Origin of the sequence: Aureimonas sp. SA4125 (assembly GCF_019973775.1) — a bacterium.
Taxonomy (GTDB): Bacteria; Pseudomonadota; Alphaproteobacteria; order Rhizobiales; family Rhizobiaceae; genus Plantimonas.
Window position 1 is genome coordinate 2,823,625 of record NZ_AP025032.1, and the last position, 112,978, is coordinate 2,936,602.

107 protein-coding genes, 1 tRNA gene and 1 pseudogene (2 of these 109 running past the window's edge) are annotated in these 112,978 nt (G+C 66.2%); 55 read left to right on the forward strand and 54 right to left on the reverse strand.

The annotated features are described in order from the left end of the window. The 5 genes from Sa4125_RS13295 to rpiA all read right to left on the reverse strand — a co-directional run. On the reverse strand, positions 1-1,005 hold the 5' portion of the coding sequence (locus Sa4125_RS13295) for a 3-deoxy-7-phosphoheptulonate synthase class II (protein ID WP_223998533.1). It extends 375 nt beyond the left edge of the window; only the first 1,005 of its 1,380 coding nucleotides appear in the window; its start codon is at positions 1,003-1,005; the stop codon falls past the left edge of the window. A 171-nt stretch (positions 1,006-1,176) separates the two neighbouring features. After that, positions 1,177-1,806 (reverse strand): gamma-glutamylcyclotransferase family protein, encoded by a 630-nt coding sequence (locus Sa4125_RS13300; RefSeq protein ID WP_223998534.1) that lies wholly within the window; start codon positions 1,804-1,806, stop codon positions 1,177-1,179. A 176-nt stretch (positions 1,807-1,982) separates the two neighbouring features. Then, positions 1,983-3,374, reverse strand: a complete 1,392-nt coding sequence (gene gor / locus Sa4125_RS13305; RefSeq protein ID WP_223998535.1) for a glutathione-disulfide reductase — start codon at positions 3,372-3,374, stop codon at positions 1,983-1,985. Positions 3,375-3,494: 120 nt separating this feature from the next. Then, the gene (locus tag Sa4125_RS13310) at positions 3,495-4,115 is read right to left on the reverse strand and encodes a DUF2059 domain-containing protein (RefSeq protein WP_223998536.1); all 621 of its coding nucleotides are present in this window, start codon (positions 4,113-4,115) and stop codon (positions 3,495-3,497) included. 145 nt (positions 4,116-4,260) lie between these two features. Further along, on the reverse strand, positions 4,261-4,959 hold the full coding sequence (rpiA, locus tag Sa4125_RS13315; RefSeq protein WP_223998537.1) for a ribose-5-phosphate isomerase RpiA: 699 nt from the start codon (positions 4,957-4,959) through the stop codon (positions 4,261-4,263). Positions 4,960-5,197: 238 nt separating this feature from the next. Here rpiA and Sa4125_RS13320 point away from each other — a divergent pair. Further along, a tRNA-Val gene (locus Sa4125_RS13320) sits at positions 5,198-5,272 on the forward strand. Here the strand turns inward: Sa4125_RS13320 and Sa4125_RS13325 are convergent. The 3 genes from Sa4125_RS13325 to Sa4125_RS13335 all read right to left on the reverse strand — a co-directional run bounded on the left by Sa4125_RS13325 (position 5,251) and on the right by Sa4125_RS13335 (position 10,335). Then, positions 5,251-5,538, reverse strand: coding sequence for a hypothetical protein (locus Sa4125_RS13325; RefSeq protein WP_223998538.1), 288 nt, complete (start codon positions 5,536-5,538; stop codon positions 5,251-5,253). The two genes, Sa4125_RS13320 and Sa4125_RS13325, sit on opposite strands and share 22 nt — an antisense overlap. 536 nt (positions 5,539-6,074) lie before the next feature. Then, positions 6,075-6,971 (reverse strand): response regulator transcription factor, encoded by an 897-nt coding sequence (locus Sa4125_RS13330; RefSeq protein ID WP_223998539.1) that lies wholly within the window; start codon positions 6,969-6,971, stop codon positions 6,075-6,077. Continuing rightward, positions 6,961-10,335 (reverse strand): ATP-binding protein, encoded by a 3,375-nt coding sequence (locus Sa4125_RS13335; protein WP_223998540.1) that lies wholly within the window; start codon positions 10,333-10,335, stop codon positions 6,961-6,963. Before Sa4125_RS13335 ends, Sa4125_RS13330 begins: the two co-directional genes overlap by 11 nt. A gap of 329 nt (positions 10,336-10,664) precedes the next feature. Here Sa4125_RS13335 and urtA point away from each other — a divergent pair, with 329 nt between their 5' ends. The 7 genes from urtA to Sa4125_RS13370 all read left to right on the forward strand — a co-directional run bounded on the left by urtA (position 10,665) and on the right by Sa4125_RS13370 (position 17,201). Beyond that, a complete protein-coding gene (gene urtA / locus Sa4125_RS13340; protein ID WP_223998541.1) occupies positions 10,665-11,936 on the forward strand; it encodes an urea ABC transporter substrate-binding protein in 1,272 nt (423 codons plus the stop codon). Positions 11,937-12,023: 87 nt separating this feature from the next. Beyond that, complete coding sequence (gene urtB / locus Sa4125_RS13345; protein WP_223998542.1) at positions 12,024-12,950, forward strand: urea ABC transporter permease subunit UrtB; 927 nt, start codon at positions 12,024-12,026, stop codon at positions 12,948-12,950. Between the two features lie 8 nt (positions 12,951-12,958). Next, on the forward strand, positions 12,959-14,101 hold the full coding sequence (gene urtC, locus Sa4125_RS13350) for an urea ABC transporter permease subunit UrtC (RefSeq protein ID WP_223998543.1): 1,143 nt from the start codon (positions 12,959-12,961) through the stop codon (positions 14,099-14,101). A gap of 11 nt (positions 14,102-14,112) precedes the next feature. After that, positions 14,113-14,859 (forward strand): urea ABC transporter ATP-binding protein UrtD, encoded by a 747-nt coding sequence (gene urtD / locus Sa4125_RS13355; RefSeq protein ID WP_223998544.1) that lies wholly within the window; start codon positions 14,113-14,115, stop codon positions 14,857-14,859. A gap of 10 nt (positions 14,860-14,869) precedes the next feature. Next, positions 14,870-15,559 (forward strand): urea ABC transporter ATP-binding subunit UrtE, encoded by a 690-nt coding sequence (gene urtE / locus Sa4125_RS13360; protein ID WP_223998545.1) that lies wholly within the window; start codon positions 14,870-14,872, stop codon positions 15,557-15,559. A 78-nt stretch (positions 15,560-15,637) separates the two neighbouring features. Then, positions 15,638-16,870: a formamidase gene (gene fmdA, locus Sa4125_RS13365; protein WP_223998546.1), complete on the forward strand. Its 1,233-nt coding sequence runs from the start codon at positions 15,638-15,640 to the stop codon at positions 16,868-16,870. A 1-nt stretch (position 16,871) separates the two neighbouring features. Next, positions 16,872-17,201, forward strand: coding sequence for a zinc ribbon domain-containing protein (locus Sa4125_RS13370; RefSeq protein ID WP_223998547.1), 330 nt, complete (start codon positions 16,872-16,874; stop codon positions 17,199-17,201). 57 nt (positions 17,202-17,258) lie between these two features. Here the strand turns inward: Sa4125_RS13370 and Sa4125_RS13375 are convergent, their stop codons facing one another. Genes Sa4125_RS13375 through Sa4125_RS13385 form a run of 3 tightly spaced genes read right to left on the reverse strand, consistent with a single transcriptional unit; the run spans position 17,259 to position 20,301 of the window. Beyond that, positions 17,259-18,719, reverse strand: coding sequence for an amidohydrolase family protein (locus Sa4125_RS13375; protein WP_223998548.1), 1,461 nt, complete (start codon positions 18,717-18,719; stop codon positions 17,259-17,261). Beyond that, entirely contained in the window at positions 18,716-19,348 is a 633-nt protein-coding gene (locus tag Sa4125_RS13380; RefSeq protein WP_267461329.1) for a GntR family transcriptional regulator, read from the reverse strand. The genes Sa4125_RS13375 and Sa4125_RS13380 overlap by 4 nt, the downstream gene beginning before the upstream one ends. 59 nt (positions 19,349-19,407) lie before the next feature. Next, positions 19,408-20,301, reverse strand: a complete 894-nt coding sequence (locus Sa4125_RS13385; protein WP_223998550.1) for an aspartate/glutamate racemase family protein — start codon at positions 20,299-20,301, stop codon at positions 19,408-19,410. A 197-nt stretch (positions 20,302-20,498) separates the two neighbouring features. Here Sa4125_RS13385 and Sa4125_RS13390 point away from each other — a divergent pair, with 197 nt between their 5' ends. The 6 genes from Sa4125_RS13390 (at position 20,499) to Sa4125_RS13410 (ending at position 25,177) form a co-directional block, all read left to right on the forward strand. Beyond that, the gene (locus tag Sa4125_RS13390; RefSeq protein WP_223998551.1) at positions 20,499-21,545 is read left to right on the forward strand and encodes a TRAP transporter substrate-binding protein; all 1,047 of its coding nucleotides are present in this window, start codon (positions 20,499-20,501) and stop codon (positions 21,543-21,545) included. Between the two features lie 134 nt (positions 21,546-21,679). Continuing rightward, complete coding sequence (locus tag Sa4125_RS13395; RefSeq protein ID WP_223998552.1) at positions 21,680-22,270, forward strand: TRAP transporter small permease; 591 nt, start codon at positions 21,680-21,682, stop codon at positions 22,268-22,270. Then, entirely contained in the window at positions 22,267-23,571 is a 1,305-nt protein-coding gene (locus Sa4125_RS13400; RefSeq protein WP_223998553.1) for a TRAP transporter large permease, read from the forward strand. The genes Sa4125_RS13395 and Sa4125_RS13400 overlap by 4 nt, the downstream gene beginning before the upstream one ends. A gap of 106 nt (positions 23,572-23,677) precedes the next feature. Next, positions 23,678-23,803: a hypothetical protein gene (locus Sa4125_RS24215; protein WP_267461330.1), complete on the forward strand. Its 126-nt coding sequence runs from the start codon at positions 23,678-23,680 to the stop codon at positions 23,801-23,803. Next, the gene (locus Sa4125_RS13405; protein WP_345944272.1) at positions 23,800-24,321 is read left to right on the forward strand and encodes an ATP-binding cassette domain-containing protein; all 522 of its coding nucleotides are present in this window, start codon (positions 23,800-23,802) and stop codon (positions 24,319-24,321) included. Before Sa4125_RS24215 ends, Sa4125_RS13405 begins: the two co-directional genes overlap by 4 nt. 79 nt (positions 24,322-24,400) lie before the next feature. Beyond that, complete coding sequence (locus Sa4125_RS13410) at positions 24,401-25,177, forward strand: SDR family oxidoreductase (protein ID WP_223998554.1); 777 nt, start codon at positions 24,401-24,403, stop codon at positions 25,175-25,177. A gap of 89 nt (positions 25,178-25,266) precedes the next feature. Here Sa4125_RS13410 and Sa4125_RS13415 read toward each other — a convergent pair whose 3' ends face one another. Beyond that, complete coding sequence (locus Sa4125_RS13415) at positions 25,267-26,232, reverse strand: GntR family transcriptional regulator (protein WP_345944273.1); 966 nt, start codon at positions 26,230-26,232, stop codon at positions 25,267-25,269. 238 nt (positions 26,233-26,470) lie between these two features. Here Sa4125_RS13415 and Sa4125_RS13420 point away from each other — a divergent pair, with 238 nt between their 5' ends. The 4 genes and pseudogenes from Sa4125_RS13420 to Sa4125_RS13435 all read left to right on the forward strand — a co-directional run bounded on the left by Sa4125_RS13420 (position 26,471) and on the right by Sa4125_RS13435 (position 30,760). After that, positions 26,471-27,778 (forward strand): IS701 family transposase, encoded by a 1,308-nt coding sequence (locus Sa4125_RS13420; protein ID WP_223998556.1) that lies wholly within the window; start codon positions 26,471-26,473, stop codon positions 27,776-27,778. Between the two features lie 347 nt (positions 27,779-28,125). Beyond that, complete coding sequence (locus tag Sa4125_RS13425) at positions 28,126-28,539, forward strand: ABC transporter ATP-binding protein (protein ID WP_223998557.1); 414 nt, start codon at positions 28,126-28,128, stop codon at positions 28,537-28,539. Then, entirely contained in the window at positions 28,536-29,513 is a 978-nt protein-coding gene (locus tag Sa4125_RS13430) for a GTP-binding protein (RefSeq protein WP_267461331.1), read from the forward strand. The genes Sa4125_RS13425 and Sa4125_RS13430 overlap by 4 nt, the downstream gene beginning before the upstream one ends. A 32-nt stretch (positions 29,514-29,545) precedes the next feature. Next, a pseudogene (locus Sa4125_RS13435) lies at positions 29,546-30,760 on the forward strand (extracellular solute-binding protein). 93 nt (positions 30,761-30,853) lie between these two features. Here Sa4125_RS13435 and Sa4125_RS13440 read toward each other — a convergent pair. The 3 genes from Sa4125_RS13440 to Sa4125_RS13450 all read right to left on the reverse strand — a co-directional run bounded on the left by Sa4125_RS13440 (position 30,854) and on the right by Sa4125_RS13450 (position 34,365). Further along, positions 30,854-31,834: an asparaginase gene (locus Sa4125_RS13440; RefSeq protein ID WP_223998558.1), complete on the reverse strand. Its 981-nt coding sequence runs from the start codon at positions 31,832-31,834 to the stop codon at positions 30,854-30,856. Between the two features lie 344 nt (positions 31,835-32,178). Next, the gene (locus tag Sa4125_RS13445) at positions 32,179-32,826 is read right to left on the reverse strand and encodes a response regulator transcription factor (protein ID WP_223998559.1); all 648 of its coding nucleotides are present in this window, start codon (positions 32,824-32,826) and stop codon (positions 32,179-32,181) included. Positions 32,827-32,901: 75 nt separating this feature from the next. Further along, the gene (locus tag Sa4125_RS13450) at positions 32,902-34,365 is read right to left on the reverse strand and encodes a histidine kinase (protein WP_223998560.1); all 1,464 of its coding nucleotides are present in this window, start codon (positions 34,363-34,365) and stop codon (positions 32,902-32,904) included. 157 nt (positions 34,366-34,522) lie between these two features. On the opposite strand from Sa4125_RS13450, the gene Sa4125_RS13455 reads away from it, so the two are divergent. The 12 genes from Sa4125_RS13455 (at position 34,523) to Sa4125_RS13510 (ending at position 45,919) form a co-directional block, all read left to right on the forward strand. Next, positions 34,523-35,221, forward strand: a complete 699-nt coding sequence (locus Sa4125_RS13455; protein ID WP_223998561.1) for a hypothetical protein — start codon at positions 34,523-34,525, stop codon at positions 35,219-35,221. A gap of 73 nt (positions 35,222-35,294) precedes the next feature. After that, complete coding sequence (locus tag Sa4125_RS13460; protein ID WP_223998562.1) at positions 35,295-37,235, forward strand: methanol/ethanol family PQQ-dependent dehydrogenase; 1,941 nt, start codon at positions 35,295-35,297, stop codon at positions 37,233-37,235. 127 nt (positions 37,236-37,362) lie between these two features. Further along, a complete protein-coding gene (gene moxJ / locus Sa4125_RS13465; protein ID WP_223998563.1) occupies positions 37,363-38,301 on the forward strand; it encodes a methanol oxidation system protein MoxJ in 939 nt (312 codons plus the stop codon). Between the two features lie 23 nt (positions 38,302-38,324). Beyond that, positions 38,325-38,858 (forward strand): cytochrome c(L), periplasmic, encoded by a 534-nt coding sequence (gene moxG, locus Sa4125_RS13470; RefSeq protein WP_223998564.1) that lies wholly within the window; start codon positions 38,325-38,327, stop codon positions 38,856-38,858. Between the two features lie 145 nt (positions 38,859-39,003). Next, positions 39,004-39,342, forward strand: a complete 339-nt coding sequence (locus tag Sa4125_RS13475) for a methanol dehydrogenase [cytochrome c] subunit (protein WP_223998565.1) — start codon at positions 39,004-39,006, stop codon at positions 39,340-39,342. Between the two features lie 282 nt (positions 39,343-39,624). After that, complete coding sequence (locus Sa4125_RS13480; protein WP_223998566.1) at positions 39,625-40,653, forward strand: MoxR family ATPase; 1,029 nt, start codon at positions 39,625-39,627, stop codon at positions 40,651-40,653. Further along, entirely contained in the window at positions 40,650-41,618 is a 969-nt protein-coding gene (locus tag Sa4125_RS13485; protein ID WP_223998567.1) for a DUF58 domain-containing protein, read from the forward strand. Before Sa4125_RS13480 ends, Sa4125_RS13485 begins: the two co-directional genes overlap by 4 nt. An 11-nt stretch (positions 41,619-41,629) precedes the next feature. Next, complete coding sequence (locus tag Sa4125_RS13490) at positions 41,630-42,538, forward strand: nonribosomal peptide synthetase MxaA (RefSeq protein WP_223998568.1); 909 nt, start codon at positions 41,630-41,632, stop codon at positions 42,536-42,538. After that, positions 42,535-43,620 (forward strand): vWA domain-containing protein, encoded by a 1,086-nt coding sequence (locus Sa4125_RS13495; protein ID WP_223998569.1) that lies wholly within the window; start codon positions 42,535-42,537, stop codon positions 43,618-43,620. The genes Sa4125_RS13490 and Sa4125_RS13495 overlap by 4 nt, the downstream gene beginning before the upstream one ends. Continuing rightward, on the forward strand, positions 43,617-44,249 hold the full coding sequence (locus tag Sa4125_RS13500; RefSeq protein ID WP_223998570.1) for a hypothetical protein: 633 nt from the start codon (positions 43,617-43,619) through the stop codon (positions 44,247-44,249). Before Sa4125_RS13495 ends, Sa4125_RS13500 begins: the two co-directional genes overlap by 4 nt. Next, the gene (locus tag Sa4125_RS13505; protein ID WP_223998571.1) at positions 44,246-45,364 is read left to right on the forward strand and encodes a vWA domain-containing protein; all 1,119 of its coding nucleotides are present in this window, start codon (positions 44,246-44,248) and stop codon (positions 45,362-45,364) included. Before Sa4125_RS13500 ends, Sa4125_RS13505 begins: the two co-directional genes overlap by 4 nt. Positions 45,365-45,367: 3 nt before the next feature. Further along, positions 45,368-45,919 carry an SRPBCC family protein gene (locus Sa4125_RS13510; protein ID WP_223998572.1) on the forward strand — a complete coding sequence of 184 codons (552 nt, stop codon included), beginning with the start codon at positions 45,368-45,370 and terminating at the stop codon, positions 45,917-45,919. Here the strand turns inward: Sa4125_RS13510 and Sa4125_RS13515 are convergent. Then, a complete protein-coding gene (locus Sa4125_RS13515; RefSeq protein WP_223998573.1) occupies positions 45,891-46,283 on the reverse strand; it encodes a MarR family winged helix-turn-helix transcriptional regulator in 393 nt (130 codons plus the stop codon). The two genes, Sa4125_RS13510 and Sa4125_RS13515, sit on opposite strands and share 29 nt — an antisense overlap. Positions 46,284-46,388: 105 nt before the next feature. Between Sa4125_RS13515 and Sa4125_RS13520 the strand changes: the two genes are divergently transcribed. After that, the gene (locus Sa4125_RS13520) at positions 46,389-47,507 is read left to right on the forward strand and encodes an HPP family protein (RefSeq protein WP_224007796.1); all 1,119 of its coding nucleotides are present in this window, start codon (positions 46,389-46,391) and stop codon (positions 47,505-47,507) included. A gap of 144 nt (positions 47,508-47,651) precedes the next feature. Here Sa4125_RS13520 and Sa4125_RS13525 read toward each other — a convergent pair whose 3' ends face one another. The 9 genes from Sa4125_RS13525 to Sa4125_RS13565 form a co-directional block, all read right to left on the reverse strand. Then, a complete protein-coding gene (locus Sa4125_RS13525) occupies positions 47,652-48,809 on the reverse strand; it encodes an alpha-hydroxy acid oxidase (protein ID WP_223998574.1) in 1,158 nt (385 codons plus the stop codon). Beyond that, positions 48,806-49,537 carry a histidine utilization repressor gene (hutC, locus tag Sa4125_RS13530; protein ID WP_223998575.1) on the reverse strand — a complete coding sequence of 244 codons (732 nt, stop codon included), beginning with the start codon at positions 49,535-49,537 and terminating at the stop codon, positions 48,806-48,808. The genes Sa4125_RS13525 and hutC overlap by 4 nt, the downstream gene beginning before the upstream one ends. Then, positions 49,534-50,550, reverse strand: a complete 1,017-nt coding sequence (locus tag Sa4125_RS13535; RefSeq protein ID WP_223998576.1) for an alcohol dehydrogenase catalytic domain-containing protein — start codon at positions 50,548-50,550, stop codon at positions 49,534-49,536. The genes hutC and Sa4125_RS13535 overlap by 4 nt, the downstream gene beginning before the upstream one ends. Next, entirely contained in the window at positions 50,550-51,878 is a 1,329-nt protein-coding gene (gene hisD / locus Sa4125_RS13540; RefSeq protein ID WP_223998577.1) for a histidinol dehydrogenase, read from the reverse strand. The genes Sa4125_RS13535 and hisD overlap by 1 nt, the downstream gene beginning before the upstream one ends. Positions 51,879-51,889: 11 nt before the next feature. Further along, positions 51,890-52,690, reverse strand: a complete 801-nt coding sequence (locus tag Sa4125_RS13545; protein WP_223998578.1) for an ABC transporter permease — start codon at positions 52,688-52,690, stop codon at positions 51,890-51,892. Continuing rightward, on the reverse strand, positions 52,687-53,634 hold the full coding sequence (locus Sa4125_RS13550) for an ABC transporter permease (protein ID WP_223998579.1): 948 nt from the start codon (positions 53,632-53,634) through the stop codon (positions 52,687-52,689). Before Sa4125_RS13550 ends, Sa4125_RS13545 begins: the two co-directional genes overlap by 4 nt. 62 nt (positions 53,635-53,696) lie before the next feature. Beyond that, on the reverse strand, positions 53,697-54,809 hold the full coding sequence (locus tag Sa4125_RS13555) for a PotD/PotF family extracellular solute-binding protein (protein ID WP_223998580.1): 1,113 nt from the start codon (positions 54,807-54,809) through the stop codon (positions 53,697-53,699). Positions 54,810-54,832: 23 nt separating this feature from the next. Continuing rightward, positions 54,833-55,951 carry an ABC transporter ATP-binding protein gene (locus tag Sa4125_RS13560; protein ID WP_223998581.1) on the reverse strand — a complete coding sequence of 373 codons (1,119 nt, stop codon included), beginning with the start codon at positions 55,949-55,951 and terminating at the stop codon, positions 54,833-54,835. Positions 55,952-56,110: 159 nt separating this feature from the next. Continuing rightward, entirely contained in the window at positions 56,111-56,887 is a 777-nt protein-coding gene (locus tag Sa4125_RS13565; RefSeq protein ID WP_223998582.1) for a glucose 1-dehydrogenase, read from the reverse strand. Between the two features lie 343 nt (positions 56,888-57,230). Here Sa4125_RS13565 and Sa4125_RS13570 point away from each other — a divergent pair, with 343 nt between their 5' ends. From Sa4125_RS13570 to Sa4125_RS13600, 7 genes are all read left to right on the forward strand, one after another. Next, positions 57,231-58,484, forward strand: coding sequence for an urea ABC transporter substrate-binding protein (locus tag Sa4125_RS13570; RefSeq protein ID WP_223998583.1), 1,254 nt, complete (start codon positions 57,231-57,233; stop codon positions 58,482-58,484). A 176-nt stretch (positions 58,485-58,660) separates the two neighbouring features. Continuing rightward, a complete protein-coding gene (urtB, locus tag Sa4125_RS13575) occupies positions 58,661-60,310 on the forward strand; it encodes an urea ABC transporter permease subunit UrtB (protein ID WP_223998584.1) in 1,650 nt (549 codons plus the stop codon). After that, on the forward strand, positions 60,307-61,488 hold the full coding sequence (gene urtC, locus Sa4125_RS13580) for an urea ABC transporter permease subunit UrtC (protein ID WP_345944274.1): 1,182 nt from the start codon (positions 60,307-60,309) through the stop codon (positions 61,486-61,488). Before urtB (Sa4125_RS13575) ends, urtC (Sa4125_RS13580) begins: the two co-directional genes overlap by 4 nt. Further along, positions 61,485-62,216 (forward strand): ATP-binding cassette domain-containing protein, encoded by a 732-nt coding sequence (locus Sa4125_RS13585; protein ID WP_223998585.1) that lies wholly within the window; start codon positions 61,485-61,487, stop codon positions 62,214-62,216. Before urtC (Sa4125_RS13580) ends, Sa4125_RS13585 begins: the two co-directional genes overlap by 4 nt. 2 nt (positions 62,217-62,218) lie before the next feature. Beyond that, a complete protein-coding gene (locus tag Sa4125_RS13590; protein ID WP_223998586.1) occupies positions 62,219-62,911 on the forward strand; it encodes an ATP-binding cassette domain-containing protein in 693 nt (230 codons plus the stop codon). A gap of 27 nt (positions 62,912-62,938) precedes the next feature. Next, a complete protein-coding gene (locus Sa4125_RS13595; RefSeq protein WP_223998587.1) occupies positions 62,939-63,877 on the forward strand; it encodes an acetamidase/formamidase family protein in 939 nt (312 codons plus the stop codon). 103 nt (positions 63,878-63,980) lie between these two features. Next, positions 63,981-64,376 (forward strand): transposase, encoded by a 396-nt coding sequence (locus tag Sa4125_RS13600; RefSeq protein ID WP_223998588.1) that lies wholly within the window; start codon positions 63,981-63,983, stop codon positions 64,374-64,376. A gap of 135 nt (positions 64,377-64,511) precedes the next feature. Here Sa4125_RS13600 and Sa4125_RS13605 read toward each other — a convergent pair whose 3' ends face one another. The 13 genes from Sa4125_RS13605 to Sa4125_RS13665 form a co-directional block, all read right to left on the reverse strand. Further along, a complete protein-coding gene (locus Sa4125_RS13605) occupies positions 64,512-65,429 on the reverse strand; it encodes an acetamidase/formamidase family protein (RefSeq protein WP_223998589.1) in 918 nt (305 codons plus the stop codon). 29 nt (positions 65,430-65,458) lie between these two features. Beyond that, on the reverse strand, positions 65,459-66,334 hold the full coding sequence (locus Sa4125_RS13610; protein WP_223998590.1) for an ABC transporter permease: 876 nt from the start codon (positions 66,332-66,334) through the stop codon (positions 65,459-65,461). Continuing rightward, positions 66,331-67,146, reverse strand: coding sequence for an ABC transporter ATP-binding protein (locus tag Sa4125_RS13615; RefSeq protein ID WP_223998591.1), 816 nt, complete (start codon positions 67,144-67,146; stop codon positions 66,331-66,333). The genes Sa4125_RS13610 and Sa4125_RS13615 overlap by 4 nt, the downstream gene beginning before the upstream one ends. Beyond that, complete coding sequence (locus Sa4125_RS13620) at positions 67,146-68,156, reverse strand: ABC transporter substrate-binding protein (protein WP_223998592.1); 1,011 nt, start codon at positions 68,154-68,156, stop codon at positions 67,146-67,148. The genes Sa4125_RS13615 and Sa4125_RS13620 overlap by 1 nt, the downstream gene beginning before the upstream one ends. Positions 68,157-68,646: 490 nt before the next feature. Continuing rightward, complete coding sequence (locus Sa4125_RS13625) at positions 68,647-68,946, reverse strand: antibiotic biosynthesis monooxygenase (RefSeq protein WP_223998593.1); 300 nt, start codon at positions 68,944-68,946, stop codon at positions 68,647-68,649. Beyond that, positions 68,946-70,460 (reverse strand): amidase, encoded by a 1,515-nt coding sequence (locus tag Sa4125_RS13630; RefSeq protein ID WP_223998594.1) that lies wholly within the window; start codon positions 70,458-70,460, stop codon positions 68,946-68,948. Before Sa4125_RS13630 ends, Sa4125_RS13625 begins: the two co-directional genes overlap by 1 nt. A gap of 79 nt (positions 70,461-70,539) precedes the next feature. Then, positions 70,540-71,919 carry an amidase gene (locus Sa4125_RS13635; RefSeq protein ID WP_223998595.1) on the reverse strand — a complete coding sequence of 460 codons (1,380 nt, stop codon included), beginning with the start codon at positions 71,917-71,919 and terminating at the stop codon, positions 70,540-70,542. A gap of 104 nt (positions 71,920-72,023) precedes the next feature. Beyond that, the gene (locus tag Sa4125_RS13640; RefSeq protein WP_223998596.1) at positions 72,024-72,731 is read right to left on the reverse strand and encodes an ATP-binding cassette domain-containing protein; all 708 of its coding nucleotides are present in this window, start codon (positions 72,729-72,731) and stop codon (positions 72,024-72,026) included. Next, positions 72,731-73,459, reverse strand: coding sequence for an ATP-binding cassette domain-containing protein (locus tag Sa4125_RS13645; RefSeq protein WP_223998597.1), 729 nt, complete (start codon positions 73,457-73,459; stop codon positions 72,731-72,733). Before Sa4125_RS13645 ends, Sa4125_RS13640 begins: the two co-directional genes overlap by 1 nt. Continuing rightward, the gene (locus tag Sa4125_RS13650; protein ID WP_223998598.1) at positions 73,459-74,517 is read right to left on the reverse strand and encodes a branched-chain amino acid ABC transporter permease; all 1,059 of its coding nucleotides are present in this window, start codon (positions 74,515-74,517) and stop codon (positions 73,459-73,461) included. The genes Sa4125_RS13645 and Sa4125_RS13650 overlap by 1 nt, the downstream gene beginning before the upstream one ends. Further along, on the reverse strand, positions 74,517-75,383 hold the full coding sequence (locus tag Sa4125_RS13655; RefSeq protein WP_223998599.1) for a branched-chain amino acid ABC transporter permease: 867 nt from the start codon (positions 75,381-75,383) through the stop codon (positions 74,517-74,519). The genes Sa4125_RS13650 and Sa4125_RS13655 overlap by 1 nt, the downstream gene beginning before the upstream one ends. Before the next feature lie 103 nt (positions 75,384-75,486). Next, positions 75,487-76,725, reverse strand: coding sequence for an ABC transporter substrate-binding protein (locus Sa4125_RS13660; protein ID WP_223998600.1), 1,239 nt, complete (start codon positions 76,723-76,725; stop codon positions 75,487-75,489). Between the two features lie 93 nt (positions 76,726-76,818). Then, on the reverse strand, positions 76,819-77,856 hold the full coding sequence (locus tag Sa4125_RS13665; RefSeq protein ID WP_223998601.1) for a substrate-binding domain-containing protein: 1,038 nt from the start codon (positions 77,854-77,856) through the stop codon (positions 76,819-76,821). 400 nt (positions 77,857-78,256) lie between these two features. On the opposite strand from Sa4125_RS13665, the gene Sa4125_RS13670 reads away from it, so the two are divergent. Beyond that, positions 78,257-78,685 (forward strand): MarR family transcriptional regulator, encoded by a 429-nt coding sequence (locus Sa4125_RS13670; RefSeq protein WP_223998602.1) that lies wholly within the window; start codon positions 78,257-78,259, stop codon positions 78,683-78,685. 107 nt (positions 78,686-78,792) lie between these two features. On the opposite strand, the gene Sa4125_RS13675 is transcribed toward Sa4125_RS13670, so the two are convergent. The 11 genes from Sa4125_RS13675 to Sa4125_RS13725 form a co-directional block, all read right to left on the reverse strand. After that, on the reverse strand, positions 78,793-79,905 hold the full coding sequence (locus Sa4125_RS13675) for an iron-containing alcohol dehydrogenase (RefSeq protein ID WP_223998603.1): 1,113 nt from the start codon (positions 79,903-79,905) through the stop codon (positions 78,793-78,795). A 109-nt stretch (positions 79,906-80,014) separates the two neighbouring features. Continuing rightward, a complete protein-coding gene (locus Sa4125_RS13680; RefSeq protein WP_223998604.1) occupies positions 80,015-80,797 on the reverse strand; it encodes an SDR family oxidoreductase in 783 nt (260 codons plus the stop codon). Positions 80,798-80,879: 82 nt separating this feature from the next. Continuing rightward, entirely contained in the window at positions 80,880-81,881 is a 1,002-nt protein-coding gene (locus Sa4125_RS13685) for an ABC transporter permease (protein ID WP_223998605.1), read from the reverse strand. Next, the gene (locus tag Sa4125_RS13690; protein ID WP_223998606.1) at positions 81,878-83,401 is read right to left on the reverse strand and encodes a sugar ABC transporter ATP-binding protein; all 1,524 of its coding nucleotides are present in this window, start codon (positions 83,399-83,401) and stop codon (positions 81,878-81,880) included. Before Sa4125_RS13690 ends, Sa4125_RS13685 begins: the two co-directional genes overlap by 4 nt. Positions 83,402-83,608: 207 nt before the next feature. Then, positions 83,609-84,508: a sugar-binding protein gene (locus Sa4125_RS13695; RefSeq protein WP_223998607.1), complete on the reverse strand. Its 900-nt coding sequence runs from the start codon at positions 84,506-84,508 to the stop codon at positions 83,609-83,611. A 501-nt stretch (positions 84,509-85,009) separates the two neighbouring features. After that, the gene (locus Sa4125_RS13700) at positions 85,010-85,894 is read right to left on the reverse strand and encodes a hypothetical protein (protein WP_223998608.1); all 885 of its coding nucleotides are present in this window, start codon (positions 85,892-85,894) and stop codon (positions 85,010-85,012) included. After that, on the reverse strand, positions 85,891-86,286 hold the full coding sequence (locus Sa4125_RS13705; protein WP_223998609.1) for a phage holin family protein: 396 nt from the start codon (positions 86,284-86,286) through the stop codon (positions 85,891-85,893). The genes Sa4125_RS13700 and Sa4125_RS13705 overlap by 4 nt, the downstream gene beginning before the upstream one ends. Before the next feature lie 10 nt (positions 86,287-86,296). Further along, on the reverse strand, positions 86,297-86,863 hold the full coding sequence (locus Sa4125_RS13710) for a hypothetical protein (protein WP_223998610.1): 567 nt from the start codon (positions 86,861-86,863) through the stop codon (positions 86,297-86,299). Between the two features lie 55 nt (positions 86,864-86,918). Beyond that, a complete protein-coding gene (locus Sa4125_RS13715; protein WP_223998611.1) occupies positions 86,919-87,923 on the reverse strand; it encodes a DUF3618 domain-containing protein in 1,005 nt (334 codons plus the stop codon). A gap of 622 nt (positions 87,924-88,545) precedes the next feature. Then, positions 88,546-89,754, reverse strand: coding sequence for an IS256 family transposase (locus Sa4125_RS13720; protein ID WP_223998612.1), 1,209 nt, complete (start codon positions 89,752-89,754; stop codon positions 88,546-88,548). Between the two features lie 238 nt (positions 89,755-89,992). Next, positions 89,993-90,310 carry a hypothetical protein gene (locus Sa4125_RS13725; protein ID WP_223998613.1) on the reverse strand — a complete coding sequence of 106 codons (318 nt, stop codon included), beginning with the start codon at positions 90,308-90,310 and terminating at the stop codon, positions 89,993-89,995. Positions 90,311-90,361: 51 nt separating this feature from the next. Here Sa4125_RS13725 and Sa4125_RS13730 point away from each other — a divergent pair, with 51 nt between their 5' ends. Next, positions 90,362-91,087 (forward strand): GNAT family N-acetyltransferase, encoded by a 726-nt coding sequence (locus tag Sa4125_RS13730; RefSeq protein WP_223998614.1) that lies wholly within the window; start codon positions 90,362-90,364, stop codon positions 91,085-91,087. 3 nt (positions 91,088-91,090) lie between these two features. Continuing rightward, complete coding sequence (locus tag Sa4125_RS13735; protein WP_223998615.1) at positions 91,091-91,984, forward strand: hypothetical protein; 894 nt, start codon at positions 91,091-91,093, stop codon at positions 91,982-91,984. 206 nt (positions 91,985-92,190) lie between these two features. Here the strand turns inward: Sa4125_RS13735 and Sa4125_RS13740 are convergent, their stop codons facing one another. The 5 genes from Sa4125_RS13740 to Sa4125_RS13760 form a co-directional block, all read right to left on the reverse strand. Then, on the reverse strand, positions 92,191-92,454 hold the full coding sequence (locus Sa4125_RS13740; protein WP_223998616.1) for a hypothetical protein: 264 nt from the start codon (positions 92,452-92,454) through the stop codon (positions 92,191-92,193). Continuing rightward, complete coding sequence (locus Sa4125_RS13745; RefSeq protein WP_223998617.1) at positions 92,445-93,665, reverse strand: geranylgeranyl diphosphate reductase; 1,221 nt, start codon at positions 93,663-93,665, stop codon at positions 92,445-92,447. Before Sa4125_RS13745 ends, Sa4125_RS13740 begins: the two co-directional genes overlap by 10 nt. Further along, the gene (chlG, locus tag Sa4125_RS13750) at positions 93,662-94,576 is read right to left on the reverse strand and encodes a chlorophyll synthase ChlG (RefSeq protein WP_223998618.1); all 915 of its coding nucleotides are present in this window, start codon (positions 94,574-94,576) and stop codon (positions 93,662-93,664) included. Before chlG ends, Sa4125_RS13745 begins: the two co-directional genes overlap by 4 nt. 67 nt (positions 94,577-94,643) lie before the next feature. Next, positions 94,644-95,990: a transcriptional regulator PpsR gene (gene ppsR / locus Sa4125_RS13755; RefSeq protein WP_223998619.1), complete on the reverse strand. Its 1,347-nt coding sequence runs from the start codon at positions 95,988-95,990 to the stop codon at positions 94,644-94,646. Positions 95,991-96,098: 108 nt separating this feature from the next. Then, positions 96,099-97,004, reverse strand: a complete 906-nt coding sequence (locus tag Sa4125_RS13760; RefSeq protein WP_223998620.1) for a cobalamin B12-binding domain-containing protein — start codon at positions 97,002-97,004, stop codon at positions 96,099-96,101. Positions 97,005-97,320: 316 nt separating this feature from the next. On the opposite strand from Sa4125_RS13760, the gene bchF reads away from it, so the two are divergent. The 14 genes from bchF to hemA form a co-directional block, all read left to right on the forward strand. Continuing rightward, entirely contained in the window at positions 97,321-97,857 is a 537-nt protein-coding gene (bchF, locus tag Sa4125_RS13765) for a 2-vinyl bacteriochlorophyllide hydratase (RefSeq protein ID WP_223998621.1), read from the forward strand. Between the two features lie 23 nt (positions 97,858-97,880). Further along, positions 97,881-99,164, forward strand: a complete 1,284-nt coding sequence (locus Sa4125_RS13770) for a ferredoxin:protochlorophyllide reductase (ATP-dependent) subunit N (RefSeq protein ID WP_224007802.1) — start codon at positions 97,881-97,883, stop codon at positions 99,162-99,164. Then, a complete protein-coding gene (bchB, locus tag Sa4125_RS13775) occupies positions 99,164-100,732 on the forward strand; it encodes a ferredoxin:protochlorophyllide reductase (ATP-dependent) subunit B (RefSeq protein ID WP_223998622.1) in 1,569 nt (522 codons plus the stop codon). Before Sa4125_RS13770 ends, bchB begins: the two co-directional genes overlap by 1 nt. Continuing rightward, the gene (locus Sa4125_RS13780; protein WP_223998623.1) at positions 100,707-104,504 is read left to right on the forward strand and encodes a magnesium chelatase subunit H; all 3,798 of its coding nucleotides are present in this window, start codon (positions 100,707-100,709) and stop codon (positions 104,502-104,504) included. Before bchB ends, Sa4125_RS13780 begins: the two co-directional genes overlap by 26 nt. Further along, entirely contained in the window at positions 104,501-105,430 is a 930-nt protein-coding gene (gene bchL / locus Sa4125_RS13785; RefSeq protein ID WP_223998624.1) for a ferredoxin:protochlorophyllide reductase (ATP-dependent) iron-sulfur ATP-binding protein, read from the forward strand. The genes Sa4125_RS13780 and bchL overlap by 4 nt, the downstream gene beginning before the upstream one ends. After that, positions 105,430-106,131 (forward strand): magnesium protoporphyrin IX methyltransferase, encoded by a 702-nt coding sequence (gene bchM / locus Sa4125_RS13790; protein WP_223998625.1) that lies wholly within the window; start codon positions 105,430-105,432, stop codon positions 106,129-106,131. Before bchL ends, bchM begins: the two co-directional genes overlap by 1 nt. Beyond that, positions 106,128-107,561: a BCD family MFS transporter gene (locus Sa4125_RS13795; protein WP_223998626.1), complete on the forward strand. Its 1,434-nt coding sequence runs from the start codon at positions 106,128-106,130 to the stop codon at positions 107,559-107,561. Before bchM ends, Sa4125_RS13795 begins: the two co-directional genes overlap by 4 nt. A gap of 19 nt (positions 107,562-107,580) precedes the next feature. Next, entirely contained in the window at positions 107,581-108,345 is a 765-nt protein-coding gene (gene puhA / locus Sa4125_RS13800) for a photosynthetic reaction center subunit H (protein ID WP_223998627.1), read from the forward strand. Further along, positions 108,345-109,034 carry a photosynthetic complex putative assembly protein PuhB gene (puhB, locus tag Sa4125_RS13805; protein ID WP_223998628.1) on the forward strand — a complete coding sequence of 230 codons (690 nt, stop codon included), beginning with the start codon at positions 108,345-108,347 and terminating at the stop codon, positions 109,032-109,034. Before puhA ends, puhB begins: the two co-directional genes overlap by 1 nt. An 11-nt stretch (positions 109,035-109,045) precedes the next feature. Next, positions 109,046-109,531: a photosynthetic complex assembly protein PuhC gene (puhC, locus tag Sa4125_RS13810; protein ID WP_223998629.1), complete on the forward strand. Its 486-nt coding sequence runs from the start codon at positions 109,046-109,048 to the stop codon at positions 109,529-109,531. Beyond that, the gene (locus Sa4125_RS13815) at positions 109,531-109,830 is read left to right on the forward strand and encodes a hypothetical protein (RefSeq protein WP_224007805.1); all 300 of its coding nucleotides are present in this window, start codon (positions 109,531-109,533) and stop codon (positions 109,828-109,830) included. Before puhC ends, Sa4125_RS13815 begins: the two co-directional genes overlap by 1 nt. Next, on the forward strand, positions 109,827-110,894 hold the full coding sequence (gene acsF / locus Sa4125_RS13820; protein ID WP_223998630.1) for a magnesium-protoporphyrin IX monomethyl ester (oxidative) cyclase: 1,068 nt from the start codon (positions 109,827-109,829) through the stop codon (positions 110,892-110,894). The genes Sa4125_RS13815 and acsF overlap by 4 nt, the downstream gene beginning before the upstream one ends. 11 nt (positions 110,895-110,905) lie before the next feature. After that, positions 110,906-111,757, forward strand: a complete 852-nt coding sequence (gene puhE / locus Sa4125_RS13825) for a putative photosynthetic complex assembly protein PuhE (protein WP_223998631.1) — start codon at positions 110,906-110,908, stop codon at positions 111,755-111,757. Between the two features lie 74 nt (positions 111,758-111,831). Continuing rightward, positions 111,832-112,978 carry the 5' portion of a 5-aminolevulinate synthase gene (gene hemA, locus Sa4125_RS13830; protein WP_223998632.1) on the forward strand. It continues 68 nt past the right edge of the window, so the window shows 1,147 of its 1,215 coding nt (coding positions 1-1,147); it begins with the start codon at positions 111,832-111,834; the stop codon falls past the right edge of the window.

Below are 112,978 nucleotides of genomic sequence, written 5' to 3' on the forward strand. Positions count from 1 at the left end.
CAGGCGCGGCAGATGTGCCTCGACCTTGTCGTGGCCAAAGCGGGTGATCAGCGTCAGGCGTCCCGCCTTATTCTCCGGGTTGAGGACGTCGATCAGGCGGATCAGGCCTTCCGCATCCATGGACGGACCACACTTCAAGCCGACGGGGTTCTTGATGCCGCGGCAGAACTCGACATGCGCATTGTCGAGCTGACGCGTGCGGTCGCCGATCCAGATCATGTGGCCGGAGGTCGCGTACCAGTCGCCCGAGGTCGAATCGACGCGCGTCATCGCCTGCTCGTAGCCGAGCAGCAGCGCCTCGTGGCTGGTGAAGAAATCGGTCTCGCGCAGCGCCGGATGGTTGTCGGCGGTGATGCCGATGGCCCGCATGAAGCTCATCGTCTCCGAGATCCGGTCGGCGAGATGGCCATAGCGCTCGGCCTGCGGACTGCCGGAGAGGAAGCCCAGCATCCACTGGTGGACGTTGTCGAGGTTGGCATAGCCGCCCTGCGCGAAGGCGCGCAGAAGATTGAGCGTCGCGGCCGACTGCCGATAGGCTTCGATCTGGCGTTCGGGATTGGGAACGCGCGAGGCCTCGTCGAACTCGATGCCGTTGACGATGTCGCCGCGATAGGACGGCAGCGACACGCCGCCAACCGTCTCCATTCCCGAAGAGCGAGGCTTGGCGAACTGGCCGGCGATGCGCCCGACCTTCACCACCGGCGACGCGGCGCCGAAAGTCAGCACCACCGCCATCTGCAGGAAGGCGCGGAAGAAATCGCGGATGTTGTCGGCACCGTGCTCGGCAAAGCTCTCCGCGCAGTCGCCGCCTTGGAGCAGGAAGGAGCGCCCTTCGGCAACTTCACCCAATGCCCGGGTAAGCTTTCGGGCCTCACCCGCAAAAACCAGCGGCGGAAAGCTCGCGAGACGTTTTTCGGTCTCGGCCAGCGCCACGGCGTCCGGGAACTCCGGCATCTGCTCGATTGGCTTGTTGCGCCAGCTCGCGGGCGTCCAGTCCTTGGCCATGTCTCTCTCTTTCGACGTCACGTCGCATTGTCCATCTTCAGGCACCTCAGCCCAAGGAGACGGAATCGCGGATCATTGATCGGGCCGCATACGGCATGCGGTTGACCGATAATGCGCATATAGGCCAAAATCCTACGGCTTGTCATCCGCCTGACGCACCCAGTGGACGGCTCATGCGACCGGGCGGAAGCGTGCGCCGCGCGCGACGACAAGGGCGTCGAAGAACGCAGCGTCTTGCGCGCCGAGCAGAACGGATCGGGGATAACGGGGCGCGTGGCGATCGCACAGGATCTCGGTCTCGAAGCCCTGGGTCTCCGTGACGAAGCGCTCGACGCCCTCACGCCCGTACAACGACAGAAACCCTTGCAGCACCGCATCGAGATAGGACTGGAGGATCAGCGCGCCCGTCGCCGCCGCCGTTTTGCTCGGCTCGATCGCCTCGTAGATATGAATCGGCGCTTTAGCCGGCGCCCTGTCGACGGCCAGCCCGGCCAGGTCGACCGTGCGCCTGACATAGCCGGCCTCGCGCTCGTCGACCGCCGCCAGATGATCGGCATGGTCATAGACGACGACGCCCTGGGTCGCATGGCCGGGATCGCGCAGGGCCGACAGAAGGGCGATCTCCGTCTCGCTGCGCGAAAGCCAGAACCTTCGCCAGCCAAAAACCTCCGCGCGGCGGATGGCCAGGAACTTCGTGCGCAATGTCGCCGGGTTGACGAGCGACCCGTAGCCGAAATAGGCGACCACCTGCCCGGCCTGCGCAAGCGCGGGGAAGTCCGGGTGGTCCGCGTGGATATCCATGTCTTCCATGTCCCCGTTCGAGCGCCGGCCCGACTCCCCCGGCATGGCCAGCACGCAAGTCGGCTCTCCCCGAGCTTTCGGACGACGTGCCGAAATCGCCCGATACCTCAGGTCTCAGTCTGCCGTCCGGGACATGGCGAAAAACCGGATCCCGCTTTTCCGCCCGGCGCTCCGGCCTAGACCTTTTCGCCGTTCCTGACCCGGTAGGTCGGCTCGTACATGGTGACGAACTCCTCGGCCATCGTCGGGTGCACCGCCATGGTCCCGTCGAAATCGTCCTTCGTCACGCCCGCCTTCACGGCGATGCCGAGCAGCTGGCTCATCTCGCCGGCATCGGGTCCAAGGACGTGAGCGCCGACGACCTGCCGCGTCGCACCATCGACGACCAGCTTCATCAGCATCGGCTCGTCGCGGCCGGCGATCGTATGGCGCATCGGCTTGAAGCGGGCGCGATAGATCTCGACTTCGGGGAAACGCGCGCCCGCCTGCGTCTCGGTCAGGCCGACCGTGCCGATCTCCGGCTGCGAGAAGACGGCGGTCGCGACACTCTCATAGTCCGGCTTGCTCGGCCGGCCGCGGTAGAGGGTGTCGACGAAACACATGGCCTCGTGGATCGCGACGGGCGTCAGCTGCAGGCGATTCGTGACGTCGCCGATGGCAAAGATGCTGGGGACGCAGGTGCGGGAATATTCGTCGACGACGACAGCTCCGACGGCATCGAGCGCGACGCCAGCCTTTTCGCAGCCGAGATTCTCGGTATTGGCCTTGCGACCGATGGCGAGCATCACCTGATCGACCTCCAGCACGTCGCCGCCGGCAAGATGTGCAGCCAGTCTCCCGTCGGCGCGCTGCTCGACTTCCCTCACCAGTTCCTCGCAGCGAATGTCGATTCCCTTCCGGGCCATCGCCAGATGCAGCCCGTGCCGGATATCGTCGTCGAAGCCCTGGAGTATCTCCTTGCTGCGGTAGATCATCGTCGTCGCGACGCCAAGGCCGTGAAAGATGTTGGCGAACTCGACGGCGATGTAGCCGCCGCCGATGATGGCGATCGCCTTCGGCAGTTCGGCAAGGTGGAACGCCTCGTTCGAGGTGATGCAGTGCTCGGCGCCGGGAAGGTCCGCATGCGGATTGGCACGGCCGCCGACGGCGATCAGGATGTGCTCGGCCGTGATGCGCCGGTCGTCGTCCGTCATCCGGATTTCGTGCGGTCCCTCGAGCACCGCGCGCCCGGTCAGCGCCACGGCGCCCGACTTCTCGACATTCGTGAGATAAGCGCGTTCGAGCCGCTCGATCTCGCGGTCCTTGTTGGCGATCAGCGTCGGCCAGTCGAAGCGTGTCTCGCCGACCGTCCAGCCATAGCCGCGGGCATCCTCGAAATCCTCGGAAAACTTCGACGCGTAGACCAGGAGCTTCTTCGGCACGCAGCCGCGGATGACGCAGGTGCCGCCGTAGCGGTATTCCTCGGTGATCGCCACGCGCTTGCCGAGGGCAGCGGCACGCCGTGCGGCGCGCACGCCACCCGAGCCGCCACCGATGACGAAGAGATCGTAGTCGAATGTTTCGCTCAAGGCGCTATTCCCGGGACCGAGGAGCGGCCGATCGACGGTATTCGCTGATCCGCCGGGAGCGCCGCACGGCCCGGCCAGCCTCTGTCGGCCGGTCGGAGCAGTCAGGACGCCGCAACGATGTTACTGGGCCGTGCCGGCAGCACCGGCATCGCCTGAAATGGCAGGAACCGCCGGCGCGGCTGGATCGGCAGGCGTGACCGGCGCTGCGGGGTCGATGATCGGCACAGCCGCCGAATTCAAGGACGAGACGAGGGATGCCATGCCTTCGGCGGCGCTCGAGCGGAGATCGCGAACGATGCCGTTCGACCAGACGTCGGCGGCCGACATGACCTCGCGCGAGGCGACGGGGCCTTGGGCGATCAGTTTCTTGCCGGCATCGGACTGGTAGAAGGCAGCGATCGCCGACAGTTCCTGCTCCGTGAACAACCGGGCATAGATCCGCGCGACCTCGTTTTCGAGATCGGCCCGGCGCGGCGCCAGCGCCAGCGCCCGATCGTCCACCATGTCCGAGATCTCGGACTGGATGTTCGGATTGTTGCCGATCAGGTCGGCCTTGATCTGCGTCGCGGCGTTCATCAGGATATTGTCGAACTGGTCGGTGCTGTCGATCGCGGAGACGGCAGCACGAGCGGCAGCGAGATGCTCCGGCGACGCATCCTGGGCCCTGGCCGGGGCGATGGCCATGAGACCGGCAGCAGTCAGGGCCAGGAGCCCGCGGCGCATCATCTCGTTGAGGACCATGAAAGTTCCGTCTCCATCAGTTGGCGGTTCTGAAACCGTAGGCGGTTCCTACCCAATCAGGGCACCGTGTAGCAAGCCCCGTGCTTCAGCGACCACCTTGCCGGTCACGGGCCAAGCGACCGGCGGTCAGGCGCGAACAAGCCGGCTATCGGCGTTTGATGACCGTCACGCCGCTGTCGCTTGCGACGACGGCGAAAGTCGCAAGATCCAGAAACAGGCCATGTTCGACCACGCCCGGAACCGCGTGAAGCGCCGCTGAAAGTGCTTCTGAGTCTGGAATGCGGCCAAAAGATGCGTCGAGGATGAGGTGGCCGCTGTCGGTGATGAAGGGCCCGTCCCCCTCCTTGCGAAGAACGATGTCGCCGCCGAGGCCGAGCGCCGCCGCCGCCTTCTGGATGGCGAGATAGGTGGCCATCATGCCGAAGCCGTTGATCTCGATCGGCAGCGGAAAGGCGCCGAGCGTCTCGACCTGTTTGGCCTGGTCGACGATGACGATCATCCTCTCGGACGCTGCCGCGACGATCTTCTCGCGCAGCAAGGCGCCGCCGCCGCCCTTGATCATGCGCAGCGCGGGGTCGATCTCGTCAGCGCCGTCGATCGCCAGATCGAGCGCTGGCATCTCCTCGAGGGTGACGATCGGGATATCCAGCGAAGCGCAGAGCTTCGCCGTCCGCTCGGACGTCGCCACCCCGGAGATGCGGAGCCCGCTTGCGACCCGTTCGCCGAGCGCCCGGATGAAGGCCTCGGCCGTCGATCCCGTTCCGATGCCGAGCCGCATGCCGTCCTCGACATGCTCCAGCGCCGCCCGCGCGGCCTTGTCCTTCAGCGCCGCGACATTCGCCATGCCTGCCCCCGTCCGTGTCCTGCGATCAGCTTTGCTCTATCGCAAATGCCCGGGGGTGTCGAACGGCGACCGCTCGGCCACGTCTGGCAGACCCGCCAGTGGCGCCGACGCCTTCCCGGCGCGGGGCGTCCACCTTCTTCTAAAATCCTTCGCCGCCCGCCGCATCCAGATATTGACCTCGCCTTCCCTGTGGCTCTATATCCGCCCACCCTGGCGCGGATGCATCCATGCCGCCAGTGGGCGCGTAGCTCAGTGGGAGAGCACCTCGTTCACACCGAGGGGGTCACAGGTTCAATCCCTGTCGCGCCCACCAAATTCCCAAGCAATTGCAAACACTTGCAGTGGGGCAGAAGAGGCTTCGCAACTCTCGCGAATGATACCACGAACGTAACGCCCGGTACGCCCCCACCGGAATAGACGGCTTATGTAGATTTTGCGGATTTCCTCGTCCGCCCGGCTGTTCCGCGTGAATGCGTCGCCGATCGCTTCCTGATAGTCCGGGTGGTGGTGGCCGTAGACGCTGATGAGCGTGTCGGTCCGCATCCTGTCCTGCGGCCTCGGAGCCGCATTCTCGGCCATCGGAGCCGGGCCCCTTGCTCTCGCGGTCCCCATCGCCGCCTTTGTCGCCACATGCTCGGGCGTCGATCGGCCGATACCTCGACTTCTAAAAGGGCAGACGCCCGCACGCGAGCCTGGGCCGGAAAACACCCGACCACGCTGACTTCAACCAGCCGCTTCTAGCAGCGGCATGTACCCGGCAGACGATCGCTTAGAAGGTCGCGAACCTGTCCAGACAAACCGAACCACCTCTGTCCCCACCTTCCGTTTATCGATCTGAGCGCCGAGTCCGACGATCCAACGCGAGGATCGTTTTGTCTGGATTTGACGATAGGCTTGACCCTGACCGGCTGTTTCGGCGGGTTGAGATCATCAATGGGGCTGGCGGACCCCGGCATTGGTCGGGGGACGACAAGGCGTGGCATGATGTGCTCACTCGCTGGAGCACCGCAATGCTGGCCGACGATCTCCTTCGCCCGTCACGTCGTCCCCATCCCTGGCCAGCTTCAGGCAGGCGATCCCGTCGCGATGCGGCCGGGTCCCGCCGGACGGCCGCCTCAGCGCTGCTCGACCAGACGCGACATGGCGAGGGAGGAAGCGGCGGTGCGGTTTTCGACCCCAAGCTTGCGAAAGACCATTTCGAGGTGCTTGTCCACCGTTCGCGGGCTGAGCGCGAGAATGTCGGCGATGTCGCGGTTCGACTTGCCGCGGGCAAGCCAGAGCAGCACCTCCGCTTCCCGCGCCGTCAACGCGAAGCCCGCTTGCAGTAGCGCCGCCTCGGTGTCGTCGTCCTTGGCGCGGGAGAGCCGCAACAGGAATTCGTCGGCGTCGATCTGCCCGAGCAGTGCCAGGACGAGGCCGGGATCGTCGGGATGGTGGGCCGGACGCCCTTCCCGCAGAAGATCGAGTTCGGCCTTCAACTGCCTCGGCGGCAGGTCCCCCGCCTGGCGGCTCATCAGCCGGCGGGCCTGCGGCGTCGTCCACAGCACCGTTCCGTCGCGGTCCACCGCCAGCAGGAAGCGGCCCGAAGTGTCCAGAGCCAGCCGGGCCGAGCGCGTCATGCGCGCGTTCTCCTGGTGGACGCGCATGCGCACCAGGATCTGCTCCATCACGATCGGCTTGGTGACGTAGTCGACGCCGCCCACGGCGAAGGCGTGGACGATGTGCTCGGTCTCGCTGAGCCCGGTCATGAAGATCACCGGGATATGGGCGAGCGTCTCGTCCAGCTTCAGCCGCCGGCAGGTCTCGAACCCGTCCATGCCCGGCATCACGGCGTCGAGGAGGATGATGTCCGGGGTGATCCGGCGGGCGATCGCGATCGCCTTCTCGCCGTCCAGCGCCACGAGGACGGTCAGATCCTGTTCTTCCAGCGCCGTGGTCAGAAGGTCGACCGTATCGGGCGCATCGTCGACGACGAGGACGATCTTGCGCGGGATCTGCCGCTCAGGCGGCATCGTCGAACCCCTCGATGAAGCCGAGACAGGCGTCGAGGTCGAAGCGGTCCAGCCGCTTGCGGATGCGGTCGACGAAGCGCTGGGCCTGCGGCTGACAGGTTGCGATATGATCGAGCTTGGCATGGATCCCCCTGACGAAACCGATTTGGAGAAGCGAGACGAGATCGCGCAGATCGCCGGCCTCCGGGATCTCGAAAGGCTCGAGCTCCACTTCCCCCGGCGCGGCGGCGCCGACAGCGGCATCGTCGTAGATCCAGTCGATCCCGACGAGCCGGCGCACGCTCTCCAGAAGAATGGGCACCGCCATCGGCTTGGCGATCCAGTCGTCGCACAGGCGCATGTCCGGCGAGGACGGCCGGGCATCGGCCGACAGCAGGGCGATGGGAGTGTCGACCGCCGCGGCCCGCAGCTTCGCTGCGAGTTCCCAGCCGTTCATGCCGGGCATGGTGATGTCGACGATGAGGAGGTCGGGCTCGGCGATCGGAACGAGGGCAAGGCATGCGGCGCCGCTCTCGACGGTGAGGACGGTGAAGCCGAGCGGCGACAGGATCTCTTCCAGAAGCTGGCGGTGCGCCGGCTCGTCGTCGACGGCGAGAATCGTCATGCGCCGGCCGCCATAGCCGACGATGCGGCGCTGCTGCGAGGCCGCAGCCGGCACGGAGGTGATCGACGACATGAAAAGGCGCACGGTGAAGGTGCTGCCCTCGCCGGCCTTGCTCACGACACGGATGTCACCACCGAGAATCTCCGTCAGGAGCTTGGTGATGGTCAGTCCGAGGCCGGTACCGGGAACGGCGCGCCCATCTCCTCCAAGACGCTCGAAGGGCTCGAAGATGCGATCGAGATCGGCCGGTGCCATACCGAAGCCGGTGTCGATGACCGAGAATTCGGCAATCTGGCTGCGATAGCGGACTTTCAACGTGACCGATCCCTTGCGGGTGAACTTGATCGCATTGGAGAGAAGGTTGATCAGGATCTGCCGTATCCGCTTCTCGTCGCTGCGCACAAACTCCGGCAGGCTGCCCTCGACGTCGAAGCGGAAGGCGATCCCCGCCCCTTGCGCCTGCAGCCGGAACATCTCGACGATCTGGCTGAGCAGCGGCCGCAGGGCGATCTGGTCGCGGTAGATCTGCAGCTTGCCTGCCTCGATGCGCGAGATGTCGAGCAGCCCGTCGATCAATCCGGCCAGATGCTCGCCGCTGCGGCGGATCACCCGGACCCCGTCGCGGCGCTTTTCGGGAAGGGTCGGGTCCTGCTCCATGATCTGGGCGAAGCCGAGGATCGAGTTCAGCGGCGTGCGCAATTCATGGCTCATGCCGACGACGAAGCGCGTCTTGGCAAGGCTGGCCGCCTCCGCCTTCTCCTTGGCGCGCTGCAGTTCGACGTCGGTGCGCTGGTGGGCGTCGATCTCCTCGGTCAGGAGCAGCGTCTGGCGCAGTGATTCCTCTTGCGCGACCCGGCGGCTCGCATGGGCGAGGACGAAGAGCCAGGAGGCAACGCCCGCGACGATCACGAAAACCGCGAAGATCTGCACCAGGATGGCGGTGACGGTTGCGGCATCCTGGGGGTTGTCGAGACTGGCCTGGAAGCCGATCAGCGTCAGGATGCTGCCGGTGATGACGAGCATGGTGACGAAGATCGCCAGATAATGGCCACGGGGGGAGTCGGCGAAGGCGGCGAGCTGGGTCGAGACATTGCGCTTCAGCGCGCCGACGATCTGTTCGCGCACCCGGCTGTCGGTCTTGCAGAGATCGTGACAGCGCGCATCGAGCGAACAGCAGAGCGAGCAGATCGGCCCGGCATAAGCGGGGCAGGATGCCATGTCCTCTGTCTCGAAATGATGCTCGCAGATGCAGCAGGCGATGGTGGGAAGCCCTGCCCAGTCGTCCCGTGCCTTGCGGGCAATGTAGTAGCGGCCGCGCGTCGCCACTGCGATCAGGGGCGTGGCGACGAAGGCGGTGCCGAGGGCGGCGAAGGCCGAGAGGGCGCTTGCCGTCTCGCCGAAAAGCCCGGCATAACAAAGGCTCGCGACAAGGATTCCCGCCCCCATCGCGCCGAAGCCGACGGGGTTGATGTCGTAGAGATGGGCGCGCTTGAACTCGATATGGCGCGGCGACAGGCCGAGCGGCTTGTTGACCACGAGATCGGCGACGAGCGCCGCCACCCAGGAGACCGCGAGGATGGCGTACAGGCCGAGGATCTCCTCCAGTGCCCTGAGGATGCCCATCTCCATCAGCATCAAGGCGATGGCGACGTTGAAGACCAGCCAGACGACGCGGCCGGGATGGCTGTGGGTCAGGCGCGAAAAGAAGTTCGACCAGGCGATGGAGCCGGCATAGGCATTGGTGACGTTGATCTTCATCTGCGCCACGACGACGAAGATGCCCGTCGCCGCGATAACGAGACCCGGCTGCGAAAAGACGTAGCCGTAGGCGACGCGGTACATTTCAGTCGGATGTTGCGCGACCGCCGCCGGAAGCCCCTCCCGGACGGCAAGCACCGCCAGAAACGAGCCGGCGAGGATCTTCACCGCTCCGATCGCCACCCAGCCGGGTCCGCCGAGGATCAGAGCCGGCCACCAGGAAAACCGTGTCCGGGCCGTTCGACGCGGCATGAAGCGGAGAAAGTCGACCTGCTCGCCGATCTGCGCCGTCAAGGCAAAGAGGATTCCCGTGGCGCCGCCGAAGAGCAGGATGTCGAACCCGCCCTCCGGCCCGGCGCGGCTGCCGGGGAAAGTGATCCATTCGGCGACCGGCATGGCGCCCTGCACCGCCAGGAAGACGAAGGGCGCGATGTTGAGGACGAGCCAGATCGGCTGGGTCCAGGTCTGGAAACGGCTGATCAGCGAGATCCCGTGCGTGACGATCGGAATGACCGCCAGTGCGCAGACGACGTATCCGGCCCAGAGCGGCAGGCCGAGCATCATCTCCAGCGCCATCGCCATGATCGCGGCCTCGATCGCCAGGAAGATGAAGGTGAAGCAGGCATAGATCAGCGACGTGACCGTCGAGCCGAGATAGCCGAAGCCGGCGCCGCGAGTCAGGAGATCGATGTCGACTCCGTATTTGGCGGCATAGAAACTGATCGGCAGGCCGGCGCCAAAGATCAGGAGGGCTACGACCAGGACGGCCGCGAAGGCGTTGGTGAAGCCGAAATGCAGCGTCAGCGTGCCGCCGATCGCCTCCAGCGCCAGGAAGGAGATGCCGCCGCACGCCGTCATCGCCAACTGCCACGGCGTCCAGCGGCGGCCGCGCTTGGCAGTGAAGCGCAGCGCATAGTCCTCGAGGGTCTCGTTGGCGACCCACTGGTTGTAGCTGCGCCGCACGCGCAGAATTCGTTGCGGGGCGGGGCTGTATTCGGTCATCGGCGCATCGACGACGGCGGTGGCAAGACGACCGCGGCACGGCGGGCGCCCTCCCGACGTCCACGTCCGATCCAAAGTCTCTTGCAGCGCACGCCCTGTGTCACCTGGTCGGTTATTCTTTCGATCGAGATCTGAACATTGAAGAATAGTCCGGTTCGCCCGGATCTCGTCCGGTCGCCCAATAGAACCGCATCTTCGTTCAGTGACAGAAATTTTGAATACGCGATTTGACGTATTGTTGCGCTGCGAGATTGCGGCCGATGATCCACGACGTCAACCGATGGGTCCGACATGAGCCGGGCGCCGCTACAAGCGAACAGGAAATCGAGATGAAAGACCCAACGACCCCTTCGGGCGGGCCGCGTTCCGTCCTGCGCCGAAAACTCCTCCTCGGATCGGCCGCCATGGCTGTCGCGGCCATGCTGCCGTCGATCGGCTGGGCCCAGTCGCCACCGACCGCCGAGGTCAATACGACCAATCTTGCCGTCACCGACGATACCGTCACGGTCGGCATCCTGCACTCCGTCACCGGCACGATGGCCATCTCGGAGACAGGGTCCGTCCAGGCCGAGAAGCTCGCGATCGACCAGATCAACGAGATGGGCGGCGTCCTCGGCCGCAAGATCCAGGTGATCCAAGAGGACGGCGCCTCGGACTGGCCGACCTTTGCCGAAAAGGCCAAGAAGCTGCTCGTCGAGGACAAGGTCGCCTCAGTCTTCGGCTGCTGGACCTCGGCCTCGCGCAAGGCCGTCCTGCCGGTCTTCGAGCAGTATAACGGCATGCTTTACTACCCGACCTTTTACGAAGGTCTCGAAGAAAGCCCGAACGTCATCTATACCGGTCAGGAAGCGACGCAGCAGATCCTCGCCGGCCTCGACTGGGTCACCCGCGAAAAGGGCGCCAAGAGCTTTTATCTGCTCGGCTCCGACTACATCTGGCCGCGCACTTCCAACAAGATCGCACGCAAGCATATCGAGGACCACCTCGGCATGAAGGTCGTCGGCGAGGACTACTATCCGCTCGGCCATACCCAGTTCAACTCGGTGATCAACAAGATCAAGCTGAGGAAGCCGGACGTGATCTACGCGATCGTGGTCGGCGGCTCGAACGTCGCCTTCTACAAGCAGCTGAAGGCAGCCGGCATCGACATGACCAAGGAAAAGCCGCTGGTCCTGACAATCTCGGTGACCGAGGACGAGATCCGTGGCATCGGCGGCGAGAACATGGTCGGGGCCTATGCCGCGATGAAGTATTTCCAGAGCCTCGACAACGAGAACAACAAGGCCTTCGTTTCCGCCTTCAAGGCGAAGTGGGGCGACGACATCGTCATCGGCGACGTCACCCAGGCCGCCTATCTCGGCCCCTGGCTCTGGAAGGCGGCCGTCGAGAAGGCCGGCAGCTTCGACATCGACAAGATCCGCGCGGCGTCGCCCGACATCGAGCTGACGACGGCACCGGAAGGCTACGTCAAGATCCACCAGAACCATCACCTCTGGTCAAAGACCCGCATCGGCCACGCCAAGGCCGACGGCCAGTATGACCTGGTCTACGAGACCACCGACCTGATGGAGCCGGACCCGTTCCCGGAGGGCTACCAGTAAGCCGATCCGGCCGCCCCGGGCCCGCACTGGCGGGCTCGGGACCCCTGCCCGCTTCCCTTCCCGACATCTGCCGACACGGAGACATGGATGTTTGCCGACTACAGCTGGAGCGAGCTCAGCTCGATCTTCGCCATGCAGGGTTTTGCCGGGCTCGTCCTCTTCTCCGTCCTGCTCCTGATGGCACTCGGCCTTGCCATCATCTTCGGGCAGATGGGGGTGATCAACATGGCGCATGGCGAGTTCATGATCCTCGGCGCCTACGTCACCTATCTCTGCTCCAACTTCTTCCAGGCCTTCGCGCCGGCGCTGATGGGGGTGTCCTTCTTCTTTGCCATGGCGCTCGCCTTTCTCGCCAGCGGGGCGCTCGGCATGGCGGTCGAGCACTGGCTGATCCGCTTTCTCTACAAGCGCCCGCTCGACACGCTGCTCGCCACCTGGGGCCTGTCGCTCATCCTGCAGCAGGCCTTCCGCACGATCTTCGGTGCGCGCGAGGTCGGCGTCACGCTGCCGGACTGGATGATGGGCTCGATGCAGGTGACCGAGACGGTGGAGGTGCCGATCAACGGCCTCATCGTCATGGCCATCACGCTCCTCATCACCTTCCTCGTCTACCTCGTGATGTTCCGCTCGCGCTGGGGCGCGCAGGTGCGCGCCGTGGTGCAGAACCGCACGATGGCGGGCGCCGTCGGCATCGACACAGAGAAGGTCGACTGCATGACCTTCGGCCTCGGCTGCGGCATTGCCGGCGTCGCCGGCAGCGCCTTCACCATGATCGGCTCGACGGGCCCCAGCGCCGGCCAGCTCTACATCGTCGACACCTTCCTCGTCGTGGTCTTCGGCGGCGCGGCCAGCCTTCTCGGCACGGTCGCCTCGGCCTTCACCATCTCGCAGGCGCAGTCGACGCTGGAATTCTTCCTCTCCGGCTCGATGGCCAAGGTGCTGACGCTTCTCACCGTGGTGGCGATCATCATGCTCCGGCCACAGGGCCTGTTCGTCCTCAAGGTGCGTCGATGAGAACCCTCATGCAAAGCCTCTTTACCGGCGGCCGCCGCGGCCATCTCCTCGGTTTCGTCCTCCTCGCCGCGCTTCTTCTCCTGGTTCTGCCCGGCGTGATGGACGTGTTCCGGCTGAACCTCGTCGGCAAGTACCTGACCTACGCCTTCGTCGCCGTCGGCCTCGTCCTGTGCTGGGGCAGCGCCGGCATTCTCAGCCTCGGCCAGGGCATCTTCTTCGGCCTCGGCGGCTACTGCATGGCGATGTTCCTGAAGCTCGAATCCTCCACGCCTGAAGCGACGAGAATCCAGTCGACGCCCGGCATCCCCGATTTCATGGACTGGAACCAGATCACGGCGCTCCCCTGGTTCTGGGAACCGTTCCACTCCTTCGGCTTCACGCTTCTCGCCGTCGTCCTCGTGCCGGTCGTGCTCGCCTTTGTCATCGGCTTTGCGATGTTCACCCGCCGGGTCGGCGGCGTCTACTTCGCGATCATCACCCAGGCGATCGCGGCCATCCTGACGATTCTCATCATCGGCCAGCAGGGCTATACGGGCGGCGTCAACGGCATCACCGACCTTCGCACACTCCTTGGCTGGGACATCCGAAGCGACGACGCCAAGCTGATCTTGTACTTCATCAATGCCGGCCTGCTGTTGGCAGCGATCGGCCTGTCGATGGCGGTGCGCTCGTCCAAGCTCGGACGCATCCTGGTGGCACTGCGCGACAAGGAGGACCGGGTCCGCTTCTCCGGCTACGACGTCGCCGGCTTCAAGATCTTCGTCTTCTGCTTCGCCGCCGCGCTCGCCGGAGTCGGCGGGGCGATGTTCACCCTGCAGGTCGGCTTCATGTCGCCGAGCTTCGTCGGCATCGTGCCCTCGATCGAGATGGTCATATTTTGCGCCGTCGGCGGCCGCCTGTCGCTGATCGGCGCGGTCTACGGCACGCTCCTCGTCAACTGGGCCAAGAGCTCCTTTTCCGAGACGTTTCCCGAGCTCTGGCTGTTCGCCATGGGCGCGCTGTTCATCGCCGTGGTCCTCGCCTTTCCAAACGGCCTGGCTGGCGTCTACGCCGCGCGGATCCGGCCTCGCCTGCACAGCCTGTTCGCCGCCCGAGCCGCCTCGGCCGCCGACAGGGACGCCGCCATCCTCCCCGCGACCCCGGCCGAATAGGAGACGCCGACATGGCGACCGAGAACGACTTTCTCCTGGCGGTCGAGAGCCTCACCGTCTCCTTCGACGGGTTCAAGGCCGTCGACGACCTCTCCTTCTACGTCGACGAGAACGAGATTCGCGTCATCATCGGCCCGAACGGCGCCGGCAAGACCACGGCGCTCGACCTCATCTGCGGTAAGACGCGCGCCAGCTCGGGCTCCGTGCGCTTTCGCGGCCAGGAGCTGACGGCCATGAAGGAACACCAGATCGTCCATGCCGGGGTCGGCCGGAAATTTCAGAACCCGTCGATCTACGACGATCTCACGGTCTTCGAGAATCTCGAGATCTCCTTTCCGCGCGGCCGCTCCGTCTTCGGAGCACTCACCTTCAAGCGCGATGGCGCCGTGACCGCCCGGATCGAGGAAATCGCCGCGTTGGTCTTCCTAAAGGATCACCTCCAGTTGCAGGCGGAATTCCTGAGCCACGGACAGAAGCAGTGGCTGGAGATCGGCATGCTGCTGATCCAGGACCCCGAACTCCTGATGCTGGACGAGCCGGTGGCGGGCATGAGCGTCTCGGAGCGGGTGAAGACCGCCGAACTCCTGCACCGGATCATCGCCGACCGCTCGGTCATCGTCATCGAGCACGACATGAAGTTCGTCGAGGACATCGCCCACCGCGTCACCGTCATGCACCAGGGCAAGGTGATCTCCGAGGGCACCATGGCGCATGTCCAGGCCGACCCACGGGTCGTCGACGTCTATCTCGGACATTGAGGCGAATCCCATGCTCCACGTAACCAATCTCCACGCCGCCTACGGCCAGAGCGAAGTGCTGCACGGACTGACCTTCAATGCCGCGCCCAACGAGATCATCGCGATCATGGGGCGCAACGGCATGGGCAAGACGACGCTGATGAAGTCGCTGATCGGCATCGTCCCGGCCAGGAGCGGCACGATCTCGGTCAACGGCGTCGACATCACCGCCGCCAAGAGCCACGAGCGGGTCAAGGGCGGCATCGCCTATGTGCCGCAGGGGCGTCTGATCTTTTCCACGATGACGGTGCGCGAGAACATCGAGACCGGCCTTACCGTGACCGGCGAGCGTGCGGTCCCGGAGGACATCTACGAGCTCTTCCCGGTTCTGCTCGAAATGCGCAGCCGGCGCGGCGGCAATCTTTCCGGTGGCCAGCAGCAGCAGCTCGCCATCGCCCGCGCATTGGCCGCACGGCCGAAGGTGCTCCTCCTCGACGAACCGACCGAGGGCATCCAGCCCTCTATCATCCGCGAGATCGCCCGCAAGCTGAAGACCATCCGCGACGAGCGCGGCCTGTCGATCGTCGTCTCGGAGCAGGTTCTCTCGTTCGCCCTCGAGATCGCCGACCGCGTCCTCGTCCTGGAAAACGGCGAACTCGTGCACGACGAGCCGATCGCCGCCGTCGACGAGGCTCGCATCGCCAAGTTCCTGTCGGTCTGACCGGCAGTTCGCGCGGCCCGCCGCGCCTCCCCCACCGCCCCGCAACGAACCCCATGGGACATCAGCAGGAAGAGCGCCATGACCGACACCCTCATCAAGGTCGATCTCGATACGTCGCCGCACGACAACGAGATGATCCACAACCGCTGGCATCCCGACATTCCGATGGCCTGCTGGGTGGAGCCGGGCGCCGACTTCAAGGTCGAGACCTACGACTGGACCGGCGGCCAGATCAAGAACGACGATTCCGCCGCCGACGTGCGCGACGTCGACCTCACCCAGGTGCACTTCCTGTCCGGCCCGATCGGCGTCAAGGGCGCCCAGCCGGGCGACCTCCTCGTCGTCGACATCCTCGACATCGGCACTTTCGAAAACAGTCTCTGGGGCTTCAACGGCTTCTTCTCCAAGCAGAATGGCGGCGGCTTCCTCACCGAGCACTTTCCCGAAGCGCAGAAGTCGATCTGGGACTTCAAAGGCATGTTCACGGAGTCCCGGCACGTGCCGGGGGTACGCTATGCCGGCCTGATCCATCCCGGCCTGATCGGCTGCCTGCCCGACCAGAAGATGCTCGACACCTGGAACACCCGGGAAAAGGCGCTGTTCGACACCGACCCGACGCGCGTGCCGACCCTCGCCACCCTCCCGGACGGGGGCCCGAGCGCCCACATGGGCAGCCTCAAGGGCGAGGCGCGCGACAAGGCGGCGGCCGAAGGCGCGCGCACCGTGCCGCCGCGCGAACACGGCGGCAATTGCGACATCAAGGATCTGTCGCGCGGCTCGAAAGTCTATTTCCCTGTTTATGTCGACGGTGCCGGCCTCTCCATGGGCGACCTGCACTTCAGCCAGGGCGACGGCGAGATCACCTTCTGCGGCGCCATCGAAATGGCCGGCTGGCTGCACATCAAGGTGACGTTGATCAAGGACGGCATGGCGAAATACGGGATTAAAAATCCGATCTTCCGGCCCTCGCCAATCGCGCCGAAATACGACGATTTCCTGATCTTCGAGGGCATCTCCGTCGATGAGGCCGGCAAGCAGCATTATCTCGACGTCCACGTCGCCTACCGCCAGGCCTGCCTCAACGCCATCGAATACCTGAAGAAGTTCGGCTATTCCGGCGCCCAGGCCTATTCCATCCTCGGCACCGCGCCGGTGCAGGGCCACATCTCCGGTGTCGTCGACGTGCCGAACGCCTGCGCCACGCTGTGGCTGCCGACCGACATCTTCGCCTTCGACATCATGCCGGGCGCGGACGGGCCGACGAAATTCCTCGACGGTTCGGTGCAGATGCCGCTGGCGCCGGATCTCTGACATGCCCTTCTACGACTATTCCTGCGAGGACTGCGGCACCTTTACCCGCCTGCGGCCGATGGCACTGGCGGCCGATCCCGCGCCCTGCCCGGATTGCGGCACTTCGGCCCGGCGCGTCATCCTGACGGCGCCGGGCATTGCCAACATGGATGCCGGGCGCCGCTCGGCCCATGTCACCAACGAGCGCAGCGCTCATGCCCCGAAACTGGCGTCGAAGGGACACGGCGCCGGTTGCGGCTGCTGCGGGCCGAAGCCGAAGGGATTTCTGGCGCCGGCCGCCGGCGCGGCCAAGGGATTCCCGGCCAAGCGACCCTGGATGATCAGCCACTGAGGGGTGAAAGGCAGCCTGCAACCCCTCGATGGGGCACAGGCTGGATCGGCGTGAAGGCTACCGGTCCGCGCGTTCGGTGCGGTAGTGCCGCCGGAGGGCGGCCTGGCGCGCGGCGACGTCTTCAGGGACGGCTCCGCGGCCCCGCGCCACGACGGAAGCGGCGGCCTGCTGGCGCCACCGATCGCGAAGGTCTTGATTCCCAGGCGTCGCCTCGAACAGGGTTACGCCCGCGACCATGGTGAGGATCACGTCGGAACCCCTGGCCCGGGAGAGGACGAGGTCGAGACGGTCCGCCGACGGCACCGCGATGCCGGCCGCGACACCCTCCAGGGAAAGCGCCACGAGATCGGCGGCAGCGCCCGCCTCGAGTCGCCCTGCCCCGTCCCCCATGAAGGCGGCCCGGCTTCCGGCGACCGTCGCGGTGTGGAGAAGGTCGTGCGGAGACGGACCGGCGGCTTCGATGCCCGGATGGCGCGACAGGACGGCGCCGAGGCGCAGCTCGCGCAGATAGTCCTCATCGTCCGACAGGGCGCAGTTGTCGGTCCCCAGCCCGACCAGGCAACCGCTGTCGTAAAGCGCGCCCAGCGGCGGCGCGCCATTGAACAGGCGCAGGTTCGAGCCGGGGCATGCGACGACGACGAGGCCGTTTTGGCCAGCGATCGTGCGATCCTGCGCATTCATGCGCACGCCGTGGGCACAGCTGGTCCGCGCCTCGAAGAGCCCGAATTCGCTGAGAGCCGCAAGCGTCGACGGGCCGTAGAGATGGCGGCACGCCGCCTCCTGGGCCGGTGATTCCAGGAGGTGGAAGTGCAGGCCGAGGCCGCGGGCGGCGGCGTCGGCGGCGAGGGCGCGCCAGGCGCCATCGCTGACCCATTGCGGGCCGGCAGGTCCGTAGGCGAAGGTGATCCGCGGCGCATCACGATGGCGATCGCGGAGCCGCTCCATCAGGGCCATCGTCGCCTCAATGGATCCGGCATAAGGCGGCGGCGTCCCGGCCTGCGACACCGACAAAGAGCGCCCCTCGCCGTCACGGCCAGGATAGACCTGAAATCCGCGGTCCTGAAATCCGACGCACACCGTCGCGCGCATCCCGCTGTCGCGGTAGGCGGCAACCGCCGCCTCGACTTCGGCTTCGTAGTCGCCTGTTCCGTAGCTGTAATTGGCATGGACGGTCGCCGTGACGCCATTGGCCAACATGTCCTCGGCGGCGAGCCGCGTCACCGCATAGACGTCGGGCGCCGCGTGGCGCCGGCGTCCGGCGATCCAGGGCTCCAGCGCATCGTCGGGGTAGCCCATCAGGATCTGGCTGATTCCACGCCCGTGCTGATGGGCATTGACGAAACCGGGGAGAATGACGGCGGACCCGAGATCGCGCAGGAGAAGCTGCGGAAAGCCCGCGACGATATCGGCCCGGCGGCCGATAGCGACGATTCGGCCCGCCTCAAGGACGAGAGCGCCCCGCTCGATCCAGCCCGCATGCGCTGCCGGCAGGATATGGTCAGCCGCCAGAATGATCATGACATGCCCGCGTCGCCGGCCTGCAGTTGCGCGATGATCGCGGCACCGGTTCGGCGGTTGTGCTCTTCCAGGCGAAAAGCGAGGTCGAGCGCGGCACCGGCCCGCAGCATGGCCATGATCGCCTCGTGATCCTGCAACGATCGGCCGATCCGCGCCGGGCGTTCGTTGATCGCGAATCGGGCGCGCAGGATCTTCTGCTGCAGCCCGGCATAGGCCTGAACCAGCGCCTCGTTCTTCGTCGCGGCCGCGAGAGCTGCGTGGAACGCCTGGTTGGCGACCGTGTAGCCGGAGCTGTCGTTGTCGCGGACGAGGTCGCGCATGGTCTGGAGCATGGCTTCCAGTGCGGCCATTTCGCCCGGCGTGATGCGCTCCGGCAGGACCAGGCCGATCAGACGCTCGATCGCTCCCTTAACCTCGAAAAGGCCGGCGACGGCGGCGCCATCGACGGCGGCCACGATCGCCCCCCGGTTCGGGCGCAATTCGATGAAGCCCTCCGCGGCCAGTACTTTCAGGGCCTCGCGCAGCGGCGTGCGCGAGATCCCGAGCCGCTCGCACAGCATGGCCTCGGGAACCCGCCGGCCCTCGGCCAGCTCGCCGCGCATGATCATGGACCGGAGATCGCCGATCACCTGATCATGCAGGTTCGTGCGGGCGCTCGCCTCTGGTCGGTTGTCTGGCGCCGACGACATTAGCCACGCGCCTGCTTCGGCAGCGTCGTGTCCGCCGGATCGAGGAAGATGGATCCAAAGCCGCCGAGAGGGTTCATGTCGACGGCGAGCCCGTCGAGACAGCCCCAGAGCGTGAACGCCACCGAATCCAAGACCGGAATCCCGAGACGGGCCTCGAGCCGCGCCGCCACCAGCGGGCCGCGCATATTGGTGCAGACGATGGCGATCGCGTCGGGACGCCCGGTCGCCGCTACGTCGCGGCACATCCGCTCGATCTCCTCCTCGCTGACCTCGGCGAAGGAAAAATTATCGCTTAGACCGCCATGGGCCTCGCTGACGACCTCAATCCCGATCGATGCGTAATTGGTCGCGATCCGCTCCTGAACGTCCCGGGTATAGGGCGTCACCAGCCCGAGGCGTCGGACCGAAAGGCGCTTCAGAAGGCGATTCAGGCTGAGGATCGCGCTCGTCGCGGCAATTCCCGTCCGTTCTGTGATGGCCGCGCACAGCCGCTCGTCGCTGTCGAAACCGAGCCAGCTGGCGGAGGTGCCGTTCCAGGCGATGACGTCGCAGCGGGCGTCGGCGAGGAGTTCGGCCGCGGCCACGATCGTCGGCAGGGCGAACTGGCTGTTGGCCTTCTCGTCCAGGCCGATCTGGGTCACGCGGAACCGCCCGAAATGCGCTGTGACGCGGGGAAACAGCGGCTCCAGCATATGCGCGGTGAACGGCTCGAGCACCGTGTTGGACGATGGCGTGAGCATGCCGATCAGCTTCCGGCCGCCGCGCTCCGCACTTTCTGTATTCATTTTTTCCGACCTTCTTGGCAAATTCGCTGATTCTGACGGATTTTCGCGCCGCTGCAGCCAGTGTGGGACCTTTGTCGCTCTTAAATCTAGACTGCTTAAATCGCTCATTGCAACGGCAGGATCAGAGTATAATCTTGGCAGCATTTTGCCCAGTTCTTAGTCAATTCCTAATTTCTTATTTTATTTCAGCATCTTATGATCGCAATATCCTGCACAACATTTGCTGTTTGAGATCTTCGGTAAACCTGCAAGTCTGCACGCGTAACTTTGAATGCAAAATCGCCCCACCTCCCGGAGATCCGATGATGATGAAGAAGCTCCTCCTGACGGCTGGCATGATGACCGCCGTCGCGCTCGGCGCGGCGAATGCGGTGGCCCAGACGCCCCTGCGCGTCGCGGGCAATTTTTCGCAGAACACCAAGCATGTCGATATCGAGCGGGCGTTCTTCGACGGACTGGGCGCGGCCACCGGCATCGATCTGGGAATGAACTATAATCCGATGGACGTCGTCGGGGTGAAGGCCCCCGATGCGCTGCGCATGCTGCGCGGCGGTTCGTTCGACGTGATGTCGGTTCAGATCGGCATGGCCTCGCGCGACGACCCCTTCTTCGAGGGCGTCGACCTGATCGGCGTCTCGACCGACATGGCCGCGCTGCGCAAGGTCGTCGACGCCTATCGCAGCGTGTTCGACAAGCGACTGGAGGAGAAGTTCAACGCCAAGGTGTTGACCCTCTGGCCCTTCGGCCCCCAGGTCTTCTACTGCAACAGCCCGATCAAGACCCTGGCCGACCTGAAGGGACTGAAGGTGCGCAGTTTCACGCCGTCGATGTCGGCCATGCTGGAGCATTTCGGGGCAACGCCGGTGACGCTGCAATTCTCCGAAGTCTATCCCGCCCTGCAGCGCGGCGTCGTGTCCTGCGGCGTGACCTCGCCGACCTCCGGCAATACCGGCAACTGGCCTGAGGTGACGAAATTCTTCCTGCCGCTCTCGGTCTCCGGCTCGGTCCAGGGTCACTTCATCAACCTCGACAAGTGGAACAGCTTCTCGCCGGAGCAGCAGGCTTCGCTGACCGCCGCCTTCAAGCAGCTCGAGGACCAACTGTGGGGCCTCGCGGTCACCTCCAATGACGACGCGATGGCCTGCAACACAGGCGCCGAGGCCTGCAGCGGACACAAGAAGTTCGACATGACGATGGTCGAGATCACGCCCGAGGACCAGGCCAAGGTGAAGGAAGCCGCCGAGCAGGTGGTCCTGCCGATCTGGCGCGACACCTGCAACACCGTCGACCCGACCTGCTCGGCCACCTGGAACGAGACCGCGGGCGCCGCCGCCGGACTGACGATCCAGTAGTCGCAGACGGGGACGGCTCGCCTCGGCGGGCCGTCTCCGCGGTCGCCCTTCGTTCCATCGGAGCGCGACATTCTTCCATCAGTTGCGGCCGTGCCCGGCGATCCCCGCCTGTCCGGCCGAGCGGAAAGGGCACCATGCGGACCAACCCGCTTCAGACCTATCTCGGCCCGCCAGCCCGGATATTCGCGCTGGTCGGGGGCTACGCCATTCTGGCCCTGGCTCTGGTGATCACCTGCGAGGTGCTGGTGCGCCGCTTCTTCAACTTCTCACTGCAGGGGGGCGACGAGTTCGGCGGTTATGTCCTGGCCGTCGTCGCAGCCTTCGGCTTTGCCTATGCCTGGCTGGAGCGCGCCCATACAAGGGTTGAGCTGGTGCTGGAGCGGCTGCCGCCCGGCCTTCGCAGCTTTCTCGATCTCCTGTCGGTCCTGTCGATCGCCGCGATGGCGATCTTCATGGCCTGGCGCGGCTTCACCACGCTGACCGAGAGCATCGACTATGGCTCCTTGTCGGGAACGCCGATGATGACGCCGCTGTGGCAGCCGCAGGCGGTCTGGGTCGCCGGCCTGCTGTTCTTTGCCCTCGTCGCCAGCGCCACCGCGGTCCAGGCGTGCCTGTTGTTCCTGCGCCGCTCGCCGCTTCTGGCCGACTGGTACGGCGTGAAATCGCTGAACGAGGAGATCCGGGAGCACGCCGCGCAACTGGCCGAACGGAGTGCGCGGTCATGATCGGCTTCCTGCCGGCCGGGATCGGCTTCCTGATCATGCTCGGGCTGATGCTGATCGGCGTTCCCGTGGCCATCGCCTTGTTCGGCACCGCCGCGCTCGGCGCCGTCGTCTATCTCGGCCTGCCGACGCTTCTCGTCTTCGGCAACCAGACCTGGAGCGTTCTCAACGACTTCATCCTGACGGCCATTCCGCTGTTCATCTTTCTCGGCGAGCTCCTCGTGCGTTCGGGGGTGGCCGACGGCATGTATCGCTCGCTGACCGACTGGCTGCGCCGCCTGCCCGGTGGGCTGCTCCACACCAACATCGCCGCCAGCAGCCTGTTTGCCGCCGTCTCAGGCTCGTCCGTCGCAACCGCCGCGACGATCGGCACCGTGGCGATTCCGGCAATGGAGAAATACGACTACGACGACCGCATCACCTTGGGCTCGATCGCCGCCGGCGCGACGCTCGGCATCCTGATCCCGCCCTCGATCAACATGATCATCTACGGCTCGATGTCGAACACCTCGATCGGGCAGCTGTTTGCCGCTGGTATCGTTCCGGGCGTGGTGCTCGCTTTCCTGTTCATGGCCTACATCCTCGTCGCCAGCCTGCTGAAGCCGTCGCTGGCGGGAAGGACGCCGCCGGACGTGCCGCTGGCGCAGAAGCTGCGCAACCTCGTCGATATCCTGCCGCCGTTGGCAATCTTCGTGCTCGTCATGGGATCGATCTACACCGGCTGGGCAACGCCGTCGGAATCGGCAGCGCTGGGCGTCGTCGGGGCGCTCGTCGTCACCATCGCCAAGCGGCGATTCTCCCTGGCCATGCTGCACGAGGCCATGCTGTCGACGGTGAAGATCAGCGCGATGATCCTCCTGATCGTCGTCGCCGCCCAGTTCCTGAACTTCGTCATCGGCATTCTCGGCATCCCGCAGACGCTGACACGCGTCGTCGGCGCCGTCGCCAGCAGTCCGCTCGAGGCGATCCTGCTCTTCATCGTCTTCTACTTCATTCTCGGCTGCTTCCTCGAAACCCTGTCGATGATGATCGCAACGATCCCGATCGTCATGCCGATCGTTTTCCACTTCGGCATCGATCCCGTCTGGTTCGGCGTCTTCCTGGTGATCATGATGGAGGTGGCGCTGATCACGCCGCCGCTCGGCATGAATCTCTTCATCGTCCAGGGCGTGCGGGGCCGTGGCTCGATCGTCGACGTGATGCGCGGCGCCATGCCCTTCGTGGTGATCATGCTGGCCATGGTGGCGCTTCTGGTCGCCTTTCCCTCGCTCGCTCTGTGGCTGCCGGGGCAGATGTATCCCTGAGCGGCGCAGGGCGGCGGTGGCCCGGCCCCCGCGATACCTGCCGGAGCCGGCCATCGACGCACAGTCGCCCACCGTGACGGCGCGGATCCCGCAAGGCCGACCCCCGATGGACATCCGGCGCCTCTCGGCCGCCTGCGGCTATGCCGGGACGCGCGACATCGCTCTGGCGGCGACCGGTCACATGGACTGGCTGCGATCGGCCGGCCTGCGGCAAGAGATCGTCACCCCATGACGCCAGCCGAAGATCCGCTCATCCCCGCCAAGGGCGTCTCGAAATTCTACGATGATTTCCAGGCTTTGCAGAGCATCCACCGGCCCGTCCACAAGGGCCGCAAGGTGGTGATCTGCGGACCGTCGGGATCGGGGAAGTCGACACTGATCCGCTGCATCAACGGCCTGGAGAAATTTCGTAAAGTCGAGATTCTGGTGGACGGCGAAGGCCGGGCGCCGGGCGGGCGCGGTCTCGACCGGGTGCTTCACCTGGTCGGAATGGTGTTTCAGCATTTCAACCTGTTCCCCCACCTCACCATCCTCGAGAACCCCACCATCGCCCCGATCAAGATCGGCCGCATGCCGCGGGGCGAGGCGCGCGATCTGGCGATGCATTATCTGGAGCGCGTCCACATCGCCGAGCACGCCGACAAGCGGCCCTCCCAGCTCTCCGGCGGCCAGCAGCAGCGGGTTGCCATCGCTCGCGCGCTCTGCATGCGCCCGAAAGCCATGCTGTTCGACGAGCCGCGGCCGTGGTGACGCGGCTTCCCCGCCGGCATGGCCGAGCCGGGTTACAACGTGGCCGAGGCTTCCCTGCGACAGAAGAGGATACTGAGGAATGACCCAGAGACTGGCAAGCAAGGTGGCGATCGTCACCGGCGGATCCTCGGGGATCGGACGATGCATCGCCCGGCATTTTGCCAAGCACGGCGCGGCGGAGGTCGTCGCCGACATCACGACAGAGGCCATCGAAGGCGGCGAACCCATCGCCGACGTGATTGCGCGGGAGGGCGGGACGGCGCTTTTCGTGCAGACCGACGTCGCGAAGGCGGATGCCGTCACGGCCCTCGTCGACGCGGCCGTCACGCGGTTCGGCAAGATCGATATCCTCGTCAACAATGCCGTCCTGCGCGCCGGCAAGGCGCTTCTGGAAACCGAGGAAGCCGACTGGGACCGGGTGATGGATGTCAGCCTAAAGGGCGCCTATCTCTGCGCCCGGACCGTCCTGCGCCAGATGGTTTCGCAGCCCATCCTCGGCGAGGCACGCGGGCGGCTGATCAACATCTCGTCCCAGCACGGCCATGTCAGCGCGCCCGAAGACTTCGCCTACGGCGTCAGCAAAGCCGGCATCGCCTACATGACCCGGCAGATCGCCGCGGACTATGCCAAGGACTACATCGTCTGCAACGGGATCGCGCCCGGCAAGATCCTGACCGGCAAAAGCGGCCGGGCCGTCGAGCCGAAGTGGATCGACTATTCCGAGCAGCGGACGCCCTGGCCGCGCCTCGGCACGCCGCAGGACGTCGCCAATGCCGCATTGTTTCTCGCCAGCGAAGAGGCGACCTATCTGACGGGCCACAATCTCTTCGTCGACGGCGGCTGGATGGCCGCCTGACGCAAAGGTGCCTGACCTGGCCGTCTTCGAGCAGACATTCCACTCAGCCCGCCGTGCAGATTCGCCGGGCCACGTCTGTTGCAGTTTTCTTAGTCCGTTGCCGCGTCGGCGCGGCGCAGATAGGGCGCAATGGATATTGGCTGGGGAAGCACCGCGACGATCTTCATTTGCGCGATGGTGCGCTGCTTTGCCGCCTCGATATGGGTCAGGAGCATGGCGGCTGCGGCCTCCACGGCGCCGTGCATCAGAAGTTCGACCATCATCCGCTGTTCTACGATCGAGGCGCGGTCCTGCGGCAGGCCAAGCTGGCGCAGGACCTGCTGCGACATCAGCACGGTGTGCAGATTACGCCGGATCAGGTCGCGCAGGCCGAGATTGGGCGTTGCCAGCACGATGTCGTTGACGAAAAGATTGGAGAGCTCTGAAAAGTCGTCGCCGATGGCCGTCTCGTCCCAGTCCTCATGGGCGTGCAGCCGGTCGCGAATGTCCGGCAGTTGGCCCGGCCTCAGCATCGGCAGGGCTGAGATCAGCCCATGCGGCTCAAGAATCTTGCGCAGTTCGAACTGATCCTTGATCGTCTGGGCTGTGATCGGCCCGGCGACCCAATGCGAACTCTGGTTCTTGTCGACCAGCTGCCGCTCCTGCAGGCGTCCCAGCACATCACGGACGATGGTGCGGCTGACGTCGAAATGCTCTGCAAGTTCAGTCTCGATGATCCGGTACTGACCGAACACCAGGCAGCGCGTCACGTCCGCCTCGACGGCGGCGTAGATCCGCCGCCAGGTCTGCCGATTCTGGAAACCGTTGTCCGCTTCAACTGGGAGCAGCAGGTCGAGTGTCAGCAGGTCGACACGCCGACGTTTCACCCCCGGCGTCCCGGCGAGATAGCCACGTCCTTCGAAGCGGTGGATCAGCCCCTCTCCCTCGAGCTGGGCGAGCGCTCGTTGCACGGGAGCGCGCGACAGACGGAAGAGCTCTGCCACCGGCCCCTCCAGCAGGACCGTGCCATCAGGCACGCGACCCTCGGCGATATTCCGGCGGAGCGCGTCGGCCACCACCTCGTAGCGACGCGGAAGGGAGAAATGTGCGGATTCCTTCGCCATCGGTCCTCCGGCGGAGCATGATCGCCCGGCTTAACATGCGCAACGCACGTACCGTAAAATTAAAAATGCATAATGCATACGATGATCGAAAATTGATCACAACGCCTAGCACTACTTTGGCAGGTTGGAGGAACCGAGTGGCATCATCGTTGATTCGGATGTCATGATGGGCTGACCGGAATGACGCGCGATGACGGTGGACGATGGCTGGCGAAGCGATTTGGAGCGGTGGCTCGAACCGTTTTTGGCGGGGCTGTCGCATCCCTCTCGGCGCAGGATGTGTCCGCAATACATCGCTGGCTTGATCGGCCCCGGTGACCGCAAGAGCGTGCAGCCGATGGCTGCTCGTGCGGGTGAAGCCGGCTATGACCAGCTTCACCATTTCGTTGCGGCAGGGATATGGGACAGCGCACCGCTCGAGTCGGCGCTGCTGAACGAGGCCGACCGGCTGGTGGGTGGTGCCTGTGCCTTCCTCGTCATTGACGACACGGCGATGCCGAAGAAGGGCTATCATTCGGTCGGCGTCGCGCCCCAATATGCCTCGTCACTGGGTAAGAATGCGAACTGTCAGACGTTGGTGTCGGTGACGCTGGCGTCGCGTGAAGTGCCGGTGATGGTTGGCCTGCGCCTATTCCTGCCTGAGAGCTGGACCGGCGATCCGGAGCGCATGACGCGGGCGAAGGTGCCCGTCGAGAGGCAGGTCGTCCTGACCAAGCCGGAGATCGCTATCGAGGAAATCGACAGGGTAAGGGCCGCCGGTGTGCGCTTCGGCTGCGTGTTGGCTGATGCCGGCTACGGCATGAGCGCGCCGTTCCGCCAGGCGCTGAGCGAGCGCGGCCTATCCTGGGCGGTCGGCATACCCGGCCGTCAGAAGGTGTATCCAGCTGACGTCGCGATGATCTTCCCAATCTCGGGACATGGCCGGCCTCGGCAGCACCACATCCCCGATGCGAAGTCCGTCGCCGCCGAGAAGCTGCTGGCCGGGCAGCAATGGAAAAGGGTCAGTTGGCGGCGCGGCACGAAAGGGCGGCTGGCGGCGCGTTTCGCAGCTTTGCGAGTGCGCGTGGCCGACGGTCCGACCCAGCGGATCCGCGACATGGGCAACCAGCATCTGCCGGGCGAAGAAGTTTGGCTGGTCGGTGAGCATCGCTCGACCGGCGAACGCAAATACTACCTCTCGAACTTGCCAGCCGACGCGACGATCAAAACGCTTGCGGGAGCTATCAAGGCGCGGTGGATCTGTGAGCAGGCACATCAGCAGCTCAAAGAGGAGCTCGGCCTCGACCACTTCGAAGGGCGATCATGGACCGGACTGCACCGACACGCGCTGATGACGATGATCGCCTACGCCTTCCTCCAGTCCCGCCGCCTCACCGCAGCGGGACGGAAAAAAAAGAGTCTCGGGTCCGCCGCCGCAACCGAGCATGCCCGCTGTCCGACAGGCGATCCTCAACGTCTTCGCAAGACCGCCGCCGGCACGTTGCCCTCATTGCAATGAACCGCTCGCTTCGCCTTCGACAATCAACCTGCCAAAGTAGTGCTAGCAGGTGTGCGACCTTTGTGCGGACTGGAGGAGCAGCCACCTGACACTCGCTTCTAAAACTCTGCTTTCAGCCCCTTGCCCCGGCTTTGGTCCAGGAATGAACCTGCAAAAGGATGGCCGTTGTTGGCACATTTCGGTCAGGCTGACTGCCGACAATATGATCACTCCATCACAGACGACCCGGCAAACACGGCACGTGGGAAATTTAACAGCAAAAAGACTATTGAATACAGAAAAAACGGCTGTTAGCCTGCCTCAATAAATGACCGCCGAGGCTCGTGCCTCGCCCTGAAAGGCCCGGGATGACTGCGGTACTGACCCTTTCCAACGTGTCGAAATCCTACGGCGGTATCGCCGCAGTGCATGGCATCAATCTTTCCGTTCCGGCCAACAGCTACGTCTCGCTGCTTGGCGCCAGCGGTTCTGGCAAGACGACGCTGCTGCGCTTGATTGTAGGCTTCGAGGAGCCGGAAACGGGATCGATCAGCTTCGACGGCCATCGGCTTGACGGAACCCCGGCGCACGAACGCGGCATTGGCTTCGTGTTTCAAAACTTTGCGCTGTTTCCGCACCTGAACGTGCGTGACAACATCACTTATGGCCTGCTGAACCGCCAGCGGGCGCCTCTGACCGACAAGGCGGACATCGCCCGCCGCGTCGACGACGCCAGCGGCGGCTGCTGCAGGACCCTTCGCTTGCGGGCGCGGCGGTCTTGATCAACGAGTTCGGCGAGGTCGGGCTCGACCACCACCTCATCGAGCGGATCGACGAGACCACGATCTTGCTGCAGTCCGGCTGCGTCTGCTGCACCATCCGCGGCGAGCTGTCGGCGGCGATCCGCGACCTGTTCTCCAAGCGCGAGCAGGGGCTCGTCCCCACCTTCGACCGGCTGGTGATCGAGAGCACCGGCCTTGCCGATCCCTTCCCCATTCTGTCCACGGTCCGGGCCGACCCTGTCCTCAGCCACCACTTCACCCTCGGCAACGTGGTGACGCTGGTCGACGCGGTGAATGCCGAAAGCCAGCTGGCGCGTTATCCCGAATGCGCCCGCCAGATCGCCAGTGCGGACCGGCTCGTGCTGAGCAAGACCGATCTCGTTCCGGCCGCCGATGCCCATAGCCTGCGGATGCGTCTGGCCGCGATGAACCCGGCAGCGTCCCTCGTCGATGTCCACGCCCCGGACTGGACTGCCGGCTGGCTCGTGACGGAGGATGCCGCATCCCAGACACCAAACCCAGCGACAACCGACCAGGATCACACGAGGGAAATCCATCATGTCCACGCGGCGGTGACGGACAACGAACTCGGCCACACCCACCATGATCACGACCCGAACCGTCATGGCGACAGCATCCGGGCCTTGGCACTCACCATCGCCGAGCCGCTCGACTGGACCACCTTCGGCATCTGGCTGACGATGCTCCTGAACCGCCATGGCAAAAGCGTGCTGCGGGTCAAGGCGATCCTCAATCTCGTCGGCGAAACGCGGCCCGTCGCCGTGCACGGCGTTCAGCACCTCGTCCATCCGCCGGTGCACATGGCGCAATGGCCGAGCGTGGATCGCAGCTCGCGTCTCGTCTTCATCGTCGACGGAATTGAGGAAAGCGCCATCCGCGCCTCCCTGGCCGCCTTCGCCGCTCTCGCACCGCCAGCCCTGCCGGCAAAGGGCGACATCGCGATGTCGGCGTAGACGGCATCGACGTGGACCAGCAGATTCGCCCCATCGCAAAATCGCGTCGCAAGACGCTGGCGACCCCCGCCCTTCACCTCGAGGGCAAGCCCGTCATCCGCGTGCTCGGGACGGAAATCACCTTGCTCGAACAGCTTCGGCTGCGCGCAGAGGCCGATCTCGGCATCGGCCTGGTTTTCGAGAACCGAGACTTTCTCAGCGCCCAACGCAAGGCGGCCCGCGCGCCGGACGACTACGACGTCTACGACCAGTGCTTCCACAATCTCGATATCGTCTGATACTGGCGCGCCATCCAGGCGATCGACACCGAGCGCGTGCCGCTCTGGGGGGAAGTGTCGGGCCTGACCCGCACCGGTACGATCGGACCATCCGCCCGCATCGGTCACGGCGACGCGCCGGTGACGAAGCTCTACGTCCAGGCGGACCAGTCGCTGTCGGCGTATCCGTCGCGCTGGATCTCGATGCTTCCGACCGTCCACAATTTCGATTCCTTCGGCTTCGACGAGGATGCGCCGGGCATCAGTGCCCAGCGCATGACATCCTGGGCGCGCCTGCTCGATCCCGCGCTGCATGGACAGGTGGCGATCGTCAACGAGCCGGCGATTGGCATTTTCGACGTGGCGCTGGCAGCCGAGGCGGCCGGTCTGATGCAGTTCAGGGACATCGGCAATCTGACGGTCGGCGAGATCGACGCCTTGCTGTCCCTTCTGATCCTGAAGAAGCGCGAGGGCCACTTCTCCTGTTTTTGGAACACCGCAGCCGAAGCGACCGAAATGATGACGGCCAAGCGCTTTTCGGTCGGCAGCCTGTGGTCCCCGAGCGTCACCGCGTTGAAGCGCAAGGGCGTTCGTGTCCGCCAGGCGGTACCGTCCGAAGGCTATCGCGCCTGGCATGGGGGGCTTTGCCTGTCACGTCGGCTGGAGGGACGCCAGCGCGACGCCGCCTACGAGTATCTCAACTGGTGGCTGTCTGGCTGGCCCGGTGCCGTCGTCGCGCGGCAGGGCTACTACATGTCGGTGGTCGAACGGGTGCGCGCCCATCTCACCCCGGCCGAATGGGCCTACTGGTACGCTGGCCACGCGGCGAGCGAGGATCTGCCCGACCCGGACGGCACGACGGCGATCGTCAGGGGATCGGTGCGCAGCGGCGGCGCCTATTGGAGCCGGGCGTCCAACATCGCCGTCTGGAACACGACCATGGACGAGCACAACTACCTCGTCCGTCGCTGGGGCGAACTCGTCGACTGATGTTTTGACGCTCACCAGCGTGGACGTCGCGCGCGGGAGCCTGGCGCGACGCCAGATGGGCCGCCCCTCGGCACACTGTCACCCCGCGGATGATCATGGCGCGAGGCTTTGAATGGCGCGCCGCAGGTCGTCGCCGGCAAGGCCTTGCCCCAGCAGGACCGCGGCGGCGATGCGCGCCTTCGGACCATTCAGATCGCCGGCGAAGATGGCACCGGCCCGCTCGAGATCCTTGCCGCCGCCATTTCCGTAGACGGGGCGAACCCGCCCCTGGGGACAGCGCGAGGTGACGATGACCGGAATGCCGGACGCCACCACGTCGGCCACGGCGGCGGTCACCACGGGCGGGGTGTTGCCGATGCCGAATGCCTCCAGCACGAAGGCCCGGGTTCCGCTGGCCGCGGCGAAGCGCAGATAGCGGTCGGTGCTGCCCATCACCAGCTTGATCAGCTCGACTTCGGTTTCCAGCGCCGCCGGATCAAAGACCCTTCGCCCCACCGGGCGACGCTGCACGATCACCGTGCCATCGTCGACCTCGCCGAGCTTGCCATGCTCGCCGGAGCGGAACGTGTCGGTGCGCGAGGTGTGGGTCTTGGTGGCGTCGCGCGCCGCGTGGATTTCTCCCTCGAAGCAGATGACAGCACCAAGACCCCGCGCCGCGCTCGATGCGGCGAGGCGGATCGCGTCGGCGAGGTTGCGAGGTCCGTCGGTGTCGGGCATGCCGGCGTTGCGTTGCGCCCCGGTGAAGACGATGGGGTTGTCGCCGGGAACGAGAAGATCGGCCAGATAGGCGCTCTCCTCCATCGTATCGGTGCCTTGGGCGACGACGACGCCCGTGCATCGGTTGTCGGCAAGATGGGCACGGATCCGCGCCGTCAGCGCAAAGGCCAGCGCCAGGTCGATGGCAAAGCTCCCGACGCTGCAGAAGTCGTCGACGACGAGGTCGATGCCGTCGAGGGGATCGTTGAGGCTCTCGCGCAACCTGGTCCCGGAATCGCCGGCGATGACGTCCCCGCCGACGCTTGCGGCACGGGAGGCAATGGTGCCGCCCGTGGTGATCAAGCAGACCTTCTTCATCAGTTCCCTCTCTTCATTTCTCGAGGCCCGAGCCCCTGCGCCAGGGTATGGCGTATGGACCGGTGCGTCAGGCGCCCGTGGTCCAACCTCGGGCCAACACCGCCTCCCGTGGCAGTCATCGCCTGTGTTCGGAGCTGTCGCTGGCCGCGCGGCCGGAAGAGATCATCGGCGTGACCGGTCCCAGCGGCTGCGGCAAGCCGAGCCTCGGTGACGGCGTCTTGGCCTGTTTCGGCCGACGCCGGCACCGTCCGACGAGCTGTTGGACCGCGAACGGCATTTCAGAAGCTTTCCAGGACCCTGTCGCCGCCTTTGCACCCCGGCAGACGCTCGATCGCGGTCCTCGTTCACATCCGATTGCTGGACCGCTGGGCCTCGACGAGGCGGATGCATTTGTAGACGAGGTCCGGCAATGCCTTGGCGGAGAGCTTCACCTTGAGCGTCGAGCAGATGTTGGCGACCGTCTTGTAGCTGATGCCGAGCGACTCGGAGATGCCCTGGTAGGAATGCCCGGCGGCGAGCGCGCCGATGATCTCCAACTCCCGCGAGGAGAAGGAGCCCTTCGCGGCCTGGGTCGAGGGCTGGTTGAGAAAGGCGACCTTGGTCGCGAGGCTCGCCGACAGGAACGGTCGCCCCTGGCTGACTGCCTCGTATGCCCCGCCGATCTCTTCGGGACTGGCATCCTTCTGGACGAAACCCGTGGCACCAAGATTGAGCGCCCGCCGCACGACGATCGGGTCGTCATACATGGAAAAGACGAGGATGGGCGTGCTTTGGTCGAAGCTGCGCAGACGGCGAAGAAAGGAGAGGCCCGCAAAGGCGTTCGCGCCGAAGGAAAGATCGAGGAGGATCATTCCCGGTCGCTGGCGGCGGTAGGATCTGAAGCCTTCGAGCGGCGTGCTGGCGCCCACGACGTCGCAGGCGCCATAGGCCGTGATGATGCGCTTGCACCCCTGCAGGACGATGGGATGGTCGTCGATGATCAGCGTGTACATGCCTGTCTCCCCTCGTCCCGCTCGTGCGGCGCGACGCGCCGCCGCTTCGGCGCGGGGCCGGTCTCCTGTTCGCACTCATGATCTTGCCGGCCGGTCGGGGTCAATGCGCCGGGCGCTGGCGCAGGGCACCCGCATGGATGTCCTGGTGCCGCCCGCCGAGCGGGCGGGCGGCGACCAGGTACCGCCCAGCGCCTCGACTCTTTCGGCGATACCGAGCAGACCGAGGCCTTTGGCTGGTTTCGGCGGCGGCCCGGCGCCATCGTCTACGACCTCGACCACCAGCATCGGGAGCCCCGCCGGATCCCCGTGCGGGACGTCGTCGGAGGCAAGCGACAAGGCGATGCGCCGCGCCTGGCCGTGCCGGATGGCGTTGAGCACGCTTTCCTGGACGAAACGGTAGACGGTAAGGTCGACCACGTCGCCGAAGCTGAAATTCTCGGTGCGGCAGTCGATCTCGAAGACGATGCCGGGGGATATGCGCTCGAACTCGGCCGCGAGCTCGCCAACGGTATCGCGCAAGGGGACATTGGCGATCGACATCGGTCGCAGGTCGGACAGAACGCGGCGGGCGATCTCCTGGATGGTCCGCGCCTGTTCGTCGATCGAGGCGATCGCCTCCTTCAGGCCCTCGCCCTGCTGCGGCGCCGTCGACAGCAGAAGCCGCTTCAGCGAACCAGCCGTCGCTCGGATGCCGAAGAGATGGGGGCCCATCTCGTCGTGCAGATCGTTGGCGAGGCGGCGACGCTCGTCCTCCTGCGCCACGAGCAGCCGAAGCGCCAATTGGTGATTTTCCCGCTGCTTGGCGAGAAGATGCGAGGCGAGTTCGTTGACGCCGTCTGCGAGCGGCCTGAACTCGGCATAGCCGGTTACCGGCACGCGCGCCGACAAGTTGCCCTCGCGCAGGCTGTCGAGCGCCTGCGTCACCTGCCGCAGGCGCGCGAAGATGAGGTCGATCGAAAAGAGCGACATGAGAAGGATGAGGCCGGCATAACCGATCGTCAGCGGCAGGATGAAGCGGAAATCGAGCCAGACCTCCAGGATTTCGTCCGTATCGTCGGAGGCAAGCCGGATGCTGCCATGATGGCGGTCCGCGAAGTCCAGCTCGAACGTGTCGACGCGGGGCTCGTCGCGGATGAGCCAGACGAACCAGGACGGCGCCGTCCCCTCCTCCTCCTCCGCGTCCCGGCTGCCGCGCGCATCGAGCGAGGAACGCTGCGCGCTGCCGTCCTCGGTGATGGTGGCGGCGACATGGCGCATGTCCGCCAGTTCCTCGATGAGCTCGTTTAAGGCGGCGGGCGCCGCGGCGGCCTCGATCGGCGGGATTCGCGAGGCGATGAAGCGCGCGGCGATCTGGAAGGACGCGTCGACCTCCTGCTTGGTCGCGATCCGGGCATTGACCACCATTCCGATCGCCACGGTGAACCACACGAGAACGCTGAGGCAGAGCAGCCCGGTCACGATGCGCCGTTTCAGCCGCACGGCGTTGCGAGAGGGCGCCTCCTCGCGAGCGATTGGCCGGATCGCCGCGTCGGCGGTCAAGACGCGGCTCCCGAGGCCGGCCGGCGTGGCCGCGCCGCCCGGTGGGCGTCGTGGATGCGCTCACCGCCCATCGACGAGCCTCTCGGCCCCGAATTCGGATGCGACGCTCGGCCGCGGCCTGCTCGTCGAGGCCCTGGCGGCGAAGGTTGAGATAGTGGTGAACGACGGTGCCGAACAGCAGCTTCTGGCCGTCGCGCCCCCGGAACAGCAGATGGCGAAACAGGCTTTCGAGCGTCGCATCCGCATCTCCCGCGAGCGCCGGGGTCTCCGCGATCGTGTCGCGCGCCTGAACGAGCCGGTTGGCGATCATCCGCGGCGTCTCGACATAGGCGCTGGACGCCAGACCCAGCAACCCTCCGAAGCGGGCGACGGAATCGGCCGGCGGTCGCCGCGGATTGCCGGATTCGAGCCCTGCGAGCCACTCGTCCGGCGAGATCGCATCGGAAACCTCCTGCCAGCGCGGCATGTCCTTCGCCGCGACGCGCGCATCGGCGAGCGGAATGGGCGCGTCGTCGCAGGCAGCGACGAACACACCCCCCAAAAGGGCGGCACTGGCGGCCGCGCCGCGCCGCCAAACGGATGGCCGTGTGTCGGATATGGCCTGCATGGGTTCTGTCTCTCCGGCTTGCCGCGAGACTGCAATGCATGCGCAAGCAAATCAATCAAAACTATTGTCAAATTGAATGCTGCAATGCAAAAATTCCCGGGGAAATCGTTGTTTTGTCACCTCAATGGACGGGCAATATTCCCGAATATTCGGGAACTTTTCCCTGTTCAATGTCTATCGACTTCCCATGGACAGGGTTTTCGCCGCGTGAGAACGTCACGACTACCGAATACATCCTGTATTCAGTGACTTCGCAGTTGGGCACCAGTAATTCCGCTCGATCACGCCACAAAGGTGGGTCGACCACACAAGGGGAGGAACGATGAAAAAGTATTTGTCCACTGTGTCCGGAGTCGCATTGTTTTGCGGACTGTTGGCGGGATCGACGCTCAGCGTGTCGGCAAACGAAAAACTGGTCGAGCTGGCGAAGGACCCGGCCAATTGGGTCATGACCGGCCGCGACTACAACGCGCAGAACTTCAGCGCGATGACGACCATCAACAAGGAGAACGTGAAGGACCTGCGCTCGGCATGGTCGTTCTCCACCGGCGTCCTTCACGGCCACGAAGGCACGCCCCTTGTCGTCGACGGGATGATGTACATCCACTCTCCGTTTCCGAACACGACCTTCGCGGTCAATCTCGACGAGCCCGGCAAGATCGTCTGGCAAAACAAGCCACGCCAGGATCCGACCGCCCGCGCCGTTGCCTGCTGCGACGTCGTCAACCGCGGCCTCGCCTACTGGCCGGGAGACGACGAGGTCGGCCCGCTCGTCTTCCGCACGCAGCTCGACGGCAAGATCGTCGCGATGGACGCGAAGACCGGCGTGACGCGCTGGGAGCTGGAGAATTCCGACATCAAGGTCGGCTCGACCCTGACCATTGCCCCCTACGTGATGAAGGACATCGTCGTGGTCGGCTCCTCCGGCGCCGAGCTCGGCGTCCGCGGCTACGTCACCGGCTACAACGTGAAGTCGGGCGAACAGCTCTGGCGCTCGTATGCGACAGGCCCGGACGAGGAAGTGCGCCTCGCCGGCAACTTCAACGACGCAAATCCGCAATACGGCCAGAAGGGCCTCGGCACCAAGACCTGGGAGGGCGAGGCCTGGAAGATCGGCGGCGGCACCAACTGGGGCTGGTACGCCTATGATCCCGACGTCGATCTCTTCTACTACGGTTCGGGAAATCCGGCCCCGTGGAACGAGACCATGCGTCCGGGCGACAACAAGTGGACCATGACCATCTGGGGTCGCGACCCCGACGACGGCATGGCGGCCTTCGGCTACCAGAAGACCCCGCATGACGAGTGGGACTATGCCGGCGTCAACGTCATGATGCTCTCCGAGCAGGAGGACAAGGAGGGCAAGATGCGCAAGCTCCTGACCCATCCGGACCGCAATGGCATCGTCTACACGCTCGATCGCACGAAGGGCGACCTGATCTCGGCCGACAAGATCGACGACACGGTCAATTGGGTCACGCAGGTCGATCTCAAGACCGGACTTCCCCAGCGCGATCCTGAATTCGGCACGCGCATGGATCACACGGCCCGCGACATCTGTCCCTCGGCCATGGGCTACCACAACCAGGGGCACGATTCCTTCGATCCTGCCCGCAAGCTCTTCTACATGGGCATCAACCACATCTGCATGGACTGGGAGCCCTTCATGCTTCCCTACCGTGCGGGCCAGTTCTTCGTGGGGGCCACGCTGAACATGTATCCGGGCCCGAAGGGCGATCGCCAGAACTATCTCGGCCTCGGGCAGGTCAAGGCCTATGACGCGATCAAGGGCGAGTTCAAGTGGGAGGTCATGGAGCGCTTCGCGGCCTGGGGCGGCACGCTGGCCACCGCCGGCGGCGTCATGTTCTACGGCACGCTCGACGGCTTCATCAAGGCGCGCGATTCCGACACGGGCGAACTCCTGTGGAAGTACAAGCTGCCCTCCGGCGCCATCGGCCATCCGATGACCTACGAGCATGACGGCATCCAGTACGTCGCCATCTACTACGGCGTCGGCGGCTGGCCGGGTGTCGGCCTCGTCTTCGACCTGAATGACCCGACGGCCGGCCTCGGCGCCGTGGGAGCTTTCAAGCAGCTGGCCAACTACACCCAGATGGGCGGCGGCGTGATGGTGTTCTCGCTGAACGGCGAAGGTCCCTATTCGGACCTCGAGCGCGGCGAATACCAGCCGCAGATCGGCACGCCTCCGCCTGCGACGCCGGGCAACCGCGCCGCGCTCGAGACCGGCAAGGACCCATCCTGATCGGGACGGACCAACGGAACAGGACATGCCGGCTTCGGCCGGCATGTCCCCCCTTCGCCACACCGCGTGCCGACGAGCCGAGCGGCGGTCCCTCCGCCTCCCTCATTTTATTCAGGAATACCGTTCGATGATCACCGCGAACACTGGTTTCACCTCGCCGCGTGGCAGGTCGAGCGGCCGTCTGGCCCTCCTCGCCGGCGCGGCTCTCGCAATCTTCGCCACCTCCGGCGCCCTGGCGCAGACGGCGACCCTGCCCGGCGGTCTCGACGAGACCGTCTCCAAGGTCGGCCCGAGCCCCACCTCCACCAGCGACGTGCTGAAGATCTGCGCCTCGCAGAACGAGGCCCCCTTCTCCGCCGCCGATGGTTCAGGCTTCGAGAACCGGATCGGCGTGGCCCTTGCCGAGGGCATGGGCCGCAAGGCCGAGTTCGTCTGGACGGACAAGAATGCCATCTACCTCGTCCGAGATTTCCTGGAGAAGAAGTCCTGCGACGTGGTGCTCGGTCTCGATGCGGGGGACGAACGCGTCCTGACGTCGAAGTCCTACTACCGCACCGGCTACGCCTTCGTCTCCGAGACCAAGGACGGCTTCACCGGCACGCGCTGGCAGGATGTCGACTCGAACGGCATGAGGCGCTTTTCGATGCGGCTGCATTCGCCGGCCGAAACCATCCTGAAATATGCCGGCAAGTACGAGGACAACCTCGCTTATCTCTATTCGCTCGTCGACTTCAAGTCGCGCCGGAACCAGTATTCGGAAGTGCCGCCCGCGCGGATCGTCTCCGAGGTTTCAGGCGGCCAGGCGGATCTCGCGATCGCCTTCGCGCCCGAGGTCGCCCGCTACGTCAAGGACTCTAAGGGGGCGCTGAAGCTGACCCTCATCGAGAACGCCCTGGAACAGAAGAACGGCATCACGCTGCCGCTGCAATACGATCAGGCGATCGGCGTGCGCAAAGGCGACGACGCGCTTCTCGAGGCGGTCAACGAGGGCCTTTCCAAGGCCGCCCCCGCCATCGAGGCGATCCTCACCGAGGAGGGCATCCCCCTCCTGCCGGCCAGCAGCTGATTGCCGAAGGACGACAGCAAGACATGAAGCGTTTCATTCCCCTCGTCTCGATAGCCGCCGTCTGCGCCTTCGCCTTTGGCGCCGCCGCCAATATCCAGCTCTACAACACCGTCGACGGGTCCCCCCTGGATCTCGGCTTCGCCATGGAGGAAGGCCGCGACACGGCTGCCGTGGAGACCTTCCTCCAGTCGGGAACCAATATCTACAACGAGAACGCGGCTCTCCTGCCCGAGGGCGAGGAGCTATTCCTGACGGCGTGCTCGGGGTGCCACGGCCATTACGGCGAGGGCAAGATCGGCCCCGGCCTCAACGACGCCTACTGGACCTATCCCAAGAACGAGACCGACAAGGGCCTTTTCGAGACGATCTTCGGCGGTGCGCAGGGGCAGATGGGCCCGCAATATGGCAGCCTGACCATGGACGAGATGCTGAAGGCGATGGCCTGGATCCGGCACCTCTATGTCGGCGATCCGAATGCCGCGGCATGGCTCACCGCCGAGCAGCGCGCAGCCTTCAAACCCTACGAGCAACCAGCCGCAAGGCCGCGCAAGCCCTGACCGCCTGGGGCGACAGACTTCGGCCGCGGCGCTGGCCGCCACGGCCGGACAGGAGACCGGCAGGCCGCCGAGCGGCAATGCGCCGGGAATGGAGCCGGGGCGACATGCAGCGGCTTTCAACAAGCACGTCAGGGAGGACATCATCATGAAAACGACCGCATCGCTCGCCGCGCTCGCACTATCCCTCGCCACCTTTGCCGCCATGCCGTCCGCCATCGCCTATGACGGCACGGTCTGCAAGGAGCCGGGCAATTGTTGGGAGCCGAAGCCCGGCTATCCCGAGCAGGTTGCCGGATCGGAATACGATCCTCAGCACGACCCGATGGAATTGAACAAGCAGATGGAATCGATCTCCGGAATGGAGGCGCGCAACAAGCAGCGCGTGGAGCATTTCGCCGCGACGGGCGAATTCGTCTTCGACGTCTCCAAGATCGGATCTGCCGCAACTCCCGAAGCGACCCCGGCGTCAACCGCGGCCGAATAGGGATGGGGGACGCTGGTTCCGCGCGACAAATCTCCCAAGGATGTCCCGGCGGCCTTCCCAGCTGTCGCGGCAGTCGCCCGGGCCAGCGTCTCCACTCGTCGTCACCCGCCCTCCGACGCTGGTCGGGCCTCTCGTCGGGGCCGGCGCAGGCCTTCCTGTCGGACCGGAGGCGATCGGTCTCTCCCGTCGCGGGTCTGCTCGGCAAACGACCTCGCGGCTTGTCCTGTGGGGAGTCGGCGGCGCACGCGCGAGAGCGGACGCGCCAGGCGCGAGGAATTCGACATGCTGTCTCGAAATGACATTCAGCTCGACGAATGGCGAGGGCGGGCCCTCCTCTTCGAGAACGCCATTTCCAACGTCGTGCTCGGCCAGGCCGAGCCGCTGCGCCTCATGACCATCGCCATCTTCTGTCGCGGCCACGTCCTGCTCGAAGGCGATGTCGGCGTCGGCAAGACGACACTGCTGCGCGCTGTCGCGCGCGGGCTCGGCGGCCCCTACGAGCGCATCGAGGGCACGATCGACCTGATGCCGAGCGACATGATCTACGCCTCCTACATTGCCGACGACGGCCGCCCGCGCATGGAACACGGTCCGGTGTTGCGGCACGGCGAGGACCTCGCCGTCTTTTTCTTCAACGAGATCAACCGGGCGAGACCGCAGGTCCACTCCCTGCTGCTGCGCCTGATGGCCGAGCGCACGGTCACCGCGTTCCGGCAGGAATTTGCGTTTCCACACCTCCAGGTCTTCGCCGACCGCAACAAGGTCGAGCGCGACGAGACCTTCGAACTGCCCGCCGCCGCGCGCGACCGCTTCCTCATGGAAATCACCATCGCCGCCCCCAGCGATGCGCAGAGCAGGCGCAGTCTCGCCTTCGATCCGCGCTTTCACGACGTCGACCGCCTGCTGCTCGAGGTCGACGAGGGCGTGCTCGATCACCGCCAGCTGAATGCGGTCGCCGGCGCCATTCAGACCGGCATCTCCACGAGCCACGCCGTCGAGACCTATGTCGCGGACATCTGGAACGCGATCCGCATGCCGCACGAGGCCGGCATCGTTCTTTCCTCCGCAGAGGCGAGCCGGCTCATCGAGGGTGGCGCGAGCCCGCGCGGCATCTCGGCCCTGGTGCGTGCGGCGCGGGTGCGCGCCTGGCTCGAAGGCCGATCCTGCGTGGTCCCGGAGGACATCCGCGCCGTCTTCGCGGCGGTCATGTCGCACCGGATCTTCCTCGCGCCCATCTACGAGATCCGCCGCGAAGCGCTGATCGCGGAGCTTTTCGCCGCCGTCTTCGCGACGATCCCGACGCCGGCATGAAGCCCGCGATGCCGGTCCCGGCGGGAATGGACGAGGATATCGACGCCTTCGCCGACATGCGCTACCGGCTGGCGCGGCGCACCCGCAGTGCCCGGATCGGCGGCCATCGCGGCGGCGGGCTCGGGGGCGACGGCCGCTTTCACGGCCTCGCGCCGCTCGTCGACCATCCCGACCCACGGCACATCGATATGTCAGCGACCATCCGCGACCCCGGCGGCAACGTCTTCGTGCGCCGGTTCCGCCAGCCGGCGTGCGCGACGGTCTACGCGCTTCTCGATCTGTCGGCCTCGATGGGTCTCGTCGGCCGCGTCGACCGCTTCGCGCTCGCCTCCCTCCTCGTGGCGGGCCTTGCCCGGATGGTGCGCCGCTCCGGCGACCGTTTCGGCCTGATCGCCGCAGGCGGCGCGGCGCGTGATCCGAGCCATTTCCAGACCCCAGAGCCATCCCTCGGTCCGAACACGGGGGCGCCCCCCGGGCCGGATTTGACCGTGCCGGCCAATCGGCGGTCGGACCTGCCCGGCGAATTGCGCCGCGCCCTGGGCGAGCGCCGCCCGGCCGGACAAGGCATCGCCCCGCTCATCGACACCGCGCGCGAAAATCTTCCCCGTCGGCCTACGCTGGTCTTTCTCGTCTCCGACTTCCAGTTTGAGACGGCCGATCTCGCGCGCCTTCTCGGCGATCTCTCGCTGCACGACGTGCGGCCGATCCTCCTGCGCGACAGCCTCGCGGAAAACCCGCCGCAGCGCTTCGGCTTCGCGCGCCTTCGCGACGCCGAGACCGGGCGCTCAAGGACGATCCTGACCCGTCGCGCCACCCTCGCGCGCTGGCAAGAGGAATCGTCGCGTCACCTGTCTGCCGTGCGATCGACCTTCGCCCAGCACGGCCTGTCGCCGATCGAGATCGTCGACCAGATCGACGTGGACGGCTTCTTCGAGGCACTGGCCGCGCAGGGTATCGTCTCGTGAGGCGCGGCGCGATGCCAGCTCTCGCGATCTCGATCGCCTTGTCGATCCCGATGCCGGGGCTGGCGCAGGAGACAGGTGAGGCGACGGTCGAGTCGCGTTTGCCGCGCACCGTCGGCTATTTCGTCGGAGACAGGCTCGACTATGCCGGGACGATCACGGTGCCCGACGGTTTCGACATCGATCTGGCGTCGAGGCCGCGGCCGCGCGATCTCGACTACTGGCTGGAACTCCAACGCGTTTCGATCGAGCCGGCGAGGAAGGGCTCCGGCCGGCGCTTCGAGGTCATGCTGGGCTACCAGACCTTCTACGTTCCGCTGGAGCCGCGCGAGCTGCGCATCCCGCCGGTGACGATCGGGTTTCGACGGCAGGAGGACGGCGCGCGGATCGAAGCGACACTGCCCGGCTTTTCCTTCATCAGTTCGCCGTTGCGCCCCATTCTCGAACGCAGCTCGCCGCAAGCCATGCGGCCGGACGCGGCCCTCGTCGTCGGGGATACCCGTCCCGCGCAATGGCGCACCGGTATCGCCGTCGGTGCAAGCCTTGCCCTTTTCGGCATGCTCGCCGCCTATCGCGGCTGGTTGCCGACCGGCAGACGCCGTCCCCGACCTCTCGGCCTTGCCGCAAGACACATCGCCGGTCTGCGGCCGCAGACGTCGCGCGATGCCTACCGGGCTGCTCTCCTCGAGCTCCACCGGGGTCTCGACGCCGCTGCCGGCCGCCGCCTTCTTGCGGACGATCTCGCGAACCTTCTCCGCGAGCACCCGCGATTTGCGGAAGCGGCGGCAGATCTCGGCCGCTTCTTCGCCGCTTCCCGTCTTCTCTATTTCAGCGACGATCCCGCTGGCGCCGCAGCCGCCCTTCCCGCTCGCGACATCGTCCTCCTCGCCGGCCTCCTCGCCGCGATCGAGAGGGCGCCATGACGCATTTTCTTGATGGCCTCGCGGTCGATCGCCCTCTCGTGCTCGTGCTCCTGGCGCTGGCCATCTTGCCGTTCCTCCTGTCCGTCCTCGCGGTGTCGCCGACACCCTGGTCGGCCCTGACCCCGGCCGACGGCGCGTCGCGGGCGGCGAATCTCGCGATCCGCGGCCTTACCGGCCTCGCCTGCGCAGCCCTCGTCCTCGCGCTCGCGGGTCTCCACCGCACGGACCAGATCATCGCGCGCACCGGCGTCGGCGCTCATCTCGTGCTGCTCATCGACCGGTCGAGCAGCATGGACAACACATTCGCGAACCGCCGACCCGACGGCACCCAGGAAGCCAAGGCCTCGGCGGCCAAGCGCCTGATCCTCGATTTCGTCAGGAGCCGCCCGCGCGACCGGATCGGCGTCGCCACCTTCTCGACGGCGCCGATGCAGGCCGTTCCCCTCACGGACAGAAAGGGCCTCGTCGAGGCCGCGCTTGCCACGATGGACGAACCGGGCCTTGCCCAGACCAATGTCGGGCGCGGCCTTGCCATGGCGGTCGCCATGTTTGGGCGCGAGACAGGCTCGGCTTCGCGCGCCGTCATTCTCGTCTCGGACGGGGCCGGTGTCATCAGCCGCGACGTCCAGGCACAACTGCGCGAGATGATCGCCCGCGAGCCGGTGAACCTCTATTGGCTGTTCCTGCGCTCGGAGGGCGCGAAAGGGCTTTTCGAGCCGCCCGCGCGCGGCGAGCAGGATACGCCGCAGGTCCGTCCGGAACGCCATCTCAACCTGTTCCTGCAGACGCTCGGCGTGCCCTATCGGGCCTTCGAGGCCGAAAGCCCCGATGCCGTCGCCGCTGCCATCGCCGAGATCGACCGCCTCGAGGCCAAGCCCCTGACCTATGTGGAACGCCTTCCGAGGCTCGAACTGGCCGCCGCCGCCTATTGGACGGCGCTCGGCGCCATCGCCGTGCTTCTCGTCGTCAAGCTGCTCGAGCACGCCCCCTTCGAGAGCACCGCGCCGCTGCCGCTGCTGCGCCGGCGCGAGCCGTCGCCCGGGCGTCCGGCCATTCCCCGCGAAGGGAGTATCCGGCAATGAGCGCCCTCGCCTCCCCGGACCGGCACCGGCAGGGCCCGGCGCCAGGACGCCTGCGGGTGCAGCTCCTGACTGCAAGGCGCCGCGACGTGCTGGTTTCGGGCGTGCTGTTGGCGATGCTCCTCTCTGTGTCGGGCTTTGCCGCGTGGTCGGCGGCAGATCTCCTTCGCGAGCGGGCGGTCAACGAGGACATCCGCGCGCTGGCCGCAGGCCGCGACGTCGCCATCGGCGAGGACGCTTCCGCACGGCTCCTCGTCGCGCGGGCAAAATTCCTTTTCGACCGCGACCGGATCGAGGAGGCCGAGGTCCTGGCGCCGCGCATGGACGCTGCCTCCGACGAGGCCGCCAAGGCCGATTTCTTCCACGACCTCGGCAATGCGCGGCTCCGGGCAGCTTTCCGCCTGATCGAGGACAACGACATCACGGGCGCCACGCCGGTCGTGCGCCTCGCCCAGGAGGATTATGCCGCGGCGCTGCGGATCGATCCGGCGCGCTGGGATACCAAGTACAATCTCGACATGGCCAGCCGCCTCGTGCGGACCTTTCCGCGTCCCGTGCAGGAGGAGCAGCCCGGCGAGCGCCCGCGCAATATCTGGACGGACATGCCCGGCCTGCCGCGGGGTCTGCCGTGACGTCTTCTGCCCGCGAATGGCTCGCGGCACGTCCCGCCTCCCTCTGGTGGCTCGTCCTTGCCGCCGCCTGCGTCATTGTCGCGCTCGCGCGGCCGCAGATGGTGCGCGAGGAGTCGCTGCGCGATCTCCTGTTCGTGGTCGATATCACCGGCAGCATGAATGTGCGGGACTACGAGGCTGCAGGCGAGCCGGCGTCGCGCCTCGACGTCGTCAAGGCGGAGGTCGTTCGCATCCTGAAAGACCTGCCTTGCGGCTCCCGGGCGGGGCTTGCGATCTTTACCGAAAGGCGCAGTTTCCCGCTGTTTTCACCGGCCGAGGTCTGCGGGAACCTCGCCCCCATGGCCGAGGCGATCATGGCGCTCCACTGGCGCATGGGCTGGGATGGCGATAGCCGGGTCTCCGCCGGGCTGCAGAGCGCGGTGTCGCTCGCCGCATCCTTCGGGGCCGATCTCGTCTTTCTCACCGACGGCCACGAGGCACCGCCGCTACCCTACGAGGGAAGACGGGCGATCAGGAGCGAAAAGACGATTGGCGGCGTCATCGCCGGCGTCGGCGGCCCGAAGCCGGCGCCAATTCCCCGATATGACGAGGACGGCCGTGAGATTGGGTTCTACAGCGTCACCGACATGATCCACGGCTCGCGCGTCGGCATGGCGCCGCCCACCGCCAGCCTGGCACCTGGATTTCACCCGCGCAACAATCCCTACGGCGAAGCCGACCTCAGCGGCATCGAACATCTGAGCGCGGTCCGCAGCAGCTATCTCGTGGAGATGGCGGCGGAGGCCGGTCTTGGCTACGCGCCGCTCGACAGGGGGCCGGCGCTCGAGAAGGCGATCGCGGATGCCGGCAGAAGCCGCATCGCGCGCGTGCGCATCTCGCTCGATCCGATCTTCGCCGCCCTCGCGTTCGCAGCGCTCCTCGCCGCGCATCTCTCGGCCTTTCGTTGGCCCGCTGCCGTGCGCCGCATCCTCATCCCGGCCATCGCCACCCGGCCTCTCGCCTCCTTCAGCCGGCGGGCAGGACAGTCGGCCTCGGCGCCGCGAGCCGCAGCCACTCAGAAGATGCGGGCGCCGCGGCTCCCGCGCGGGCGCCATGCCACGCCAAGAAAGGACTGATCCATGTTTCGAGCCCTGGCTTTCGCCACGACTGCAACTCTCGCAGCTCTCCTCACACCACTCGCTTTTTCGGGCACGGCGAGCGCGCATGGCCCGACACCGCAGAAGATGGATCAGTCGATCACCATCGCGGCGCCGGCCGAAAAGGTCTGGGCCGTCGTCGGCGATTTCGCGGGCATCGCCGCATGGAACCCGGCGATCAAATCGGCCGAGGCGACGGGCGGCACCGAACGCGGCGCGACGCGAAGCCTCACGCTCGAAAAGGGCGCGATCACCGAAAGCCTCGACAGCTACAGCGCCGAGCGAAGGGTCTATTCCTTCCGCCTCTCGCGCGAGAATGTCGCGGCCTTCCCCGTCTCCTTCTACACGGCCAAGATCACCGTTACCGAAGCGGGCGACGAGAGCACGGTCAGGTGGATCGGCCGCTTCTACCGCGGCGATACGGGCAATTTCCCCTCGCCCGAACAGGACGACGCCGCCGCGACGACGGCGATGACCGACTATATCGAGACGGCGCTGGCGGGTCTCAAGACGAAGGTCGAGGGCGAGAACTGAGACGACGGGGAGAGAGCACGAGAGAGCCGTTGAAGCCGCCGAGATCCAGGCCGAGCAACGCGAAGCTGGACTGTTCCTTGTCAGAAAGGCATCGCTCGGCGGCGGCGGTGGTCACGCCGAACCGGGTCGCCAGGATCTCCTTCTGCAGGGCGATCACCACGGGCAGCATCTCCGAAAGCAGTTTCTCGCCTTCGCCCGTCAGCGTAAGCACGCGCGCCCACTTGTCGTGGGGACTGATCCGTCGCGCGACCAGCCCCTCATCCAGCGCGAGAAAAGGTTCGGTGCGAAGCCGATGTCGTTCGCGCGGCAGCTCCCCCTGGCTCCGGTCGAGCCCGGCCCATCCGACCGGCGTGCTGGTAGGCACTCTCGATGGTGCTGAGAGGCTTCGGGAAGGCACGCCCTGACCTTGATGTATCTGCGGGTTGGGCATAGCGGTGGCGACCTCGTCCGCAGCAGGTGTCCGATCAGCATGTCCCCCCCACCAGGCCTCCGAGGTGATCCTCCGGTGCGCAAGCCGTTCAGTCTCTTCGTCCCCATTCTCGCTGGCGCAACCCTCAGGGATCGCGCCATCGCGTGCATCGGAGCCTTGATCGGCATCTGCGCCACAGGCCTCTTGTCCTCCTTCGTGTTCGGATCGGATCCCGTTCTGCCGTTCATCGTCGCGCCGATCGGCGCGTCGGCCGTCCTCCTGTTCGCGGTGCCGGCCAGTCCCCTGGCGCAGCCCTGGTCCATCATTGGCGGAAACACGATCTCCGCGCTTGTCGGCATTGCCGTCGGTCAGTTTGTCAGCGATCCCATGCTCGCGATCGGACTTGCGGTCGCGCTCGCCATCGCAGCGATGTCACTGACCCGCTGCCTTCACCCACCAGGGGGCGCGGCCGCGCTGACAGCCGTCATCGGCGGACCCGCCGTGGCAGCGGCGGGATACGGCTTCGCGTTCGTTCCGGTTTGCCTGAACTCTGCCGTGCTGGTCGCCCTGGGCCTGTTCTTCCACAGGTTCTCGTCCCACTCCTACCCTCACGTTCCCGCGGTGGCCCCGGCCAATACGCACGGCACAGGCGACCTGCCGCCGCCTGTCAGGGTCGGCTTCCGGGCGGAGGACATCGAAGGGGCGCTGGCGGACCTTGGGGAAACGTTCGACATCGACCCGCAGGACCTCGACAGGCTGCTGCGGCGCATCGAGCTGCGCTCTCTGCTCCGAACGCAGACCGACTTTTCCTGCGCCGACATCATGTCCCGGGACGTGATCTCCGTCGGCACGATCGCAGACGCGGAGGAAGCCTGTTCTCTCCTCTTGAGCCACGGCGTCAGGACGTTGCCGGTGATCGACAGCAGTGGGCGACTCGCCGGAACGGTGGGCCTGCGGGAACTCGCACGGCGGACAGGTCCGGTCGAAGACCTCATGACCAGGGCAGTCATCAGCACCCCCACGGCCCCGGCCGTCAGTCTGATGGAGAAGCTGGCGGACGGAACCTCACATTCGGTCGTGATCGTCGATGAGGACCGTCGCATCCTTGGCCTCGTCACTCAGACCGATCTGCTGTCCGCCATCCCGAGGATGCTGGCAAGGCAGCCGGAAGAGACGTAAGCGGGACGTCCGAACGCGGCGACGCTGCGAAGGCGGAAACCCCGTGCAGCGTCCGTGGTTCTTTGCATCAGTCTCGAAAAGCCCCGGGACGGGTCCCGCCATAACGAAGGCCCTCCAGTGGCGCTGGGCAGCCCAAGCGGCCCCTCAGCAGGGTTTTCGCAGAACGCTGCGCCCTTTGGCCTTCAGTTCGTCCACTGACGACAGGCCCATCAGCGCGAGGGTCACATCGATCTCCGCGCGCAGGAGATCGATGGCACGGGCGACGCCCGCCTCGCCGCCTGCCGCAACGGCGAACGCGTAGGCGCGGCCCAGCATGACGCCGGACGCGCCCAGGGCGATGGCCTTGATGATGTCGGTGCCGCGCCGGAATCCGCCGTCGACAACCACTTCCAGGTCCCCGGCGAGCGCGTCCACGATTTCCGGCAGGACGGCGATCGTCGACGGCGCGCCGTCGAGCTGGCGCCCGCCGTGGTTGGAGACGACGATGGCATTCGCCCCGGCATCGCGGGCGCGCAGCGCGTCGTCGGCGTGGAGGATGCCCTTGATCACCAGCCGCCCCTTCCAGCGCTGGCGCAGCCAGGCGACGTCATCCCAGGACAGGGCCGGATCGATCAGCCGCGACAGCGTTGCGGCCTGTTCGAGGATGCCCGCGCCGAACTCCGTCCGGCCGCGCACCGCGCCGACGCCCGGCTTTCCCGCCCTGATCATGTCGAGACACCAGGCCGGCCGCAGCGCCATGCTGAGGCCCATGCGCGGTCCGATGCGGGTGACGGCGCGAAACCCGTTGCGGGCATCGCGCTCGCGCACGCCGGTGACCGCGGTGTCGACGGTGAGGAACAGGGTATCGACGCCAGCCGCCTCCGCCGCCGCGACGAATTCCTCCGCCAGCCCCCTGTCCTTCAGGACGTAGAGCTGGAAATGCAGCGGGCCGTTGCAGCCGGCATGCCGGAGGTCGGCGAGCGAGGCGATGGAGAAGTTGGAAAGGCAGGCCGGAATGTCCGCAGCATGCGCGGCCCTGGCGGCGAGGATCTCGCCCCTGCCGGCGAAGAGGCCGAGGAACCCCACGGGGCCCAGCATGAACGGCAGCGCGTTGCGGCGTCCGAGGAAGTCGGTCGCCAGCTGCCGCGGCTGGACGCCGGCCAGCACCCGCTGCTCCAGCTGCCAGCGGCTGAAGTCGCCGGTGCTGGCACAAAGCGTCTCCTCGGCCGACGAGCCGCCGTCGATGTAGTCGAAGAAGATCTTCGGCAGCCGGCGCCGGGCGGCGCGGCGGGCGTCGCCGATGCTGGCAAAGGTCACCGTCATGGTCGCGTCTCCAGGCTGTAGCGGCTGCCGAGCGAGTAGCGCTTGCCGGCATAGGTCAGGCGGTTGACGGTGGCGACCGTGGGGCCGGTCCAGGTACGCCGGTGCAGGAGAAGGCAGGGCTCACCCGGCGCGATCCCGAGATGGCCGGCGCTCACGGTATCGGCCGCGATGGCGGAAATGACGTGTTCCAGCTCGGTCAGCGGCGTCACGCCCTGCAGGTAGTCGTAGGTGGTCATGGCGGTGAAATCCTGACGGTCGTAGTCGGGCACAAGGTCCGGATTGACGAAGCGCTCTTCGAGTTGCACCGGACGCCCGTCCTCGAAATGCAGCACCAGCGAATGCAGCACCACACGGGGGTTCGAGAACTCGAACGAGGCGAGGATGTCGGACGCCGGCACGAACCGGTCGAGCGCCAGCACCTCGGCCCGGTGCACATGGCCACGGGCAGAGATTTCAGCGGCGATGTTGGCGATCTCCAGCAGCGCCGAGCGTGGTCTTGGCGCCGCGACGAAGGTGCCGACGCCCTGGACGCGGACGAGCACGCCCTCGATGGTCAGCTCGCGCAGCGCACGGTTGATGGTCATGCGCGAGACGCCGAGCGACTGCACCAGCTGGTTTTCCGAGGGCAAGCGGTCATTGCTGGCCCAGGCGCCCTTCTCGATCTCGGCGAGAACGTAGACCTTCACCTTCTCGTAGAGCGGGCTCGCCGCCTCGCGCAGGACGCTCATGACAGCGCCGGCCGGACGATGGTCTTGAGGCCGGCGCCCTGCCCGGCCAGCAGTCTGGCATAGGCTTCCGGCACGGCGCCGATGGCGATCTCCTCGGCGACGAAGCGGCGCAATCGTGGTGCCAGCTCCGGAAGCAGCGCTGCCGCCTCCGCCATCTCGTCCGCGAAGGCGTGGCAACCGAAAAGGGCGATGCCGCGCTCGACCAGCCGGTTGGGATCGAGATCGAGTTTTGCGTGGAAGATGCCGACAAGGGCGATCCTGCCGCCGCCGGCGACCGTTTCCAGCAAGGCGGTCAGCACGGGAATCTGGCCGGTCGCGTCGACAGCGGCCATCAGCGGGCGGCCCCCGAGGGCGGCTGAAATGCTCTCCGCATCGAGCGTGACGATCCGCGCGCCGGTGACCTCGGCGACCAGCGCGGCGCGTCCGGCATGGCGCTCGGCGATCAGAATCGGCCCGTCGTGGCGAAGCGAGAGCAGCAGTGCCACAAGCCCGCCGATCGGTCCGCATCCCGCGACCAGCACCGCCGCACCCGGCGCGGGCGACAGGCGCAAGACGGCATGAAGGGCCACGGCGAGCGGCTCGGCCAAGGCGGCGATGCTGGGATCGAGGCCGGCATCGACGGCATGCAGCAGCCTCGCCGGCAGCAGAACCCGTTCGGCAAAACCGCCGTCGCAGACCTCGCCGACGAAGCCGAGGTTCTCGCAGAACTGCTGTCGTCCGCTGCGACAAGGCCCGCAGGCGCCGCACCAGACGCGGGAATCGGCAACGACGCGGTCGCCCGGCGCGAAATTCTCGACCCCGGTTCCGACGGCGATCACCCGGCCCGCCAGCTCGTGGCCCGCGACCGAGGGGGCGCGGCTGATCCACTGGCCGGTGCGAAAATTGTGCAGGTCCGAGCCGCAGATGCCGGCCGCCTCGACCGCCAGCAACACTTCGCCGGGTCCTGGTGCCGGCGGTGCCGGGATCTCCTCGGCGCGGATGTCACAGGCAGCGTGGAGCCGCGCCGCTCTCATCAGCCTTTGCCCGCCAGCAGCGCGTCGCGCATATCCGAGATGGCGTTCTCGTGGCTGGAGAATCCTTCGTAGCGGGCGAGCCTTCGGGCGTGCAGCGCCAGTTCCGGATAGCCCGCGGAAGTGACGTAGCCGATCGACGAGCGCTTCAGGAAGTCGGTCACCGACAGGGGGCCGTAGGTGCGTGCCCAGCGGCTGGTCGGCAGCACGGCATTGGGGCCGAGGACGAAATTGCCGAGGGTGATCGGCGTGTGCGGTCCCATCAGGATCTCCGCCGCCTCGGTGATCCGGCCGAGATGGCGAAACGGCTCGGTCGAGAGAATTTCGAGGTGTTCGGGCGCGTAGTCGTTGATGAAGGCGTAGCTGTCTTCCAGCGAGGCCGTCAGGATGATGCCGCCATAGGCGCCCTGCAGCACGGTTTTCGAGAAACCGACGCGCTGCTCGGTCATCGCTTCCCAGAAGCCGGGCAGCGCGGCCATGGCAGCCTCCGCCACCTTTCGGTCGTGGGTGACGATGTAGGCGGAGGAATCCGGCCCGTGCTCGGCCTCGATCAGGACGTCGAGCGCGGCAAGCGCGCCGTCGACGGTCTCGTCGGCGAAGATGATCGCCTCGGAGGGTCCGGCCGGCAGGCCGGTATTGATGACGCCCGAGAGCAGGCTCTTGGCCGCGACGACGAAGGGCGAGCCGGGGCCGACGATCTTCAGCACCGGGGAGATCGTCTCGGTGCCGTAGGCAACGGCCGCCACCGCCTGCGCGCCGCCGACCTTGTAGACCGTCTCGACGCCGGCGATGCGCGCGGCGACCAGCGTGGCGGCGTCGACCGAACCGTCCGGCGTCGGCGGGGTAACGATGCAGAGGTTCGGAACGCCCGCCACCACCGCAGGCACGCTGGTCATCATCGTCACCGAGGGAAAGGCGCCCTTGCCGCGCGGCACATAGAGCGCGGCGGACTGGATCGGCGTCCAGCGATCCCCGGCAAACGATCCGGGCCGCATCTCCTTGAACCACATCGGCTCCGGCTTCTGCTCCTCGTGGAAGCGGCGGATGTTGTCGATGCCGAAGCGGATGGACTCGACGACGTCAGGCTCGACGGCCTTGAAGGCGGCGTCGAACTCGGCCTCTGAAACCTTGATCTCGCCGGGCTTCACCTCCGACTTGTCGAAGTCGCGCGCAAACCGCAGCAGCGCGGCGTCGCCCTCGGTGCGCACCGCCTCGATGATCGGCTTCACCCGCTCGACGAAGCTCGAGAGATCCGTCTCGGAGCGCTTCGTCAACGCGGCACGGCCCTTGGCATCGAGCGTCGAGAGATCGTGGAAGGAGCAGTGGGACATGGGAATGCCTGTCACTTGGATTTCAGGAAGATGTCGAGGCCGACCAGCCGGTCGAGCGCGAAGATCGCCGCGGCCGCGCAGGCGATGAACACCACGGAGATGGCGGCAAGGTCCGGGGTGATGATCGAGCGGATGGAATTGTAGATCTGCACCGGCAGCGTGACGATCCGCGCGTCGACGAGGAGCAGGCTGACCAGGAACTCGTTGAGCGCCAGGATGAACATCAGGAGAGATCCCGAAATCACGCCCGGCGTCACCGCCGGCAGCGTCACGAACAGAAAGGCCTGCAGCGGCGGCGCGCCGCAGCTCGCGGCGGCCAGTTCCAGGTCGGGAACGAGCGAGGCGGCGCTGGCGGTCACCGCCCAGATCATGAAGGGCAAGTTGATGACGCAGGCGGCCACGCCCACCGGCCAGAGCGAGCCGAGCACGCCCGCCTCGCCGAACACCAGCATCAGGCCGATGCCGGAGCCGATCAGCGGGATGGTGAAGGGCAGGAGCAGGTAGATCTGCAGCGCCTGGCCGAAGCGCACGCGGTATTTCACCAGCGCAAGGCCGGCGAGCGTGCCGACCGGGATGGCCAAGGCCGTGCAGATCACCGCGACCTGCAGCGAGCGGAGGAACGCCTGGCGAAGGTCGCTCGCCGCGAACACCTTGGCGTACCACTTCAGCGAAAACCCGTCGGGCGGGAAGGTGATGAGGTTTCCGGAGGTGAATGAGGCGCCGAGCACGACCAGCGTCGGCGCCGACAGGATCAGCAGCGCCAGGACGACGAAACCGTTGATCGTCCACGTCTTGCTGCGCGGCGTGCTCAACGCTTGGCTCCGAGCGCCAGCGTGCCGGCGCCGAACAGGGCGAACACGGCGCCTACGAGAGCCGAGCCGACGAGGACGAGCAGCACCGTCAGCGTCGCGCCCATGCCCTGGTCGGAGGTGCGGAAGAACTGGTCGTAGATCGCATTGGCGATGAAATCCTGACCACCGCCGCCGAGAATGGCGGGAATGGCGAAGTCGGTCAGCGACAGCGTCAACACCACGAGCCCGGCGCCGATGAAGCCCGGCCGCGCCATGGGGATGACGACATGGCTGAACACCTTGACCCAGCTCGCGCCGAGCGAGCCGGCGGCGGCCTCGATCTCCTCGGGGATCGCGGTCAGCGCAGGGGCGAGCATCAGCACGGCGAAGGGCAGCATGTACTGCACCAGGCCGAACAGGACGGCCCAGTAGTTGAACAACAGCCGGATCGGGCCGATCCCGAACAGGCCGAGGAATTCGTTGGCCAGACCCTGGTTGCCGAGGATGATCAGCCAGCCATAGGCGCGCACCACCTGTCCGATGAAGAAGGGCAGAAACAGCGCGATCAGCAGGAATTTTCGCAGGCCCTTGGAAGGCGTGCGGACCATCAGATAGGCATAGGGGAAGGCGAGGACCAGCGTCACCACCGTGACCAGGAGGGCGCCGCCGAGGCTGCGAAGCGCAACGGTGAAGAACAGCGGCTCGGAAACGGCGCGGGCATAGTTGGCGAGTGACCAGTCTTCGGACGGCAGGAAGGTGGACGTATCGAGCGTGCGCAGGCTGAGGTCGGCGATCTCGACGAGGCCGAGGACGAGCAGGCCGACCAGCAGCACCGCCGGCAGCAGCATCAGGTACGGCAGTCCCGGTGCGAAGGAGCGCGGCCAGACCGCGCCGGCCGCGGCCTCGAGAGCATCGAGGACGCGCCAGGACAACGGATAGGCGCGGCGGGCGGGACGAAGCGGCATGCAGGTTTCCGGTCGGGATAAGGGGGACCCGCCGCCGGTGGCGACAGGTCCCGGGCGAAGGATCAGCCCTGCATGATCGCCTTGAACTTGCCGAACCAGTCGCTCTCGTTCTCCACCTGGATCTTCGACGAGATGCGGATGAGGTTCTCGAAATCCTCAGGCTTCGTCGGGTAGGACGCGTCGCCGACGAGATCGGCCGGCGGCGTCAGGCCCGGCACGACGCCGGGCAGACCGAGACCGTCGAGCCAGACCTGCTGGGCCTCCTTGGTGATCGCGTGGTTGATGTACTGCTTGGCCCAGTACAGCTCGTTCTCCGGCAGGCCCTTCGGGATCCACAGCCCGTCGGTGTCGAATTTCGCCCCCTCCTCCGGTACGACCCAGGCGACGTTGATGCCGTTCTTCTTGGCCTCGCGGGCATTGGTCGAGATCGTGCAGGCGAGATCGATCTCGCCGTTCTGGAACCAGGTGGTGAAGTCAGGATCCTCGCCGAGTAGCGGCTGCTGCTCCTTGATCTTGGCGATGAAGTCCCAGGCCGGCTGCATGTTGCCGGGAATGTCCTCGAGCGTGCCGCCGCCGGCGACCTGGGCCGGGAAGTGGAAGCCGATGCCGTCATTGTAGAGCGCGATGCGGCCCTTGAACTTCGGGTCGAGCATCGCCTTCCAGGACGTGGGCGGGCCGTCCGGAAAGGCTTCGGGACGGTAGGCGAGGACGTAGACATAGCCATAGGTGTTGACGATCGGGAAACCGTCGAGACCCACGGGCTTGGCCAGATCGGTGACGTCCTTCAGGTTCGGCAGATCCGACAGGTCCTCGGTGACGCCGCGCAGCGCCGACTTGGTGGCATTGGTGGTGGTGTCCCAGTTGATGTGAATCGGCGGCACGCGCTTCTGCGCCACGGCCGCCCAGACCTTCGGCTGGATCTCGTTGTCCTCGGTGAGGTCGTGCCGGACGGCGATGCCGGTCGCCTTGGTGAACGAGTCGGAGACACCGGCCTTCAGGGCGTCCACCCAGCTGCCACCCCAGGCGCGCACGATGATCTCCGTCGGCTTTTCCGGCTCCTGCGCAAAGGCACGGCCGAGGCCAAGCGCCGAGGCTCCGGCGAAGGAGCCCAGCGCGGCGGAGCCGGCGAGGAAGCGGCGGCGGGAGAGTTCGATCAGTCTATTGCCATCGGCCATGCGGGTCTCCTTGGGTTGGGGTTTCAGGTTGGGTAGACGAGAAGATCGCGGGCGTTCCAGCCAAGCGCGACCGTGCTGCCGGCCGGCCGCGGGGCATGGCCTGCGGGATCGTGGTCGAAGACGCTGAGCGTAAGGCCACCGAATGCCGGTACCGCGACCTGGTAGACGACCCGCTCGCCCTCGAAGATCATGTCCTCGACCGTGCCGGTGATCCGGATTTCGAGCCCGGCGAGGCTTTCGGCGTTTGGCGCGATGCGGATCTGCTCGGCGCGCAGCGCCCCGACCACGGCAGCGCCGACGGCCGGTGTGGGCGCCTTGCCTGCCGCCTGGCCGGACACCATCATGTCGCCGATGCGCAGGGCCACCGAATCCGGCGTCAGGGCCTCGACGCGCGCGTCCAGCCTGTTGGTGACGCCGATGAAATCGGCGACGAAGGCCGTCGCGGGTTGGCGGTAGGTGACGGTCGGCTCCGCCATCTGCTGGATGCGGCCCTTGTCCATGACGATCACCTCGTCGGAGACGACGAGCGCCTCGCGCTGGTCGTGCGTCACGTTGATGGTGGTGACGCCGAGTTCCCGCTGGATGCGGCGAAATTCCAGCTGCGTCTCCTCGCGCAGCTTGCGGTCGAGGGCCGCCAGCGGCTCGTCGAGCAGGAGCAGGTCCGGCTCGAAAACCAGCGCCCGGGCGATGGCGACACGTTGCTGCTGGCCGCCCGAGAGCTCGTGGATCCGCCGGTCGCCATAGCCGCCGAGTTGCACGAGATCGAGATAGCGCCCCACCCGCGCCGGGATTTCGCGCGCATCGAAACGGCGCATTTTCAAGGGAAAGGCGACGTTCTCGGCAGCGGTAAGGTGCGGGAACAGCGCCAGCTTCTGGAACACCATGCCGATCGAGCGCTTGTGCGGCGGCTCGGCCGAAACCTGCCGGCCGTTGATCGCGATTTCTCCGGAAGTCGGCGCCTGGAAGCCGGCGATCATCCGCAGCAGCGTGGTCTTGCCGGAGCCGGACGGGCCGAGGATGGTGAGGAACCGACCGCGGCGCAGCTCGAACGAGGCGTCGGCCACGGCATGCTGACCGTTGTAGACCATGTCGACATGGCGCACTGACACGGCGATTTCAGCGTGCTTGTCCGAAATGGCCATTCACAACGCCTGCGCTTCGTCCGGCCGACAGGGCCGAGACACCTAGACAAGTCTATACAGGTTCGGTTCGCTGCATCAAGACGAGGCAGGCGCGGAAATGACGCAGATCACGGCAAGGGCGTTCCATGGGTCACCCGCCGGTCGGCGGCTTCGCCGCCCTCAGATCGAGGCCAGCAGGCCGCCATCGACCGTCAGGCACTGCCCCGTGACATAGCCCGACGCTGCCGAGGCGAGGAACACCGCGACGTCGCCGAGATCATCCATCCGGCCGAAGCGGCCCATCGGGATCTTCGCCCGCATGCCCGTTTCCCAGGCCTCGTCGGCATAGAACCCATCCGTCATCGCGGTCCGGAAATAGCCGGGGGCGATCGCGTTGACGCGGATGCCGAGCGGCGCCCATTCGGCGGCGAGCGCCCGCGTCATGCCGAGAAGGCCCGTCTTCGACGCGCCATAGGGTACCGCCGTCGGAATGCCGACGAAGGAGGTCACCGAGCAGAGATTGAGGATGCTGCCGCCGCCGCCCTTCGCCATCAGCCGCCCCGCGCCCTGGGCGACGAAGAACGCGCCCTTCAGGTTGGTGTCGACGATCTTGTCCCACAGCGCCTCGTCGACCTCGAGAGACGGCCGCACCTCCTCGGTTCCGGCATTGTTGACGAGAATGTCGAGCCTGCCGAAACCGGCCTCGATCGCGGCGAAGGCGGCGGGCATGGCAGCGACATCGGTGACGTCGAGCGCCAGCGGCAAGCCGCGCCGGCCGGCCGCCTCGATCGCCGCCACCGTCGCGGCAAGGTCTCCGGCGTCGCGCGCGGTGGCCGTCACGTCCGCGCCGGCCTTGGCGAGCGCCACCGCGATCGCCGCGCCGATGCCGCGGCTGGCGCCGGTGACGAGCGCCACGCGGCCGGTGAGATCGAAGGCTGTGGGCAAGCAATCATTCATCGAGAGGGTCCTGGCTGCGGATCGCCGGCCGGACGATAACCGCATCGTCCGGCGTTTGACGAGCGACGCGATCGTCTAGCCGAGCGACCATACCACCCTCAATCCTTGGCGACAGCCGAGACACCGGAAGACGTGGCAGGTCACCGAAAGCACCGCGCCGGGCTCTGCGGCAGAGCGCAGGACATGTACTGGCGTGGTCTTTCTGGCAAAATTGCCGCAAGTCCCCGACACGCACATCGACTGACCACTTCTTGCGCATGCATGCTAAAACTTTGATCTTGCAGGTTTTATTCTTAGAGATAAGCTTGGCCCATAGTCGACAGAGACAAGGTCAGGTGGCTCGATGAACAAGTTTTCGCGGCGTAGTTTCCTTCGCACCAGCGGTCTGGTGGCGGCCGGGATCACCGGATCCTTGGCCATGCCGGGGCTCATCCGCCCCTCGCTCGCCCAGAACGGCTCGGTCAAGCTCGGCTGCCTGTTCTCGTCCTCGGGGACGATGGCAAACATCGAGGGCCGCCTGAACGACGTCGTGAAGATGGCGGCGGCCGAGCTGAACGCCGCGGGCGGCGTCCTCGGCAAGACCGTCGAGGTGATCGTCTCCGATCCCGCCTCCGACTGGCCGCTCTACGCCCAGACCGGCCGGCAGATGCTGCAGCAGGAGAAGGTCGCGGCCCTGTTCGGCTGCTGGACCTCGGTGTCGCGCAAATCCGTCCTGCCCGTCGTCGAGCAGGACGACGGCCTCCTGTTCTATCCCCTGCATTTCGAGGGCGACGAGAATTCCAAAAACGTCGTCTACGTCAACTCGCCGCCGGCAAGCTCGGTACTGCCGGCCGTCGACTATCTGATGAGCGAGGACGGCGTCAGCGCCAAGCGCTTCTTCCTGCTCGGCTCCGACTATGTCTGGCCGCGCACGATCAACAAGCAGCTGAAGGGCTACTTCGCCTCCAAGGGCATCGAGCCGGCCGCGATCCGCGAGGAGTACGTCCCCTTCGGCTTCTCCAACTTCCAGACCCTCGTCAACCAGATCCGAGAATTCGCCGACGGGACGGGCGGCCAGCCCGTGGTCATCCTGACGACGGTCGGCAATTCCATTCCCGACTTCTTCCGCGAATTCGCCAACCAGGGCATCCTCGCGACCGACGTGCCGGTGCTCGGTCTCGACGCGCTGGAGGCCGATTTCGAGGGCCTCGACACCGCGGCGCTCGTTGGCCACCTCAATTGCTGGGCGTATCTGCAGGCCGTTGAAGCGCCGGAGAACGACAAGTTCAAGGCCGACTGGGCCGCCTATGTCGGCGCCAACAACGTGCCCTACCGGCCCGACGTCGTCATCGACCCGATGGTCTCGGCCTATGATTCCGTGAAGCTCTGGGCCATGGCCGCCGAGAAGGCAGGCAATTTCGACGTGCCGGAAGTTCGCAGCGCTTTTGCCGGCATCGGCTTCAAGGACCCGTCCGGCTATGACATCGCGATGACGGCGGACAACAACTATGTCAGCCGCGGCGTCTTCATCGGGTCGCTGAATGCCCAGCAGTCCTTCGACATCCTCTGGCAGTCCGAAGGCACGCCGAAGCCCGAGCCGTTCAGCACCTTCGGCTGAAGAAGGCTTTGCGAGGCGCTTGCCCGCCAGGGCGTCTCCTCCACCTCGGGCCTCCCGGAAGCATGAGCCAGCCGGACGGTCCAAGCGGGTCGCGAAGGCCGTTGGTCGCCGGCAACGCAGCGCGCGGATATCGCAGCAGGCACAACGCATCCCCTCGGGGGTGCCGGAGACAGCGATTGCAGAAATTCCTCGACCGATGGGGCCGTCTCGCGGCAGCCGTCTTCCTCATCGCCGTCGCCGGATTTTCCGGAGCCGCCCGCGCCCAAGGCACCGATGCGGCGGCGCTGGATCGACCCGGTTTCGTCGCCGGCCTCTGCGGTGGCGCGGGGCCGATGGCGCAGGCCATCGCTGGCGGCCTCGAAAGCCTTGCCGCCGCGTCGCCGGAAGATGTGACCTGGATGGCCGGCATCGTCGCGGCACTCGGCGCGCGGCAGTTGCGCTGCGTTGAGCCCGGTGGGCTCATCCTCACGGCCGGGGCCGCGACCGACGCCGTCACCGGAGCGACAGTCTCCCCCCCAGGATCGCCGCGCACGCCGGTCCTGAACCTCCGTAGCCGTGGGGCGGTCGAGAATCTCGAGGCCGCGCTGACGCTTCTCAGCTCCAGAGACGCGCCCAGCCGCCAGCGCGCCCTCGCGCTCCTGTCGCGTCGGCCGGACGCGGTCCCGCCCACCGTCTTCGCGCGCGCCACGGACCTTGCGGCGACGACGGCAGAGCGGGACGCCATCGCCGAACTGTCGGTGATCGCCGCGCTTTCCTCGCCCGACATGCCGGCGCGGCTGGCGGCCATCGCCGGCCTTGCCGCAGAGCCCAACCGCCGCACGCTGCTGCGTCTCGAAACCCTGCGCGAGGACCCGGCCTACGGCACCGACACGGCCTTCCGCGACACGGTCGACGCGGCGATCGCCGACAGCAGCTTCTGGGTCAAGCTGAGCTCGGTGCTGTCGGTCGCCTATAACGGCATCAGCTATGCCAGCATCCTCTTCATCGCCGCGCTCGGCCTCGCCGTCATCTTCGGCCTGATGGGGGTCATCAACCTCGCCCAGGGCGAATTCATCATGCTCGGCGCCTACACCGCCTTCATGGTGCAGGAGGGTGTCCGCAGCGTCGCTCCGGGGCTGATCGACTTCTACCTCATCATCGCCGTGCCCTTCGTCTTCCTCGTCACCGCCCTCCTCGGCATTCTCGTGGAGGCGACGATCGTGCGCCATCTCTACCGGCGGCCGCTGATGACGCTGCTGGCCACCTGGGCGGTCTCGCTCTTCCTGATCAATCTCGTGCGCGTCACCTTCGGCACGCAGAACCTGCAGTTCGTCACGCCCTCCTATGTCACGGGCGGCTTCACGCTCGTCGGCGATTTCATCGTCACCTACAACCGGCTGTTTGCGATCGTCTTTGCCGCCGCAGTGCTGGCGCTCGCCTGGTTCGTGCTGCAGCGGACGGGCCTTGGCCTCAACATCCGAACCGTCACGCAGAACCGCGACATGGCCGGCTGCATCGGCATCCCGACCCGCCGCGTCGACCGGCTCGCCTTCGGCCTCGGCTCGGGCCTTGCGGGCCTCGCCGGCCTCGCGCTGGCGCCGATCTACAACGTCAATCCGCTGATGGGGACGAACTTCATCATCGAGAGCTTCATGGTCGTCGTCCTCGGCGGCGTCGGGACGATCGGCGGCACCCTCATCGCCTCGCTCGGCATCGGCCAGATCAACGTGATGATCGAGCCGCTCTACGGCGCGGTGGCGGCCAAGGTGATCGTGCTTCTCCTCATCATCGCCTTCATCCAGTGGCGGCCCGAGGGCCTGTTCCCGGCGCCGGGGCGTCGCAAGTGAGCGCCGCGACCACACCGGCCGGCGCCCTCCCCGCCTCGCCCGGCCTCGTCCGCCGCTTCGGCGGCGATGGCGGTTTCAGGACCGTCACCGCCCTCGTCGCCGCCGGGCTGGCCGCGATCCTCGTCTTCGGCGGAGCCCTCGCCGGCGGACCGCTCGGCCTGTCGCCCTATCTCGTCAACCTCGTCGGCCAGCTCGCCGCCTTCGCGCTGCTCGCTTTGGCGCTCGACCTGATCTGGGGCTTTGCCGGCATTCTCAGCCTCGGCCACGGCCTCTACTTCGCCATCGGCGGCTACATCGCCGCCATGCATCTCCTGAAGCACGGCTTCGCGGTCAGCGGGGTCGTGCCCGACTTCATGCAGTTCATGGGCTGGAGCGAGTTTCCCGCCTTCTGGTGGGGTCTCGAGAGCTTTCCCTATGCGCTCCTCCTCGTCGTCCTCGTCTCCGGTACCGTCGCCTTCCTGTTCGGCTACGTCTCCTTCCGCTCCAAGGTCGGCGGCGTCTATTTCGCCATCATCACCCAGGCGCTCGTCTACGTCGCCATGCTGCTGATGTTCCGGAACGACACGGGTTTTGGCGGCAACAACGGCATGACCGGGTTTTCCGTGATCTTCGGATTTCCCGTCGGCTCCGCGGGCCTCACCGTCGGCCTCACGGCGGCATCGCTGGCGGTCCTCCTGACGGCCCTCCTCGGACTGCGCTGGCTGATGACGGGGCGCTACGGCCGGCTTGTCCTCGCCTGCCGCGACGACGAAGTGCGGCTGCGCACGCTCGGCTACCGCACGCTGTGGCTGAAACTCTCGGTGTGGTGCCTGTCCGCCGTCCTCGCGGCCGTCGCCGGCATGCTCTACGTCCCGCAGGTCGGCATCATCAACCCGCGGCTCCTCTCGCCGGAGCTGTCGATCGAAATCGCCGTCTGGGTCGCCATCGGCGGCCGGGGCTATCTCACCGGCGCGGTGCTCGGCGCGATCTTCGTCAACGCCCTGAAGTTCTGGCTGGCGACGCGCGCGCCCGAGCTCTGGCCCTTCATCCTGTCCGGGCTGGTCGTCCTTGTCGTCCTCCTTCTGCCGAACGGCTTTTCGGACGCCGGTCGCGAAATCTCGCGCCTCGGGGATCGCCGCGGCCGGGGCCGGACGCTGGAGTCACTTCGGCGAACCCTCCTCCGGGAGCGAGGCGCATGAGCGGCGCGGCCATCGTGGTCGACGGGCTGGTCGTGCAGTTCGGCGCCTTCCGCGCCATCGACCAGCTCTCCCTCGTGATCAACTATGGCGAGGTTCAGTCGGTGATCGGCCCGAACGGCGCCGGCAAGACGACGCTCCTCGACGTCATCTCCGGCGTGACGCGCGCCGCCGCCGGAACGGTGACGCTCGACGGCGGAACCGAACTGACGACGGCGTCCGAGGCGGACATCGCAGGCGCGGGGATTCGCCGGAAATTCCAGAAGCCGAGCGTCTTCGAGGCGCTGACGGTTCGCGAAAACGTCGCCATCGGCCGGGCCGCGGGCTTCTGGCTGCTGGACCGGCGAAAGGCGAGCGATGCCGCCGCCGTCGCCGCGACGCTGTCGGCCGTCGGCCTCCTGGACCGCGCCGACGACAAGGCCGGGGGGCTCTCCCACGGCGAAAAGCAATGGCTGGAGATCGCGATGGTGCTGGCGTCGGAGCCGAAAGTGCTCCTCCTCGACGAGCCGGTCGCCGGCCTCAGCGACGAGGAGCGCGCCCGCACGGCCGATCTCGTGCGCTCCCTGCGCTCGCCCCGCCGCGCCATCGTCGTCGTCGAGCACGACATGGGTTTCGTCGAAAAGATCGCCGACCGCGTCACCGTGATGCACGAGGGCCGCTCGCTTTACGAGGGGCCGATGGAAGGCGCCCGCCGCGACGAGCGCGTCATCGACGTCTATCTCGGGCGCTGACGATGAGGCTGGAAATCAAGGGCCTCGACCAGCACTATGGCAGCGCCCAGGCGCTGCGCGGCATCGAGCTGACGGTGGAGAGCGGCGAATGCGTCGCGCTTCTCGGGCGCAACGGCGCGGGCAAGACGACGATCCTGAAATGCCTGATGGGGCTTCTTCAGCCGAGCGCCGGGACCATCCTTCTCGACGGCACCGACATCACGCGCTGGCCGAACTTCAAGCGCTCGCGCGCCGGCATCGGCTACGTCCCGCAGGGGCGCGAGATCTTTCGTGAGCTGACGGTGCGCGAGAACGTCCTCGCCGCCGCCCGCGCGCACGGCCATGACCAGGACGGCACGATCGAGGAAGTGCTGGCCTCCTTCCCGATCCTCACCGAGTTCTGGAAGCGCACCGGCGGCCAGCTCTCGGGCGGCCAGCAGCAGCAGCTCGCCTTCGCCCGGGCGCTCGTCACGCGGCCAAGACTTCTCGTCCTCGACGAGCCGACGGAAGGCATCCAGCCCTCGATCGTCAAGGTCATCGGCGACGTCATCGCCCGCCTCAGGGGCGACATCACCGTCCTTCTCGTCGAGCAATATGTCGACTTCGCCCTCGGCCTCGCCGATGCCGCCGTCACCATCGAGCGGGGGCGCGCCAGTGCCCGCGTCCCGAAATCGGACTTCGCGGCAAAGGACCTGTCGCGCTTCGTCACGGTCTGATCCCTTCCCATCCCCGGAGAAACCTGCATGCCACAAAGCCACGAAATCCCCGCCAGCCACGAATTCATGGTCTGGGGCTATGTCGACGCGACGACCAAGCCCGTCCTCGAAATCGCCTCGGGCGACATCGTCACCCTCCATTCCTTCCCGGCGGGCGGCGCCGACATCCTGCCCGCCAACCGCGAGATGGTGCCGCCGGCCTATCTCGAAGCGCTGGAGAAGATGACGCAGGGGCCCGGTCCACATTTCCTGACCGGCCCGGTCTACGTAAAGGGCGCTGCCCCCGGTGATGTCCTCCAGATCGACATCCTCGACGTCGGCGTGACCATGGACTGGGGTTTCGTCGCCATCCTGCCGCTGCTCGGTACGCTGCCGGAGGCTTTCACCGAATACGAGACCGTCCACCCCGTCATCGATCATGAGCGCCAGGTCTGCATCATGCCCTGGGGGACGGAGATTCCGCTCGATCCCTTCTTCGGCATCATGTCCGTCGCCCCGCCCCCGGCCTGGGGCCGCTGCGGCTCGCCCGTGCCGCGCGCCTTCGGCGGCAACATGGACAACAAGGAGCTGCGGCCGGGGACGACGCTGTATCTCCCCGTCTTCAATGAGGGCGCGCTGTTCTATGCCGGCGACGGCCATGGCGTGCAGGGCGACGGCGAGGTCTGCATCACGGCGCTCGAGACCGGCGTCAGCGGCACGTTCCGGCTGACGGTGCGCAAGGATCTGGACTTCGACCGACCCTTCGCCGAAAGCGCGACGCATCTCATCTCGATCGGGCTGAACGAGGATCTCGACGATGCCGCCAAGGAGGCGGTGGCGGAGATGGTCAAGCATGTCTGCGCGCGAACGAAGCTGACGCGCAACCAGGCCTACATGCTGATCTCGCTCGCCGGAAACCTGCGCGTCACCCAGCTCGTCGACGGCAACAAGGGTATCCACATGATGCTCGACAAACGCTTTCTCTGACGCCGACCGCATCACCCCGAGGGCAAGCGTCCGGCATGGCGCTTGCATGGCGGCGGGCGGGGCAGGTCTATCCGCCCCGCCTCACCGACCTTGGAGGTTTCTGATGAGACGTTCCAACCATACCGATGCGGAAATCGTGTCGCTTCTGAAGGAGGCCGAAGCCGGGGTCCCGATCGAGGAGATCTGCGCCACCGCCTATATCTCGACGCGGACCTTCTACCGCTGGCGCAAGCAGCTCGGCGGTCTCCAGCCCGACGCGCTCCGCCGTCTGCGGACGCTTGAGCAGGAAAATCAGCATCTCCGCGTGTTGATCGGCCACCTCAAGGCGGTCAACCCCGGCGGCGTCTGGAGCGGCTGGGCCGGGGGCAGCAAGGCCACGCGCAGCGAATGCGGCCTCGGCACCCCGCTGAAAGACGCGCCCCTCGTCTCGGCCGGCCGGCATGCCGGCTCGGGCGCCTCGTCCGGCCGCTTCGCCAGCCTGCGCGCCGGCCGCTGCTGAAATGCAGCCTGCGCCGCCTGGAAACGAGGCAGGCGGCGCCTTTCCGTGCTGCCCTGTCCCCGGCCGAGCCTGCGTCTCTCGCCGCCAGTACCGAAAAATGGGGCCGACCGCCGCTTGCGGTCAGCCGCCGACGCGTCAGAACGCCGCCAGGATCTCCTTCGAGACCTTGCAGATGTAGGTGTATTTGGGATTGACCACCTGGGTGCAGCGCGCCTCGGCGATCTGACCGAGCAGCATGTAACCCTCTGCGGCGGGAATGGCGTAGCTTTCCTCCATCCAGTAGACCATTTCCTCGAACGCGATCCGCATCGCGTCCTCCAGCGGCCGGGCGCAGCCGACGGTGCAGATGTGCGTCGGCGTCTCGATCCGCGGCCAGGTGAGGCGCCCGGGCGCGGGCGACAGCTGGACGCGGACGGTCAGGACCGCAGCGATTTCGATCGCCCCCATGCCGTTCGCCTCGCCATCGCCCTGGATCGCATGGCAGTCGCCGAGGAAAAGATGGGCACCCTCGTGGTGCACTTTCAGCATCACCGAATTGCCGGTGGTAACCTCCTGCACATCGAGATTGCCGCCATGCGTGCCATTGTCCACGGTCAGCACCGATCCGTGCACCGGCGCGACGCCGATGACGCCGATCATCGGCCGGATCGGCAGCTTGACCCTGTCGTTCCAGTGCACGACGCCGTCCGTGACGGAGACGACGCGGGTCTGCATGCCGAATTCCTTCTGGCGCACCCAGTCGGGAAACATGCCGATGCCCGGCCAGAGCGCGGTGAAGCCGATCGTGTCGAGTTCCATGCCGAGGATTTCGACCGTCAGCATGTCGCCGGGCCTGGCGCCCCTCACCTCGATCGGCCCCGTGGCCCCGTTGACGAAGGGCAAGGTCACGTCCTCCGGCGTCAGCTGCTGGCCGACGAAGCGGATGACGCCGTCATTGATATTGATCGCGCACTGCACCGTCACCGTCTCGCCGGGATCGATGGCCGCGATGAACGGGTCGTTGCCCGAGAGGGCGTATTTGATGTTGCCGGCCTTGGAAACGAGCGTGGACATGGACTGCTACTCCAGAGGGAACAAGGGCCTCAGCGGGTTTTCTGCCAAGGTTTCAGAAGACGTTCCAACCGGCCAACGAGCCATGTCAGAACCAGAGCGAGGGTGATCGTGGCGACGAGGGCGGCAAAGACCTTCGGAATCACGTAAAGCGACCCGGCCTTGAAGATCGCGTGGCCGAGCCCCTCCGAGGACGACATGAATTCGCCGATGATCGCCCCGATGAGCGCGAAACCGACGGTGAGCTTCAGCCCGGCAAAGATGTCGTTCAGCGAAGAGGGAACGACGAGTTTGGTGAAGATCTGCGACTTTCGGGCCCCCAGAGTGCGCAGGAGGTTCACCTGGTCCGGATCGACGCTCATCGCGCCCTTGTAGGAGGTGACGAGCGCCACCACGACGACCGACAGCGTCGACATGGCCACCTTGGAGGTGAGCCCGGTCCCGAACCAGATGATCACCATGGGCGCCAGCGCGATGATCGGGATGGAGCCGAGAGCGACGACAAAAGGTTGGACGACCCGCGACAGAAAACGCGAATACCAGAGCGATAGGCCCATCAGCGTTCCCAGGATATTGCCGAGTCCGAAGCCGAGAAGAGTCTCGAGGCCGGTGACGTAGGTGTCGCGCCAGAGACTGCCGTCACCGGCCATCTGCACGAGGAAGGTGAAGATCGCGCTGGGCGAGCCGAACAGGAACGCCGTCTGGCGGCTCAGCGACGTGACATATTCCCAGGCGCCGACGAAGACGACGAGGATGCCGATCTGGCAGGCGAGAACGAGCGCGCTTTCCCGCCGCCGCCGGGCGCGGGCCTCTCCCCGCCGCGCGGCAGCGCCAGCGCCGGATAGCGTGGTTCCCGTCTCGCCGGAAGCGACCGCCGCAGCGGCGGGAATGTCCGACAGGCCGCTCATCGCGCCACCACGTCGAGATCGCCCCAGATGGCGCGGACATAGTCGGTAAAACCCTTGGCCTGCCGGGCCGCCATCATGTCGGTCCGGTCGCCATCGAGGATGATGTCGTAGACCGTCTTCACCCGCGTCGGGCGCTGGGAGAGGACGATGACCCGGTCGGAGATCGAGACGGCTTCCTCGATGTCGTGGGTAATGCACAGCATGGCGCGCTCCTGGTTGCGCACGAGACGCACGGTGTCGCCCTCGATCAGGAGTTTGGTCTGGAAATCGAGAGCCGCGAAGGGTTCGTCGAGGAGGAGAACGTCGGGATCGTTGACGAAGGTGCGGGCAAGAGCCACGCGCTGGCGCATGCCGCCGGAGAACGTGCCGGGATAGCTGTCGGCAAAGCCGTGCAGGCCAAGCTGATCGAGAAGCACGCGGGCCTTGTCGCGCTCGGCCATGCCCACCTTGCCGCGAATTTCCAGCCCGAGCGTGACGTTGGCCAGCGCCGTCCGCCAGGGCAGGAGCAGGTCCTTCTGCAGCATGTAGCCGGCGCGGGCCGGCATGCCGGTCAGCGTCTCGCCGTACCAGGCCACGCTGCCGGCCGACGGCGGGGTCAGTCCGCAGAGGACGTTGAGGAGGGTCGTCTTTCCGCAGCCGGACGGTCCGACGATGCTGACGATCTCGCCGGCCTTCAGCGTGAAGGTCAGGTCGGCGATGACCGGGATCTCGCTCTCGCCGTCGTCGTAGGACTTGGCAAGACCCCGGGCCACCAGCGGCGGCGCCGACGAGGCAACGACAGGCACGTCGCCGACCAGCGCCGCCGCCCGCATCAGCCCTTCACCGCAGCGACGGCCTTTTCGGCGAAGCTGTTGTCGATGATCTCGGCAAAGGGCACCGTCCCCTTGATGTTCTTGAGGTAGACCTGCATGTCCATCAGGTTCTTCCACTGGTCTTCCTGGACGACGACGGTCTCGGCCGGGATCTTGTATTCAAGCTGGGCGTCGATCGCGGCATCGACCACGGCAGGCGGCAGGTCGGGAAACTCCTTGCGCGCGACCTCCTTGGCGAAGGCAGGGTCGGCATAGGTCTTGCGCGAGGCTTCCTCGAAGGCCGTGACCAGCGCCTGGACCATCTCCGGGTCCTTCTCGATCGTCTCCGGCAGCACCATGATGCCGGTATTGCAGAACGGCCCGACATAGCTCGAGAAGTCGAAGACGACCTTGGCGCCCTGATCAACGGCGGACGCGACGCTCGGCTGATAGGCGATGGCCATGTCCGCCTGCCCGGCCAGCATCGCGGCGATCTCCGTGCCCGGCGAGACCTGGAGGATCGTCGTATCGGTGCCGACGACGAGGCCGGCATTCTCCAGCATGCGCTTGGCGACGGAATAGTTCGTGTTCGGCTCGGGCGAGGTGACGATGGTCAGGCCCTTGAAGGCCTTGGGATCGGTGATCGGCTCGAGATTCTTCGACACGCCGAAATAGTGCGCCCGCTGAACGACGGTGCCGACAACGACACCCGGTCCGCCCGCCTCGCGCGACATCTGCGCCATCGTCGCGTCGCCGATCGCGAAGTCGGCCGAGCCGCCGAGGACCGCCGCGAAGGTCTGCGTGTCGCCGCCGGCGGCCGAGACGTTCATCTTCAGCCCGTGCTTCTCGAAGATCCCGGAATGAATCCCGACATAGAGGTTGATGTAACCGAGATTGTGCACCGCCTCACTGAAGTTGACCTCCTTCAGTTCCTGCGCCGAACTGGGAACCGGCGCGGTGACGACCAGCGCAAGACCGGCTGCACAGAGGGCGCGCGCCGCGCGTCCCTTGAAAGTCTCCATCAGCGTCATCTGAATGCTCCTGTCCTTGGCACGGTCGCGCCCGGAGGCGCCTCGCCGCGTCGATCACCGCGACTGGCCGCACGCCCATCATGGAACGCGAGCCGTCGCGATAAGCAATGCAAATGCGATGCCAGATTTGAGATTTGAATCGACATGAGACAGAAAACGGCACGACACCCCCTGGGAGAGAAGATCTCCCGCAATAATTCAGGCTCGCATCCGCGTCTGGATCCGTCATCAAGACAGTCAGAAAACAGTTCGTATTCTGCCGAACGGCTTCAGCAAGGCACTTGTTGCTTTTTCGATCAATCATTTCGAGGAGTGGCAACTTTGACATTATGTGCCTCGATCCTGGCGAAGGAAGGCGGAACGCCGGCGCTGCCAGTTCATGGCGATCCTCTCCGAAGGCTCGATATGCGGCCTCGCCGTGGACGATCCGGCCGGCCAGGCGAGGTCGACCATCATCCTGTCCGCCTTCGGGCACCTGCCTGGTGCCGGATCACGCCTTGGCCGAGATTTCCTTCGCCGTGACGAGGACGACGTCGCCGTCGAGAATGGGTTTTGCAAGGGCGAAGAAGGCGGCGACGGTGTCGGAGCCGTTGTGCCGGTCCATCGCCGCCTGGTCGGCGAAGCGCTCATAGGTGGTGAAGAGGCAGGGATCGCCGAGGTCCTGGCTGACGAAGAAGCCGGTCGTCTCCGGCTCGTTGGCGGCGACGTGGGCGGCCACGGTGAGGAGGCCGCCGCGCATGACCTCCTCCTCCCCCGGCTTGACGCGGATGATGGCGGAGATCGTCAGCATCAGAAGTTCTTCCAGTCGCCATCGGCCTCGAAGGCAGCGGCGGCCTGGTAGATCGTGCTCTCGTCGTAATCCTTCGCCGTCAGCATCAGGCCGACCGGCAGACCGTCCGAGAGGCCGCAAGGGATCGACATCGAGGGATGGCCGGTGACGTCGAACTGGCAGGTGGCGCCGATCATCTCGAACGCGCGCATGACGACCTCCTCCAGCGGGGCGTCCTTTTCCGGAAGCTTCGAGGCGACGATCGGCAGGGTCGGCATCAGCAGCAGGTCGTATCCGGCGAAGACCGCGTCATAGGCCGCCTTCATTGCCCGGGCCAGATTCTGCGCCTTGGCGTAGTAGCGGCCCCGATAATGCGTGAGCCCCCACTGCCCGACCAGCATCGACAGCTTCAGCGTCTTCGACAGGTCGTCGGCGCGGTCGCGCCAGGCCGAATGCGCGTCGATCAGGCCGACATCGTACTGGCCCTTCCAGTTGAAGCCCATGCCGTTGCCGTGCATCATCTGCTGCACCAGGCCTTCGAGGCCGATCGGCTGCCAGACGGCAGCCGTCAGCGGGTGCTCGGGGATCGAGATCTCCTCGACCGTCGCGCCCATCGCTCGAAATCTTTCGGCGCCCGCGCGTACCTTGTCGGCGACCGCAGGGTCCATGTTGGCGATGGTGAAGCCCTCCGTCACAACCGCGATCTTCAGGCCCTTGGGACCCTTCCCCAGCGCCTCGGTATAGGCCGAGACCTTCGGCGCGTACTGGCGTGGGTCGAGCCCGTCGGCGCCGGCCAGCACCTCGAGCAGCAGCGCATTGTCGGCGACACTGGCGGTCATCGGGCCGGTATGATCGATGGTGGATTCGATCGGCATCACGCCGGTATAGGGCACGAGGCCATGCGTGGCCTTCATCCCGTAGATGCCGCAGAACGAGGCAGGGATACGGATCGAGCCACCCTGGTCGCCGCCGATCGCCATGTCGACCTCGCCCGCCGCAACGAGCGCGCCGCTGCCCGAGGACGAGCCGCCGGCGGAGTATCCCATGCGATGCGGGTTGTGAACCGGTCCCGGATCGGAGGTGTGGCTGCCGCCCGAAAGACAGAACTGCTCGCAGACGGCCTTGCCGAGGATCGTTGCGCCGGCGTCCAGCATACGCGTCACGATGGTCGCGTCCACGGTCGGCACGAAGCCCTCCAGCGTCGAGGCGCCGTTCATCATCGGCACGCCGGCAAGGGAGATGTTGTCCTTCAGCGCCACGGTCTTGCCGGTGAGCTTGCCCTTGGCAGCGCCCTTCACCTCGCTCTTGTAGTACCAGGCATTGTACTTGTTCTCCTCGCCGACAGGGCGATAGCCGGGCGTGCGGGGATAGGCGACCTTGGCGACGTTGTCCGGCATGGCGTCGACGACGTCATAGGCATCGAAGTTCGCCTGCATCAGCGCAAGGTAGCTCTCGGCCTCCTCGGTGCTGAAGGTCAGGCCGAGATCGGCGGCGATTTCCAGGACCTGTTCGGTCGAGGGACGGGTGATGGCCATCTTGTTTCCTTACTGGCTGACGGGAATGTCTGAAGCTGCGGAGTTGTGAGGCGGGGCCGGCCTCGAGGGTGCGGCGGGTTCAGTCGGCCGGGTGGCGGAGGTGCCATTCGCTCACCCGCTGGAAGGCGGAGGCTGCCTGGCACAGCATGGCCTCCGACAGATGCGGGCCACAGAGCTGCATCGCGATCGGCAGGCCATTGCTGTCGAAGCCCGCCGGGAAGGTGATCGTCGGGCCGCCGGTGAGGTCCGCCGGAATGGTGAAGCGCAGGTACGGGCTGAAATCCTCGGCCGCCATCGCGCGCCACTCGGTCATCGTCGGTAGGAGCGTCGGGATGGTCGGCATCAGGACCAGATCGACGCTGGAAAAGAGCAGGCCGACCTTGGCGGAGAATTCGACACGCGAGATGTTGGCGCCCGCCATGTCGACGGCGGTCTTCGACTGGCCGAGCTCGATGAAGTCGGACAGGACAGTGCCGTAATCGGCCTTGCGCGACGGATGGGTTTCGCGATGTGCCCAGGCGGCCTCGGCGGCGCAGAGGAGGTTCCAGTTCTCGACCGCGAGGCGCCATTCGGGGAACTCGATCGGGACGAGGACGGCGCCGAGATCGGCCAGCGCTTTGGCCGTGGCTTCGAAGGCCGCGACGACTTCGCCGGCAATTCCGTCGGTCGCAAAGGCATGCGGGATGCCGATCCGAAGGCCGCTGATCCCCTTTTCGCAAAAGGAAAGATAGTCGGGGACGGCAGCGCGCAGCGCCGTCGGATCATGGGGGTCCTGCCCGGCGATGGCCGACAGCATGATCGCCGCATCCGCGGCGGAACGCGTCATCGGGCCGATGTGGTCGAGCGTGTCGCCGAGCGCGAAGACGCCGTAGCGGCTGACGCGACCCCAGGTCGGCTTCAGGCCGGTCAGGCCGTTCGCTGCCGACGGCAGGCGGATCGAGCCGCCGGTATCCGAGCCGAGGGTCCCGTAGGCGAGGCCCTTCGCAATCGACACGCCCGATCCCGATGACGACGCACCGGGAAAGCGATCGGCGCCCCAGGGATTGATCGGCGCCTCGACGTCGGGATGATGGTCGGCAAAGGCCTGCTCGGTCGTCTTCAGCTTGCCGAGCACGATCGCGCCGGCATTCTCCAGACGCTCGGTGACGGTCGCGCTGTAGGTCGGCTGGAAATCCTGGTTGATGCGCGTTCCGCCCGTCGTCCTGGCGAAGTCGGTGAAGATGATGTCCTTCAGCGCGATCGGGACGCCGTGCAGGGGGCCGCGCCAGAGTCCCCTGGCGATCTCGGCTTCCGCGACCTTCGCCTTGTCGCGCGCCCGCTCGGCGGTCACGGTGACGTAGCTCTTGCTCGCCCCATCCACCGCCTCGATTCGCGCCAGCATATGGTCGGTGACGTCGACGGGCGACACCGCGCCGCGGCGAAGCTCTTCCGAGAGGGCCGTGATCGATTTGAAGTGCATGGACGATACTCCGAAAACGCGGGGCAAGGGTCGGCATTCCCCCAAAGGAGGGGTCGATGGTCGATTGCGCTGGGATCGTGGCCCGGGAGGAGCCGGTGAGAGGCTTAAGCCATGCTCATGCCGACATGGCTGGCGATGGCCTCGCTGTCCTCCAGGTCGGCGGCGGAAATCTCGCCGGTGATGCGACCCTTCTGGATGGTCAGAACGCGGTCGGAGAGCGAGGTGATGAAGTCGAGATTCTGCTCGACCAGGATCATGGTGATGTCCCAGCGCGCCTTGAGGCCGAGCAGCGTTTCGATGATCTCCTCGATGATCGAGGGCTGGATGCCCTCGGTCGGCTCGTCGAGCAGGATGATGCGCGGCTTGGTGCAGAGGCAGCGCGCCAGCGCCAGCAACTGCTGCTCTCCGCCCGAGAGCGCGCCGCCGCGCCGATCGAGCAGCCGCACGAGCCGTGGGAAGTCGGCGAGCACGGCGTCGATGACGCTAAGGTCTTCCTTCTTCGCGCTGGCAAGCCCCATGCGCAGATTCTCCTGCACGGTGAGCGCCGGAAAGATCTCGCGGCCCTGCGGCACGATGCCGACACCCATGCGCGAGCGCTCGTGCACGGGCTTGCGGGTGATATCGGTGCCGTCGAGCGTCACCGTTCCGCCGGTGGCGGGCAGGTAGCCCATCAGCGTCTTCATCAGCGTGGTCTTGCCCATGCCATTGTGGCCGAGGATGCCGAGATACTCGCCCTGCCTGAGGTCGAGGCTGACGCCGGTGAGGATGGGAACGCGGCCGTAATTGGCCCTGAGGTCTTTGACGGTAAGCATCAGGCGGCGACCTTCTTGCCGAGATAGACGTCGCGCACGCGAGGATCGCGCATCACCGTGTCGATCGGCGCTTCCATCATGATCTCGCCCTGGTGGAAGACGGTGACGGTGCGGGCGATCATCTTGATGAACTGCATGTCGTGCTCGACGACGATCAGCGCCCTTGTGAGGTTGATCTCCTTGATGATCTCGGCGGTGCGCACGGTCTCATCGTCGGTCATGCCGGCGGCGGGCTCGTCGAGCAGGATCAGCTCGGGATCGGCGGCGAGCACGGTGCCGATCTCCACCCATTGCCGCTGGCCATGCGACAGCTGACCGACGATGGCATCCTGGCGCCCAGTCATGCGGATCTTCTCCAGCACCTCGTCGACGAGGCCCTTGATCCGGCGCGGGGTCGCGCGCCGGCGGGCGCCCATCCAGATGTTCTCGCGCACGGTCAGGCCGTTGAAGACGTTCGGCACCTGCGTCTTGATGCCGACGCCGAGGCGGGCGATCTCATGCGAGGCGGCGCCGGCGATCGGCTTGCCGCGAAAGGCGATGGAGCCGCTCGTCGGCGTCAGCTGGCCGGTCAGCATCTTGAAGAAGGTGCTCTTGCCGGCGCCATTCGGGCCGATCAAGCAGCGCAGCTCCATCTCGCCGAGGGTGAAGTTCACGTCGTTGTTGGCCACCACGCCGCCGAAGCGCATCGTGAGGTTCTTCGTCTGCAGCAACGGGACGAGTTCGGTCATCACTCGGCTCCTACCGGGCTGGCATCGAGGCGGGTCGGTTCCGCCGCGGAGCGCCGGCTGCGGTCGCCGACGAAGCGGCCGGCCTTTGTCAGGAGATTGCTGAAGGTCGGGACAAGGCCCTGCGGCAGCAGCAGCACGAAGGCGATGAGGATGGCACCGAGCACGAGGTTCGAATTGAACGCCTGCTGCGAGCCGATCTGGGCGACGATGTACTGGATGATGAAGCAGCCGATGACCGGGCCCAGCAGCGTGCCGAGACCGCCGACGGTGATCCAGATGATGATCTCGGCCGACAGCGACAGGCTGAAGATGGTCGGCCCGACGAAGGCGCCCCAGTTGACGTAGAGCGCGCCGCCGAGACCCGCCACCGCGCCGCCGATGACGAAGGCGCAGAGTTTGATGAGGCGCGGATCGTAGCCGAGCAGCGAGGCGCGCACCTCGTTCTCCTTGACGGCGACGACGACGCGTCCGAAGGGGCTGGCGAGAATGATGCGCAGGAGCACGTAGACGAGGATCAGCGCCCCGGCCGTGACGTACCAGGCCTGGTCGATGTCGAGGATTGTGGATGGGTCGAAGGGCATGTTGAAGGTCGGGACGGAGGGAATGCCGTTGAAGCCGCCGAGCCGGGCGGTGCCGATCGTGTATTCGTCGCCGGCGGTGGAGTTGACGAGGTTGAACAGGATCAGCGTCACCGTGAGCGTAATGACGCCGAGATAGACGTCGCTGATCCGGCCGTAGAAGACGAAATAGCCGAGCGCCGCGGAAAAGAGCGCCGGCACGAGGATCGCGAGGCCAATCGCACTGGTGGAGTCGCCGGTGTTGATCGCCGTGATGGCATAGGCATAGGCGCCGAGGCCGAAGAAGGCGGTCTGGCCGAAGCAGAGGATCCCGCCAAAGCCCCAGATGAAGCCGAGACTGAGGGCGAGAACGCCCATCGACGCGAACAGTGTCAGCTGCATCAGGTCGAACATCTCCATGACCTTCGGCAGGATCATCACGGTGGCGATCGCGGCGACGAGGGCGAGAAGCTGAAGGCCGTTCTTGAGGGTTGAGGGCATCAGAGGCTCCCCTTGTAGAAGCGGCCGGAAATGCCTGTCGGCAGAAGGCGGATGAGCAGGATGGCGGACAGAAAGAGGATCACCTCGCCATAGACCGGCGTGGTGAAATAGGCGCCGAGCTGGTTGATGGTGCCGAACAGGCCGGCGGCCGAGGCGGTGCCCGAGAGGATCGCCGCCCCGCCGCCGACGACGGAGATGAAGGCTTTTGCGACATAGGCCGAGCCCATGGTCGGCACGATGCCGGAGATCGGCGCCAGCAGGCCGCCGGCAAGGCCGGTCAGACCCGCACCGATGGCAAATGTCGCCATGTAGACGCGCGCCGGGGCGATGCCGAGCGCCGCCGCCATCTGCGGGTTCTGCATCGTCGCGCGGGCGATAAGGCCGAAGCGGGTGTAGCGCATCACCACATAGATCAGCGCCATGACGACCAGCGCCATCAAGGCGAGGAACAGCGTGTAGTAGCTCGACCGGTAGGCACCGATGGCAAAGCCACCGAGCGGCGTCGGCACGCCATTGATGGTGTTGCCGAAGATCGTCGTTACGATGCCGATGATGAGAAGGCTGAGGCCCCAGGTGGCGAGCATGGTGTCGACCAGCCGGCCATAGAGGAACTGGATCAGGCAACGCTCGATGACGAGGCCGACAAGGCCGACGAAGACGGGAGAGATGACCAGCATGGCGAACCAGATGTTCACGCCGGCATTGGTCGAGATCACCGTCGCATAGGCGCCGAGCATGACGAACTCGCCATGCGCCAGGTTGATGATCCGCATCATGCCGAAGATGATCGCCAATCCGAGGCAGAGCAGAAGAAGCGAGGCCGCGCCGCTGACGACATCGAGCGCAAGGATGACCGCAAGTTCCATGGCATATTCCAGCTAGGCGTGGGCGCGGCAGCCGATGCCGGGTGCAGCGATCCTGAGAGCGGAAGCGACGGGCCGGGAAGCCCGCCGCCGAAGGCGGGCCCGATCAGACGTCGATGACGTACTGCTTGTTGTCGGTCGGATTCTTGACAAGGTCGCAGACGCCCGCCGTATCGAGCGGCTTGGCTTCCGGGAACGTCTCCAGCACCGACCACTTCCGCTCCTTGACCTCGGCGAGATAGGCGTTGCGCGTGGTGTGATGGGTGGCATGGTCGAGCACGACCTTGCCGCTCGGTCCCTCGAAGGTGATGCCGCTCTCCAGTGCCTCGATCACCGCCATGCGGTCGATGACGCCGGCCTTCTTGACGGCCTCGACCCAGAGATAGAACCCCTCATAGGTCCCCGCCGCGAGCTCGGCGATGTAAGGAAGATCGGGCGTCTTCGCCCTGAGCTTGCCGACGAAATCGGTGCTGGCGGGTGTGGTGAGCTCCTCGAAATAGCCATAGGCGCCCAGAATGCCCTCGCTCTCGCTGGCATCGAGCGTCGACGGCTCGTTGACGAGGCCGAAAGTCGTCGAGGCGATCGGGATCTGGCTCTTCATGCCGGCCGATGTCCACTGCCGGTAGAACGAGGTGTGATTGCCGCCGACGAGCGCCGACAGGATGAGATCGGGCTTGGCCGCCTGGATCTTGGAGATGGTCGGGCCGAAATTGGTGACGTCGAGCGGGAAGAAGTCGACCGACAGCACCTCGCCGCCATTGTCCTTGACGTATTTCGCCATCCATTTCGAGGTGATCTGGCCGTAATTGTAGTCGGCAGCGATGATGTAGACCTTCTTGCCGCTCTTCCCCATCGCGTAGGGAACCAGCTTTTCCACCGTCTGGGCCGGCGTCGTGCCGGTGCAGAAGGTGTTGCGGTCGCAAACGCCGCCCTCGTAGAGCGTGTTGTAGAAATAGAGCACCTTGAAGCGGTCGAAGGTCGGACGCACCGCCTCGCGCGAGGCCGAGGTGATGCCGCCGTGCACGACCGCGACCTTGTCCTTCACCGCCAGCTGTTGAGCGTATTGCGAATACATCTGGATGTTCGACTGGGTGTCGTAGTGCACGAGTTGCAGCGGCCGGCCGAGCAGCCCCCCGGCGGCGTTCACCTCCTCGATCCCGAGATTGAGGGCCGCCACCATCGGGACACCGGACGCGGCGATCGGCCCGGACTGATCGTGCAGGCTGCCCACCAGGATCGGATCATCGGCGCCATAAGCATGGCGCGAGATTAGTGCCGGGGCGGCGAGAATGGTGACCGAGCCAGCGATCGAGCTGCGGAGAAACTGGCGGCGTGAATAGCTCATGGCACAACCCTTTGAAACACGGCCTCATGCCGCCCAGATAGTTGAAATCATAATATTTGAAATTGCAAATAGTTTTTTTGCAGTGCACTGGGACTATTGCGGGCCCATGATCCTGACGTCACAGCCCTCAACCCGGGCGAAATGAATGGGGTGCCTGGCGCCCGCCACGGGCTGCCTGTCGACGCCGCGGGCCGTGCTGGCCTGGAAGGTGCGGCGCATCCGGCGCCGGATGTCTGAAACGTCGAAGGCGCCTGCGGCCTGCACCAGGCCGGCGAGACAGTGGATGCCCTCGTAGCATGACTGCCCGAAGGCGTTGGCCGGCGGCGGACAGTCGCCGAACAGACCGTGATAGCGCTCGAGAAAACCGCCATTGTTGTGCGAACGGATGCTCGAGAAATAGGCGGACGAGAGGAAGAGATTCTCGGTGGCATCTTCACCGAGCCCGTAGAGCACCGTCTCGTCGATCGCCGAGCAGAACCGCAGGACCCGCGCCGCAAGCCCCGCCTCGGCAAAGGCGCGGTTGAAGCTGATCGCCCCCGCCCCGAGAAAGTACGGCAGGACGACATCGGCGCCGGACACCCTGATCGCATCGAAGATGCGGTCGTAGTCGGCAAAGCCGAAGGGCAGCAGCATTTCGCCGACGACCGTGCCGCCATGCGCGCGGATGATGGGCTTTGCCGTTCTGAACGTCCCGCGCGGCCAGACATAATCGTCGCCGACGAGAAAGAAGCGACGGGCGCCGAGCGCCTGGGAGAGATGGGCAATGCCGGGCACGAGCAGATCGTCGGAGGTCTCGCCGACCGTCAGGCAGTCGGGATCGTCGCCTTCGAACTGCGGCGTATAGACGAAGGGAATCCTCCCGCCGATCGCCTGGACGATGGCCCGGCGGGCATAGCTCGGGATCATGCCGACGATGGCGTCCACACCATCGATCTCCAGCGCGGAGGTCGCGGCAGCGGCGGCGCTCCGCGCGGTGGGCCCGGCGTCGACCACGGCGAGCCTGACCTCGCGGCCGAAAAGACCGCCGGTCCCGTTGAGCTCGTGAACGGCGAGCGTCGCGCAGGCCTCGGCCGACGGCGCCCAGATGCCGGGCGGGCCTTCCTGCGGAATGAGCAAGCCGATGGTGACCACGCCAGCCTCCCGTCTTCCCTTTCGGCCCACCACCGCAGCCTGGCTGCGCTTATCCGGGTCGACGTCCTGACACTTGTCGCGGCGCGACCGAGTGACAAAGCAATCGCGGGTGCCGATGCAGGTGGCGTGCCAATTCCCAGGGCGCCTGACAGCCGGCCGATCCCACTGCCGTCGGCTCATCAGATCATCCCTCGTCCGGAAAGCGATGAAATAATCGGCAGTCGCCATTTTGCATCGCAAAACGGCAGACCCACTGGCATTTTTGCCTGAACGGTCTTCGCAGATCGAAAACGGAGAATTTTGCGACAGTTCAGGATGGCAACCACCCGCAAAAGCCTTGCTCAAGGGGGGTGCGGTTGAATATGCCTGAAACGGCAACTATTGAATGTCGAGAGATCCAGTGACCCAACCCGACCCGCAGCCATACGAACTGGCCCATCTGATTACCGGCGTCAGTCGGCGGCTGGAAGCCGAGATCGAGGAACGGCTGCGGCCCGAAGGCGTGCCGATCGACCAGTACCGCATCCTGCGCACCCTGACGTCCCGAGACGGTCAGGCGATGGGCGAATTGGCCGACGCCGTTCTCGTCGATTCACCGACGCTGACCAAGATCGTCGACCGCATGGTCAGCAATGCGCTCGTCTACCGCGCCCCCGAGCCAAAGGACCGGCGCAAGGTGCTGATCTTTCTGTCCACCAAGGGCAAGGCTCTGCAAGCCCGGCTAACCGGCCTTGTGGAAATCCCCTCCCGCGGGCTGGCGGGGCGGCTCGGCGGCAAGGAAACCGAAATGCTGACCTCTCTCCTCACCCGGTTGATGCGCCCGGCGTGAAAAGGCGACGCCGGCCGCTGCCGGGCCGAATTCGCTCTGCCGGACCGCGATCGCCTTCATGACGCATGGCGCGGTCGCGGCGAATGCCCGGGGCAAGGAAGCCGACCTCAGCGCGACTGGTGCAGGAGATCGAGATAGTCGGCGCGGCTCGGCGTCCGGGGATTGGTCGCGTGGCAGTGGTCCTTCAGCGCCTCGCCGGCGACATGTTCCATCATCGCCTCGGTGACGCCCATGGCATCGAGGCCGGAGGGCAGCCCGATGTTTGCCGTGAGGTCGGCCATGACGCGGTCAGGCTCGCCGCCGAGAATGCCGGCGAGAACGTCCCACTTCTCGCCCACCGCCGCGCGGTTGAAGCGCAGCACCGCCGGCGTCAGCACCGCGTTCAGCGTTCCATGGTGGAGGTTCAGCTCGCGCACGGCGCCCAGCGGATGCGTCAGCGCGTGGACGGCGCCGAGCCCCTTCTGGAAAGCCATGGCGCCCTCCAGCGCGCACATCATCATTTCCCAGCGTGCGGTCCTGTCGCTGCCGTCGGACACCGCGCGCCGGAGTGCGCCGACGCCGCGCTTCAGGCCATCGAGGGCGATCGCGTCGGCGGGCGGATTGATCGCCGGCGCCATGTACGTTTCCAGGCAATGCGACAGCGCGTCCATGCCGGTCGCGGCCGTGAGCAAGGGCGGCAGCCCGAGAGTCAGTTCGGGATCGCAGAGCGCGATCGACGGCAGCATGTGCGGGCTGATGATGCCGAGCTTGCGGCCCTCGGCGGTGATGATGACGGCGGCGCGCCCGACCTCCGACCCGGTGCCCGACGTCGTCGGCACCGCGATCATCGGACAGATCCGCCCGTGGATCTTCGCCGCGCCGCCTTCGACGGCGGTGTACTGCGCCAGCGGTCCGTCATGCCCGGTCAAAAGCCGGACGGCCTTGGCGAGATCGATCGACGAGCCGCCGCCGAAGCCGACGATTCCGTCGCAGCCTTCGCTGCGGTAGAGCGTCAGGGCGGCATTCACCGCGTCCTCGGTCGGATTGGCCGGCGTATCTTCGAAGATCAACGGCCTGGACGAGAAAAGGCCGGTGACGCGCTCGACCAGGCCGCTCGCGACCAGCCCTCGGTCCGTGACGATCAGGGGCCGGCCGACGCCGAGACCTTCCAGGAGCGATGGCAGTTTGGAGACCGCGCCTTCGTCGAATTCGATGCGGGTCAGATAGGTGATGAGGGCCATTCACGGCGCTTTCTGTATGAGAACTGTTCTGGGTAGCGGATGCCTGCGGGACGTTCCGGGCCGCCAGTGTGGACCCGACCGTGTCCGCCGCGCCAAGGCGTCGAACGCTTCAGGTCCAGCCGCCATCCACGACATGCGACTGGTTGGTGCAGGCGCCAGCCTCGTCGGAGGCAAAGAAGAGGATGGGCCGGGCGATGTCGGCGGGATAGATCTTGCGCTTCAGGCACTGGCGCTTGAAGATTTCGGCTTCGACCTCGGGTGTCACCCAGAGGTCCAGCTGGCGCTGCGTCATGATCCAGCCGGGGAGAACGCAGTTGACGCGGATATTGTGGACGCCGAGTTCCCGCGCCAGTCCCCGCGTCAGCCCGATCACGCCGGACTTCGCAGCGACGTAGGGCGTCAACCCCTCGACGCCGGCGATGTAGGCGAAGGAGCCGACATTGACGATGGCGCCGCCGCCCGCTTCGGCCATGTCCTTGTAGACGGCCTGGGCGCAGAAGAACTGGTGGCGCAGGTTGACGGCCTGCCGATCGTCCCAGAACTCCGGGGTGATCTCGTCGATCGTCGCGCGCTGGTCATGCGCGGCGTTGTTGACGAGAAGGGTGATCGGCCCGAATTCGGCGCGGATGGCGTCGATGCCGGCACGAACCGCCGGGATGTCTCGCAGATCGACGTTCTGGAAGAGAACCTCGCAGTTTTCCGCGCGCAGTTCCTCGACGAGTGCCTTGGACTCGGCCACAGCGATGTCGATGAACCCGACCCGCGTCCCCTGATGCGCGAAATGCCGGGTGATCTCGGCGCCAATGCCGCTGCCGCCGCCGGTGATGAGGACGGTCCGGTCGCGAAGACTGGGATAGATGGCGCCGTAACGCGGGCTGTGCTTGTCGTTCAAACCCTGTTCTCCTGATGCGGGGACGCGGTTCGCCCCTTTCTGCCGGCCGGGAATGTGCCGGGCTTCTGGCATCCGCCGGCGATCATGCCGGGGAGCGGGTGCCGGCCAGCGTGCGCTGTTCCAGTTGCTTGCGCCCGATCGAAGCCTGGCGCCGCTTTTGGATCTCGCGGTCGGCGATGACACCGAGAAGGATGACCGCGCCCATGACCGCAAAGTTCAGCGAGCTCGGAATGCCCAGCATGTTCACGAGGTTCTGCAGGACCTGCAGAAGCACCGTGCCGAGGACGATCCCGAGCACCGAGCCCTCGCCGCCACGCAGCGAGCAGCCGCCGAGGACCGCGGCGGCGATGGCGTAGAGCTCGTAGAAGTTGCCGTGGGCGGATGGCGAGACCGACTGCGTGTAGAACACGAAGGCCATGGCGCTGATGCCGGTGAGGATGCCGGAAATCGTATAGGCCAAGGTGATGACGAGATTGGTCGGCAGGCCCGAATAACGCGCCGCCTCCTCGTTCTTGCCGATGGCGAACAGGTAGCGGCCGAACACCGACTTGTGGATGAGGACCGCCGTGCAGAGCGCCACGAGCACGAAGAAGATGAAGGAGTGCGGGATGTTCCAGGTGCGGCCAGACGCCAGCCATTCCAGCCACTCGTAACCGCCGGTGTAGCCGAATCCACGGGTGGAGTCCTCGGTATACCAGCGCGCCGTGCCCCGGTAGATCAGGAGACCGCAGAGCGTGACGACGAAAGGCTGAAGTTTAAGACGGGTAATCAGGATGCCGTGAAGGGTCCCGAGGATCGCTCCGGCAAGGACCGTTGCAAGCGCCGCGAGCGGCCAGGCCACCTCGTACTCCACGAGGAGGTCGAGGAACAGAATGCCGAGCAGCGCCAGCATCGAGCCGACCGAGAGATCGATGCCGCCGGTGATGATGACGATGCCGAGACCGATGGCGAGGAGGCCAAAAAGACCGATCTGGTTGGCGAGATTGACCAGGTTCACCTGCGACAGGAATTGCGGGTTGATGGCCGCGGTGATCGCGCCGGTAACGACGATCAGGAGGAAGAGGCCGGTCTCTTTGCGGATCATGGATGCGCGCTTTCGGTAAGGTGTCCCTGCCCCGTCGCGAGGGTCAGGACATTGTGTTCGGAAAAATCGTCGCGCTTCAGGTGACCGCCGATCCGACCCTCGTGCATCACGACGACCCGGTCGCTGACGCCGATGACCTCCTCCATGTCGCTCGACACCATCAGGATGGCGACGCCGCTGTCGGCGAGATCGCGCATGATCCGGTAGATTTCGGACTTGGCGCCGACGTCGATGCCACGCGTCGGTTCGTCGAAGATCATGACGGAGGGCTTCATCGACAGCCATTTCCCGAGAACGATCTTCTGCTGGTTGCCGCCGGAGAGGGTCAGCGCCGAGGAGCCGACGCTGGCGCTCTTGATGCGCAGCGACTTGCTCTGGGACTGTGCGACTCGCTTTTCGGCAGCGCCGTCGATGAGCCACAACCGGGCATAGTGGGAGAGGTTGGCGAGCGTCATGTTATGCATCACCGACTGCTCGACGATCAGGCCGCAGCGCTTGCGGTCTTCCGGCGCGAGGTAAATACCGTGGGCGATGGCATCGGTGACGCCGCGGATCCGGATCGGTTTGCCATCGAGCCACACTTCGCCGGCCAGCGGCATGTCGACGCCGAAAATCGCCTCGACAAGCTCCGTGCGCCCGGCCCCGACGAGGCCGGCGAGTCCGACGATCTCGCCGCGCCGCACGACAAGATCGACGGCACGGTCCGGATAGGCGCGCGTCACGATCCCGCGCGCATCGAGCCCGTCCGATACGACGTCACGGGAAGGGTTGATGTAGATGGATTTGAGGTCGCGGCCGATCATGAGGCGGATCATCGCCGGGTGCGTGATCGCGCCCCTGTCGAGTTCACCGACGACGCGGCCATCGCGCAGCACGACGACCCGGTCCGCGATCTCCTCGATCTCGCCCAGTCGGTGGGAGATGTAGATGATGCTCACCCCTGCCAGGCGGAGATCCTTGACGACTTTCAGGAGCCGCGCCGTTTCGGTCAGCGTGAGGCTCGACGTCGGCTCGTCCATGATGATGACACGCGCCTCCTGAGACAGCGCCTTGGCGATCTCGACCATCTGCTGCTGGGCGATGGAGAGGGTCTCGACCGGGTCGGAAGGTCCGAAATCAACGCCGAGGCGCTGGAGGATGGGCCCGACGCGCCGATGGACCTCGGCGTCGTCGACGAGCTGAAGCAGACCGCCCTTGCGGGGCTCGCGGCCGATGAAGACATTGGCGGCAACGTCGAGATTTTCGAAGAGGTTCAGTTCCTGGTGCACGAAGGCGATCCCCTGCCGCGCCGCCTCCTTGACCGACAGGTGATCATAGACGGTGCCGCCAAGGGAGATGCTGCCGGACGTCGGCGCGATCACGCCGCCGAGGATCTTCATGAGGGTCGACTTGCCGGCCCCATTCTCGCCGACGAGCCCGAGAACCTCCCCCGGGCGAACGTCGAGACTGACTCCATCCAGTGCCGTGACACCGTGATAGGCCTTGTGGATCGAGCGAAGCTCGAGGACCGCTTCCGACATCACGCCTATCCCGATACCCGTTATGACAAGTCCGCAGGCCACAGTCGTTGCGAAAGACGAAGGCGATCCGCCCCGCCTTCCGCAACACCGCCACTCCTGGCAAGGTTGAAACTAACCGCACGGCCCGGCGCCCGATGTCGGTGAGCGTCGGCGTGCCGGACCGCGATCCGGCAACACCTGGTCCGTATGGTCCAGCCGGTCGCTGGGCTACTTCTTCAGGAGATCGGCCGTCTTCTGGGCGAATTCCTTGACATTTTCCTTGTCGATGATCTGCGTCGGGACGATGTCGAGCTTGTTCTCGGGAACGACGGACTTGTCGCCCTCGATGTACTTTGCCAGCTTGATCATCGACTGGTAGCCGAACTCGTAGGGCTGCTGCACCACGGTTCCGAGGATGGCGCCCTCCGAGATCCCCTTCAGCGTCTGCTGGTCCTCATCGAAACCGACGATCTGGACCTTGCCCTCCATGCCGGCGGCCTTCACCGCATTGTAGATCTGCGGCGTGTTGTAGGCCCAGAGGCCGACGAGGAGGTTGATGTCGGGATACTTGGTCAGCGTATCCTCGACATTGGCCTTCGCCTTGGCCTGATCGCCGCCATCGGTGCGGATGTCGATGATCTCGATCTTCGTGCCGGCGATCGCCTCCTTGATGCCCTGCGAGCGCTCGCGCGCATTGGCGGCATCCATCGTCCCGACGAAGAGCATGGCCTTGCCGCCATCGGGCAGCGCACGCTTCATCAGTTCGCCCGCCTTGCGTCCGGCATCGACGTTGTCCGTCCCGATATACATCGCCCGGTTGGAGTTCGGCGCGTCGGCGTCATGCGTGAAGAGCACCGCCTGCGAAGCGACCTGGTTCAGGATGCCGGTGGAATCGTCGGGATTGACCGGACTGATGGCAACACCCGCCACGCCGCGGGCCAGCAGATCCTCGAGAATGCGCTTCTGCGCTGCAGCCGACATCTCGCCAGGAATGAAGAACTCGATGTTGTAGTTCGGCAGTTCGGCCTGCGCCTTTTCCGTTCCGCGCTTGGCGATCGTCCAGAAGTCCGCCGGCACGTTGACGACGAAGGCCAGAGTCTTCTTTTCCTGTGCCAACGACGGCTGCATGAATGCAACGCTCGCAACTGCAGCAGAAGCCGCCAATATAATTGTGCGTCGCAATAAATCGGTCTCGGACCGCGTCTTTCTGGCAGTCAATGCCCCGCCGACAATGGAATTTTTCATCCCCATATTCTCCTCCCATGCTTGCACGCCAAGCGACATCATGGATAGGGCAGCGCCGTTATTTGCGTCAAGGCCAAAGCTGCTGGCGATCCCCGAAGATTGTTCGTGGAGCCAAGCCCGTTTTGCGAAAAAGGCCAAGGAGTTGGATTGCGGGCCATCCGTGGAGCCGATGATGGCTCCCGGGTGCAGGATTAGTCGCCGGCGCCGCTAACGGCCGGTGCTCTCTGACATGACAGGTGACGCCGGGCCGAGCAGCCATCACACTTGCGAAACAGCGTCGTGACACTGTCAGACGGCTGTCTGAAAAGGCACGTCTGGCAGCCGAAGCGACATGGAAAGGAGATCACGTGCCGAGGCAACGTGATCTCCGATAGGTCGCGCGCTTCAGGAAACCTTGCCGGCCTCTTCGCGCACGCTCGTCTGGGCCGCAGAGGCAACCTGCGAGAAGCGGTCCTTGAGGTCTGCCGCCTGATCCTTGGCGGCTTCCGTGGTCAGACCCTGCGCTTTGGCCTCGCGCGCGATCTCGTCCAGTGCGGCACCGGCCAGATTCTTGGCCTCGCCGAGCTTCTCGCCGGCAGCAGCCCGAGCCTGATCCTTCACCGCGTCGCTGGTTTCGCCGAGATATTCGCGTTCGATATCAGTCGCCGGTAGGAGTGCCGCAACGCCGGCGCCGAGCGCCAGGCCGAGAACGCCGAGCGCAAGAGGCTGGTCCTCAAAGAAGTCGCCGACCGTCTGCTGGATCTGGCCAGCCTGGCTCCGGACCATGCGCGACCCTGCACGGGACGCGTCATGGGCGGTCGAACCGACGTAGGCGGTTGCGTCGCTCGCATAGGATGCGGCCGCCTCGTAGCCTCGAGCAACACCCCCGGCCAACGACGAAGCATTTTCCGCAACGCGCGATCCCGCCTGCTGGGCGCTGCCTTCAACGGAATCGACAAAACCGCGCCCGCCATTTCCTGGATCACGGCTCGCACCGCCGAACCGATCGACGTAGCGCGCCTGTGCCGCCTCGAAGCGCATATCGTCGTCGTCCTGCTCCCGCCGGTGGCGGGGTCGGTCGTGACCGTGGCTCCTCGCTCCGAAAATGGACGTCCTGGCACCGCCGAAGAACAGCCAGGCCGCGCCCATGCCGATCAAGGCCGCTGAGGCCGGGTTGTCGCGGACGGCACCGAGGAGACTGTCGCCGAAGCCCTGTTTGACTTGCTTCGCCCTCGGGGGGACATCGGTGACGAGGGGATAGCGGTCCGTTGAACCGACTGTTTCGCTCATGGCATGTTTCCTTTCGCTGCCTGGGCATCGAGCCCGACCTGCCGCACGGTGCGCTCCGGCACGACGCTCTCGGCTTTCAGCTTCTGAAGTCCCGACATGGCCAGGATCGCGGCGACGACGCCGCCGATGACCGTTGCAACCAGGAAGGAGAGCCCTGCCCCCAGGCCAGCCTGGACGAGGAAGGTTGCGACGGTCGTGAGCAACATCACGAGCGTTGCGATGGCGAACGCCAGACCTGCAACCATCATCACGATCGCCGCCATGGCGATCGTGACCTTGTGGCTCATCTCCGCCTTGGCAAGCTGGATCTCGCTGCGGAACAGCGAGGTTACCTGTTCCAGCCCATTGGAGATGAGGTCGGAAAAACTTCTGTCTTCGGGGTTCGTTGTCATTATTGGCCCCTTAGCTCGGCGTGTAGCCGGTCGGCCTCGGGCGATAGCCTGCCTGCGGGCCAGGCTCACGGTTGAGGCTGCCGGTTCCGGCCTGCTGCGTGCGTTTCTCAGCAGATGCCGACAGGAAGCGAACGGCGAGGAAGCCGGCAAAAGCCGTCGCGCCGAGGAAGATGGCGGGCTGACGACGGGCGTAGTCGTGCACCACGCCGACAAGGTCCGCCAGTTCACGATCCTTGACGCTATCGGCCAGATGCTCGATCTCGCCGGCCGCCCTGCGAGCAAGATTGGCGACCATCGGCATCTCGTCGTCGAGCGAGTCCGCGGCGCGGTTGATCGAGCCCGCATAGCCCTTGAACCGGTCCGCGCCGGCGCTCTTCTGCTCCTCGGCAAGCCCGCGGATGCGATCGGCCGCATCGACGACACCCTGCTTGGCGCGATCGCCAAGGTCATTTACCGCCGCCTTCGCCTCCCCAGCGAGCGAGCTCGCCTCGGTTTCGGCCCGGTTCAGGGTATCGCGCGCCTGGTCGGGGACACGGGCATTCGGGGTCTGGTTCGGGAAATTGGTGGTGTTGCTCATCGAGGGCTCCATCATTTGGTCGCTGGAATTGGTTTTCGAAACTGGGGACGGGAGATCAGCCATGCGTCGGCCGCTCGGTCGCGAAATCGGGGGACCGCTTTTCGGGTGTCACGGCATTGATCCCGGCGTCGACGACAGCGCCGGCACGGTCGGCGACGTCACGGATGGCCTCGCGTCCAGCGCCGGCATCCAGCCCCTCGTCGCGGGCTGCCTGCAGTGTCGATCCGACGACCCGTTCACCCGCATCCATGACGGCACTGACGCCTTCGCGAGCACGCGCCGACGCTTCATCCCTGACGCGGGAACTGGCACTGCCGAACAGGCGGCTCTCGGTCCGGCTGGAAGGAATCATGGCGGCGAGGGCCGCTCCTGCGAGGGCCGTCAGCGCGCCGACCATCAGGGGATGGCGCTGCACTGTATCGACCAGGGTGTTGCGTCCTTGGCGTCCCAACGCTACGGCCCGGTCGGTGGCCTCGCCCGCGGCATGCAGGCCGTCGTGATAGTTGGCGCGGGCCGAATGCACAGCGGCGTCAGCGGTTTCCGACACCGTATTGGCAGCGGCGGCAGCGGCACTGGTTGTCCGGTCCGCAGCGGACCTGACCGCGGAGGTAACCGACGCAGCCGCACCGGATGCCGTCGTCCTCGCCGAGCCGGCAGCATCCGACGCTCTTTCGGCGCCGGACGAAACGGCGCCCGCAAGCTTGTCGTTGGACATCAAGCCCGACAACAGATTCCCGCGCCCGGAAAGCGCGACACCCGCCCCCATCAGGAGGATGGGCGCGGGAATGCTCCGGAGAATGCCGATCAGAGGGTAAGCCAGGCCGGCGCCGATGGCGGCGGTCTGCAAGGGGTTTTCGCGGGCCGAGCGCTCGAGTTTCGCCAACATGTCCTGTCCCGTCCTGGCGACCTGTTCTTTCACGTCAGCCTTGATGGTCTCAGGCGAAAGGCGGCTTTTGAGCTCACCCACGGTTTCGGCGAGGCCGGAACGAAGCTGTTGGGACCGCGCCTCGAGCGTGTCGAGTTCCGGGTCGGGGACATGGGCTGTACCAGCGGTGCTCATCGTTTTCTCCAAAGCAGACAGGGCGCGTCGAGGCGCATTCGTCACTGCTGGATGAACCCAAATGCAGGGCCTTAGTTCCGAAAGTGAGTGTCTTATGACAAAATGTAGCCACGACTACTTATCAAAGCGAAAGACAATAGCCAGGCAATGATAGCCATGACTTAGAGTTGGCGACATGGGTGACGCCGGATCTGTCTTTTTGCAGTCCGTTGCTGGAAAATGCCATGGCGGAGTTTCGTTGTCGGCACCGAGCACAGTCGCACATCGGCGGGGCTAGCGTCTGAGTGTCGCCGGATGCGGGCGCTGCAAAATGGTGGTTGTGCTGCTGGGCGCGATTTGATCGCGACAATCTGTTTAGGCTTGGCATCGGCGACGAGGCGGAAGGTCAACGGGGACATTCCTTTTACGAAGATGACGGGCACGATCCAGCCAGATTCTTGAAGTTCACATGGTAATCCGAGATTTTTCGACAGCGCTCAAAGCACTGACACTGAAAATTGTTCATTCACGCTGATGCGGCAGGATGGGTTGACCCCCCGCTGACGCCGAGTTCTCGTAAACTTTTTTTCGGTCGTGTCCGTCAACGTGGTGGAAATTGGGGTGTAACTGAAGCGGCTCGGTTTCAGGCGGCTGCGGTGGAAATACGTACGGTTTCGGGCTTGGTGCTGTTGGACATGAGTTCGGCCATGGGTTCGGTCTGCATGTAGCGGTTTTGCGTCTGCCATTCGTCGTTGGCCTCGAGGAGGACGGCGCCGATGAGGCGGATGATGGAGCCCTCGTTCGGGAAGATGCCGACGACATCGGCGCGCCGCTTCACCTCCTTGTTCAGGCGCTCCAGGGAATTGGTCGAATGGATCCGGGTCCGATGCTGACCGGGAAAGTCCAGATGCGCCAGCACGTCGGTCTCGCTGTCGTCGATGAAGCTGCCGAGCTTGGGACACTTTCCCCGGAGCTGGTCGGCGACGTGGCGCAGCGCCTGGGCCGCGCCGGCGCGATCGGGTTGGATGAAGGCCTGGCGCAGGGCCGCAGCCGCCATGCTTTGCTGCGCCTTCGGGACATAGGACAGGGCGTTGCGCATCCAGTGGACGCGGCAGCGCTGCCAGGAGGCGCTGAACACCCGGCGGATGGCGGCCTTCAGCCCTTCATGGGCATCCGATATCACGAGCTTCACGCCGGAAAGGCCGCGGCGCACGAGGCTCTTGAGGAAGGTCGACCAGAAGGTCTCCGCTTCCGAGGGCCCGATGTGAAGGCCGACGATCTCGCGCTTGCCGTCGGTGTTGACGGCGACAGCGATTATTGCCGCCACCGAGACGATACGGCCGCCTTCGCGCTGCTTCAGGTAGGTCGCGTCGAGCCAGAGATAGGGCCAGTCGCCGGTGAGCGGGCGATCGAGAAAGCCGCCGACGCGGTCGTCGATATCTTTGCACAGCTTCGACACCGTGCTCTTGCCGATCCCCGACAGTCCCATGGCCTGCACCAGATCGTCGACGCGACGCGTGGACACGCCGCTGATCCAGGCCTCCTGGATGACCGCGACAAGCGCCTTCTCCGAGAGCTTTCTCGGTTCCAGGAACGGCGGAAAGTAGCTGCCTTGTCGAAGCTTGGGGATGCGAAGCTGCAAGGAGCCAAGCCGGGTATCGAACGAGCGGTCCCGGTAGCCGTTGCGATAGGTCGCCCGTTCCAGGGTGCGTTCATGGCGCCCGGCGCCGATCATGCCCTCCACGTCGGCCTCCATGAGAAGCTGCATCACGCTCTCGGCTATCGTCCTCAGGAAATCGCCGTCTCCGGCTTTTGCCAGAAGCTCGGCAAGCGGTAATCTGTCCTCGGTCATCGGGTGCTCCGGTCAGGTTGAAGTCTCGCAACTCCACCTTAGCCGGCCAATCCGGTGGCCACCTCCGTCGCACCATCTGAGATCCGAGTTTCCACCACCAGCGCGGACACTACCTTTTTTTCAATTCCGCCGCGTCTACAGTCACGGCATGTCGAACCTCAATCTCTCCTTTCCTTCCGCTACGACAGACCACATCTCTCTCCCGACCGTTCAGGTTGGAGAGACTTTCGACTTCCTGTCAGCAGCTTATCGCCGACTTTTCGAAGCGAGCCGTCAGGATGCCTTCCGGAACCCTGTCTGGCTCGATTCCTTCTATCGGCATCTCGCGCCGTCTCGTGGCGCTGCAGCCGTGATCGTCACGGGAAGGAGCGCGGCGGGCGAGCTTGTCTTCGTGCTGCCGCTCATCCTCAGGCGGATCCAGGGTATCACTCTTCTTGAAACCGCCGATCTCGGCGTTGGCGATTATGCCTCGCCTGTCGTCGACCTGTCGGCGCAAGGCGCTTTGGAAAGCCATTCCGACCTTCGCGCAGAGATCCTGGCCGCCCTGCCGGCGCATGACATTCTCCGCATCCGCCCGATCCGGTCGGATGTCCTGGAGGACTGGCGGGTGTTTCTGGGCGGGGATGTCGTTCCACTGGGATTCAGCGCCCATGCCGCCACCTTGGCGGCCCCCTATCCGGACTGGCGCAAACGGAGCTTCACGAAGAGCTTCCAGAAATATCTGGCACGCCGCAAATCGCGCTTCCTCAAAAGCGGCGATGTCGTTCTGGAGCACCTGACGGGGGACGCGGCTGCCGAAGCCGTCTACGCCCTTCGAGATCTCAGGGCGGGCCGCTTCGAGGGCGACCCCATCCAGAGCGATGCGGTGGCCGATTTCTATGCGGCTGTGGCACGAAACGGCGCCTCCGAAGGCCTCTGCCGCCTGTACCGGCTGTCGCATGATGGAAGATCGGTCGCGTACACCTTCTCGCTGACGCAGGCGGGTCGCCTGCATTATCTGCTGATCGGCTGCGATTACGGGGCTTTTTCGCGGCATTCGCCCGGCCTCCTCCTCTACGACATGATGATGGAAACCTTCGCCGAGGAGGGCGGCCGCATCTTCGATTTCACCATCGGCGACGAAGCCTTCAAGGCCGACTTCGCAACCGTCCCAACCGCGATGTACGCGCTGCTGAGCCGTCCCACCGTCCGCGGGCGCATCGCGCATGGCATGTTCGGGGTGCGCGAGCACGCGCGCCGACTCTACGAAAACTGGCGCGGCGGAGGAAGAACTGGGTCCACGGACACAAGCGGGGATGGCGAGCGCCCGAACCCGGCGACGCAAGGGAGCTGATCGGTGATTGATGGAATGTCCTTTCTCGAACGCTCCCTGATCGTCGCCGCGCACCCGGACGACGAGATGCTGTGGTTCAATTCGATCATCGGCAAGGTCGACCATGCCGTCATCGTCTACCGCAACTTCTGGGCGGCTCCGGAGCTCGGATTGGCTCGGGCGGCGGCGATCGGCGCGCTTCCGCTGAAAAAGGTCACCTGCCTCGATATCGACGAGGCCGGCACCTACGGCTGCGCCGACTGGTCGAACCCGGTCCTGACGGAACACGGCCTGGAGTTTGGTGGCGCCGAAACCCGCCGCGAGATCAAACGCGTGACCAAGCGCTCCATCGGCAGGATATTGCCGGTCACCGCCGCCACGGCACCGGAGCGCGTCAGCGCGCAGTATGCCGAGAATTTCCAGCGCATCTGCGACGTACTCGAGCCGATGCTGTCGCCGGACATGAACGTCTTCACGCACAATCCATGGGGCGAATACGGGCATGAGGACCACATCCAGGTCTTCCGCGCACTCGATCGCCTTCGCGACAAGATCGGCTTTCGCCTCTGGATGTCGAACTATTGCACCGAACGCGCGCTGCCGCTCGCCATGCGCTATTTCGTCAAGGCGCCCGGCCCCTACATCAGGCTTCCCACCGACAAGATCCTCGCCGACCGGATTGCCGATGTGTACCGCGCGCACGGGTGCTGGACCTGGGCCGACGACTGGTCATGGTTCGACGAGGAGTGCTTCATGGAGGCGCCGCGCGGGGAGAGCGGCGGCAAGCAGCGTCATCTCTTTCCGCTGAACTTCTTCTCCATCGAGGATCATCGCCAACCCAGCCCGTCGCACATGGCGACCGTTGCGACCCTGCTGATGTCGGGCATGGTCGGAGCCGCCATCGCCGAAGCGATGTGAGGGCCGCCGTCAGATTTAAGACGTGCTTTTGGTCGATCACGGCCGGTTCGGAGATCTCTCCGGTTATCCAAACCGCGCCGCGGCGCCCTGCCGCAGGGTCGCGTCTAAAGCGGGATGGCTTTTCTTTGAATCGCCGTCCCGCTTTCGTTCTTTGTTTCCGCATGATCTCTTTCCGAAAGCCGGAAGCCACCTTTCGGGATCATGCTCTAGCTTCGCAGTCGGCCGACGAGGTCGCCGAGATGCGCGGCGAAGCCCAGCGCCAGGAACAGCGCGATCCAGAGGGCGCCCGCGTCGATGAGAGCGGCCCGCAAAGCCAGGATGAGGAACAGGCCCGACAGCGCGTTGGCAAGCAGCGGCAGCCGCGGCGCGCCGGGCTTGAACAACAGGATCGCCAGAAGTTCGAGGCCGAGGATGGCGATCGCCATGACGGCGACGGTGCCGTCGAGGACGAGCCCGTCGATCAGCGCCACCGCCATCGTCCCGGCCAGACGAGGCGCGCCATGTCGCCGAGGTCCTTGAAGAGGACCCGGACATAGGCGAGCGGGTCGCCAAAGCCGAGCCGCTTGTGCAGGTAAGAGTCCCAGACAAGGCGCTGGATGTCCCGGTCGGCGCAGAGGGCAACGAAGCGCTCGCGCCGCTTGTCGCTGCGATACCAGAAGAACTGCAGGAAGCCGAGGACGGCAAAGATCCGTCCGTGCTTGCGCATGAATCGCCGGCGGGCCTGCACCAGCGCGCGGCTGTCGCCGGTCGCGAGAAACGCATGCGCCGCTGAGGCTCCCAGCTGGCCACAGAGCATGGCGTAATAGATGCCCTCGCCCGACGACGGGGCGACGACGCCGGCAGCGTCGCCAAGGAGTAGCGCGTCGCGGCCGTTGTCCCAGCGCTTCAAAGGCTTCAGCGGCAGGGCAGCGCCCTCCTCGCGCAGCGTTTCGGCGTCACCCAGACCCGAGGCGGACCGCAGGAGACGCGTGGCGGCACGGAAGTCGAAGCCTTTCACCGCGCTGCCGACGCCGACGCTGGTCGTCTCGCCATGCGGAAAGACCCACCCGTAGAAGTCCGGGGAGATCTGCCCCTGATAGTAGACGTCGCAGCGCGCCGGATCGACACCGGGTCGGTCCGCCGCCGGCGACCGGACGATCTCGTGATAGGCGAAGACGTAGGGCGGTCGCTTCTCCGCCCCGAACAATTGTCGTCGGACAAGCGAATTGGCGCCATCCGCTCCGATGACGAGACGGGCCCGAACGACCTCGTCGGGGCCCGCGCAATCCCTGCGCCGAAAGGCTATCTCGTGTCCCCCGCAGGCATGCGGGCGCGCCGCGCGGAACGTGGCGGCGAGGACGTCGGCGCCGCGTTCGCCCGCCCTTTGCCGCAGGAATGGATCAAAGGCATCCCGGTCGACCATGCCGACGAAGCCGCCCGAGATCGCCATGTCGACGCTGGCGCCGGACGGCGCGACCATGCGCGCCGACGAGATGCGGGCGCGCAGGAGATCAGGCGGAACGTCGAAATCCTCGATCAGCCGGGTCGGAATGGCCCCGCCGCAGGGCTTCGTGCGGCCGTCCCGATCAAGGAGCAGGACCGCGTGGCCGGCCGCGGCAAGATCGCCGGCGGCGGTCGCGCCGGCCGGACCGCCGCCTACCACCACGACGTCGTAGGAGCGCTGGGCAGCTTCGCCGCTCACGCGCCGACCCCTTGCAATGCCGCGACGGCGAACGCGCTCGCCAGCATGCCGAGGACGAAGAGGGTCGTGCCCGTGGCGTTGTACCAGGCGGCAAAACGCTGGGGATCGCGCAACAGGCGCGGCATGCAGAGGGTCTGGCCCGTCAGGAGGATGACGACGACGATGGCGTGCAGGGGAAAGCCCCAGGCCAGCAGCAGAACCACCACGCCCATCTGCGGCAACGCCATGACAAAGCAGGCAAGCCGCGCCGCGCGATCGATGCCGAGTTGTGCCGGCAGGCTCGCGAGCCCCATCTGGCGGTCGCCCTCGACCGACTTGAAGTCGTTGAGCGTCATGATGCCGTGCGCGCCGAGGCTGTAGAGTAGTGCCAGCCAGACGATCGGCCAGCCGGGAAAGCCGCCGGTGGCTGCAGCCGCCGCGGTGAACCAGGGCAGGCCCTCGTAGCAGAGACCGACGGCGCCCGGCCCCCACCAGCCGCTGCGCTTCAGCCGGAACGGCGGCGCGCTGTAGGCCCAGGCGAGTGCGAGGCCGGCGATCGCAGCGCCGAACACCCAGGCGCCGAGCCAGAAGGCGACGAAGAGGGAAAGCACCGTATTGCCGATGGCGATCCTGAGGCCCCAGTTCCCCGGCATGCGCCCCGAGGGGATGACGCGGCCCGGCTCGTTGATGGCGTCGACTTCGCGGTCGTACCAGTCGTTGACCGCCTGGCTTGTCCCGCACACGAGCGGTCCGGCCAGAAGGATGCCGCCGACGACATAGGGCCAGCGGTCGCCGACGGCGGCGCCCGACGAGACCACGCCGCAGCCGAATGCCCACATCGGCGCGAACCAGGTGATCGGCTTCAAGAGTTCGAGCGTTGACGAGAAGCTCGGTGTCGACGCACGCGGGGTGAAGACGATCTGCTGGGTCATGCGAAATCGTAACCTCTTACACTTCGATGCGTCAATTAAAATTGACACTCGGGCTGGCGTCACGCCTTTAGTCCGACGTCTCGTCCTGCTCGGAGATGCCGTACCGCCGCAGTTTGATGTAGAGGCTCTGGCGGCTGAGGCCGAGCATGTCGGCGGCCGAGGCGCGGTTGTTGTCGGTCAGCCGCAGCGCTGCTTCGATGCAGAGTTTCTCGATGATGTCGGCGGTATCCCGGACGAGGTTCTTCAAGGGCACGCGGCCGACCAGGTCGATCAGCTGTGCCGCCGAGGTCGGACCGTGACCGGCAAGGCCGGCCTGCATGGCCTCTGCCAGCGGCACCCCGCGGATGGCGAGCCCGAACAGCGGCACGCCGCGGCTGGAGAATTTCGCCGCGGAAACCTCGACCGTCTCGCGTCCGCCATGCTCGTCGCGAATGACCGAGGAAAAGCGCCGCATCGTGCCATGCTCGCGCAGATTGGCCATGAGCACCTGCACGTCGACGCCGGAACCGCCGAGCCAGTTGTCGAGGCGCTTGTCCTCAACAAGATCCAGCGCCATCACCCGGATGAGATCGAGGAAGGCCGTATTGGCCTCGAGGATCGTCGCCTCCGCGTCGACGACGACGACACCGTCGGGAAGGCTTTCTGCCGCGGCCGCCATGTAACTGTCTGCCCCCGCCCCCGGATGGGCGCCGGACGCGTCGTCATCAGCCAAGCGCAGCAGGAGGTTGGTCCGTCCTAACTCGCGAAAGGGCGTCGCGCGCACCGCGAGGCGTCGATCCCCGCCCGACGTCCCGGCGACGAAGGCCGAGGGCCGTCCCCGGGCCACGACGGCCTTCAGCACCTCCAGGGCGTCCGCCTGGTCGTCGCGGCCGAAGATCGTGACGATGGAGAGCCCGGGAAGCTTTCCGATCGGCCTGTCCAGGAGGTCGGCAGCACCCTGGTTCGCTTCGAGGATCTTCAGGGAGTGGCTGTCGACGACGAGGAGGGGATCGACCGAGAAATTGAACAGCATGCGGTAGCGCGATTCGATATCGCGCAGCTTGCGGTAGTCCTTCTCCATCTCGATCTGCGCCGAGACCAGCCGCTGCTGCATCGCCGACATCGGCCTGAGGTCCGTGCCGAACGCGATGCGGCTGTGCGCGCCGGCCGGTGAGACCACATGGTAGCTGACCGGCAGATCCTCGCCGGGAGCGCCGGGGTGGTTGACCTGCCGCGAGCGCGTCGGCGAGGTTTTCGCCGCATCGGCAAGGAGGGCCTCGATCTTGCTGCGGCTGTCAGCCGAGACGGTCGCCGTCCAGTGTCGGCCGACCCAGTTGTCGACGCCCCAACGGGCCAGGCCCTTGTCGGCATAGGCGACGTCGAGCACATCGCCGTCGGGCGACAGGACGACGGCGAGGAAAGCGTTCGCAGTCACCAGCGCCGCCAATGAGTCGGCGCCTAGTCCGGAAAACAGATCGCCGGGGGAGTGGAGGGAGCGTGACACCTCTTGGGAAACCAGCTTGCCATCGATGATCGGTCAGTCTCACTCCGCCACGGGACGATAGGAAAGCGGCGCCCGGCAAGCGAGAGCCGCCTCGGCCTGGAGGACAGCCGACGCGGCGTCCTCGGCCAGGCGGTCGAAGCCGGCGTCGAGAAGGAGGCGGGCATTCTCGCTGGCAAGGCTCCCGCCCCCGAGGAGCACAGCGGAGCGATTGCACGACGTCCGGCGAACCCGCGCCACTATTGCCGAAAGATCCGGCAGGAGAGCGCCGGAATGGACCGACAGGCCGATGACGTCGTAGCGGCTCGACCTGGCGAGACGCAGGATTTCGCTTCCGTCGCCGACACCGCAGCAGTCGACCGTCCAGCCGGCATGGCGGAAGCGCTCCTCGACCATAGCGAGGCCGAAACTGTGCTGGTTCCCGGGAGCCGGGGCGAGCAGGACGCACCGCGTGCGGTCTGGTGAGGGCACCGTGCTTTTGTCCATCACCAGCCCCATGAACAGGCGTTCCAGGCGGGCGACAGCGATGGTGACCGCGAGGAAATCGCACTCGTCGGAGAGCCAGAGTTCGCCCAGAAGTCGGGCCGCCGGCGCCAGATACGTGTCCTCGAAACGGTGCAGATCGCCGGCTTCTGCCAGCCCCGCCTCCGCCAGAGTCCGGAACCGGTCGGCCGAACTGTCGAGCAGCGCCTCGACGAAGACTGCGAGAAACAAGGCAGGGCTCCGGGCCTCGGCCCGTCGATGGCGCTTCGCCGGATCGGGCCGGATCTCGGCCGCGCTGCCGACCGGCGCGCCGGCCGGCGCAACGCCGATCGCCGAGCAGGAGCCGCCCGACTCCCTGGTCTCCTCGCGCCGCGACGGATAGCTGCCCTCGGCGAAACAGGGTGGCGGCGCAGACGACGGACCCGGCTGCCGGCTGCCATCCTGACTGTTGCGAAATGAAACCATGCAGCGTGCCCTCCCGATCACCGCCAAACGTCCCCATGCGTCAATGCCGTCTCAAGCGCTGCCGTACAGCCTGCCGGATCGCCGCCTTCCCACGGCCATCGCGTCCACGTCCCCGTCGCAGGAGACCCGCTCGCGCACATCAGCGTGCTCGCCCACAGCGGCGTTCTATCCTTCATGCTGCCATTTCACTTCGGGCGAGTAAAGCGCTCCTCGTCAAATTGTAAATCGAAATGGACGTCATCTTTGATTGACACTTTTGGTTTTCGGGATTTAGATCGCTGAGATGGCGAAGCGAGATATCGAGGGGAGGCGGACGATGGCGACAACGGCAGACCGGCCCGGCGCTCCCAACGCAGGGCAGCTCTACACGCCGGAAGAGCGGCAGCGCCGTGATTCCACGCGCTGGACACTGGTTCAGGGAATACTTGCTCCCGTGCAGTTTCTCGTCTTCGCCGTCAGCCTCGCCCTTATCCTGCGGTACCTCGCAACGGGGGATGGTCTGGTCGCGGCCAATGCCTCGATCGTCGTCAAGACGCTTGTCCTCTACGCCATCATGATCACCGGCTCGATCTGGGAAAAGGTGGTCTTCGGCAAGTATCTCTTCGCCCCCGCCTTCTTCTGGGAGGACGCGGTCAGCATGCTGGTCCTCGCCCTCCACACGGCCTATCTCGCCTGCCTCTTCGGGGGCCTTCTCGGCCACCGCGGGCTGATGATCCTCGCCCTTGCCGCCTATGCCAGCTACGTCGTCAACGCCGCCCAGTTCGTCTGGAAGCTGCGGGCTGCGCGGCTCGGCGCACGGCCGGCGCGGGCTTCGTCGGGCGTCCCGGCGATCATGCTGGAGCAAGCCCGGTGAACGCGTCCCTTCCCCCGCACACGATAGACGCAAGCCCGGTCACGGCCGTCACGGCCTCCTTTCGCCAACCCCTTCGCCAACGCGGCCAGCGCGAGGTGTTCTGCGGGCTGACCTCGATCATCTGGCTGCATCGCAAGATGCCGGACGCCTTCTTCCTGATCGTCGGCTCGCGCACCTGCGCCCATCTGATGCAATCGGCGGCCGGCGTGATGATCTTCGCCGAGCCGCGCTTTGCCACCGCCGTCATCGACGAGCGCGACCTCGCGGGCATGGCGGACATGCACGACGAACTCGACCGCGTCGTCGAAAGGCTGCTCGCCCGGCGCCCGGAAATCCGGATGCTGGTCCTCGTCGGCTCGTGCCCGTCCGAGGTGATCAAGCTGGATCTCGGCAAGGCGGCGGAGAGGCTGGCGCGGGTCTATTCGCCCGACGTGCGGATGCTCTACTACTCCGGCAGCGGGATCGAGACGACGTTCACCGAGGGCGAGGACCGGTTTCTCGCCGCGCTCGTCCCGCAGATGCCCCATGTGGCCGCGGGTGCGGCGCCCTCGCTCATCGTTGCAGGCTGCCTCTCGGACATCGTCGAGGACCAGTTCCGGCGCATGTTCGAGGCCCTCGGGATCGGCAGCGTCGGCTTCCTGCCCCCGCGCTCCTCGGACGCCTTGCCGGCCGTCGGTCCCGGCACGCGGCTGCTGCTCTCGCAACCCTATCTCGCCGAGAGCGCCAGAGCGCTCGAGAGTCGCGGCGCCACGCTTCTGCCCGCACCCTTCCCGCTCGGCGAGGAGGGGACGACGGCCTGGCTCAAGGCCGCCGCGGATGCCTTCGGCGTCGATCCCGATCGCTTCGCCGCGGTGACCGGCCCCGGCCGCGCCCGGGCGCGAACCGCCGTCGCAAGGCACCGCGCGGCGCTGTCCGGCAAGCGCCTCTTCTTCTTCCCGGATTCCCAGCTCGAACCCTCGATGGCACGGTTTCTCCATCGCGAGCTTGGCTGCGATATCGTCGAGATCGGTTCGCCCTTCCTGCACCGCGGCCATCTGGCACCGGAATTCGCGCTTCTGCCGGAGACGATCCGGATCAGCGAGGGTCAGGACGTCGACCTTCAGCTCGACCGCTGCCGGGCCGAGCGGCCCGATCTCACCGTCTGCGGCATGGGCCTTGCCAATCCGCTGGAGGCCGAAGGGCTCGCCACCAAGTGGTCGATCGAGCTCGTTTTCACCCCGGTGCAGGGCTACGACCAGGCCGGCGACCTCGCCGAACTCTTCGTCCGCCCATTGTTGCGCGCCGAACGATTGAAGGTGGGGGTCTGATGCAGCTCACCGTCTGGACCTATGAGGGACCACCCCATGTCGGCGCGATGCGGATCGCCGCCTCGATGCGCGGGGTTCACTTCGTCCTCCACGCCCCGCAGGGCGACACCTATGCCGATCTCCTGTTCACCATGATCGAGCGGCGCGACAGCCGTCCGCCCGTGACCTACACCACCTTCCAGGCGCGCGATCTCGGCAGCGACACGGCCGAGATCTTCAAGATCGCCTGCCGCGAGGCGGTCGATCGTTTCCAGCCGGATGCGGTCCTCGTCGGCGCTTCCTGCACGGCCGAGCTCATCCAGGACGATCCCGGCGGCCTTGCCGACGCGCTCGGTCTCGGCATTCCGGTGGTGCCCCTCGAACTGCCTTCCTATCAGAAGAAGGAAAACTGGGGCGCGGCCGAAACCTTCTACCGGCTGGTCCGGAAGTTCGCGCCGGCTCCGGCGGGTCAGCCACTTCCGCGCGCACCGGCCCCCCTCTGCAACATTCTCGGGCCTGCCTCGCTCGGCTTCCGCCACCGTGACGACATCGTCGAGGTGAAGAAACTCGTCGAGAGCCTCGGCGTCGCAATCAACGTCGTTGCGCCACTCGGTGCCAGCATCGCCGATCTCGCCCGGCTGCCGCAGGCCGCCTTCAATATCGTTCTTTACCCCGAAATCGCCGGAACCGCGGCCGAGTGGCTGAAGCGCAGCCATGGCCAGCCCATGGTGACGGTGCCGCCGATCGGCGTTCTCGCCAGCGGCGACTTCATCACGGCCGTCGCCGCCGCCGCCGGCCTCGACGACGGATCGATGGAGGAACTGCGCTCCCGCCTCCCCTGGTATTCGCGCTCGGTCGATTCGACCTATCTGACGGGCAAGCGGGTCTTCATCTTCGGCGACGCGACGCATGCGGTCGCCGCGGCCCGCATCGCCGCCGACGAACTCGGCTTCACCGTCTGCGGCCTCGGCAGCTACAGCCGCGAATTCGCCCGCGAGGTCCGCGCCGCCGCGGCGCTATACGGCGTCGAGGCGCTCATCTCCGACGATCATCTCGCCGTCGAGGACGCGATCATCGCGGCCCAGCCGGAGCTGGTGCTCGGCACACAGATGGAGCGTCATGTCGCCAAGCGGCTGCGCATTCCCTGCGCGGTGATCTCCGCGCCGACACATGTCCAGGATTTTCCGGCCCGCTACTCCCCGCAGATGGGGGCGGAGGGCGCGAACGTCATCTTCGACAGCTGGGTGCACCCGCTGATGATGGGGCTGGAGGAACACCTCCTGCAGATGTTCCGCGACGATTTCGAGTTCAACGACGCCGCCGAGCCCTCTCACCTGCCGCAGGCCGCCACGGCCGATGCACCGCCAAAGGCATCCTCGCTGCCGGTCGCAGCGGAAGCGACGCCGCCCCTCGCCCCTGTCGAGGCGTCGCTGCGCTGGGCGGACGACGCGGAGAACGAGCTGAAAAAAATCCCTTTCTTCGTCCGCGGGAAGGCCCGCCGCAACACGGAGAAATACGCCGCCGAACAGGGACTAATCAACATCACAGTCGAGACGTTATACGATGCCAAAGCTCGTTTCAGTCGCTGACATCAGCTCCTTTCGGAGCAGTCTCCCGCCCGCGGTGCCGCTCACCGTGGTACCGCTCACCGTGGTGATCGTAACCATGGACACGCATCTGGCGAGCGCCACAGAGCGCGCCGCGCGGCTGCTCGAGCGCGAGATGCCGGGCATCTCGATCGTGCTCCACGCGGCGACCGAATGGTCCGGCGACGCCGAGCGTCTCGCCCGCTGCCGCGAGGACATCGCCCGCGCCGACATTCTCGTCTCGGCCATGCTGTTCCTCGAAAGCCATTTCACCGACATCCTGCCCGACCTGAAGGCCCGCGCCGAAACCTGCGATGCGATGGTCAGCATGCTGTCGGATGGCGCCGTCATGAAGCTCACCCGCCTCGGCCGCTTCCGAATGGACAGCCCGCAAGGCGGCGCTCTCGGCTTCCTGAAGCGCCTGCGCGGCAGCGGCAAGGACCGCAAGGCCAGCGTCGGCGCGCAGCAGATGAAGATGCTGAAGCGGATCCCGCAGATCCTTCGCTTCGTCCCCGGCACGGCGCAGGACGTGCGCGCCTACTTCCTGACGCTGCAGTACTGGCTGGCGGGATCGGACGAGAACATCGCCAACATGATCCGCGCCCTCGTCGACCGCTATGCCGATGGCGACAGGCGGTCGCTGCGCGGCGCGCTGAGGCCGGCGGCCCCGGTCGCCTATCCCGAGGTCGGCGTCTACCACCCCGACATGCCCCAGCGCATCGCCGAGCGGGCCGCAAAACTGCCGTCCACGGGACAGCGCGGCACCGTCGGGGTCCTCGGCCTTCGCTCCTACATGCTGGCCGGCAATGCCGATCACTATGACGGCGTCATCCGGGCGCTCGAGGCCCGTGGTCTCACCGTCGTCCCGGCCTTCGCCAGCGGATTAGACTCCCGCCCGGCGATCGAGGCCTTCTTCATGCGCGACGGCCGCGCGACGGTCGATGCGTTGGTCTCGCTCACCGGCTTCTCGCTCGTCGGCGGCCCCGCCTACAACGATTCGCGCGCCGCCGAGGACATGCTGGCGCGGCTGGGTGTCCCCTATGTCGCCGGCCATCCCGCCGAATTGCAGACGCTGGAGCAGTGGGGCGCTTCCGATCGCGGCCTCCTGCCGGTGGAATCGACGATCATGGTCGCGATCCCCGAGCTCGACGGAGCCACCGGCCCGATCGTCTTCGGCGGTCGGTCCGATCATGCCGGAAAACCCTGCACCGGCTGCCATCGCGGCTGCACCTTCTCGCCCGGCGAGGACAGCCGCGACATGCATTCCTGCCCCGAGCGGGCGGACATGCTGGCGGCGCGCGTCGATAAGCTGGTGCAGTTGCGGCGCACGGCGCGGGCGGAGCGCAAGATCGCCGTCGTCCTCTTCAACTTCCCGCCGAATGCCGGCAACACCGGCACGGCGGCCTTCCTCTCCGTCTTCGCCTCGCTCCACGCGACGCTGACGGCCATGAAACGCGAGGGCTACAGCGTCGACCTGCCGCCGACCGTCGACGCGCTGCGCCGCCAGCTCATCGACGGCAACCGCGAACGGTTTGGCGCCCATGCCAACGTCCATACCCGGATCCCCGCCGACACGCATGTGCGGCGCGAGCGCTGGCTGAAGGAGATCGAGGCGCAATGGGGTCCGGCGCCGGGCCGCCAGCAGAGCGACGGATCGTCGATCTTCGTCCTCGGCGCCCAGTTCGGGAACGTCTTCGTCGGCATCCAGCCCGCCTTCGGCTACGAGGGCGATCCGATGCGGCTCCTGTTCGAGAAGGGCTTTGCCCCGACCCATGCCTTCGCCGCTTTCTACCGCTACATCCGCGAGGATTTCGGCGCCGCCGCCGTTCTGCATTTCGGCACGCACGGCTCGCTCGAATTCATGCCGGGCAAGCAGTCGGGCCTCTCGGCGCGCGACTGGCCGGACCGGCTCATCGGCGACCTGCCGAACCTTTATCTCTACGCCGCCAACAATCCGTCGGAAGGCGCCATCGCCAAACGCCGATCGGCCGCCACGCTGATCAGCTATCTGACGCCGCCGATCGCCCATGCCGGCCTCTACCGCGGTCTCCTCGATCTCAAGGCCTCGATCGAGCGCTGGCGGTCCCTGGCGCCGGATGCCGACCTGGAGCGCGCGAGCCTTGCGACGCTGATCCAGGCGCAGGCCGCCGCAGTCGATCTCGCCGATGCGACGCCCGAATGGCACGACGACGTTGCGGTGCGTGTGCAGGGCCTAGCGGAGCGGATCCTCGAACTCGAATACACGCTGATCCCGCACGGTCTTCACGTCGTCGGCCACGCCCCCGATGCAGCCGAGCGGGCCGACATGCTGCAGGCGATCGCCGAAGCCGGCCACGGCCTTCGGCTCGCCCGGACGGTGGCCGAAGCGCTCGTCGCGGGAGCCCCGCCGGCCGAGGCGCTCATGCAGGCCTGCCTTCCCGGCAGCGACGCGCTGCTTGAAACGCTGGCAGAGCTCGCCGCTACCGACAGGCTGCTGGCCGTGGACACCGAGGTGGACGCCATCATCGCCGCGCTCGACGGCCGCTTCATCCGCCCGGCACCCGGCGGCGACGTCCTGCGCAATCCGGCGATCCTGCCGACCGGGCGCAACCTGCACGGCTTTGATCCCTTCCGCATTCCGAGCGCCTTTGCCGTCGCCGACGGTGCCCGCCAGGCCGAGCGGCTCATCGCCCGTCACCGTGCCGATGCCGGCAGCTTTCCCGAGACGGTCGCCATCGTCCTCTGGGGCACCGACAATCTGAAAAGCGAGGGCGGTCCGATCGCCCAGGCGCTGGCGCTGATGGGCGCGCGGCCACGCTTCGACAGCTATGGCCGCCTCGCCGGCACGACCCTCGTCCCCCTCGACGAACTCGGTCGGCCGCGCATCGACGTCATCGCGACCCTGTCGGGCATCTTTCGCGACCTCCTGCCGCTGCAGATCAAGCTCCTGGCGGAAGCGGCCTTCATGGCAGCAAGCGCCGACGAGCCGGAAGACCAGAACTTCATCCGCAAGCACGCACTCGCCCACCAGGCGGCGACGGGATGCGATCTCGAGACCGCGGCGCTGCGCGTCTTCGGCAATGCCGAGGGCGCCTATGGCTCGAACGTCAACCACCTGATCGAAAACAGTGGCTGGGACGACGAGGACGAACTCGCCGAGACCTATACGCGCCGCAAGAGCTTCGCCTACGGCCGCGCCGGCATGCCGGCCCAGCAGGGCGCCCTCCTGCAGAACATCCTCGCCGGTGTCGACCTCGCCTACCAGAACCTCGACTCGGTCGAGCTCGGGGTCACCAGCATCGACCACTATTTCGACACGCTGGGCGGCATCAGCCGCGCCGTCACCCGCGCCCGCGGCCGCGCCGCGCCGGTCTATATCGGCGACCAGACCCGCGGCGAGGGCGTGGTGCGCTCGTTGTCGGAGCAGGTGGCGATCGAGACGCGCACCCGCGTCCTCAACCCGAAATGGTACGAAGGCATGCTGAGCCACGGCTATGAGGGCGTGCGCCAGATCGAGGAGCATGTGCGCAACACCGTGGGCTGGTCGGCGACGACAGGCGAGGTTGAGCCCTGGGTCTACCGGCAGGTGACCGAGACCTTCCTCCTCGATCCGGAGATGCGCGAGCGCCTGGCGTCGCTGAACCCGACCGCGTCCGCGAAGATGGCGAACCGTCTGATCGAGGCGCACGAGCGCCACTACTGGACCCCCGATCCGGCCATGCTCGCCGCCCTGCGCGCGGCCAGCGACGAACTCGAAGACCGTGTCGAAGGCATCACCGTGGAGGCAGCCGCATGAACGTGTTCACCCATCCAAGGGTCGCTCGCGACGCGCAAGCCGCGGAAGCCGCGGAAGCCGCAAGGCTCGACGGCGACGGCAGCGTCCAGGTCATGCTGGATCCGGGGGTCGAGATCGGCACGGCGAAGGTCTTCGCCATCTACGGCAAGGGCGGCATCGGCAAGTCGACGACCTCGTCCAACCTCTCGGTCGCCTTTTCCAAGCTCGGCAAGCGCGTCCTTCAGATCGGCTGCGACCCGAAGCACGATTCGACCTTCACCCTCACCAAGTCGCTGATCCCGACGGTGATCGACATCCTCGAAGGCGTCGATTTCCACACCGAGGAGCTGAGGGCCGAGGACTTCGTCTTCGAGGGCTACAACGGCGTGCGCTGCGTCGAAGCTGGTGGCCCGCCGGCCGGTACCGGCTGCGGCGGCTACGTCGTCGGCCAGACGGTCAAGCTCCTGAAGGAGCATCATCTGCTGGAGGATACCGACGTCGTCATCTTCGACGTCCTCGGCGACGTCGTCTGCGGCGGCTTCGCCTCGCCGCTGCAGCACGCCGAGCGGGCGCTGGTCGTGGCCGCCAACGACTTCGACTCGATCTTCGCGATGAACCGCATCGTCGCGGCGATTAAGGCGAAGTCGAAGAACTACAATGTCCGCCTTGCCGGCGTCATCGCCAACCGCTCGCGCGAAACCGACCAGATCGACCGCTACAACGACGCCATCGGCCTGAAGCGGCTCGCCCATTTCGGCGACGTCGATGCCGTCCGCCGCTCGCGGCTGAAGAAGTCGGTGCTGTTCGAGATGGAGGAGTCGCCCGAGGTTCTGGCCGTCTGCGCCGAATACATGCAGCTCGCCGAAAGGCTCTGGGCCGGCACCGAGCCGCTCGACGCCACGCCGATGAAGGATCGCGAGATCTTCGATTTCCTGGGATTCGACTGATGGACGTGACCACTTACCAGCGCCGGCGCGGCGAGATCCGCACCTATTTCGACGAGACCGCCGTCGACGCCTGGAAGCGTTTTGCCAGCGAGGCGCCGCTCGGCCGCATCCGCGCCAGCGTGCGCGCCGGCCGCGCCCTGATGCGGGCCGAGATGCTGGCCTGCCTCCCCGATGATCTCCAGGGCTGGCGCATTCTCGATGCCGGCTGCGGCACAGGGGCACTGGCGGTGGAACTCGCCCGGCGCGGCGCCGACGTCCTCGGCATCGACATCGCCCCGGAAATCATCCGCTTCGCCGCCGAGACCGTGCCGAGCGATCTCGGGGCCGGACGCATCACCTTCCGCGCCGGCGACATGCTGGACGTCGGCGACGGACGCTTCGACGCGGTGACGGCGATGGATTCGCTGATCCACTACAGCGCCGCCGACGCCGCCGCGGCCCTCGCCACCCTCGCCGGACGCACGCAGAGAAGCATCGTCTTCACCCATGCGCCGCAGACCCCGGCCCTCAGCCTGATGCACGCCATGGGCCAGCTCTTCCCGCGCGCCAACCGCTCGCCGCAGATCGTCCCGACGACGCAGAAAAATCTCCTGCGCCACTTCGCGCAGGCCCCGACGGCGGCCGGCTGGACGGCCGGGCGCACGGCGCGGGTCGCGCATGGCTTCTACACCTCGCAGTGCCTGGAGTTATCCCGGTCATGAGGATTGCGGGCGACAGACTGGCGAAAGCCTGGATCAAGGTCGGGACGCGCTTCCTGCCCTTCGCCGACGCGGCGAGCGAGGGCCTGCCGCTGTCGCGCCTGATCCGTCTGTCGCTGTTCCAGGTCTCGATCGGCATGGCGATGGTGCTTCTCACCGGCACGCTGAACCGGGTGATGATCGTCGAACTCAGCGTCCCCGCCTCTGTCGTCGCCTTCATGGTGGCCCTGCCGATCATCTTCGCGCCCGCCCGCGCGCTGATCGGGCACCGCTCCGACCATCACCGTTCCTTCCTCGGCTGGCGCCGGGTCCCCTACATCTGGATGGGGACGCTGCTGCAGTTCGGCGGCTTCGCCATCATGCCTTTCGCGCTCCTGGTCCTGACCGGACAGGGCGCGGTGAACGCGCCCTATGCCGGTGAGGTCGGCGCCGCCCTCGCCTTCCTCCTCGTCGGCGCCGGCATGCACACCGCGCAGACGGCGGGTCTCGCGCTCGCCTGCGATCTGGCCCCCGAGGAGACCCGGCCACGCGTCGTGGCCCTACTCTACTTCATGCTGCTCGTCGGCATGCTTATCAGTTCCCTCGCCTTCTCCGCGGTACTCACCGACTTCACCCACCTGAAGCTCATCCAGGTCGTGCAGGGCGCGGCCGTGATCACCATGGTCCTGAACCTCGTGGCCCTGTGGAAGCAGGAAGGGCGCAGCCCGCGCCGCACCGATCCCCTGCGCGAGCGCCCGGCCTTCCGGCGCGATCTTGCCGCCTTTGCCGCCTGCCCCCGCACGCGCCGCACGCTCCTTGCGGTTGCCCTCGGCACGGCCGCCTTCTCGATGCAGGACGTCCTTCTCGAGCCCTATGGCGGCCAGATCCTCAATCTCGGCGTCGGGGCGACCACGCAGCTGACGGCGCTTCTGGCGGGCGGCACGATGCTCGGTCTGGCGCTGGCCGCGCGGGCCCTGACGCGCGGGATCGATCCGGCAAAGCTTGCCGCGTTCGGTGTCCTCGCCGGCCTGCCCGCCTTCGCCTTCGTGATCTTCGCCGGGCCGCTCGAAAGCGTGCCGCTGTTCCAGATGGGCGCGGCGCTGATCGGCTTCGGCGGCGGGCTGTTCTCCGTCGGCATGCTGACCGCGGCGATGGAACTGGCCGACGCCAGCGACAGCGGCCTGGCCCTCGGCGCCTGGGGCGCGGTGCAGGCGACGGCGATGGGCCTTGCGGTCGCCACCGGCGGGGCCGTGCGCGATCTCGTCATCGCGCTGTCCGCCAGCAGCAGCGGCAGCGGACCGACGCTCGGCCAGCAGGAATTTGCCTACGGGCTCGTCTACGCGATCGAAATCGCCCTGCTCATGGCCGCGCTCGCGGCGATCGGGCCGCTCGCCCGCTACATCCGCGCCCCCAGCAAGGGGCGCAGTTTCGGCCTCGCCAGCCTTCCCGGCTAGAATTCCAAGGGAGACGGACATGGAAAGCAACTATCTGACCAGCTATCTCGACGTCGCGCAGGTCACGCTTTATGCCTTCTGGGCCTTCTTCTTCGGCCTGATCTTCTGGCTGCGCAAGGAGGATCGCCGCGAAGGCTATCCGCTGGAGACCGATCCCGGCGGCCGGTTCAGGACGAACCACTACCTCCTGATGCCGAAGCCAAAAATCTTCAGGCTGCGCGACGGTTCAACGCGTCAGGCGCCCGATGACAAGCGCGACACGCGTCCGATCGCCGCCCGTCGCCTCGGCAAATGGCCGGGCGCGCCGATGACGCCGACCGGTGATCCGCTGGTCGATGGCGTCGGACCGGCGGCCTGGGCCGAGCGCGCCGACCGACCCGACATGACCTGGGACGGTCGTCCTCGGATCGTGCCCTCCCACGCCGAGCCTCACTACAGTGTCGCCGGCGGAGATCCCGACCCGCGGGGCTTTCCCGTCATCGGCGCGGATGGCCGGCTGGCCGGCACCGTGTCGGAGATCTGGGTCGACAGGGCCGAGCATCTTGTGCGCTATCTCCAGATCGACACCGGCCCCGGCGTCGGGGCTCTCCTCATGCCGATGACGCTTGCCAAGATCGGCAATGGCCGGGTCAAGGTGAAGTCGCTCCTCGCCGCACAGTTCTTGAAGGCGCCGCGCACCAAGAACCCGGACAGCGTGACCCTCCTCGAGGAAGACAAGGCCAGCGCCTATTTCACCGGCGGCCATCTCTACGCGACCGCCGGACGGACGGAGGCGCAGCTGTGATGGAAGACCACGACGATTTCGCCTTCGAGCCCATACCGGGGCTGCCCGATCAGTTGCCGGCCGGAGAGGCGCTGCTGTGGCAGGGCAGCCCGGACTGGCGGGCACTGGCGCGGTCCGCCTTCCATGTCCGCAAGGTCGCGGTCTACTTCGGCATCGTCCTCGTCTGGCGCTTTGCCACGACCGGCGACATGCCACTGGCGGCGCAACTTTCGGCCAGCGCCTGGATCGTCCTTGCGGCCCTGGCGAGCCTTGGAATCCTCCACGGCCTCGCCTTTCTCTACGCCCGCGGCACGATCTACACCCTCACCACCCGGCGCATCGTCATCCGCTCGGGCATCGCGCTGCCGGTGACCTTCAACCTGCCGCTGGCGCTGGTCGAAAGCGCGGCGGTCACGCATCAGGGCGGCTCCGTCGGCAGTATCGCCCTCACCGTCGCCCCGCCGAACCGGGTGGCCTTTCTCGTGCTCTGGCCGAATGCCCGGCCCTGGCATGTCAACAAGCCGCAACCCATGCTCCGCTGTCTTCGGGACGTCGAGGCGGTGGCGCGGGTTCTGACGGCGACGCTTGCCGCCGAAGCCGGACCCCTCTCCGCCTGGGCGCCAAGACGCGGGCACGCCGCGTCCCCGCCGGCAACCCGGCCTGCCGACCAGTCGACAGGTCAGTCGGCCGGTCAGTCGATCGCGATCTAGGAGGAAAGAGGATGAGCCAGGCGCTGGAGGGCCGGCAACAGCCGCCCGCTACGACAAGAACGAAGGACCCGCACGGCAAGGCGGCGATGGCCTGCGGCTTGATGATCGCCTTGGCCTTGGTGCTGGCGTTCCTCGGGCGAAACGAGCGGCAGCCGGTCGTCATCGACCCCGCCGCCGTCAGCCGCTCCCTCGACCTCAGTTTCCGTGACATGGCCGATGGCAGCGTCATGGCCGTCAATGCGAAGACGGGCGAGGACATCCAGATCATCGCACCGGGCACCGGCGGCTTCGTGCGGGTGACGATGCGCAGCTACGCCAAGGAACGCCAGCTGCACGGCTTCACCGATGCCGCGCCTTTTCTTCTTGCCGAGATGAACAATGGCACCGTGCTGCTGCAGGACCCGCTGACCGGCCGGACCATGCATCTCAACGCCTTCGGCCCGGCCAATGTCGGCGCCTTCGAGGCACTGCTCGACAATGGGAGGGCCACGCAATGATGAAGATCGGCAATCTGGGAAAGCAGCGCTTCGAGGTCCCCTGCACGATCGAGATCGAGAACAGCTGGGAGAGCCTGCACGCGCATGTCGACCTCGAGGGCATCGCCGTGGAGCCCGGCGACGAGGTGCATGTCCATGGCGAGCCGATCATCGTCCCCTATGGCGAGACGCGCCTTCTGCACCGCATGGCGACGGTGACGAAGGCCGGCGCGCCGGAGCGGCTCTGGGTGAAGATGACCGGCGATTTCGAATTAATGGAACTCCTGGAATTCAGCTTCTCATCGGGAGAACGGCTATGACCATCGACACGATGTCGCTTCGCGCCCACGACACCGACGGCATGGCGCGAGAGAGCACGCTGCTCTCGCCGCGATTCTACACCACAGATTTCGCCGCCCTCGACAAGATGGACGTGTCCGGCGTCCAGCGGGAATGGGACGAACTTCTCGCCGAGATGGAATCCGACCCCAATCGCGGTCATTTCAAGCAGGACGAGCGTTGGGACCACATCGATTTCGATGGTCTGCCGCCGGGCCTGCGCGACGAGTTCACCGATTTCCTGGTCTCTTCGCTTACCGCCGAATTCTCCGGCTGTGTCCTCTACAAGGAGATGAAGAAGCGCGGTACCAATCCCGAGATCGTCAGGCTCTTCTCCTATATGAGCCGCGACGAGGCCCGCCATGCCGGCTTCATCAACGACGCGCTGAAGGAATTCGGCATCGGCGTCAATCTCGGCTTCCTGACCAAGGCGAAGAAGTACACTTACTTCCGGCCGAAATTCATCTTCTACGCGACCTATCTGTCGGAGAAGATCGGCTATTCCCGCTACATCACCATCTTCCGGCTGCTCGAGCGGCATCCCGAGCGGCGCTTTCACCCGATCTTCAAGTGGTTCGAGAAGTGGTGCAACGACGAGTTCCGCCATGGTGAAGCCTTCGCGCTGCTGATACGGGCCAATCCGGATTATCTGAAGGGGCTGAACCGGCTCTGGGTCCGGTTCTTCCTCGTGGCCGTCTACGCCACCATGTATGTGCGAGACCATGCCCGCCCGGAATTCCACAAGGCGCTCGGCATTGATCCCAGCGAATACGGCTACAAGGTCTTCCATCTTACCAACGAGATCACCCGCCAGGTCTTCCCGCTCGTCCTCGACATCGAGCACCCGAAATTCCGCGCCGGGCTGGAAAGGCTTCGCCGCATCAACGACCGGGCCGCCGCCCTCGGCAAGGACCAGAGCCTCGGCACGAAGCTGCGCCGGTTCGGTCTCGGCGCCGCGGCGGCCGTCGCCTTCGCACGGCTGTATCTGGTCCGCCCGAAATCCAACGCGTTGCCGGCGACCAGCCGGCTTCAGCCGGTCTGGTAGGAGCGGCACGCGTGGCAGGCTATCTCTCGCCGATCTTCTTCGCCCTCTTCGTCTGGTGGTTCTCGACGGGGGCGATCATCTATCTGGATGGACTGCCCCGCCGCACCTTCAAATGGAGCATGCTGGCGGCGACCGGCGGTTTCGCCGCCGCGCTCTACGGGCTGTGGGAAACCGGCGACGACGCCAGCGTGAAGGGCGCCCATCTCGCCTTCGCCTCGGCGCTGGTCGCCTGGGGCTGGCACGAGATCAGCTTCTACATGGGCTATGTCACCGGCCCGCGGCAGCATGCCTGCACCGAAGGGTGCCGCGGCTGGAAGCATTTCGGCCACGCGGTGCAGGTCAGCCTCTGGCACGAGCTGGCGATCCTCGTCTCCTTCGCCTTCATCGCCGCCCTGACCTGGGGCGGGGCGAACGAGATCGGGCTGTGGACCTTCGTCACCCTCTGGGGGATGCACGAGAGCGCCCGCTTCAACGTCTTCCTCGGCGTGCGCAACCTCAACGCGCACTTCCTGCCGCCGCATCTCGCCTACCTCAAGAGCTTCCTTCGGGAAAAGCCGATGAACCTCCTCTTCCCGGTCTCGGTGACGGTGTCGACGGTGATCTGCGCCATGCTGGTGATGGAGGCGGCGACCGCGACGTCCGAGTTCGAGCGCACGGGCTATACCTTCCTTGCCACGATCATGACCGTCGCCATCCTCGAGCACTGGTTCCTCGTCCTGCCCATCCCGGCCGAGGCGATGTGGAACTGGAGCATGAAATCGCGCGAACGCAAGGATGCCCTCGATCGGCGTCCCGATGGCCATCACCGGCACGACGTCGTCAGGACGCCGCGACCGCTCGCCGTCGCCGCCAATCCCGACTGAACCACCCGCCCCATCGTCCGCTGCAAGACGGAACGGCCGCCACATCGAGCGCCGACAACGCCAGGAGGAAACCCATGGACTTCGAAGCGATCTTCTCCGAGCGGATCGATGAACTTCACCGCGAAGGACGCTACCGCGTCTTTGCCGAGCTCGAGCGCCAGGTCGGCGCCTTCCCGCGCGCCAAGCACCACCACAACCGCGGAACCCGGGAGGTCACCATCTGGTGCTCCAACGACTATCTCGGCATGGGCCAGCATCCCAAGGTCATCGCCGCCATGCATTCGGCGCTCGACCGCTGCGGCGCCGGCGCCGGCGGCACGCGCAACATCTCAGGCTCGGCGCACGAGCACGTGCTGCTGGAACGCGAGCTGGCCGACCTGCACGGCAAGGAGGCGGCGCTCCTCTTCACCTCGGGCTATGTCTCGAACTGGGCCGCCCTGTCGACGCTCGGGTCCCAGATTCCCGGTTGCGTGATCTTCTCCGACGAGGGCAACCACGCCTCGATGATCGAGGGCATCCGCCATTCCCGCGCCGAGAAGCGCCTGTGGAAGCACAACGACCCGGCCGATCTCGACCGGCTTTTGTCACAATACGGGCCCGACGTGCCGAAGCTCGTCGCCTTCGAATCCGTCTACTCCATGGACGGCGACATCGCGCCGATCGCGGCCATCTGCGACGTCGCGGAAAAACACGGCGCGATGACCTATCTCGACGAGGTGCACGCCGTCGGCCTCTATGGGCCGCGCGGCGGCGGCGTCGCCGAGCGCGACGGCGTCATGCATCGGCTCACCCTCATCGAGGGCACGCTCGGCAAGGCTTTTGGCGTGCTCGGCGGCTATGTCTCGGGCTCGGCGAAGCTTTGCGACTTCATCCGCAGCTTTGCCTCCGGCTTCATCTTCACCACCGCCTTGCCGCCCGCCGTCGCCGCGGGCGCGAGGGCCTCGGTGATGCACTTGAAGGAAAGCGGCTTCGAGCGCGCCCGCCACCGCGACCGCGTCGCCAAGGTGCGCCAACGGCTCGAGCATCTCGGGATTCCGACGCTGCCGAACCCCAGTCACATCGTCCCGGTCATGGTCGGGGATCCCGTGAAGTGCAAGTGGATCAGCGACCAGCTGCTCGACCATCACGGCATCTACATCCAGCCGATCAATTACCCGACGGTGCCGCGCAAGACCGAACGGCTGCGCATCACCCCCTCGCCGCTCCACAGCGACGCAGATA

What these genes read in the sequence shown, in the direction of transcription:
- Sa4125_RS13300 (WP_223998534.1), bottom strand. Translation starts at nt 1,806, where the DNA reads ATGGATATCCACGCGGACCACCCGGACTTCCCCGCGCTTGCGCAGGCC.
- Sa4125_RS13310 (WP_223998536.1), bottom strand. Translation starts at nt 4,115, where the DNA reads ATGGTCCTCAACGAGATGATGCGCCGCGGGCTCCTGGCCCTGACTGCT.
- rpiA (WP_223998537.1), bottom strand. Translation starts at nt 4,959, where the DNA reads ATGGCGAATGTCGCGGCGCTGAAGGACAAGGCCGCGCGGGCGGCGCTG.
- Sa4125_RS13325 (WP_223998538.1), bottom strand. Translation starts at nt 5,538, where the DNA reads ATGGCCGAGAATGCGGCTCCGAGGCCGCAGGACAGGATGCGGACCGAC.
- Sa4125_RS13330 (WP_223998539.1), bottom strand. Translation starts at nt 6,971, where the DNA reads ATGCCGCCTGAGCGGCAGATCCCGCGCAAGATCGTCCTCGTCGTCGAC.
- Sa4125_RS13335 (WP_223998540.1), bottom strand. Translation starts at nt 10,335, where the DNA reads ATGACCGAATACAGCCCCGCCCCGCAACGAATTCTGCGCGTGCGGCGC.
- urtA (WP_223998541.1), top strand. Translation starts at nt 10,665, where the DNA reads ATGAAAGACCCAACGACCCCTTCGGGCGGGCCGCGTTCCGTCCTGCGC.
- urtB (WP_223998542.1), top strand. Translation starts at nt 12,024, where the DNA reads ATGTTTGCCGACTACAGCTGGAGCGAGCTCAGCTCGATCTTCGCCATG.
- urtC (WP_223998543.1), top strand. Translation starts at nt 12,959, where the DNA reads ATGCAAAGCCTCTTTACCGGCGGCCGCCGCGGCCATCTCCTCGGTTTC.
- urtD (WP_223998544.1), top strand. Translation starts at nt 14,113, where the DNA reads ATGGCGACCGAGAACGACTTTCTCCTGGCGGTCGAGAGCCTCACCGTC.
- urtE (WP_223998545.1), top strand. Translation starts at nt 14,870, where the DNA reads ATGCTCCACGTAACCAATCTCCACGCCGCCTACGGCCAGAGCGAAGTG.
- fmdA (WP_223998546.1), top strand. Translation starts at nt 15,638, where the DNA reads ATGACCGACACCCTCATCAAGGTCGATCTCGATACGTCGCCGCACGAC.
- Sa4125_RS13370 (WP_223998547.1), top strand. Translation starts at nt 16,872, where the DNA reads ATGCCCTTCTACGACTATTCCTGCGAGGACTGCGGCACCTTTACCCGC.
- Sa4125_RS13375 (WP_223998548.1), bottom strand. Translation starts at nt 18,719, where the DNA reads ATGATCATTCTGGCGGCTGACCATATCCTGCCGGCAGCGCATGCGGGC.
- Sa4125_RS13385 (WP_223998550.1), bottom strand. Translation starts at nt 20,301, where the DNA reads ATGAGCGATTTAAGCAGTCTAGATTTAAGAGCGACAAAGGTCCCACAC.
- Sa4125_RS13390 (WP_223998551.1), top strand. Translation starts at nt 20,499, where the DNA reads ATGATGAAGAAGCTCCTCCTGACGGCTGGCATGATGACCGCCGTCGCG.
- Sa4125_RS13395 (WP_223998552.1), top strand. Translation starts at nt 21,680, where the DNA reads ATGCGGACCAACCCGCTTCAGACCTATCTCGGCCCGCCAGCCCGGATA.
- Sa4125_RS13400 (WP_223998553.1), top strand. Translation starts at nt 22,267, where the DNA reads ATGATCGGCTTCCTGCCGGCCGGGATCGGCTTCCTGATCATGCTCGGG.
- Sa4125_RS24215 (WP_267461330.1), top strand. Translation starts at nt 23,678, where the DNA reads ATGGACATCCGGCGCCTCTCGGCCGCCTGCGGCTATGCCGGGACGCGC.
- Sa4125_RS13405 (WP_345944272.1), top strand. Translation starts at nt 23,800, where the DNA reads ATGACGCCAGCCGAAGATCCGCTCATCCCCGCCAAGGGCGTCTCGAAA.
- Sa4125_RS13410 (WP_223998554.1), top strand. Translation starts at nt 24,401, where the DNA reads ATGACCCAGAGACTGGCAAGCAAGGTGGCGATCGTCACCGGCGGATCC.
- Sa4125_RS13420 (WP_223998556.1), top strand. Translation starts at nt 26,471, where the DNA reads ATGACGGTGGACGATGGCTGGCGAAGCGATTTGGAGCGGTGGCTCGAA.
- Sa4125_RS13425 (WP_223998557.1), top strand. Translation starts at nt 28,126, where the DNA reads ATGACTGCGGTACTGACCCTTTCCAACGTGTCGAAATCCTACGGCGGT.
- Sa4125_RS13440 (WP_223998558.1), bottom strand. Translation starts at nt 31,834, where the DNA reads ATGAAGAAGGTCTGCTTGATCACCACGGGCGGCACCATTGCCTCCCGT.
- Sa4125_RS13445 (WP_223998559.1), bottom strand. Translation starts at nt 32,826, where the DNA reads ATGTACACGCTGATCATCGACGACCATCCCATCGTCCTGCAGGGGTGC.
- Sa4125_RS13460 (WP_223998562.1), top strand. Translation starts at nt 35,295, where the DNA reads ATGAAAAAGTATTTGTCCACTGTGTCCGGAGTCGCATTGTTTTGCGGA.
- moxJ (WP_223998563.1), top strand. Translation starts at nt 37,363, where the DNA reads ATGATCACCGCGAACACTGGTTTCACCTCGCCGCGTGGCAGGTCGAGC.
- moxG (WP_223998564.1), top strand. Translation starts at nt 38,325, where the DNA reads ATGAAGCGTTTCATTCCCCTCGTCTCGATAGCCGCCGTCTGCGCCTTC.
- Sa4125_RS13475 (WP_223998565.1), top strand. Translation starts at nt 39,004, where the DNA reads ATGAAAACGACCGCATCGCTCGCCGCGCTCGCACTATCCCTCGCCACC.
- Sa4125_RS13480 (WP_223998566.1), top strand. Translation starts at nt 39,625, where the DNA reads ATGCTGTCTCGAAATGACATTCAGCTCGACGAATGGCGAGGGCGGGCC.
- Sa4125_RS13485 (WP_223998567.1), top strand. Translation starts at nt 40,650, where the DNA reads ATGAAGCCCGCGATGCCGGTCCCGGCGGGAATGGACGAGGATATCGAC.
- Sa4125_RS13490 (WP_223998568.1), top strand. Translation starts at nt 41,630, where the DNA reads ATGCCAGCTCTCGCGATCTCGATCGCCTTGTCGATCCCGATGCCGGGG.
- Sa4125_RS13495 (WP_223998569.1), top strand. Translation starts at nt 42,535, where the DNA reads ATGACGCATTTTCTTGATGGCCTCGCGGTCGATCGCCCTCTCGTGCTC.
- Sa4125_RS13500 (WP_223998570.1), top strand. Translation starts at nt 43,617, where the DNA reads ATGAGCGCCCTCGCCTCCCCGGACCGGCACCGGCAGGGCCCGGCGCCA.
- Sa4125_RS13510 (WP_223998572.1), top strand. Translation starts at nt 45,368, where the DNA reads ATGTTTCGAGCCCTGGCTTTCGCCACGACTGCAACTCTCGCAGCTCTC.
- Sa4125_RS13520 (WP_224007796.1), top strand. Translation starts at nt 46,389, where the DNA reads ATGTCCCCCCCACCAGGCCTCCGAGGTGATCCTCCGGTGCGCAAGCCG.
- Sa4125_RS13525 (WP_223998574.1), bottom strand. Translation starts at nt 48,809, where the DNA reads ATGACGGTGACCTTTGCCAGCATCGGCGACGCCCGCCGCGCCGCCCGG.
- hutC (WP_223998575.1), bottom strand. Translation starts at nt 49,537, where the DNA reads ATGAGCGTCCTGCGCGAGGCGGCGAGCCCGCTCTACGAGAAGGTGAAG.
- Sa4125_RS13535 (WP_223998576.1), bottom strand. Translation starts at nt 50,550, where the DNA reads ATGAGAGCGGCGCGGCTCCACGCTGCCTGTGACATCCGCGCCGAGGAG.
- hisD (WP_223998577.1), bottom strand. Translation starts at nt 51,878, where the DNA reads ATGTCCCACTGCTCCTTCCACGATCTCTCGACGCTCGATGCCAAGGGC.
- Sa4125_RS13550 (WP_223998579.1), bottom strand. Translation starts at nt 53,634, where the DNA reads ATGCCGCTTCGTCCCGCCCGCCGCGCCTATCCGTTGTCCTGGCGCGTC.
- Sa4125_RS13555 (WP_223998580.1), bottom strand. Translation starts at nt 54,809, where the DNA reads ATGGCCGATGGCAATAGACTGATCGAACTCTCCCGCCGCCGCTTCCTC.
- Sa4125_RS13560 (WP_223998581.1), bottom strand. Translation starts at nt 55,951, where the DNA reads ATGGCCATTTCGGACAAGCACGCTGAAATCGCCGTGTCAGTGCGCCAT.
- Sa4125_RS13565 (WP_223998582.1), bottom strand. Translation starts at nt 56,887, where the DNA reads ATGAATGATTGCTTGCCCACAGCCTTCGATCTCACCGGCCGCGTGGCG.
- Sa4125_RS13570 (WP_223998583.1), top strand. Translation starts at nt 57,231, where the DNA reads ATGAACAAGTTTTCGCGGCGTAGTTTCCTTCGCACCAGCGGTCTGGTG.
- Sa4125_RS13585 (WP_223998585.1), top strand. Translation starts at nt 61,485, where the DNA reads ATGAGCGGCGCGGCCATCGTGGTCGACGGGCTGGTCGTGCAGTTCGGC.
- Sa4125_RS13590 (WP_223998586.1), top strand. Translation starts at nt 62,219, where the DNA reads ATGAGGCTGGAAATCAAGGGCCTCGACCAGCACTATGGCAGCGCCCAG.
- Sa4125_RS13595 (WP_223998587.1), top strand. Translation starts at nt 62,939, where the DNA reads ATGCCACAAAGCCACGAAATCCCCGCCAGCCACGAATTCATGGTCTGG.
- Sa4125_RS13600 (WP_223998588.1), top strand. Translation starts at nt 63,981, where the DNA reads ATGAGACGTTCCAACCATACCGATGCGGAAATCGTGTCGCTTCTGAAG.
- Sa4125_RS13605 (WP_223998589.1), bottom strand. Translation starts at nt 65,429, where the DNA reads ATGTCCACGCTCGTTTCCAAGGCCGGCAACATCAAATACGCCCTCTCG.
- Sa4125_RS13610 (WP_223998590.1), bottom strand. Translation starts at nt 66,334, where the DNA reads ATGAGCGGCCTGTCGGACATTCCCGCCGCTGCGGCGGTCGCTTCCGGC.
- Sa4125_RS13615 (WP_223998591.1), bottom strand. Translation starts at nt 67,146, where the DNA reads ATGCGGGCGGCGGCGCTGGTCGGCGACGTGCCTGTCGTTGCCTCGTCG.
- Sa4125_RS13620 (WP_223998592.1), bottom strand. Translation starts at nt 68,156, where the DNA reads ATGACGCTGATGGAGACTTTCAAGGGACGCGCGGCGCGCGCCCTCTGT.
- Sa4125_RS13625 (WP_223998593.1), bottom strand. Translation starts at nt 68,946, where the DNA reads ATGCTGACGATCTCCGCCATCATCCGCGTCAAGCCGGGGGAGGAGGAG.
- Sa4125_RS13630 (WP_223998594.1), bottom strand. Translation starts at nt 70,460, where the DNA reads ATGGCCATCACCCGTCCCTCGACCGAACAGGTCCTGGAAATCGCCGCC.
- Sa4125_RS13635 (WP_223998595.1), bottom strand. Translation starts at nt 71,919, where the DNA reads ATGCACTTCAAATCGATCACGGCCCTCTCGGAAGAGCTTCGCCGCGGC.
- Sa4125_RS13640 (WP_223998596.1), bottom strand. Translation starts at nt 72,731, where the DNA reads ATGCTTACCGTCAAAGACCTCAGGGCCAATTACGGCCGCGTTCCCATC.
- Sa4125_RS13645 (WP_223998597.1), bottom strand. Translation starts at nt 73,459, where the DNA reads ATGACCGAACTCGTCCCGTTGCTGCAGACGAAGAACCTCACGATGCGC.
- Sa4125_RS13650 (WP_223998598.1), bottom strand. Translation starts at nt 74,517, where the DNA reads ATGCCCTCAACCCTCAAGAACGGCCTTCAGCTTCTCGCCCTCGTCGCC.
- Sa4125_RS13655 (WP_223998599.1), bottom strand. Translation starts at nt 75,383, where the DNA reads ATGGAACTTGCGGTCATCCTTGCGCTCGATGTCGTCAGCGGCGCGGCC.
- Sa4125_RS13660 (WP_223998600.1), bottom strand. Translation starts at nt 76,725, where the DNA reads ATGAGCTATTCACGCCGCCAGTTTCTCCGCAGCTCGATCGCTGGCTCG.
- Sa4125_RS13675 (WP_223998603.1), bottom strand. Translation starts at nt 79,905, where the DNA reads ATGGCCCTCATCACCTATCTGACCCGCATCGAATTCGACGAAGGCGCG.
- Sa4125_RS13685 (WP_223998605.1), bottom strand. Translation starts at nt 81,881, where the DNA reads ATGATCCGCAAAGAGACCGGCCTCTTCCTCCTGATCGTCGTTACCGGC.
- Sa4125_RS13690 (WP_223998606.1), bottom strand. Translation starts at nt 83,401, where the DNA reads ATGTCGGAAGCGGTCCTCGAGCTTCGCTCGATCCACAAGGCCTATCAC.
- Sa4125_RS13695 (WP_223998607.1), bottom strand. Translation starts at nt 84,508, where the DNA reads ATGCAGCCGTCGTTGGCACAGGAAAAGAAGACTCTGGCCTTCGTCGTC.
- Sa4125_RS13700 (WP_223998608.1), bottom strand. Translation starts at nt 85,894, where the DNA reads ATGAGCGAAACAGTCGGTTCAACGGACCGCTATCCCCTCGTCACCGAT.
- Sa4125_RS13705 (WP_223998609.1), bottom strand. Translation starts at nt 86,286, where the DNA reads ATGACAACGAACCCCGAAGACAGAAGTTTTTCCGACCTCATCTCCAAT.
- Sa4125_RS13710 (WP_223998610.1), bottom strand. Translation starts at nt 86,863, where the DNA reads ATGAGCAACACCACCAATTTCCCGAACCAGACCCCGAATGCCCGTGTC.
- Sa4125_RS13715 (WP_223998611.1), bottom strand. Translation starts at nt 87,923, where the DNA reads ATGAGCACCGCTGGTACAGCCCATGTCCCCGACCCGGAACTCGACACG.
- Sa4125_RS13720 (WP_223998612.1), bottom strand. Translation starts at nt 89,754, where the DNA reads ATGACCGAGGACAGATTACCGCTTGCCGAGCTTCTGGCAAAAGCCGGA.
- Sa4125_RS13725 (WP_223998613.1), bottom strand. Translation starts at nt 90,310, where the DNA reads ATGCGCCGGCAGGGCGGCCAGGATCTCTGCGCGAAGGTCGGAATGGCT.
- chlG (WP_223998618.1), bottom strand. Translation starts at nt 94,576, where the DNA reads ATGACCCAGCAGATCGTCTTCACCCCGCGTGCGTCGACACCGAGCTTC.
- Sa4125_RS13760 (WP_223998620.1), bottom strand. Translation starts at nt 97,004, where the DNA reads ATGGTTTCATTTCGCAACAGTCAGGATGGCAGCCGGCAGCCGGGTCCG.
- bchF (WP_223998621.1), top strand. Translation starts at nt 97,321, where the DNA reads ATGGCGACAACGGCAGACCGGCCCGGCGCTCCCAACGCAGGGCAGCTC.
- bchB (WP_223998622.1), top strand. Translation starts at nt 99,164, where the DNA reads ATGCAGCTCACCGTCTGGACCTATGAGGGACCACCCCATGTCGGCGCG.
- Sa4125_RS13780 (WP_223998623.1), top strand. Translation starts at nt 100,707, where the DNA reads ATGCCAAAGCTCGTTTCAGTCGCTGACATCAGCTCCTTTCGGAGCAGT.
- bchL (WP_223998624.1), top strand. Translation starts at nt 104,501, where the DNA reads ATGAACGTGTTCACCCATCCAAGGGTCGCTCGCGACGCGCAAGCCGCG.
- bchM (WP_223998625.1), top strand. Translation starts at nt 105,430, where the DNA reads ATGGACGTGACCACTTACCAGCGCCGGCGCGGCGAGATCCGCACCTAT.
- Sa4125_RS13795 (WP_223998626.1), top strand. Translation starts at nt 106,128, where the DNA reads ATGAGGATTGCGGGCGACAGACTGGCGAAAGCCTGGATCAAGGTCGGG.
- puhA (WP_223998627.1), top strand. Translation starts at nt 107,581, where the DNA reads ATGGAAAGCAACTATCTGACCAGCTATCTCGACGTCGCGCAGGTCACG.
- puhB (WP_223998628.1), top strand. Translation starts at nt 108,345, where the DNA reads ATGGAAGACCACGACGATTTCGCCTTCGAGCCCATACCGGGGCTGCCC.
- puhC (WP_223998629.1), top strand. Translation starts at nt 109,046, where the DNA reads ATGAGCCAGGCGCTGGAGGGCCGGCAACAGCCGCCCGCTACGACAAGA.
- Sa4125_RS13815 (WP_224007805.1), top strand. Translation starts at nt 109,531, where the DNA reads ATGAAGATCGGCAATCTGGGAAAGCAGCGCTTCGAGGTCCCCTGCACG.
- acsF (WP_223998630.1), top strand. Translation starts at nt 109,827, where the DNA reads ATGACCATCGACACGATGTCGCTTCGCGCCCACGACACCGACGGCATG.